This window comes from Oceanobacillus phoenicis, assembly GCF_047238145.1.
In the GTDB taxonomy this organism is placed as follows: Bacteria; Bacillota; Bacilli; order Bacillales; family Amphibacillaceae; genus Oceanobacillus.
Genome location: NZ_JBDFME010000001.1, coordinates 908358 through 1023700, shown reverse-complemented (window position 1 = coordinate 1023700; position 115343 = coordinate 908358). Strand labels below are relative to the sequence as shown.

Sequence of the window (115343 nt, the reverse complement as noted above, 5' to 3'; positions counted from 1 at the left end):
GGTATTCCTAAAATCAAAGGCTTATATGAACCAACAGAAAAATACCATGGAACATTCCCTAATAGAATTATTATCATTACAATCCAGATCCATTTTTTTCTTATCGGTTCTTTTACATTCTTATTACTCAACTTCACCACCCCTTTTTGTAAGCGATTACAAATCAATTAATTAAATTACTTTTTTACTTTTAAAAAGACTCATTTGGTAATCATCATACTTTAACAACCCTCGATATACGTATTCGTTATCCTTACCTATTATCTCTGAACCTACCTCTCTAACTTCTCCCGGTGTTCTACTTAATTTCGGAACTACTCCTGGCATAGGAAACTTACCCAATTTTGGATGACTTTTCTCAATGATCATCTCCCTTTCTTTATAATGAGGATCCTTTACAATATCTTCTATAGAATAAATTAATCCAGATGGTACTCCGTTCTCATGTAATAATTCCAAAATAACCTTTGCTTCGTTCTCTTTTGTCCACTTTTCAATGATGTCGTCTAATTCATGCTGATTTTCACCTCTAGCTATATGTGAACTAAACTTTGGATGATCACATAAAGATGAATTACCCATCGCATTACAAAGACGCTTAAATACTGAATCCGAATTTGCACCAATCACAATATAGGTTTTATCTTTTGTATAATATATATTAGAGGGTGCTACATTTGGTAATATATTGCCCATACGCTCCCTTACATAGTTTGCCAAAAGATAATCCGGTACTAAGCTTTCCATTACCGCAAAAACAGATTCGTAAATTGCAGTGTCTACAATCTGTCCTCTACCGGAAACATGCCTTTCATTTAATGCAGTAAGTATTCCAATGGTTGCAAATAGTGCTGCCAAAGTATCACCAATGGATATACCTATTCTGGATGGGGGCCTATCTGGAAATCCTGTTACATAACGGATTCCTCCCATAGCTTCTCCAACACTACCAAAACCAGCTCTATCTTTATATGGCCCAGATTGACCGTACCCAGAAGTTCTTGCCATTATTATTCTAGGATTAATTTGGGAAAGTTCTTCATATGATAAATTCCATTTCTCCATCGTTCCTGGCCTGAAATTTTCAATAATTATATCTGACTCTCTGACAAGTTCTTTAAAGATTTCTTGCCCTTCTTTTAGTCGTAGATTTAAAGTTATAGACTTCTTATTTCTAGATTGGATTGGCCACCAAAGTCCTACATCGTCTTTTTTTCCTCCCCATTCTCTCAATGGGTCTACTTTATCTGGAGCTTCAATCTTGATTACTTCAGCTCCAAAATCACCTAATAATCTCCCGGAAAAAGGTCCTGCTAAAAGCGTACCTAATTCTAAAACACGTATACCCTTTAGTGGTAGATGGTCAGCCATTACCAACATTCCTCCAATCGTTATAATATTTTAATAATTTTGATTTAAAATAAAACTACATCAATGTATACAATTAGTCAACGGTACTTTAGTTCTATTTTTAAAAACGCTTACAAAACAACAGATAATTACGTTCGCAATTGTGATAAAATAAATTAATGTATACAATATATTCGAAAAGGGGATCATTATGAATGTTTATGACGCGATTAAAAATGCCATTTTTAGCGGAGAGTTGAAGCAAGGTCAAAGGTTGACGGAGACTTATTTAGCAGAGTACCTTAATGTTAGTCGTACACCAATTAGAGAAGCTTTAAAACAATTAGTCTCTGAAGGATTAGTACATCCTTATAAAAAAAGAGGTATAATCGTAAGAAGTTTTTCTGCCGAAGATATCAAACAAATTTATAATATAAGGGCGTTATTAGAGGGATATGGTACGGGAGAAGCTGCATTGAATAGAACTGAAGAACAAATCGCTAGAATAGAAGAAAAAAATGTAGCTTATAAAGAGGCAATTTACAATTACAATGCTTCAGATTTAGATGTCACTAAAAAAATCCAAGAGGCTAATCAAGGGTTTCATCATGAGATTTTTGTTGCTTCACACAATAACCAAATCTTAGAACTTATTGATAAGGTTGTAGTTGTCCCATTAATCTATAGATCTTTCTATTGGTATAAAGAAGAACACCTTTACCAATCATTCGAAGTACATAATACTATCTTAAACTCTATTAAAGAAAAAGATATCAATCGTGCAAAGTCTGCAATGCAGGAACATATTTATATAGGTAGAGATCATGTTTTAAAGAATGTGATTAACAATTGATTATTCTAACTGCTACAAATCACTTATACCCTTTTCTTGACACTTTTTTCGCTTGTTTGTAATAATAAATTATAACTTTAAAAATACGGTGGGGGATAATCAAATGGAAATAAATCTACAACAAGCGAGAACAACAGAAACGATTATGAAAGTATTAGAGAAATATCCTCATAAAATAGAAATCAAACTTGATGGCATTCTAGTAGATCGAAATATGACACAGGGACAATTACATAAATTAACTGGAATTCGCATGGCTACAATAAGCGAATTTGTTAATGGTAAAAAAGGTTCTGTTAACTTTATACACCTAGTATCGATTATGGCCGCTCTACGAATCACTGATATTTCCGAGATTATTAGTGTGAAATTCGATAAAGAAGTTGAGGAAGCCTGGAAAGAAGAAATGGTAACTTATCAAGGAAGAGGATTAACGTCTCAACAGCAAGAATTATTAAAAGAAAATGTGCAAGCTATGTATACGTGATAATAAAGTACTGGGACAAGACGGCAAAATTTGATTGAAAATCCGAACAATAGTATGGCAGTTTGAAAGGACTTGATTCCCGTTGGAACTGCCTCAACTACGTGTTTCGGATTTTCTTATTATAAACAATCATTTGCCCCAGCCGCTTTACATCCTTTACAATTCTTCCCTTGCCTTACTTGGAATTTCACTAGCTTGAACCTCGTCATAAGATGTAACTTCATTTCCTTGTTTTATATACAATTTCAAGTATGCTCCTTGACGTAATTCTTTTTGTGCGGAAAATTCTACTTTCATCACTCTACCACTCTCTTTATAGGCGGGCAGTTCATACCAGTATGTTGTCATAATTTCACCTGAATCAAGCTTTTGCTCATCCGTATAAGAAGGATTTCCAACTTGCACATACACATTATCTTTTCCAAAGCGGTTAAAGTCCACCGTTGCTAATACTACAACAGACGCTACCAGCAGTATCGACATGATGCCTATGATTTTTTTCATTTTCTAACCTCCTAGATTTGTATCAAGTACAGTTTTATGAAATCCTCTGACCGTGATGAAATAATAAACAATATAAATGAACACATACACCATCATCCAAATTGCAATTGGTTCCCATAAATTCATTTGTAATAAATTGGAGAATGCAATCAAAGCAACTGTACCATGCAACAAGCCAAGTAATAGTGGCGCTATAAATATCAACCCTACTTGAGAACGAATAGTCCGTTTCATTTCTTTTTTCGAAACACCAATTTTATATAAAATCGCATACTTATCCTTGTCATCTTCTGCTTCAGTCATCATCTTGAAGAAAATAATACTTCCCGTAGCAACTAGGAAAACTAGCCCTAAGAAACTACCTACAAATAACATTACTCCTGATCCTTCTAACGTATCCTGATAATTTTGTACTGCACTAGAAAAATCTACTGTCGATGATTTAGACTCTAGCTTCTTGGATAGCTCTAAATGATTTTTATAATTTTCCACTTGTACTGCTTGATACGTCGTTTCTTCTACATTTAATTCATTAAATTTCTCATCGTTAACTACAAGCACCGTACCTGGCAATGTATATATATTAAAAATAGATTTACCATAGAATGCTGTAACTTGGTGTTCTACATTGTTAAATGCTACTTCTTCCACTTCCTCTGACCATCGTTCATCGTAGAAAGGTTTAATCATAAAAACCTCGCCATCTCCCAAACCCAATGATTCGATATCCCAATTTAACGCTTCTGCTAGTTTTTCAAATGCAGTCTGATCAATAACGATGTATTCTTTGTCCATTTGGTCAGTATTTACTCGAATGTTTTTCGTATCTATGTTTAACGATTCTTGTACTATAGCGTCATCGATATCTTCTTCTTGCCCTTGCCACATAAAGGTAAACGGAGTGGATTCTTCTATTTGTTGATCGGTATTGTAATACATTCCAAATACCGCACCACCCGCTGTAATTGTCGTCGCACTTAGCGCGGCAATCATCGTTAATGTTTTTGCATTCCCTCGAATTCGATATAAAAGTTGTGAAGCAGTCATCAAATGCAGACCTTTCCACGCCCAATGCTTCCTTTTCTTCAAAACGTTTAGCATGTATACAAGCACACTATTAAACAATAGATAAGATCCTAATATTGTTAAACCGATAATCACAATCGGCGTTGAAATTCCTAACATACGCCATGCATCTGAGGTTATTATATCTTCTAAAGCTAACCAATAAGCCAGTCCTAAAGTTATCAATCCGAGAATTGCTGAAACTAACCTTGCTTTTGGTAATGCCTCTCCTTTTTTAGAAGCATGAAATAGATCAATCAGTTTAAATTGGTAGATTACTCTATAGCCCTGTAGAGAAGTAAATAAAAATATAATTAAAAATACGATTAACGTTTCAACAACTGCACTTTTAGAGAATGCAAGGCCGATGGAAATATTCAAACCCATTAGCTTTAATAGCAGCGATAAAAGAACTTGAGATAAAAAGAAACCTAATACTACACCAACAATTAAAGAAATTATCCCAATTACCATATTTTCAAAGAACAAGAGAAAACCAATTGTTCTTTTTCGCAAACCCATTAAAGAATATAATGCTACTTCCTTCTTCCGTTTTCGCATAAAAAACGAATTGGAATATAGTATAAAAATAGCAACAAAAATCATTAGTACAAATGCCGAAGCACTCATTATGCTGCTAATTTGCTTTGATGTTTCTGCCAATCCACTAATGTCATTACTATGCTTCAACGTTGCAAACGTAAAAAAGATAATGATAGAAAAAATGGTTGTTCCAATATAAAGACCATAGCTCTTGATGTTTCTACGTATATTCTTCAGTGCCAAATCAAACAACGTCATGCTCGTCACCGCCTAATTGTGCGAGTTCATCTAAAATCATTTGGAAAAATTCTTTCCTCGTATGTGTACCTCGAATTAATTCTTTAGACAAACATCCATCATTGATAAATAAAATTCTTCTACAGAAACTTGCTGCATATGCATCATGCGTCACCATCATTATCGTAGCTTCCTGGGACTCATTTAATAGACTTAAGCTTTCTAATAAATCCGTTGCAGACTTCGAATCGAGAGCTCCTGTTGGTTCGTCTGCAAAAATCAACTTCGGATTCCCAACTAATGCTCGGCATGATGCCGTACGCTGTTTTTGACCACCTGAAATCTGATATGGATATTTATCCAAAATAGCTTCAATCCCAAATGCTTTTGCCACCTTAACTACTTTGTTTTCAATCTTTTTTGCAGAAACCTTCGCTATCGCAAGTGGTAACAAGATATTTTCACGGACGGTTAAAGAGTCTAGTAAGTTGTAATCTTGAAAAATAAAACCGAGATGATCCCTTCGAAAGTCAGCTAGTTGATCCTCTTTCATTTTTGCAATATTGTCATTCTCTAGTAAGATATCACCGCGAGTCGGAGAATCTATTGTCGCTAATACATTCAATAATGTTGATTTTCCAGCACCAGATGGTCCCATCACTCCAACAAATTCTCCATGATCTATCGTAAAGGAGATATTTTCAAGTGCTTTAAATGTATTTGCACCTTTTCCATATACTTTTTCTACATTGTTTACTTGTAATAATGATTCCATTATCGATCCACCTCTTTCGTATGTCTTTACTATATCTCTGCACTCTTAAACCATCTTCACGTGTACCTTACAAAATCCTTAAAAACGTTCCCTCCAATAAATTTCCTGTTAAGATAGACTAAAGTGAGACATTCATTCGTTACTAATTACTGATGAAGTCAGGTGAATACACTTCCTGATAATCAGCGGATAATAAAAGCATGAAAAGGGTGATAGATATGGAAAAACCTCGCATTCTTATCGTTGATGATGAGCAAGATCTTTGCCAATTGATGAAAACCACCTTAACCAAAGAAGGATTTTCTGAAATTGTAACCGCAGGAACATTAGAAGAAGGCTGGATTAAATTTCAGGATTTTGAGCCAAACATTGCCATATTAGATGTCATGCTACCTGATGGCGAAGGGTATGATTTGTGCAGACAAATAAGAGAAGTGTCACGCATACCGATTCTCTTCCTATCTGCTAAATCTGATGAAGTCGATAAAATTTTAGGTCTAGCGATTGGTGGAGACGATTATATTACAAAGCCGTTTAGCCCAAAGGAAATGGCATACCGTGTCAAAGCACAACTTAGACGTGCCGGAGTTTATACGATCGAGTCGAATCCAGAGAAAACATCTCCAAAAATACGCTCCGTTGGCCCGTTTGAAATTAATGTAAATGAAACCGAAGTAAAAAAAGACGGACGCGAACTAGAGTTAACTGCAAAAGAAGTTGGCTTAATGGCATCTTTTATGCGAAATCCTAATCAGATTTTAAGTAAGGAAACGTTATTTCGGAATGTGTGGGGCGAGGATTTCTTTGGTGCAGATAATACATTGATGGTGCATATTCGCAGACTTCGTGAAAAAATTGAAGATACTCCATCCAATCCTACTTATATTCAAACTGTAAAAGGATTGGGTTATCGATTTGTTGAAGTAAAATGAATGAGACTTCCTTAAAGAACAGGTGATTAAGATGAAATGGAAGCTAACCGCTCGTTATTTAATATCTATATTGAGTATTGTTTTTATCGTCTTAGTGGCGAACACGATTATTTTAGTAGGGCTAATGATTTATCAATCTACGCAAGGTGTAGATGAATATGAATATAGCTCTGGTGAAAATTTCACACGTTCTTTTAGTAACCACCTTCGATTAGAAGATAACCAACCTACAATAACAGATACGGGTAAAAATGCATTGGAAGAATTTGGCGCTTGGCTGCAGATTCTAGATGCAAATGGCAGTGTTGTCTCATCCTACCGCGCACCTGAAAATGCAGCCAGTCATTATACACCTCTTGAACTGGTGCATAAGTATAAGTATATGGATGATGACTTCAATACGTATTACATCGGAGAATTTGAAGAATACAGTTACTTAGTCGGGGTTCCCAATTCTAACGAGGAACGAGCTGTATTTATGTATAATCCATCGACGTTTTTAACATACACATCTCAATTCCTTTTAGTAATTATTATTGTAGATTTAATTATTGCGGCAATTGTTGGCTTTCTATTTAGTACGATTCTAACAAAACCTGTAAATCGTATGATTGAAAGGATTAGTGATTTAAAAGAACGAAAATTCTATTCGAAAAAGCCAAAACGTCCAGGCGTATTCAAGCATGTCTTTTCCAATCTAAACGATGTATCCAAAAATCTTCAAGCATATGAAGATGAACGGCAAAAACTCGAAAAAATGCGAAATGAATGGATCAGTAATGTTTCGCATGATATAAAGACGCCACTCTCATCAATCCAGGGGTACGCAGAACTCTTACGAGATGACAATGTTTCATCAGATGAGCGCCTAGAATATGCGGAGGTTATTGAGCGACAGTCGCTGTATATGAAGGGGCTGCTTGAAGATTTTAATTTGACCATGCGGCTACGTAATCAAGAGATGCCGCTCCATCGACAAGAGACAAATATGGTGAGGTTTGTAAGAGAAATGGTGATTGATGTATTGAATGATCCGCAATTCCGGAATAATCAAGTCGATTTTCATAGTACTATAGATAATCTGAACTGGGAAATTGACCAACATTTAATGAAACGAGCTCTCCTTAATTTCATTTATAACGCACTACTTCATAATGATGAAAATGTGGAAATCACGATACAGGTTACTAATGATGGAATTGCTATCCAAGATAACGGAAAAGGTATTGCAAAAGAAGATCAGGAACAAATATTTGAACGTTATTATCGCGGTACGAATACAAAAGACACGCTTGGAACTGGGCTTGGATTAGCGATATCAAGAGATATTATTGAGGCTCATGGTGGAGAAATTCGGTTAACTAGTGAAATTGGAGAAGGAACCGTCATTAACATTTGGATACAGGGTTAAGTGTAAAACACCTCAAGTCAATTTGAGGTGTTATTCATCATTATCAAAAATAGGGTTACTTTAGCCTAACTCATAACCATTGACGGAAAAGATGACTGGTAAATCAGTTTGAATGATTTCATCATCTTGAAGATCCAAAGTAAAAAGCCGACAATTTTAAAGTAATTATCGACTCCACTGCATACATTTTATTTTGTTGTTGTTTGTAAGGGAATTTTTATACCTCTTTCACTACGGTATCTGCATATCTATCTTGAGGTAATACGCTTCCGTCGTTGCCTTCAAAAGCTTTACGATTGCCAATATACTGTAACGTACTGATACAATCACGGTAAGCCATACGCTTTATAATTTGTGATGAAGTTAGCTCTGAACTATTTGTTCCTTCGAGCTTTAAACCTGCTTGCTTATATCCCACCGTTTGCCCGTTTTTGCGTAATTGAGCATATTCCAATCCCCACATCACAACAGTAGGTGTCACCAAAGTATGAACTGCTTCATTTTTTATTTTTTTTCGTAATAGTTGTTCTACACCAATCGTTACTGCAGTAGAAATAGCTAAATCAATGAAATACGCTTTTGTTCTTTTTTTCGTAATAGGTTTCATCTAATATTCCTCCTATGTAGTGGTATAGCTTATATACGCATAATAATGAAGAAGGTTTCAATTACTATAAACATCATGGAATGTTACGATGAATATAGAAGGTTACTTCAACCTCAATTATTTGTACCCATAATAGGGTATACCTAATATAAAGGAGTGAAAGTGATGCAACAAAAACAATTCGATCAAATAAAAAATGGTAAAGGATTCATCGCAGCACTGGACCAAAGTGGAGGAAGTACACCAAAAGCACTTGCTGAATATGGCATACCGAAAGATTCCTATCAGAATGAAGATGAGATGTTTGATTTAGTTCATGAAATGCGAACAAGAATTATTACTTCCCCATCATTCGATTCCAAATCTATTATCGGAGCTATTCTATTTGAACAGACAATGGACCGTAAAATCGAAGGCATGTATACGGGAGATTATCTTGTTGAGAAAAAAGGGATCGTTCCATTTCTAAAAGTGGATAAAGGTCTTGCTGAAGAAACGAATGGCGTACAATTAATGAAGCCAATTGATAATCTGGATAATACGTTGAAACGTGCAAATGAACGACATATATTTGGCACAAAGATGCGTTCCGTAATAAAAGAGGCAAACCCGGAAGCAATTAAAAAAGTCGTCAATCAGCAATTCGATATCGGCAAGAAAATTATTGAAGCCGGCCTCGTACCGATTATTGAGCCAGAAGTGGATATCCATAGTGCTGAAAAAGAAAAATGCGAAGACTTATTAAAAGCAGAAATACTAGACCATCTCAATCAATTAAATGATGATGAGAATGTCATGTTAAAATTAACAATCCCAACAAAGCGCAACCTTTACAAAGAGCTTATCGAGCACCCATGGGTAGTTCGTGTCGTTGCACTATCTGGCGGTTACACTACAGATATAGCGAATCAAAAGCTAAAAGAAAATGACGGTTTGATCGCTAGCTTTTCTCGGGCGCTAAGCCAAGACTTAAATGCAAATCAATCTGATAATGAATTCAATACAACTTTAGAAAAAGCAGTCAAATCCATTTATGAAGCTTCTGTGTAAGTACATTTAGAGTAAAGTGGACTGGGATTGTAGCGAAGTGAAATGAGGTTGGGAACAAATAAAATGTTTTGATCAAAAGACGGATGAAAGATAGAATGAGTGTAAGAAATATACGGAGAGTACTTGAAAATCAAAAATCGATTTTTCGCGTGCGTGGCAATGCTGTTGAGGTCTTCCTTGTCCTATGGGAAGGGAGGCTAAAGAGCAGACCTCGATGCATAACCATCCTAAGGCTCACCAGCCGCCTTAGGATAGGTGGAGCATATTTCTGAAGCTTGTTACCAAATCTATTCATTCCGATTTATCTTTTGCACAAATACTTTTGTCCCAACCACTTTATATATGTTTAACTCTAATCTATAAAAGACAAAATGCGTTGAACTGGATGGAGTCTCGCTCTATTTACTAGAAATCTTGTCTTTTGCTTTTGATTTGGTTTATAGAGCGGTTCTATTCACTATAATTCTCGTGTTTTGCTTTTGATTTGGTTTATAAAGCGGTTCTATTCACTATAATTCTCGTGTTTTGCTTTTGATTTGGTTTATAAAGCGGTTCTATTCACTATAATTCTTGTGTTTCGCTTATGTTTTAGTTTATAGACAGGCTCTTATTATTATTAAATCTTCTTTGATTTGCCACGAATTCGGCATGCACTCTTTTGCCTGAATAACATTCAAGACACACTATTCTACTTCCTCAAATCCCTGCGACTCAATTAATTCTATGGATTTCTCTAAGCTAATTCCTTCCGATGGATCTCCTTCAAACATGGACCCTTCCAATTCCGCTATTTCTTGTGCGTCGGCTTCATTGTAGTCTACCGTTACCTTCTCGATTACTTTATCGTCCTGATATTCAATTTCATGGGTTAAGCCATCAATATTTTGATAATCTTCGACTAATGGTGCTAATAGCTCTTCCGCTTCTTCTTTTGTTGTTACCCCTAAGGCCCTATATTCTATCTCACTTTCCGATACTTGCTTTACAACTTTGTCATCTTCTGCCGTATAAGTTAGTGTGATCGAGATTCCTTGTTCTTCAGTCTGATACGTCACCGTTTCTTCGCTATTACAAGCAACTAGAGTGAACATCGTAACAACGATGAACAGTAATCCTGCCATTCGAACTAAAAAACGCTTTTCCATGCATTCCTCTCCTATCATTTTCTGAATAATCAAAGGGTGTCTGCATAAAGATAGTTGGAGGTTAAATAAGTTAAATTCCGACATGATATGAGGATGAGAACAGAATAGTTGGTCTATGTAATGGATGATCTATTCCCTAATTTGTTTCCATTTATCCCTTCTAAACACACTGTATAAATGTATTCCTTCATAAGTAATTTATGCCAAAAAAGAAGAAACTTTTATCTTCAAAAAGTGGAATACAGGTAGGGGTTACGTTTAAAATAATATTTCATTGCTCTTCTTTTGAGCTACCATCTTTCAACTCAAAATGAAAACGAACAATATTCTAGATATACATCCAAAGTATTGTTCGTTATCTCCTTAAGCCTTATTTATTTTTTCTTAGGAAATACATCTGTTCGCGCTGCCCATTCCTCCCAAATCCCAATCATTTCTTTGACTAATTCAGGATGCTGATCCTTTAAATTATTTAATTCAGTACGATCATTATTAATGTCATATAGCTCCCAGTCCATTTCTCTTACTTTTGATAATTTCCATTTCCCTTTCCTCACACCACAATGATGTTCATGTTCAAAACAAAAAGTACGTTCTGTTGCATCTTCTCCTTCAAAGGCAGGAACTAAGCTATCTCCTTCCATCGGTAAAATATGATGGTCATTATACTGGCTCGGATACGGTGCACCTGTGATGTCTACAAGTGTTGCCATAATATCAATAAAGTGACCTGGTCGATGGTCAACTTCACCGTGCTTCAATACCTTAGAAGGCCAATGTGCAATTAACGGCGTACTAATTCCACCCTCGTGGCTGTAATGTTTATATAACTGAAGGGGAGTACTGCTTGCATTCGCCCAGCCAGATCCATAGCTATGATACGACTCTGGTCCACCCATTTTTTCCAGATCTTCTTTTCGATGCAGAAAGTTTGAAGTCGTGATCCAATTATCAAATCCCCATGGATCCCATTCTCCACAGGCACCATTATCTGAACAAAATAAGATTAACGTGTTTTCCAATTCATTATTTTTTTCTAAATCTTCCATGACTCTGCCAATATTCTGATCCATGCGATCAATCATACCAGCATAAATCGCCATTCTCTTTGTTAAATCTCGTTGTCTGTCAAGATCAATAGAATCCCATGCCGGATTCACTCCTTGAATGTCCCGATCACGATCCCAATACTTCGCACGCGGTGGCAGTTCCGTATCTTCTGATACAATGCCTAGACCTTTCATTCGTTCTAATCGATCTTTTCGAATATCGTCCCAACCGACTTGATATACCTTCTCATATTTCTTTATTTCTTCTTTCGGCGCTTGTAATGGAAAATGCGGTGCATTATACGATAAATATAGAAAATATGGGTTTTCTTCCTCCCTAGCCTCGGTAATAAAATCTAAGGCATAATCCGTAATTGCATCTGTTGCATAAAACTCTCCGTCTTTATAATGCCGTTCTGACCTTCCAATGGGTAGGCGAGAATAATCGGATTGATCCCAGAAACTCGTAAACCCTCCTAGTAATCCATAAAACTCATCAAACCCACGTTCTGTTGGCCTGATTTCTCCTACATGCCATTTTCCAGACAGATACGTACGATATCCTACTTGTTTTACTACTTCTGCCAAGGTGACACATTGATTCTTTAAAAATCCTCGATATCCGGGAGTTTCCTGATCTTCCGTCATCTCTCCGACACCTGCTTGATGCGGATATAACCCACTCAAAATAGATGCTCGGCTAGGGCAGCAACGCGCAGAATTATAAAATTGCGTGAATCGTAAACCATTGTTTGCTAATCTATCTAAGTTTGGCGTATTTATTTCACTGCCGAAAGAACCTAAATCGGAAAAACCTAAGTCATCTGCTAGAATCAAAATGATATTAGGACGTTTTGCCATTTTATTACCTCCAACCATATTACAGTCTTCGATCATTCACTTCTTTTATTTTCTCTAAGGCTACCTTTGGTTCTCTGTTTTCTTTCAAAAGACCGTTCACTTCTTGCTGCACATCAGTTGTTTGTGTATAACAGTAACCACTTACGTAAGGTAATTTTTTAATGGCATCTGTAATTTGTTGAAACCGATTCAAAAAAGCTTCTGTTGTTGATACTTGGTTCCCATATCCCCAACCCTTTTCATCTCGAAAAGCAATTCCTCCATATTCAGTAATAATTACTGGCTGGCCTTTATAAGAGTAACCTTGTGCGAATGCATATTTACCATTATTATGCGGTATTTTATTTTCCAAGATAGGTTCTTTATCTTTGTATCTGTCGTAAAATACGTCACCTAATTCTTCGTAATCATGCAAGGCGATAATATCGGATATGGTATGTTCCCAACCATCGTTTACTATAACTGGTCTATCTGCATCTATAGATTTAGTTAAATAATAAATAGCTTCTGTAAATGTTTGTTGCTTCCGGTCTGTAAATATTTGTGGCACGCCCCATGACTCATTAAATGGAACCCATGTAATAATCGAGGGATGATTATAATGTTGCTTAACAATTTCTTGCCACTCCCGTGTAAAGTTCTCAATAGCAACATCTGAGAACTCATACGTTGCTGCCATCTCAGACCAGACGAGCAAGCCTTTCTTATCACACCAATATAGAAAACGTTCATCTTCTACCTTTTGGTGCTTTCTCACGCCGTTATACCCCATCGCTATTGTCTTTTCAATATCTTCAATCATCGCATCATCTGATGGTGGGGTTAGCATTGTATCCGCCCAATACCCCTGATCTAATAGTAATTTTTGATAGATCGGCGTGTTATTTAGCAGTACTTTTCCATCTTTTATAGAAATCTTTCTCATACCAAAATAGGAATTGACTTCATCTGTCAAAGCTTCCTCTACATAGACTTTAAATGTTACATCATATAGATTTGGATGTTCGGGTGTCCAGTGCTTTACCTTCCATTCATGAAAATCTGAAACAATAGATACTTCCATTTGCTCATTGATTCGATTTGGTGTAATGGAGAATTGTTTTACCATTTCTCCATTAAATTGAATCGTCGTTTCAATACGACAAGGCTCCTTTGGAAGGTAATTTAACTGATACTCAAAATCCACTGAGTTCGTATCTAACTTCGGAGTGATTTTCACATTATCTAACGTTGTCTCCGGAAGAAATTCTAACCATACTGTTTGCCATATTCCTGTTTGCTGTACGTACCAGCAACCAAAATTGTTATCAATCCAGCGCTGTTTTCCCCTTGGCTGATAGCAACTCTGGCTATCCTCTACTTTAACAACAAGTTCATTATCTTTACTTGTATCAATAACATCCGATATATCAAATGAAAATGCCGCATACCCGCCAGCATGTGAACCGACAAACACTCCATTTATCCATACTTTCGTCAGGTAATCCGATGCTTGAAAACGTAATATTACGCGTTTATCTGCATGCTCATTCGGAATTTGTAATTGTCTTTGATACCACACATACGGATGAAATGTTTCATCTCCAATTCCGCTTGCTTTTGTCTCATACGTAAAAGGAACCTGTATTTCATTGGCAAATGGCGGTTTAGAATGCCACTGGCTCTTCTCCCCCATATTATTATCATCGAATGAGAACTTCCATGTGCCATTCAAGTTCTGCCAATCATGGCGTTGATATTGCGGTCGTGGATACTCTGTCCGTTGATACGTCTTTGCTTTCGTTGTGATAGTTTCTTTCATCATTCTTCACTCCTCTGTTATCCTTTGTTATCCTTTTATTCCTGTAAAACTAATTCCCTTAACAATTTGTTTTTCAAATAGTAGAAATGCAATAATCACCGGAATAGAAGCGATTGCATTTGCTGTCATCGGTAATACATATGCTTGTGAGTAAGTAGAATTAAATACTGGCAGTCCAACTGGCAAGGTATACAATGTTTCTGAAAGAATGGATAAGTATGGCCATAAGAAGTTATTCCATGAACCAATAAATGTGAATATACCAATTGCCGCAAGAGCAGGTTTTGCTAAAGGTAAAACAATTTTGTAATACAATTTAAAGTAGGAGCAACCATCAATCGTTGCACTCTCGATCACTTCCTTCGGGATGCCATCAAAGAAACTCTTTAAAATGATAACGCCAAGAGGAGATGCAATCATTGGCAATATTAGTCCTGTATAACTATCAATTAGCCCCATACTTTTCACTATTTCATATAATGGAATAATAGTTGCCTCTCCTGGAATCATCAAACCTAATAAGAAAAATACAAATATGAAATTTTTAAAGCGGAACTTCATTTGTGAAATCGCAAAAGCCGCAAATGAAGTAATAATTAATGTAAGAATTGTTGTTATAAAAGCTACGAAGAAACTATTAAACAACCACCGCAGAATCAAGCTATCCATTATAATATCGATATAATTTGTAATCGTATATGGCGGAAGGAACCACTCCAGGGGATTCGTTGTTGAAAAACCATCTGGCTTAATCGAAACAAATAACATCCATATAATAGGTGTAATAAATATCAAAGACACAACTACCCCTAGCAAAACCTTTCCTTTTATTAAAGGATCCCGATTACGCTCTAACGCTTTATTTTTAGAAGTCTTAGTACCCATCTTAGTTTCCCTCCGATCGTTGGTTTTTCAATTGCAAGATAGATAAAATAAGTAAGATAAAGAATAAAGCATACGACATCGTGGCAGCATAACCTAAGTTATTCTGCGTGAATCCCACTTCGTAAATATATTGGATCAATGGTCGAGTGGAACCACCAGGACCACCGCCAGTAATTAAGAGAATTTGCGCGAATACTTTATAGGACGCCAGAATCTGCAATAGGATAATGACACGTCCGATTGGAACTAATTGCGGAAGTGTAATATAACGAAATTGTTCCCATCTAGATGCACCATCGATTTCACTAGCTTCATAATAAGAATCTGGTATCTCTTGCAAACTCGTAAGAAACAAGATCATATTAAAACCTACTGACCACCATAGTGTTACTACAACTATGCTTACCCAAGCTAACGTCTTATCTGCCATCCAAAACGGCTCTGCATTAATACCGAACATTTGAATAACGGTATTCACCAATCCGTTATATGGTTGCAGCATAAATATAGCTAAGAACGAAATAACCGCTACAGATAAGATACTCGGTAGAAAAAATGAACTCCGGAAAAATGTTTTCCATTTAGTATTTAAATTTGCCAAAAGTGCTAATCCCAAAGCTAAAATAACCATCGTAGGGGTTGTTAAAAGTACGAATAAAGTCGTGTTCCATAATGTCTGCCAGAAGAATGGATCATTAAACATTTCCACATAGTTTTGTAAGCCAACGAACTCCATCTTTCGGACCAAATTCCAATCATATAAGCTCATTTCCAAACCTTTAAAAATAGGTACTATCGTAAATAACATATACGCAATAAAAAAAGGTAATAAAAATGGAATCGCTTTCATATCATTCATCCATGTTCTCTTATTCATTTATATCTCCCCCCTTTTTTAATTTAATCTTCTATTAATTCCTTTACTTCTTTTTCAATTTGTTGAAAAGCATCTTCAGGTGTTACTTCATTACTCCAAATACGATCTAGATTTCGAATCATAATGTCATTTATCCCTCGATAATAAATATTTCGATCAGCGAAATTCACGTAGTTTGCAACCTCTGCATAATCTTCGCGATATGGCATATCTTTAAATTCTTTCGAGGAAACCACTGTATCTTTCGCCGGAATATGTCCCGCCTGTGCCCAGATAGCTCCTTTATCTGTAGCATAATCCATAAACGCTACTGCACCTGCTTGAACTTCGGGATTAAGTTCTTCATAGAAAGGTAATACAAACGTATGCGATCCACCCCATGCTCCTTTTTCACCAAAAATAGTTGGGATAGGCATCGCCGTAAATTCCAAGCCTTCAGTCCCTTCCCAAATTCCCGTCGACCAAACTCCTGTGGCTATTGTAGCTGCTTTCTCAGACTGGAAATCTGTATAAAAGTCTGCAAGGTTCAATGGAATAACCTCATCCTCATACCAGAATTTATGCATATACTCCGCAGCTTCTATTGCTTTTTCCGTATCTAATACATAAGAAGGATTCTCTAAATCATCTGAAACGATATTTTCTCCACCAAGTTGAGTATAGAATGTCCACCAATGCCTATAGCTGTCCATTCCTACTGTTGGGAAAGCTAATGCAAATTGATCTTCTGGCAGCTCTTCTTTTAATGTCAGAAAGAAATCCCTATACCCATCTGGCGTTTCTTCCATTTCTATTGTTCCATCTTCATTCATTAACCCCGCATCATCGACTGTTTCATTATTGACATACATTATATGTGGATGCGTATCTATCGGAATAGCATAATGGTTTTCATCAAAAACCGTTTGTTGCAGAATATTTGTATTAAATTCATTCCAGTCAACACCAACTTCTGACGCATACTCATCTAATGGTTGTAATATACCTAAATTTACAAGTTCAGGCAGAGTATGAGAGTGAGATATCGCAATATCAGGTCCTTTACCAGCACCTAGACTGGTAATTAATTTTGTGTAGTATTCGTCATAATCTTGCTGGATATTATTCACATAATACTTATCCTGGCTCTTATTAAATTCATCCACTATCGTCTGCATAAATTCTGCATCTCCACCAGCAAATAAGTTCCACATCTTTATTTCAACCACTCCTTCTGGGACGTCTGCACTTTTTCCACGGACAAGTCGATCAACACCAGAACATGCTACTGAAGTTAACAAAACGAAAATCATGGTCAAACTAATAACAATGAGCGTCTTTTTACGCATTCTGCACTCCTCCTTTTATTACAAAAAATATGTATATATTCTGATTTCCTGTATATTAAATAAAATAATACGCTTGCATTTCTGAAAAGTCAATAAACATTTTGGTTGATTTGCAACCTAATCTTTCATTTATTTAGGTATACACAGCACAAAAATTTTATAATTTGCTACAGAAAAAAAGATCCATTCCTATGAATGAATCTCGAAAATCATACAAAATCTATTGATAAATTTATATCTTGATCATAATCTCCAAAGCCTTTTCCAAATAAGTTAATACCACCTTTATGAAGTGCCCCTTCTTTAATACCAACTTTAATGGTGATGTAGCTTTGGTTAGCGATATCTAGCTGATCTATCGTACAACCCGACAAGCGAACATCATCGATAAACGTCGCTTCGTTAGTAACTTTCCAAGTTTTTAAGCTCCCATATTGTGTACTTGTTGTTTCGGTCCAAAAGGTAGGATTTAGTTTACCTGGTCGATCACCATAATCACCCGGACTCGTCCATGTCCCGATATCAACATCATTCATCCAAATTGTTATATCTGAGGGCCAATTATGATCATGGTTTGGTGCTTCTGAACAAATTTCCATAGATAGCTTTACACTTGTTATCTCCGCATCACGAGGTATAACGATTGGAAACTTATACTCAAAATAACCTTTTCTCGTCCAAATTAATTGCGCCTTTGAACGCTCCGGACTATAAAAATGAACTGGCTCATCTTCAGGTATAAGGAATCTCTCATCACTAACCATTCCACAAGTTGGCGCTACCTCAAAATCCGTATACTGTCCAATCGGCATTTCTAACGTATAATTTTTCTGTTGTGATGTGTAATCCCTTTTATTAAGTTCAATATGAATATCATCAAAATTTCTGGAACAGACTTTCATTGCTCCTCTTGTCGCAGGACGTAATTCAGTATGTATAAGTGAGGCTTCTTCCAACACTTTCACATGTGAAGCAGTCGTAAATACCGGTATCCCTAATGTGTCTGCCATTTGGTGAATATTCATATTCCCTTCATTTAATAACTTTATTATTTGCAAGCGCACGTCAGATCCTAACGCATGTGCGACTCTCTTTAATGTTTCTGGTTCTTTTATTGAAAGTTCTAACAATACAAATCCCCCTTCTAAATACATAATTATTGTAATAATACAGATTTTTTATTTATTTCTTATAATCATACTATAATAATTAGAATAATTGAATGACTATTTAAGTGAAACACCTTTGAGATTATTAAGTTTATAAAATTCCTTATACTATATTTTAAGCTTAAACAGCTAAAAAGAATGAAGAATTAGGCCAGATCATCATTAAAAGGAGTAGAGGCATGTAGTCTCTACTCCCTTATTTCTTAAACTATCCCCATGATTTTTGATAATCTAGTAAATATACTTTTTCAAAAGGCAATTCTTGACCATAAGAATTCCTTGCTCAATGGCACAATGAATAAATAAGGTTGTGCCGCCTAAATTATATTTTCCATTTGTTCCTCTTCTTGCTTCTTACGTTTTCTACGATCACGCCATGCTGGTACGACTAAAGCAAGAATCATAATGACAAATAAAGACATCGCAAGTGGACTTGTATAAAATATACTCCATGACCCACCTGAAATTGTAAGGGATTGACGTAAGGCTTGTTCCATCATCCCACCAAGTATAAATGCTAGAATAAATGGCGCTGCAGGAAACGCAAAGATTCGCATAAAATAACCTAAGATTCCAAATAAGACGAGTAAGTATAAATCAAAGGTGCTAAAGCTTACTGCATACACCCCTATTAAACTGGAAACAATAACCAATGAGATTAGTAGAGGCCTTGGTACTTTTAAGATTTTCACGAAATATGGGATCAATGGAAGATTCAATACCAATAAAAAGATGTTCCCAATGTACATACTAGCTATGACACCCCAGAAGATAGTAGGGTTTTCGGTCATTAACAAAGGACCAGGCTGAACACCTAATACAAGGAATGCACCCAACATGACTGCCGTCGTTCCTGAACCCGGTATACCTAAACTTAATAGTGGCACAAACGCACCACTCGTTGCAGCATTATTTGCCGTTTCTGGAGCTGTGAGCCCTTTGACCGAGCCTTTTCCAAACTCTTTGGGATTCTTCGCTATCTTCTTTTCACTTATGTATGCAACAAAAGATGATATTGTCGCCCCTGCTCCTGGTAATACTCCAAGTAAAAAGCCTAAAAATGATTGTCGTGTTAAGGGTCCTTTCATTTCTTTTACATCTTTTTTAGAAAGTTTTAAACTCCCGATATTAGCTAATCCGTTCATTTTTTTCTTACGATTTAAAATTAAGAAACACACCTCTGCAAGGGCAAATACCCCTAATGCAATAATAAGAAAATCAATTCCATCTAATAGATTAACGCTACCAAATGTAAACCGACTTGTGCCTGTCTGTGAATCGATTCCAATCGTCACGACCATAAAGCCTAATACGGCTGATATTAATGCTTTCATCGTTGAACCATCCGATAAACTGGCAATTGCAGTTAACCCGAGTAACATTAGTGCAAAGTATTCCGGTGGTCCAAATATAATTGCTACGCTTGCAAGCATTGGCGCAAAAAGCATGAGTAAGATTACACTCACTGTTCCACCGACAAACGATGCAATTGCAGAAATCGCTAATGCTTTTCCTGCTTTCCCCTGCTGCGCCATTGGATATCCATCAAAGGATGCGGCCACAGTACCAGCAACTCCTGGAGCATTTAATAATATAGAAGAAGTTGATCCGCCATACATCGAACCGTAATACACACCAGCCATCATAACTAATGCGACTGTCGCATCCATTCCATATGTAACTGGTATCATGATTGCAATTGCACTAATCGGTCCTAGTCCCGGTATCATCCCAATAATTGTTCCGATTAAGACACCAAGAAATACAAATAGAATTGCTTCTAAACTGAAAGCTACTTGAAAACCTTGTAAAATACCATCAAACATACCTTTTCACTCCCTTCATAATCAAGTTCTAAAATGGAAGAAATCCAGCTGGCAAACGAATTGCTAATCCATAGTTAAACAAGCTATAAGCTCCAACTGAAAATAATAAACCTGTTAGAATCAATACCGTCCAATTTTTATATCCTAAAAATCGTGAACTCGCTACAATAAATAAAAATGTCATGATTACAAATCCAAACACTTCTAACACTGTAATATAAAGAAGAATCATTGCGAGTACTCCAAGGAGCATGAGAACTTCCTTTTTCGGTATCACGCGCATCTTTTTTTGCTCTTCGGTATCTGTATCTTTACTAAAGAAAAAGAAAACGGATAGGATTAATAACGCAAATCCTAATAACTTCGGTACTAAATCCGCATCCACAGGTACAAAAATATATGCTGGCAGCTGATAAGCCATAATCAAATAACCAACAGCAATAATCATTAACACCAGAGACAATCCTCTATTTATCGATAACTTCATTTTCATCCTCCTCTATTCATCGATAAAACCAAGATCTTTTAATATCTTCTCTAATTCCACGTATTGTTCATCTAAAAAGACTTGGAATTCTTCACTGTCCATAAATTGCTCATCCCATCCATACATTTCTCGAACCTCTGCAAATGCATCCGATTCAGATACTTCTCGAAATGCTTGTTCATAATAAGCAAGTTGCTCTTCTGTCATATCTGGTGGACCAAACATTCCTCTCCAAACGATAAATTCTGCATCAATTCCTTGTTCTTTTGCCGTTGGTAGCGTTTCCAAGAATTCATCTCCTTCAATTCTTTCTGGTGCTGTAATACCTAAAATCTTCATTTTCCCGGCACGGGCTTGGTCTACAGCATCCATCACACCGGTCGAAATCACATCCACACTACCATTTAGAACAGAAGTCATCCCTCCACCATCTTGGTCGGATATATAACGGATTTTCGTAATATCTACTCCTGCCTTATCCGCGAACATCATAAATTGGATATGATCCATACTCCCTGGTGAAGATACACCAACGACGGTTACACTTTCTGGATCTTCTTTCATATCTGCAAACAATTCATCCAATGTATCCCACTTCGCGTCTTCACGGACTGCAAATGCTCCGTAGTCTGCAATTAAGTTTGCGATAGGTGTAAAATCCTCGTAACCAAAGGGAGATTGACCATTTAGGTAAACAAAATGTAATGGCGGGGAACTGACAAAGATATTATGTGGGTCATTCCGCTTATGTATGTACGACCAAGCTACAGCTCCACCACCACCCGGTTTATTTACAACACCAAAATTTTGATCGACAATACCTTCTTCTTCAACCGTTCGCGCTAACATTCGCGCAGTTGTATCCCATCCTCCACCAGCAGCTGCTGGAGCAATTATTTCAATTGAACGATCAGGCACCCACTCTCCCTGGTCGTTTACAGATCCACTTTGTACAGGTAACGAGCACCCAACAAGTAAGATAAGAGGTAAAATAAAAAATGCCACTGACCTTCTTAACAATGTAAGCGCCTCCTTATTTTTTGTTATTTTCTCATTTTACTTACAACTTTTAACTTTGTAACCGTTTTCAAAATAATGTTCTTTAAAAACCTTTTATTCTTTTTGTTCATTTTGTTCATAGAAAAAGATAATTTGATAGAGATCTCACTCTCCGCCTCTTTGTATGGCAAATACACGAAAAAAACAGATGAAATCATCTTAAGAGAATAATTTCACCTGCTTTATACGTTTTATACCAGTACATATTTACGTTCTGGTCGCCCTACAATTCCATATTCGAGTTCCGCCTTCGCTTGTTCTACAGATATTAAATATTCCAAATATCTTCGTGCAGTTGTACGAGATACTCCAATATTTTTCCCAACAGAATCTGCTGTCATTCCTTCCGATTGATTGTTGAGAACTTCTTTTATCTTCCTTAAGGTTAGTTTGTCAATTCCTTTTGGATAAAGATGTTGCTTCTCTCCATACAGTTGCTTTCCTCGAAATAGTTGATCCGCAAGCTGCTGATTAACCTGACCATCTGTATGGATAATTTTATCATTGTTCATCGCTTTTTTTATTGCATCTGCTAGCCGATCTAGCGCAATAGGTTTTATTAAATAATCGATGACACCAGTAAAGTAAGCTTGCTTCAACATTTTCATATCCGTTGCTGCTGTAATCAATATAATTTGTAGCGATACATTTTCTTTTTTGTATGATTCAATCATATTAATACCGAGTTCATCAGGCAAATACACATCCAATAACAATAAATCAAAGCTGTGTTCTTTCAACTTAGATAATGTTTCATAAGCAGTTGCAGCTCTGTCAATATAATGGATCCCTTGGAACCTCTCTAAATACTGACAATGGATATCTGCAACCCGGTAATCATCTTCTGCCACAAGTACATTCATGATTCCGCTCCCCCTTTTTTCGGAATATACACGATAAAGACGGTTCCCTTTGGTTCGTTCTCTGTAATTTCCAAGAAGCCTTGTAATTCTTTTAAAGCTGCTTGTACAAGGGATAACCCAAACCCACGATTCTGCCCATCTTTTGTGGAATAACCTTGTTTCATAATTTTATCGTAAGCATCCGGTTCAATTCCGGTCCCATTATCTGCAACTTCAATAACTAAGTCATTGCCCATATCCGTAAGAAAAATATCTATCTCTGGATTTACTGTATTTACAACGGCATCAAAAGCATTATCTATAATATTTCCAATAATTGTCACCAGCTGCGCTGTCATCTGTTCTGGCCATTGATAGTTTATATAACTATCTTCATTAATAGTGAATTCTATCTTTTTCTCCGAAGCTTTGGATAACTTGCCGATTAATATTGCTTGGATGGTAGAATCCATTATTTGTTCAAATAGTACCTTTTCATGACTCTGCTGTTTTCCTATCTCTTCATGGATAAATTGCTTCGCTTTATCCGTATGTCCCAGCTGTAACCACCCAGAAATCGCATAGAGTTTATTGGTATATTCATGTGTCTGGGCTCGTAAATCTTGAGAATACTGCTGGACTTCAGATAAAGTATGAATAAGTTCTTGCAAATCCGACCTTACTTGAAAACTAGCAACCTTACCGCCGTATTTTCCGTCATCATCTATAAGTTTATAGCGTACTAATAGTACAGTTTGGTTAATCGCTGTCTCAAAAGAACCCTCTCGATGTTCTTCAGTTAAGACGTACGCTAGCTCTGTATTAGGTAGTACCTCTTGTATTGGTTTACCAATGACATCATGGTGTATATGTAACATTTCTTTCGCAGAATAATTGACCAACGTTATATGCCCACGTTGATCAGTGGCAATTAAGCCTTCTTTTATGGATTCCAAGATTGCTCCACGTTCTTTATATATACGAGCGATTTGATAAGGCTCTAAACCAAACGTATCTTTACGAATACTTTTTGCTAATAAAAAGCTTCCTGCCACCCCAATAATAAATATTAACGATAACCAAATTAAAAATCCGATAAGACCTTGCTGAAATAAAGAATCTACATAGGAAATCATATAACCTACTGATACGAGCCCAATAATATCCCCATCACTATTAAAAATAGGTGACTTTCCGCGTACAGATGCACCTAAACTTCCATTCGCAATAGATACATAGTTTTCTCCGTCCACCAAGGCTTGTTCGTTATCTCCCCCCACCATATTCATACCCACTTTATCGGGATCAGGATGGGTATATCGAACTGAATTATGATCACCTATTACAATAAATTCCGCACCAGATTGTTCACGTATTCGCTCAATAAAGGGTTGGAGCACTTCTGCATCCAGTTCTTGATCGATGACATGTTGTACTTCAGGAATCTCCGATACTGCTATAGAGGTAGTCAACGCCTGCTGACCAATCAGTTGTCTTGTCTGATCTCGTTCATAGGAAATGTATAGAACCATCACCAACAACATGATTACGGTTACAAGAATACAACCAAGAACAAGAAACTTTCTCTCTAACGACCATTTCATCGGACCTGTCCTCCCATACAAACAGTATAGCGACTATAACTTAAAAAGGTAAGGGGCTGGATTGAATTAGAGGAGAGCATTTCTTCCAAAGCCTATGTAATTACCTTTATTTCACGGTTTATTTTTTGTAATTCCTTTATAAACCGCTGCATATTCTTTGGAGAAATTTGAATTACTTTATAGTTACTGTAAGTAATCTCAAGTCGATGAATGGTGACCATTTCATCGGACCGTAAAATATTCGGAGTGTATCGCTATCGAATTTGTATCGCGTGTTGAACCAGATTGACCCTAGCAATAAGATCAAGATAACCATGACGATAATAGCTATTATATCAAGTTCAACATAGATAGATTGATATAAATTCCATGTAAATAATAAAACGAAACCCCAGATCATAATACTCATCCATTTATCTTTTCTTGATACAAATACCACGTATAATATCTCCTTCCCACAGCTAGCCTCTTATTTCAAATAACTCAAGAAAAAAGCTAACTTAGAAAACTAAATTAGCTAGTTAATCTCTCTCTATTTTAATACTTCACTTCAAACTTTGTAAGCCTGGAATCTTCTTCTAATTCCGACACATCCATATCTTGAACCCTGGAAAATTTAGTAGGACCATTCTCTACTTCAGCCAAGAAATTCTTCATGTTTTCTTGCTCGCCTTGAGCTTCGATAAGAACACTACCATCATCTTCATTTCTCACCCATCCGACGATAGCATTTTCATTGGCTAAGCTTTGGGTAAAATAACGAAACCCCACGCCTTGCACTTGTCCTTTTACATTTACTTTTACGTGTCTCATCTTATCACCTCTAGTATGTAACATACCCAAAAATATATAGAGCCACACTATAAAAAGTGTGACTCTACTATTTTATTTATTCCAGTCGCGAAGAGGTTTATATCCAGAATGGTGAAGAAAATCATGGACCGTTTCATCATTTAAACTATTTATATGAATATTCTTTTCTAAGGCAGTAATATGCATACGAGCTGTATATTCTAATGTTTGTAGGGCTGTACGAGCCTCTTTTAAATTGACATCACAGACAATGATTCCGTGATTTTCTAATAAAAAGACATTTGCATCTCTCGCTCTTTCCTTTACAGCTTGTGCCAATTCTTTACTTCCTGGGTGATAAAAAGGAACCCTCGATATTCGTTCCAAATAATACATGGATTCTACGAAATAATTTGACGGAAGTTCAATATCGGAATTAGCGATTAACGTACTGTAGAAAGGAGATGCATGTAACACAGCATTGATTTCTGGCCGTTCTTCATAAATCCATTCATGCATTAAAAATTCTTTCGATGGTTTTTTACCCACTACATGCTCTCCATCTTTACAGAAAGAGAAGTCTTCTACCTCAAGTCCTCCTAAATAAGTACCTGTGGCAGAAATAATATATCCGTCGCCAGACCTTACACTTATATTCCCCGCAGTGCCCCAGGCAAGGTCTTTATCCATCATAAATTTTCCAGTTAAACTCAATTGATTTAATAGTTGATTATCCATTTATTCACTTCCTTTTCTATTTATTTCATCCATTCCACTAAGCTCATTGTTATGGAAGGAATATATGTTATGACAATTAAACTAATAAGAACAGCAATATAGAAAGGGATTAGCCCTTTTGTTAGGTGATCAATACGTACTTTTCCTATTTTGGATACAACAAATAGATTCAACCCTAATGGTGGAGTCACCATACCAATTGCTAATGTAACGATCATAACAATTCCAAAATGAACTGGGTCTAGTCCGAGTTCTACAGCAACCGGTACAAGGATAGGAGCCAAAATGATAATAGAAGCATTGGTTTCCATAAACATACCTACAAGTAAAAGAAGCAGAACAACTATAGTTAAAAACACCATCGGACTATCTGAAATAGATGTTATAAGACTCGCAACTTGTTGTGGTATATTTTCAATAGTTAGTATCCAGCTAAATAATCCCGCTGTAGCAAGAATAAACATAATGGTAGATGTCGTTAAGGATGCTTGCGTTAATATTTCTTTTATATTCTGTCTATTGATCGCTTTGTAAACGAAGACACTTACGACAAATGCATAAGCAACCGCTACACCAGCAGCTTCGGTAGCAGTAAATATCCCACTATAAATTCCACCTAGTATGATAATTGGCATAATTAATGCTGGAATTGCTTCTAAAAATGCTTTCCAAATCTCTTTGCCGGATTTCTTTGGTTCTTTTAAATAGTTACGCTTTTTGGCCAAGATATACACAGTTATAACTAGTCCAATACCAATGATGATTCCTGGTACCATTCCAGCGATAAATAAGTCGCCAATAGAAGCCCCAACAGCGGTACCATACAATATCAATGGTATACTTGGTGGTATTATAATTCCTAACGTTCCAGAAACAGCTTGTACTCCACCTGCAAATTCTTTATCATAACCTCGATTAATCATAGCCGGAATCAAAATTGCCCCAAGTGCTGCAGTTGCCGCTACACTTGAACCGGATATAGCTGCAAAAAACATAGTGGTAACTACAGTTACAATCGCTAATCCTCCTGGCACATGACCAGTAATCGCATTAGCCAAATTTATTAATCGTTGCGATATCCCACCGTATTCCATTAGAGCCCCCGCAAGTATAAATAACGGAATAGCTAGTAGAGGGAAAGAATCTAATGAAACAAATGCACGTTGTGCCAATGTTAACAACGGTATGTCTCCAGCAACTAAAATAGCTAGACTAGAAGATAACCCTAATGAAATTGCCACTGGTACACCTATTATAAATAGAACAATTAACGATAGAACTAATACAAGAATCATAGAATGTCACCTACCGTTTCCTTCGCATCATCTTCAGGTGGACTCATGAATAATGCGATAACATTACACAACATAAGAAGCGAACCAAGTGGTATTGCTGCATATGCCCACGCCATAGAATACTGTAGTGTTGGCGTCGATTGACCAATTACAATATAGGTTAACTGTGTTCCAAAAATTACTAACATTAGACTAAAAACTCCACAAATACATAATACAACCTTTTGTAAACGGGCTTTGTTCTCAGCTTTTATAATTTCTAATAGAAAGTCAATCGCTATATGTTGATTATGTCTCATCGCTAAACCTGATCCTAAAAACACAATATAAATCATCAGGTATTTCGCTAGCTCTTCTGTCCAACTTAATGGTACGTTAATAACAAAACGAGTTGTTACTTGCAGGACGACTAAAACAGCAAGTGCAACAAGGAAGAAAGATACCAAATACTTCACCCAATTATTAATGCTATCCATGATATTAATATACGTTTTCATTGGCTCTACTCCCTCATTTCCTGTATTGTATCGTATAGTTCTCTACCATATTTATCAGCTAATTCTTCATTAACTTGTTGAACGGCTTCTCTAAACGGTTCTTGATCTACTTCTATTACTTCTACACCTTGGTCAAGCATATCTTGAAGTGCTTCTTCCTCTTCTTGGAAAACGATTTCATTTTGGTAATTACGAGCTTCTTCAGCAGCCTCTAAAACGGCCTCTTTTTCTTCTTCTGTTAGCTCTTCAAAAGCTTTATCACTCATTAATAGTTGCACGTACCCAAATACGTGGTCGGTTTTCACGAGATAATCTTGCACTTCATGGATACGTGCGCTTGCTGTAAAAGCAATTGGGTTTTCTTGTGCATCAATAACACCTGTTTGTAATGAGGAATAAACTTCTCCAAAGTTCATTGGAGTTGGACTAGCCCCCATTGCCGTCCATCCTTCTACAGATGCTTCGATATTTGGTACTCTAATTTTTACACCTCTTAAATCAGAAGGCGATTCAACTAATTTATTTGTTGTTAATTCCCTCGGACCTCTAAGCCAGAACTCCAATCCTCGCACACCTGTTTCTTCCAACATTTCTTCCTGCAATCGCTTACCGTTTTCACCGTAAACAAACTCCTCTAAGTGTTCCAAATCTTCAAATAAATAAGGAAGTTCTAAGATGGAGTACGGCTCATAAAAGTTAGACATCACACCGGCAACTAATGCAAAATCTACTGACCCTATCTGCATGCCCTCTACTAAATCACGGTCCGATCCCAAAGTAGAGCTTGGATAAACCTCTACTTTGACGGTACCATTTGTTTTTTCAGACACTAGTTCTGCAAATCTGACAGATCCCTTATGCCAGGCATTGGACTCACTTTGAATATGTCCTAACCTCAACACTTTTGGTTCCTCAGCACTTGATGTTCCTTGACTACACGCAGCTAATATTAATGCTACAGCCGATAAAAGCAATACTATTATTTTTGTTTTCATTTTTATCCCCCTATTCAAATGAAACAAGTACTTTGACGGATTTATCCTTCTTTTTATCTACTATTGTAAAACCTCTTCCTGCTTCTTCATAATGCAATTTATGGGAAATAACCTTCTCTACATCAAGTTTCCCACTTGCGATTATTTCTAGAGCTTCTTCTGTATCAGGACGGTTATATGTCATGCACCCAATAATTTCTTTTTCATTTTGCTGTAACTGCTCAATATCTACAGACTGTTGTCCATGGAACATGGCTACGGTAACAACTCGTCCACCTTTTCTTAGTAGATTAAGAGAGTCATTTACAATACCTGGAACACCCGCAGTGATAAATACTTTATCAAAAGAACCCTTATCTAGGCTCTGCTTCGCATCATGAATCCAATTTGTATTATCCTTAATGTTAATTACTTCTGAAGCGCCCATTTCTTTTGCCACTTGTAAAGAATAGTCGAGTACATCCGTAACAACAATATCTTTTACCCCTTTAGCTTTTACAGCGATAAGTGTAAGAAGACCAATTGGTCCAGCTCCCAAAATTGCTACCCGATCGGTTGGTTGAACGTCTGCTTTAAATGCTGCATGTACACCAACAGCAAGAGGTTCGACTAATACACCTTGATCATAACTAACGGAATCAGGCAATTTAATTACTTGTTCTTCAGGTGATGCGAAATATTCCGCCATCGTTCCTAACCAGTCACCCATTCCTGGAGCTAGTCGTGTATCAGAGTAATTGACATTCCCCGTCATTACTCCCTCACTCTCACCTGTACCAATTTGCGGCTCCACTGTAACTCGGTCACCAATCTTGAACTTTGTAACAGATGCTCCAACTTCTACTACTTCTCCAGCTACTTCATGTCCAATAACAACCGGTGGTTTACGAAATGGATGTAAGCCTTTGTAGGTATGAATATCAGAACCGCAAATACCAGCTACCTTTACTTTGATTTGAACCTCATTCGGTTTTAATTCTGGGACCTCTATATCTTTCACACTAATTTTTTCAGCATCTTCTACAAATACCGCTTTCATAAACTATCTCTCCTTTATATCAGCAGGAGTTATTGAAAGTACATCATCTTGGATTCCAATAGATGCTTTTTCATTAACTCTACGCACTTTATATCACCTGTTTTTAAAGCATCTAAAACTTCTACATGTTCGGAATAAAACTTCTCTACTCTACCAGGATCTTTCTTTAGATGACGAAGCGTAATTCTTCGTAAGTGATCTTGGTAGTTTAATAAAACTCTAGTAATCTCTTTATTTCCTACAAACTCACTTATGGCTAAGTGAAACTCGTGATCTAATGTAGCGAATAATTTCACATCTTTATTTTCAGCAGCTTCTTTTGTTACCTGTACGTTATCTTCAAGTTCCTTTAATTGCTCCTCTGTAATGCGATGATACAGTTCTTGGCAATTAAACGTTTCTAATGCTATTCGCAAATTATAAATATCGTTAATTCGTTCAATAGAGATATCATTGACAATGATTCCTTGCTTTGAAGAAACGGTAACAAACCCTTCAGACTCTAATCTTACGAGCGCATTTTTTATTGGTGTTTTGCTCATTCCTAATTCATCTATTAATGTACGCTCTGATAAAAATTGTCCCGCTTCATAGTGCTCTTCTAAAATTTTGGCTTTAATTTCCTGATAAGCAACATCTTTTAATAACATATTCAAATACATCCTTTAACAAATTATTTAGAGCCTGACTGATAGACTTTCTCAAAAAACGCTGGTCCACCAAGTTGACCGCTCTTTAATGCAATTTCTAGTCCATCATATTTTGCTCTCTCTGAATATGCTATACATAAAGGTGCCCCTGGCGCAATAGAATCGAGCACTTCTAGCCCATAAATATCAAGATTCGAAGTAACAAACCCAGAAGTATCACCACCAGATATGATTACCCTTCGCAAATCCGTTTGATCAATAACTGACTTTGTCCACTCGCCTAATTTCTCACCAATGTAAATGCCTATATTTTGTTTCTTTACACCGTTATTTAATAAATGCTCTTTTGTACGAGCAATAATTGGGTCATCGGTTCCTTTTGCCGTATACATTATTACTTTTTTCTTTTCTTTTAATTGCTGAATGATGTTATCTAAGAAATCTCCAACGATAGAAGAATCGGTGTACATTTCAAACGGTATTTGAACTAATTCAAACCCAGCTTTTTCTGCATTCTCTAACTGTTGCTTTGTTACATCAGAGACACTACCAGAAACTACGAATAGTTGATTAACATTACTGGGACTAGTGGTCTTATTTTCTTTAACTATTACGCCTTCCCGTTCTATTGCATCACCAATTGCATATTCTACACCAGATGATCCAACTATAAACTGAGGCTTTTCGCTTCGCTTCTCCCACAAAACTTCTGAAACTTTAGTCATATGAGAAGCATTCGATGCATCATACAGTATAATATCAGCATCTTTATTTTCTTGATCTATCAGTTGTTGAGCAGTCTTAGCTTCCAAGTCTAATACATTTACTTTTGTAATTTCTTGTTTTGTCTGCGCTTGCAAATGTTTTGCTAAATCTGCTTCATCCATCGGAGTAACTGGATGTTTGGACATAACTGGATGTTTATCCAATCGATATATTTCTTCTTTGAATCTTGCAAAATGTTCACCAAAGACGGTATACCTTCCCAAATTCGGGGCTGCTACAAGAAGCGGATAACTTCCTTCTTCAAAGTATTTTCTCGCTAAATCAATAGCAAAACCGATGCTTCCAACCTCTGGGGAAGAGTCGAATGTAGAACAAACCTTATAATGAACAAACGTCGGATTTAGTTGACGCAAGAAATCATAAACTGGAGACAATTCTTCCTCCATACCTTCGATACCTTTTGCTCGAGCAGTTCCTGCAACTCCAACACAATCTACATGTTGAAAACGATCAATCATTTCCTGATCAGGAATCTTGAGAAAAAGTATCGTTTTCAAACCATATTGATCCAACGCTTCCATTGCATCCGTTGATCCGGTGAAATCATCACCATAAAACCCTAATAAAAGCCTTTTCAAAACTATCACCACCAAAATATCTAACTTAGATCTATGTTGTATCTAAAAAAGATATTAGCAGGTTAATAAAAAACTGTCAATAATGTGAAAATTGTTTTCAACATTTTTTTTAGCAACCTAAAAACGTCATAACAGCACTCAACGAGTTAATCAAATTTTTTACGAAACCCTTCCTAGCCTCTGTTTAATCAAAATATTAATATTGAATTTCCTCTATACTGTAATGACCCTCAAAAAATATAAGTAATCTTCACAAAAAAACAAGGAACCATTCTTCTTGAATAGATTCCTTGTTTTTGCATGTTCTATTTACTTCGTTAACTCATCCATTACCCAATTTGCTCTAGCGCCACTTTCACCAGTGCTAGGACTTTGTTTAGATTCTGTGGTTAAATCTCTTATGATTGTTTCAATCAGTGGTTGATGGACATGTTTCGGACGCTCAAAAGACCATTGCTCTTGCCCATCAACAGTTGTCAAAACAACTGGATCATCCCCATAGGTGGAAAAAGATATTTTCCCCCTGCTCCCGACAATTTCATTTTTATCTACATTCTCAAAAGCTGTAAAACACCAATTCCCTACTCCATGTACGCCAGATTGAAATCGATACGTACCAGTTACGATATCTTCTGATTCGTAATGTCCCGCTTGATTGGACTTTATTCCATGTATTTCCTCGATAGGTCCGAGTAAAAAATCAAGAATATCTAATGTATGGCTAGCAAGATCAAAAAACAGTCCACCACCTGATATTTCTGGTTGCAACCTCCATGGAAGAGATGATGTCTTTATATCTTCTGCAACCTTTTGATATTGCGTCGTAGACACAAAACGTACGTCACCGATGGCACCTGCGTTCAGTAATTCCTTCACCTTTTTAAATCTAGATTGTGCTCTTCGATAATAGGCAACGTATAAAGGAACGCCAGCATCTTTACACGCTTGGATCATCACATCGCACTCATCACTGTTTAATGCCATTGGTTTTTCTACATACACCGGTTTTCCTGCTTGAGCTACCTTTAATGTATATTCTTTGTGGGAACCTGGCGGAGTTGCAATGTATACCGCGTCCACTTCTGGATCATTGATTAAAGTATCCGCATCATCATACCATTTTGGCACACCATGACGTTCTGCATAGTCTTTCGCTAACTCCCCGGTTCTTCGCATAACCGCAACCAGTTCTGAATCGCTCACTTTTTGAAAAGCCGGTCCACTTTTCACTTCAGTTACATCCCCACATCCAATAATCCCCCAACGTACCTTCTCAAATTTCATTGGATTTCTCCCTTCATTTTTAAATGAATTTTCAATTTATTGATTGTAGTGTACCACTAAATTTCTAATTTCGATATGAAATTTACTACCTTATAAAATCACTAGGTATAATGTCCTAATATGATGACTTTTCTATTTTTATTTGTTTAATCTTGTTTTTAAAGGGAATGAAAAAATTAACACTTCTTACTATTTAAAGGAGGAACTAATGATGAGTAATCAAGAGCAAAATAAAAAGAATCAACAACTAGATAAGTTCCGAGTGGACGATAAAGGAAAAGCACTAACAACAAATCAAGGATTAAAAATGAATGAAGATGAGTTTTCACTTAAAGCAGGTGATCGCGGACCTACATTACTAGAAGATTTTCATCTGCGAGAGAAAATCACCCACTTTGACCATGAACGTATTCCGGAACGTGTCGTCCATGCAAGAGGTTTTGCTGCCCACGGGGAATTTGAAACTTATGAATCGCTTGCCCCATACACAAAAGCAAATTTCCTTAGTGAAGCAGGAAAGAAGACACCTGTCTTCGTTCGGTTTTCGACGGTAGCTGGTTCACGAGGATCAGGTGATATGGCACGTGACGTCAGAGGATTTGCAACAAAATTTTACACAGAAGAAGGAAACTATGACTTAGTTGGAAATAACATTCCGGTCTTCTTTATACAAGACGGCATCAAATTTCCCGACTTAATTCACGCGGTAAAGCCTGAACCACATAATGAAATACCACAAGCACAATCTGCTCATGATACATTTTGGGATTTTGTTGCTAATAACCAAGAAACTGCACATATGATTATGTGGCATCTGTCCGACCGGGCAATCCCACGAAGCTTTCGAATGATGGAAGGTTTTGGCGTGCACACATTCCGATTTGTTAATGAAGAAGGACAAGCTTTCTTTGTTAAATTCCACTGGAAACCTGTCCTAGGCGTTCATTCCGTTATTTGGGATGAAGCATTAAAATTAAACGGTAACGACCCTGATTTTCAACGTCGTGACCTTTATGATGCGATTGAAAATGGTCAATATCCTGAGTACGAGTTAGGATTGCAAATTATAAAAGAAGAAGATGAATTTAACTTTGATTTTGATGTTCTAGACCCAACCAAGATATGGCCAGAAGAAGATGTACCTGTGAAAATTGTTGGTAAAATGACATTGAACCAAAATGTAGATAATTACTTTGCGGAAACCGAACAAGTTGCATTTCATCCAGGTCATGTCGTACCAGGAATAGATTTTACGAATGATCCGTTGTTACAAGCACGTCTATTTTCTTATACAGATACGCAACTCATTCGTTTAGGTGGACCTAACTTTCATGAAATCCCAATTAACCGACCTGTCTGCCCATTCCATAATAATCAACGTGATGGCCACGGAAGACAAACGATTAATTCTGGACAAGTAAGCTACCATAAAAACTCCTTGGCAGATAATACACCGACACCTGTAAGTGAAGAAGAAGGCGGATATAAACACTATCAAGAGAAGGTGGAAGGAAAGAAAGTACGAGCTCGCAGTATTAGTTTTGAAGACCACTTCACACAAGCAGCATTATTCTGGAATAGTATGAGCGATGTAGAGAAACACCATATCATTGATGCGTTTAGCTTTGAACTTGGAAAATGTCAGGAAGTAGCGATTCGCGAACAAGTTCTCGATATGTTCTCCAACGTTAGCCATGACCTTGTTACAGGAATTGCGGAGAACTTAGGCTTAGCGATACCAAAGAAAAAAGAAATCGAATATACGAAATCGTCTCCAGCCTTAAGCCAAGCTAACACGAAGAAAAAAGCGGACACACGTAAAGTGGGCATTATTGTCGCTGATGGATTCGATGAAGAATTATTCTCTCATATAAAAGCGTTAAATGAAGCAAATATTAATCCAGAGATCATTAGTGATCATCAAGGATCTATTTCAAGTAAAGAAGGGAATAAAATTCCGGTACACCATACCTTTAAGACGGCAGATTCTGTACTCTTTGATTCTATACTAATCGCTAGTAAAGAAGGGACTAAACCCCTATTCACAAAGGAAGCTCCTAACTTCGTGAAAGAAGCTTACATGCACTATAAACCAATTGGTGCGATTCAAGATGGCGCTTCTGTGCTTCATGATTTAGGACTAACAGATGAAAAAGGTGTAGTTACCAATAATGCGAGTCAATTTGTAGAAGCAGTTGCCGAAGCGAGATTCTGGAATCGTGACGGGAAATAAATAATAGGAGCGGCTGGGACAAAAGAATTCGCGCAATTGTCTCAGCCTCTTTATTGTTCACTATAAAATTTACAAACCCAAAAGGGTATAGATATCCCTTGTATGAGCGTATTTTTCCTATGCAACCGTTAATTTGAAACGATTCGTAATCCTATTACTGCAACAACTATTAAACTTAAGAAGAATATACGTTTGCGATCTGCTGAATCATTATAAAAAATCATTCCAATCACTACACTTCCAACTGTTCCCATACCCGTCCATACTGCATAAGCAACACCTAATGGAATAGTAGACATTGCAATGGATAATAAGGATAAGCTAACAGCAAATCCAATAATCAAAAAAGCAAATCCAGATTTCTTTTTCCCTGCAGATACTTTCTGAATTCCGTTAACACCTACTACTTCGGATAGACCTGCAAGAATCAGGATGATCCAATTCATGCTTTACCAACCTCTTTCTGTTGCTTTTTTTTACCTGTAACGGATTTTAACCCTAATACTCCGACTAATAGTAATACAACAAATAAAATAACACCTACGTTAACTGCAGCGCCGAAAAAGATAATATCAACAGTTACTGTCCCTAAAGTACCCAACCCTACAAAGACAGCATAAACGGTAGCAGTTGGCAGTCGAGTAGATGAAACAATCAATGTTCCAAAGCTTACTATGATTGCTATAATAGTGAGTGTCCAAGTTAAACCATCGTTAGCATACTTCAATCCAGATGCCCAACCTACTTCAAAAATCGCAGCAATTACAACAAGAAACCACCACATGATTAAATCTCTCCTTTTAATGATTTAGGATTATTATCACCAAGATTGTAAACAACAACCCTTCTTTATAAGAAACCAAAAAACCCGGGACATACCACTATACTTAGTGATATCTCCCGGGCTTTTATCCCTCCGTGGACAAAGAAAAAATTCTTTGCACTTTCTCTCGGACCAGACCCAAAAAGGCGGAACCCTAGAAAGTATTTACGAATGATTATATTCAATTCTAACTAAATCATAGTACAAAATCCGAAAAAAAACAAGCGCTAATGGCGGAATTATTGCGTAGATGTCACGAAACTACGATGGCAAGTAGTGCGGTTTTAACGCCAAGATGGCCCCGGTTTTTTGAAAAATTCCGGGGGATCATCCGGCGAGCTTATTTTAGTAACTAAATCCTAAAATCGTTTTTGCCTGAACCATTTTGTAACGCAAAGCTGACTGCTTCATTATAACAAAAACCCTCCATAGATTAATGCACCTGCAATTACAAATGCAGGATGTACTTTCATACGCTCCATAAGAAAATAACTAGCGACTGCTAGAATGGCGGTTTGCCAAAATCCAATACCAATATAAGATTCGCTAAAGAAATTCCATGCCATTACCCCAAGTAGGATTCCAATTACCGGTCTTATGTATAACGTCATTCTCTTTACTTTCGGGGAATTTTTATACCGATAAAGTATGCCTAATAGTGCAAGAATTAATACTAACGATGGTGCAACTGTTGCAAATACAGACACCGAAGCACCCAAAACACCTGCAACATCATAACCAATATAGCCAGCCATCTTCGTAGCAATTGGCCCTGGTAAGGAATTCGCAAGCGCAAGCACTTCACTGAATTCTTGAACAGTCATCCAGCCGAATCGACTAACCACTTCGTTTTCGACTAATGGAATTGAAGCTGGACCTCCTCCATAACCGAGTATACCTGGTATAAAAAAGGCGATAAATAGTTCCCAAAAAACCATTATGAACCACCTTCCCTTGCTGTTCTCTCTTCTTCTTGTTCAGGGATCTTATCCTTTTTCAATAGTGCTACGGCAAGTAATGTTGCGATAAGAATTCCTGGATGGATGTGTAGCATTTCGAGCAGAACGAAAACAATGATTACCATAACACCTGTTTGCAGCCAGCCCATTCCACTTCCTGCTTTTTCAATAAACTGCCACGTCAGAGTCGCGAGCATCACGGCAACTACAGGGATCACTGCTGCCGTCATTCCTTGCACCCAGTCATAATCCTTAAAAGATGACAGCGATACTAACAAACCTATCATTAGAAAAATCGTTGGTACAATTCCGGCTAGTACTGCATTCAGCATTCCCCAAAAACCTGTAACTTGATAACCGATATACCCTGCAAGCTTGGTTGCGATTGGCCCTGGCAGTGTATTCGCAAGTGCTAATACATCTCCAAAATCCTCCTCGTTCATCCATTTATATTTTTCCACAACTTCTTTATAAATGAGCGGTATGGAACTTGGTCCTCCACCAAACCCCAACATACCGACTCGAAAAAAAGCAATAAAGATATTCCAATGTGTTCTCATATAGCAAATTCCTTTACTAAGCTGTTGTTGTTACTTACCAAGCGGCAACCGTACCATCCGTACGGGATTCCGTTCCGCCAACTAGTACTCCTGTTTCGGGATTTCTCCAAATGATCTGTCCTCGGCCAAAACTGTTTGGTTCTAATTGGATACGTATGTTATGACCTTTGTTCGCTAAATCCATTGCGATGTGGTGCGGGAAGGTGTTTTCCACTTCTACTTGTTTGTCTTTCATCCATTGCCATCTCGGTGCATCTAAGGCTGCTTGCGGATTCAACTGAAAATCAACAGTATTCATGATTACTTGTACGTGACCTTGAGGTTGCATAAATCCTCCCATCACACCAAAAGGACCGATCGGCTCAGCATTTTTTGTTAAAAATCCCGGAATAATCGTGTGATAGGTTCGCTTATTTCCAGCTAATGCATTCACATGATTCGGCTCCATCGAAAAATTATGCCCGCGATTTTGCAAGGCAATTCCCGTACCAGGAACGACAAGCCCAGAACCAAATCCCATATAATTACTTTGAATAAAGGAAACCATATTTCCCTCATTGTCTGCCGTTGCCAGATATACGGTACCGCTTAGCGCTGGTTCGCCTGCTTCCGGCTGAATTGCTTCATCGCCAATTAGCCCTCTTCGATAGTCTCCATAGGAGTCGCTTAATAAATCCTCTACCGAATGTTTCATATGACTTTCTTCTGTCACATGTTCTTGTCCATCCGCGAAAGCGAGCTTAATCGCTTCAATTTGCTTATGGTATGTATCGGTTGCCTCTTTTGTTTCAAATGCATATCCTTTTAAAATATTTAATGCCTGTAATGCGATGATTCCTTGCCCGTTTGGCGGTATTTCCCACACGTCATAGCCACGATAATTTACTTTTATCGGATCGACCCACTCTGGTTGATGGGCTGCTAAGTCCTCCGCTGATAAAAATCCGTCATTCGCTTCAGAGAATGCACCAATTTTCGCCGCCAATTCTCCACGGTAAAAGGATTCTCCGTCTGTATCCGCAATTTCTTGTAATGTTTTGGCATGGTTAGGCGAACTCCATATCTCTCCTGTTTCTGGAGCACGACCGTTAGGAGCAAAGGTCTCAAACCATTCGTGAAACATATCATCGGATAATTCCTTTTTAAAGACGGTATACGCCTTTTTCCAAAACTTACTTAACGTTGGTGACAAAGGATACCCGTCTCGTGCATAGTCAATCGCCGGTTGTAATACTTCTTGTAACGAAAGCTTACCAAACCTTTTTGATAGTTCTGCCCAAGCGCTCGGTACTCCAGGTACCGTAACTGGAATCCATCCATACTTAGGAATTTGTTCATTTCCTGTTTCTTTTACCTTTTCAATAGAAATCGATTGAGGTGAACGGCCACTGGCATTTAGTCCATGCAGTTTTCCTTTTGTCCATACTAATGCAAAAGCGTCACCGCCGATCCCATTCGAGGTTGGCTCAACGACCGTGAGGCATGCCGCTGTAGCAATAGCAGCATCAATGGCATTACCACCTTGTTTTAAAATCGACAGTCCTGCTTCTGATGCGAGTGGCTGCGATGTTGCCACCATCCCATTTTTTGCATAGGTTGCATGCCTCGGGTTCGCATAAGGATACGTTTCTGTATGAAAAAAATTCATCAAATCTTCCTTTCTAGTGGTGTTCAAAAAAGAGGATGGAAAGGACCGAGAAGTTCGAGGTGGCGTTGCTTTAATCCGGAACGGAACTAAAAGCTGAGCCAACAAGCTTCCACAGGATGTGGTGATTTCTGCTTTGCCCACAGGACGTAGGCGGTATTAGCAGAAGGTCACCCCTGCTATGTGTCATTTTCACCGGACTTTTTGAACAACTTCTTCTATTATTCTTCCACTTTCTTTTTCATCTTCATATTACTATAGATTCCATAACCCATCGATAAGATAGATAGGACAATTAAGCCTGCTGAAATCGGACGTGTGAAAAACATAGACAGGTCAGAACTCACCGAAACGGCCTGGCGTAAGTTTTCTTCAATCATTGGCCCTAAAATAATCCCTAAAATAAATGGTGCTAATGGGAACTTATTCGCCTTCATCCAAAATCCAATTAGCCCGAAGATCAGTAGTACCCACACATCAAAGATTCGATTATTTACGGCAAAACTTCCTAGTACGCATAGTAATAGAACGATAGGAACTAAGACATGATGCGGGATTTGATTAATCTTCATAAATACTTTGATACCAAAGCTTTGGACAATCAGCATTAAAATGGCCGCGATGAATAATGAAATAAATATACCATTCACGAGTACAGGCTGGTTTTGCATTAATAATGGTCCTGGCTGGATGCCGTGAATTAATAATGCTCCAAGCATCATCGCCGTAACGGCATCACCTGGAATCCCGAAAGAAAGCATCGGAACAAGTGAACCGCCAATGGATGAATTATTGGCTGATTCTGCGGCAATTAATCCATCCTGACTGCCTTTTCCAAATTCTTGAGATTTCTTGGAAAACTTTTTCGCCACATCATAGCTTAAGATATTCGCAATACTGCCACCCGCTGCTGGTAAGATACCGACCAATGTACCGACTAGGCTCGATCGAATTACATTCACCTTAGACTTCCATAAGTCTCGAATTGTCTTCAGTATCGGGTAAGAAACCGAAGCGCTGCTGTCGAGTGATAATTGGCCCGGTGGTTTACGAATATCATCCATTAATTGAGAAAAAGCAAATATCCCAATTAGAACAGGGAGAAAGTTAAATCCAGCCATCAGCTCGGTGAATCCGAAAGTAAACCGCGACACAGCAGTAAGCGGATCGGATCCTACCATCGAAAACATCAAACCTAAACTACCAGCGATTAAACCTTTTAATAACGAACCTTCACTGAGACTAGCAATGGCACTAATCCCAAATAGCATAAGAGCAAACATCTCCCACGGTCCAAACGCTAGCGCCCATTCAGCTAAAATCGGGGCAGTGAAAATTAAAATAATACCGGAAATAATCGTACCAACAAAGGAAGACCATAACCCAATCGCTAAAGCCTTTCCCGGTTGACCATTTTTTGCCATAGGGTAACCATCAAATGTAGTCGCCATCGCAGAAGGTGTCCCTGGAATTCCTAATAAACAAGCCGTGATTAAGCCTCCTGAACTACCACCAACTTGAACACCCATCATCAGGGCAATTCCATTGATAGGTTCCATCCCAAAACTAAATGGCAACGTTAAAGCTACTCCCATAGTAATCGTGAAGCCGGGGATACTTCCTATAATGATACCTGCAACTACTCCCGTAAGTAAGATAAGGATGGTTTGTACATTTAAAATCGCTTCAAAACTTAATAAAATTGATTCCATTTAGATGATTCTCCTTTTAAAAGAGTATGCCAGGAGGTAGAAATACGGATAGTACCTGTCGAAATACAACATACAATATGAAAACTAATCCAATCATGAATAAAATAACAAACACGATTTTATTTTTATTGGGTGTTAAGACCGTATATAAGCTAATTAAAAATAGGATCGAAGCAATAAAATACCCAGCCCATGGCAGGATAAACACGTATACTGCGAACAAACCAAACGTAATGATGACCTTTTTATTGTGACGGATGGCGTTACGTATCGTTATTTTTTCCGCTCTCGGTTCTTTCGTGAAACGATATATACTTTGTGCAAGCAAACAAACACTTAAAAACACTAATATTGCAATAATTATATTTGGAAAGAAATTGGCTTCTGTTTTTCCGAATCCTTGAATCGGTATTTGGGTTGAACCGATATAAGCTAACCCACTGAATGCTAACAAGAGAATTGCATTTAATAGATCACGTTTTGCACTGGTCAATGCCTACAAACCTCCTACTTATCTAGTAAGCCACTTTTTTCTAGTGATTCTTCCATTTCTTTTTCATTGTTTTGCAGGAATTCAACGTATTCTTCTGTTCCTTTAAAGTTCACATCTGTTCCAATTGCATCTATTCTTTCTTTAAATGAATCGCTATTAGCCACATTCTCTAATGCTTCATTTAGTTTAGAGACAATTTCTTCCGGTGTGTCTTTTGGAACAACGATTCCACGGTTTGCTGCATTAACAACATCGATTCCTTGTTCTTGTAATGTCGGTACATCTGGTAAGTCGGGATGCCTCTCTTCCCCTGTATAACCTAATAATTTCATGCGGTCATCTTCCATATAATCCTTACCTGCAGCGATGGACACACTTCCTAGTTGTACGTCATTTGCCACAACTGCTTTCATTCTGTTCGCCGTCCCGTCATAACCAACGATATTAAATTCGATATCTGACGCGGTTTGGATTAAAGCAGGTTCTAATTGGGATGTAGATCCAATCGATGCGCCATACGTTATTCCTCCGGGATTTTCTTGTGCATCAGCTACCACATCTTCCATCAAATCCCACGGGTTCTGAGGACTTGTTGCTATAAGTTGATATGTAGAAGTCATTAAAGATACTGGTTCAAAATCAAAGTAGCCAAAGTCTGCTTGTCCAGTTAGTTGGGACATCGCTACGGAGTCATGGACAGCAAGCAGCGTATACCCATCATTATTTGCTTGAAGCGCTTGTTGTGCCCCTACTACTCCACTTCCGCCAGCAACATTCTTCACGACGACCGTAGTATCTAATTCTTTTTCCAACTCCTCGGCAACAATTCGATTAATCGCATCGGTGTCTCCACCAGCATCCCACGGCACGATTAACTGAATATCTTTGGAAGGATAATTCTCCGCCTGTTCCCCACTACTCGTACTTGGTGGACTACACGCTGCTAATAAAAATAGACAAAATAGAACTAAAACACACCATAAACGACGTTCCATGACATTTCCTCCTTTTATTTGTCAGTAATTTCATACTTTTTGTAAATTAGTTAATATAATAATAAACAACTATATGGCTGTCAATATATTTTTTGCACAATTGTAAAGTTTTGATAAAATTTTACTTACTAATATAATGAATTTAGTAAATTTTACTTACTTTATGTTGTTAGTTATAATATTGGCAACATGTTGTTTTTCTTCTTGTAATATTCTGGTAAACTAAATTTAGCGTGAAATATAATTATAGGAGCCGAAAACTATGAAACTTGATAACATTGATAAAAAGCTATTGGAAGAACTTTCAGAAGATGGCCGCTTATCGTATGTAGAGCTAGCAGAAAAGGTTGGCTTGTCTCGTGTTGCTGTAAAAGATCGCATTAAAAACTTAAAAGAAAAAGGTGTTATTGAAAAATTTACGGTGGTAATCAACTCAGAGAAATACGGAAAACAAGTATCCGCATTTTTTGATATCGATGTTGAACCAATGCAATTGCAAGAGGTTGCGCAGAATTTAGCCAATCATCCGAAAGTAGCTAGCATCTATCAAATGACGGGACCAAGTACGTTACATACACATGTACTAGTAGAGGATTTTCAGAAATTAGAAGTGTTTATTAATGAAGAATTGTATTCTGTTGAAGGAATTACGCGTGTCGAGAGTTCGATTATATTAAAGCGTTTTAAAAGTCGGACCGGGTTTAAGTTGTAGAGGGTTTGGATATAGGCTGATGGGCTCATTTAAACGAGTTGCTCAACCAGCTTTGACTAATTGGAAATCATAAGGGGGACTAGTCCAATGGTAAAAAAATAGTAAGAGGAAATCTATTTCATGAATTGAGAATAAACATGTAGATTTTCTCTCTTAGAATGAATATATTAGAAAAGAGGAAAAATAACATGTTAAATAGATTAAGTGATACGATTTATTATTTATCGAATCAAGAAGATAAAGAACGACCAACATTGGGACTGGTATGTGGTGAAAAATTAGTTTAATCATAGATTCTGGTAATTCTCCTCAGCATGCTCAGGACTTTTTAACAGAAATCGAGACGCTAAACGTTCCACCAGTGAAATATGTTGTTATTACCCATGCACATTGGGATCATTTCCTCGGAATGAATGAATTTGATGCAGCTGTTATTGTTAATCGTAAAACAAACGAAAGAACAAAAGCGCAAGCACCCGTTTAGAAAGGTAGCGAGTGGAGCGAATTAACTGAGATAAAGGAATCACGGTGAGGCGACGAACCGATGATGACTTATCGTAGGGCGATTTCGTGAAGTCGCCTAGTTTCTGGGCGCTGGAGCTGGACGTGGCTATTTCTGTCTACGAAAATATAAGGTCCGAATATTTATACTTTCTGACCTTATTATAAAACAATGGCAAACCCTATCCTTTGATGATCGTTCACTACAAAAGTATGTGACTACTAATCAGATGAATGCTATGTGTATGAAGATTATACAAACCGATATGCCAAACAGGGATCGTTTTAAGTTAAAATCTCCAGATGTAATCTTTGATAATACATTAACTATTGATTTAGGTAATAAAATTTGCATTCTTGAAAAAATCAAAAGTACGCACACAGATGACGCTACCATCATTTATATTCCTGATGAGAAAGTGATTTTTTTAGGTGATTGTGCATATGGGACAACGACAAACTCTTTATTTCATTTCAAGCAATCACTGTTATTGCCTATGATCAAGGACATTCAAAAATATGATGCCGAAATGTTCCTGCTAGGTCATGAATCTATATGTGATTTAAATGAAATGAATATATATTGGGAAGAGCTAACAGCAGCAAGTCATGTTGTAAAATCGACCTCACTAGAAACTGCAATAGCGTCCTTTAAGTTAGAAAATAAAAGGGACCCTAATGATAATGAATTATTTTTTATACAAGCATTTGTTAATGACCAAATTGTTCAGTCACAATAAACCACACTAACAAATGAATGGCAATGTTAATTAAGCCTTCAGGATTTTCCTGGAGGCTTTTTATTTTTCCTGGAGGCTTTTTATTAGGCATCTATTGAATTAATAATAAAAGGCACCTCATTATTTATAGAGATGACTACTGTTTATATTCTATTGGGTTATACATAAACATATTTCCTAGATTAAATATTACCCTTCACTAAAAACGGGAGAAATCCGTCTAAAAATCGCTCTGTAGCTGGCATGAAATAAGATCCAAAATGATAATCCGGATCCAGTGTAGTGATAATCCATGTTCCATTGGTACTTACTTTATCGATATACATTACCGCTCCATTATCTTCTGTTGTAATTAGACGCTCTGTTCCTTCTACCGGCCAATACACTCCATGCTGATGCCATGTTGCATCTCTTAATGTAATGTAGTTGAATAAATCATGTTCTGGAGCAGCCAATTGCAATCCGCTTTTTGGCTCTTTCTCTAACCACCACCAAAAGTTTGTTTCTCTCTCTTCCCAGTGTTGATTCGGAAGCCATTCCCACGGTTGTTTTCCCTCGTAGTAGGAATGGCGGCAATCGGATTTACCTTCCTAATAGGTGGCGTCAAACGGGATATGCCGATATATATGCTTGTACTTGCAGGTGTTGTCACCAGTGCTTTATTCCAAGCACTTATCTCGCTAGTGAAATTTCTAGCAGATCCCGAAGAAAAACTCCCTTCCATCACGTATTGGTTAATGGGAAGTCTCGGTACCGCTAGTTATTCCGATTTGTTGATTGGTGGTCCATTAATCCTGATTGGTGTAGTCATCCTATATGTTCTACGCTGGCGACTTAATATCTTATCGCTTTCCGATGAGGAAGCGAAGTCACTCGGAATTTCCGTTACAAAAATGAAGTGGCTGGTTATTTTAGGCGCAACCTTAATTACATCTGCATCCGTTGCGATTGCAGGGATTATCGGTTGGGTAGGATTAATTATTCCACATATTGCTCGAATGATCGTTGGAAGCAATAATCAATATGTATTGCCTGCATCTCTTTCCATCGGGGCAACTTACTTACTAATTATAGATAACTTAGCGCGAAGCTTAACTTCAGCAGAAATTCCATTATCTATATTAACTGCAATTGTTGGTGCGCCCTTCTTTGCATATCTATTACGGAGAACTGGAGGTGGCTGGGGATGATCTTACAAGTCAAAGACGGAAACTATTCCTATCAAAAGCGACAGCCAAATGCGTATCTCTATCAAAATGATATTAACTTTACGTTACAATCTGGAGAAATTATGTCCATTCTCGGTCCAAACGGAGCTGGAAAAACAACATTATTAAAATGTGTGATGGGTCTGCTAGATTGGAAAAAAGGACAAACATATATTGATAATAAAGCTTTTAAAGATTTTAATAGAAAAGAAATTTGGAAAATAATCGGATATGTGCCCCAAGCTTCGAATATGACGTTTAGCTACTCGATTTTGGATCTTGTCACAATGGGACGTGCGATTTTTATTCGTACCTATGCCCAACCATCGGAAGCAGATCGTCAAGCAGCGCGCCAGGCACTCGATATGGTCGGTATTCTTCATTTAGCTGACAAGCCATGTACTAGTGTGAGTGGCGGTGAACTACAGCTTGCCTTAATCGCAAGAACGCTCGTTTCTGAACCAAAAATACTGATTTTGGATGAACCAGAATCACATCTCGATATTCAAAAACAAAAAGTCATTTTACAAACGGTTAAAAAACTCGTGAAGGAACATGGCCTCGCTTGTTTAATCAATACCCATTATGCGAATCATGCATTTTATTTTGGGGATAAAGTATTGTTAATGGCAAAAGAACAACCTATTTTAACAGGCAATGTATCCGACGTTATGACAGAAGAGAATATTGAACATTACTTCCAAATTCCTGTAAAACGCATTCGTCATCAGGACAACGGTGAAATTTATGAGAGTATTATTCCGAAATACTTTGCGGTTGAGAAAGATGTATAGAGTGAATACCCACACAATATAAAAAAGCGTTCGGCGACTCGCTAATTTATTGATGAAATAACCACCTATCAGCTCAGGCGTTGGGTGGTTATTTCTTATTGTGAAATGACAGAATAGCTACAATGAATGCTCTTAAAGAAATCATCAGAACCATTGCTTCATATGCTGCCATTGGCAACACACCCCTTTCTTCTTTAAAAAGGAAGTGAACCACCACCCACGAAATCCTTATGCACGAATTAAATAACAGGTATTCTTATTTTAAGTACTTAATAAGTATATAACCTTCTTCACCCTACTTCACTTGCCACCAACAAGCTATACACCGTATCTACATGCGGAGTATCTAAGCCGTGCTGCTGACTTTTCCGATATAAAAATCCTTGAATATAATCGATTTCGATCGGGTTTCCATTTAGCAGATCGTAATACATACTCGTGCCCATATCTAGTGGATAGCCATCATAAATATCCATAATGGCTTGTTTGGTAGACTTCTCAAAATGAATACCTTCCGCACGAGCAATCGTAATACCCTCTTCAATCAATGCTTCACAAAGGTTTCTGACCTTTTTATCCGTTAAAATCCGTGCAGTATTTCGACTCAACGCAGTAACAGAATTAATACCGAGATTCACGATCAGCTTAAACCACATATCGTCAAGATAATTGAGGCTAATTTGAATATCAAGATCACTTTCCTTAACCAATTGATGTAAAGCGATTGTGTCTTCATTTTCAGGTAAAATTAATTTTCGATCACGAAAATGCGTTATTGTTTGGTCCTTCTTTTGCCCACTGATATACACGACTGCTTGATAGGTATGTGGCATGTTTATCCGTTCAAGTTGACCATAGCCATTTTGGCAAATAATTGTCACCGTATTTTCATGAGAGATCTTCTCTACAAAAGGAAGTATGGCCGATAATTGTGTTCCTTTGACTGCGATAAAAACATAATCCAAAACAGATTGGAAGCTGGACAGTTCTTCTACGAACAGTGTTGCTTCCGACAACTGCCCTTCCCGTTTGATACGTACTTCACCAGCATTTCTTCCTAATAGATGGACATCATGACCCTTTTGCAACAGTGTCTCTGCGATCACGGAACCCACTGCCCCTGGTCCAATAACTCCTAATGTTTTCATAGCTATGCTCCTTTTTATCTACAAAATCCATATCTCTCCATTGTTTATCTATACAGATAATTCTATAATAAGTACAAGAATAAAAATAGTAGGTGACGAAAAATGAAAACCTTGAAAGATTTCATGCGAATGAAGCATGAAAGAGAAAAAATTTCGATGTTGACTGCCTATGATTATCCGAGTGCAAAGCAAGCGGAAGCTGCTGAAATAGATATGATTCTCGTCGGTGATTCGTTAGGAATGACGGTACTTGGCTATGAGAGTACGGTTGATGTAACTCTCGAGGATATGAAGCATCACGCACGTGCTGTACGTCGCGGCGCAAAAGATACTTACATTGTCGTCGATATGCCTTTTGGTACAATCGGCATAGATGAAAGCCGTGATACAGCACTTGCCATCGAATTATACCGAGATACCAATGCAAACGCCATAAAAATCGAAGGTGCGCATGCCGCTCCTGTCATTAAAAAATGCCATGATATTGGGATTCCTGTTGTTGCCCATCTGGGATTGACACCGCAAAGTTTCGGTATCACCGGCTACCAACTACAAGCAACCTCCAAAGAGGCAGCTAAACAACTAATCGAGGATGCTAAACTGGTTGAAAAAAGCGGTGCGATCATGCTTGTCTTGGAAGCGATTCCTAGCGACCTCGCCCATGCAATAACCGAGACGCTAACAATTCCTGTAATTGGGATTGGTGCTGGTGTTGGAACTGATGGACAAGTCCTTGTGTATCATGATGTGCTTAATTATGGCGTCGAGCATAAGCCAAAGTTTGTAAAACGATACGGTGACTTTTCTACTGGAGTCGAGGCATTAAAAAACTATCATGATGAGGTGAAGCGACAAGCGTTTCCTTCTGAAGAATACACATACAAGAAACAAATTATGAACGAGGTAGACGAATGACAAGAAGAATTACGACCATAAAAGAAATGCAAAATCTTAGTCAAACATGGAAGGCAAATCATAAACAGATTGGATTTGTACCAACCATGGGGGCATTGCATGACGGACATTTACAAATGGTTAAGCAATCAATAGCAGATAATGATTATACGGTAGTCAGCGTCTTTGTAAACCCGCTGCAATTTGGACCAAATGAGGATTTTGATGCTTATCCAAGAACCATTGAAGATGACCAAGCACAATTAGAGGCTTTAGGTGCCGATTATGTTTTCTATCCGAGTGTGGAAGAAATGTATCCAAAGTCACTTGAACTGTCGATAAACGTTCATCGAATGGCAGAAGTACTCGAAGGAGCCAAGCGCCCCGGTCATTTTGATGGTGTCGTAACCGTCGTCAATAAGTTATTTAATATTATCCGTCCTGATATCGCCTATTTTGGAAAAAAAGACGCGCAGCAACTGGCGATTATTGAAAAGATGGTGGAAGAATTTAATCATCCAATTACCATTAAAGGCATAGATACGATACGTGAATCAGATGGTTTAGCCAAAAGTTCACGCAACATCTACTTAACAGACAACGAGCGACAAGAAGCCGTTCATTTATATCAAAGTCTATTAAAAGCTAAAGAATTACATGCTGCGGGTGAACGAAATAGCGATGTGATTATCGATGAAATTCACACCCATTTAACCAAACATACCTCTGGAAACATTGAAGAGGTTGCTGTTTACAGCTATCCAGAGCTTAAAGAACAAACACAAATCAGCGGCCGAATTTTTATATCGTTGGCTGTGAAATTTTCCAAAGCACGATTGATCGATAATATTATTGTGGAGGAAAACTGAAATTGTATTAGTGGCCATACACAAAAATAGTGGGGACTCATCGCCGGATGAACCACCCACTATTTTTACTCCTAAATATAAGAGATCAATGTCCCGCCAATAGCACCTGTTAGAACAATTACCCATGGTGGAAGTTTCCAATATACAAGCATACTAAATAATACCGCTGCAAAAGCAAAGTCAATAGGAGATAAAACCGCACTCGTCCATATTGGCTGATAGAAGGCTGCGATTAATATACCTACTACTGCAGCATTTACTCCCATTAACGCTCCTTTTATCTTGCGATTATTCCGTAAACTATTCCAGAAAGGTAACGTACCTAATATTAATAAAAATGCTGGTAAGAATATAGCTATCGTAGCTACTAAGCCGCCGATCCATCCATTCATGACGGCGCCAAGATACGCAGCAAATGTAAATAACGGTCCAGGCACAGCCTGAGCAGCACCATAACCCGCTAAGAACGCTTCTTCACTCACCCATCCGGTAGGTACGAATTCCCTTTCCAATAGCGGAAGTACAACATGTCCACCACCAAAAACAAGCGAACCTGATCGATAAAAACTATCAAACATAGCCACCCAATGAGATGTCGTGATCTCTCTTAGAATTGGAAGGAGTAATAACAAACCAAAAAACAATGACAAGCAAATAAATCCAAACTTATTCGTTAATATTTTTACCTGAGTATTTGATTCTTTTACATCATTGCTATAAGTTTTATATATAACATAACCAACCATTGCTGCAATCAGAATAACAACGACTTGTGAGTAGACCGTTTGCCATAAAAGCGTGATGACCAAAGCAACTAATGCAATTGTCTTTCGTTGCAGATCCGGTGTTAACTTTGAAGCCATTCCAATTATTGCATGCGCTACAATCGCAACCGCAACTAATTTTAATCCGTGTATCCATCCGAGTTCACCTACATTAAAACTTTGCATCAACAAAGCAAAAATGACTAACGCAATCACCGATGGTAACGTGAATCCGATGAAAGATACTATCCCGCCTAAGGTACCTGCGCGCATTACACCTATTCCAATCCCCACCTGACTACTAGCTGGACCTGGTAAAAACTGCGCTAACGCAACAAGATCGGCGTAACTTTTTTCATCCATCCACTTCCTTCTTCTCACATACTCTTCATGAAAATAACCGAGGTGTGCTATTGGCCCACCAAAAGAGGTTAGTCCTAAACGAGTGGAAATGAATAGTATTTCCAACAACGCTTTGAATGAGGATTTTTCACTCTGCTTATAACCCATATATGATATACTCCTTTTCGTTAGTCTTTGATTTCTTTAAAGAGTTCATATGCTTTTTCTCTTGCCTCTTGTAAAATTACTACTCCCTTATCTGTTGCTGTGTAATATTTTCTAATCTTTCCTTCGACGTTCCGATCCTCTTTTAAAAGTAGTCCGTCTTTTTCCATCGAATGTAGAATAGGATAAAGTGTTCCCGCACTTATACTATATCCATGCTCTCTTAATTCTTCTAACATCCATAACCCAAAAACCGGGTGTTCATTCGCATGGTGTAATATATGAATGTGTATAAACCCCAGAAACAGCTTTCGTAATACTCTATCCTCCAAAATGATACCTCCAATAGTGTGTGAGTTTCGATATCGAAATTCGTTATCGAAACTCAATAATGATAGTAACATATATACTTCTTACAAAAAAGTTAGTTTACAAAAACTTAACAAAAGAATCGTATATAAGTTATAAGCGTAAAATAAATATGAATTAGTTTAAATTATAATATATATAAATCTAAATTGTAATGAAAGCTTATCTCGTTTTCCGCTCCGAAAAAGACCAGGTAGAATTTTATAAAGAGTTTACCGCACATGTTACGGCAAATGTTTGCTGGGACGGGTCGGGGCTCGGGATAATGGCTGTTCCGTGATGGGCTATTTACTACTTTTTCCGATATTCAGGCTTCGTTTTGGTTTTTAAAAATGTTCTCTATTAACTATGTGAAATTATTAATTCGCATCAACTTAGCTCCTTATAATAATAGTTATCTCGAATAACTGTACTGTCATTGCATAATAACAGAAATATCTGCGCTTCAATTGTAGAACACCAAAATGATTTTTTAAATTTCAGAATTTATATTGACAGTATTTGTGAAATGATTCACAATATAAATATGGAAGATATTTCATATTCTAAACGATAAGGGTGTGATGTGGATGAAAACAAATCAACAAGCAGTGAATCGTGTGGTACTCATAGGTGGTGGATCGGTTGGTATTAGTTATGCATTTGCATTGATGAATCAAGGCGTGACGGAAGAATTAGCAATTATTGATTTAGATGCAGATAAAGCATTAGGTGATGTAATGGATTTAAATCACGGAAAAGCCTTTGCCCCATCATTAACCAATGTATGGTTAGGAGAGTACGAAGATTGTAGGGAAGCCGATATCGTTTGTATCTGCGCTGGAGCGAACCAAAAGCCTAGGGAAACTCGCCTAGACCTTGTAGAAAAAAACATGAACATCTTTAAAGAAATTGTTGCTGATGTGATGAATAGCGGATTCAATGGTATTTTTCTAATTGCTACAAATCCCGTCGATGTCTTAACCCAGGCAGTCATAACATTTAGTGGGCTACCTCCTCATCGTGTGATTGGAAGTGGGACTACACTTGACACAGCAAGGCTGCGCTATGAATTAGGAGAATACTTCCATCTATCACCAAAAAATATTCATGCTTACATTATCGGTGAGCACGGAGATACGGAACTCCCATTGTGGAGCACAGCGACTATAGGAACGGTACCGCTTCTTACGTATCTTAAACGAAGTGAATCATATAAAAAAGAAGACTTAGATGACATCTTTATTAATGTTCGAGATGCTGCATACCGCATCATTCAGAAAAAAGGAGCTACCTTTTATGGCATTGCGATGAGTCTCGTCCGTGTAACGGAAGCAATCTTAAAAGATGAACATAGCATTTTAACCACTAGCACTTTTCTTCAAGGCGAGTATCATGTAAACAATGTATGTATTGGGGTTCCAACGATTATTAACAGAAACGGTGTTTGTGAAATAATAGAAGTTCCAATGAATGAAGAAGAACAGAAGAAATTTAACCATAGCGTTCAGACACTTCAGGGAATTTACGAACCAGCAATGCAAGCCATACATGTTTAAAAATAGTACGGATGTAATCATAAGGTATTGGATAGGCCTTTTTTGTGATAGATGTTTAATTTTCTGGTATACATGGGAAAATAACCTATACGTACAAATTCAAGAAAGGATGCAATCCATATGCCACAAAATCCAAGAACGAAATATACAAATGAAGACTTTCCAAAACAATTTCAAGAACAACCAGGTATTCAAAGAGAAATGACACCTATTCCTGATTGCGGGGAAAAAACTTATAAAGGATCGGGACAACTAAAGGGGAGAAAAGCATTAATTACAGGCGGTGACTCTGGTATTGGAAGAGCTGCCGCTATCGCTTATGCTCGGGAAGGAGCAGATGTTGCGATTAACTACCTCCCTGTAGAAGAACCAGACGCATTAGAAGTAAAAGAGCTGATTGAAGATGCTGGTCAAAAAGCAGTATTACTTCCTGGTGACTTACGAGATGAAGATTTCGCCCGCTCGTTAATACACAGTGCTATTAAAGAATTAGACGGATTGGACACGTTAGTGATGGTTGCCGGAGAACAGCAAGCTGTAGAGGATATCACGGAACTTTCAACAGAACAATTAGTATCCACATTCCAAACGAATGTATTCTCCATGTATTGGATGGTTCAAGAAGCGATTCCGCACCTGCCAGCAGGAAGCTCAATTATCACCACTTCTTCGGTGGAAGGCTATGATCCCTCACCAATTCTAATGGATTATGCGCCAACGAAGAGTGCCATTATTGGATTCACCAAAGGTTTAGCCAAACAATTAAGTTCCAAAGGAATCCGTGTTAATTCCGTCGCGCCCGGCCCTTACTGGTCTGCTCTGCAAATATCCGGTGGTCAGCTGCAAGAGAATATTCCGAAGTTCGGTAAAGAAACCCCGGCGACACCTTTAGGTCGTGCAGGACAACCAGCGGAGCTAGGTGGACTATATGTGTTCATTGCTTCAGAACATGCAAGCTATGCTACTGGACATGTATTTAGTGCAACTGGAGGAATGCGTGCGAACTAAATATTTGTTGACTAATATCCCATCAAACGGATGAAGTACATCACTTTTTACAGTGGTGTACTTTTTTATGGTATTCCGGATGATGGATGACCATGTAGAGCTGTTATTTATAATGCTAACGGATAACGAGATATCACTTTTAATAATGTTTTAAAGAAGAACGCCTTTGTAATACAGTTGTATCCTATCATTCATTGGTATCTGGTTGATATAGGTCAAAGGCATTACCATATAAATCTTCGAAACCTACGCCCTTTCCACCAGGAACTGGTTTTGGTTCACCATGAAATATCACACCACGTGCTTTCAGTTCACAATAATCCTTCTCTATATCATCACTTAAAAACATAATCAAGACTTGGTTGGCGGCTTGTTTACCAATCATCTCTTCTTGCTCTGGTGTCTCGGCTTTGACTAATTCTAGCCTTGTTTCATTTGTAAAATCTGGTGAAACGGTCACGTACTTCCATCCAGGTGAAAATTCTAATTCTTCTCGAACAATGAATCCTAATTTTTTAGTATAAAAGTGCTTTGCTTCTTCAATGTTGTTCACTAAGATAGAAACTTGGGCTGCTTGGGTAATCATGTATTCATTCTCCTTTCTCGATAATAATAGACTATATTTTACTACAAAAAAGATGAATTAATTTCTTTTAGATTGCTACTACCTGGTCTGTGGTATCCTTTTTCGCCTCGTTTTCTATTATAATGGTAATAATATTTGAAAGAACATTTTATATTTTCACTATTGACCTTGGAGTTTAATCCAATGTTATGTTGATATAGGGGGCTGTGAGCGTGCAAATTAAAGACTTTGCTACAAAATATCAAATTCAAGCTGATACAATTCGTTATTACGAAAAAGAAAACATCTTAACACCAAAAAGACGAGAGAATGGTTACAGAGAATATAATGAAGAATGCGAGAAACAGCTACAGTTTATTATTGTATTAAAGCAATTAGGTTTTACCATAAAAGAGATTCAACAATTACTCCAGTTAAGAGACCAACCTATATCAACGGAATGTAATGTTTCCACCGTATCGTTATTAGGCGAAAAAATAATTAGTCTTGAAGAAAACATTCAGTTTTATCAAAAAGCATTGCAAGTAGTGCATAAAATCAAAGATCTAATTGACGAAGATAAATATGTAAGAAATCAAGGTGTCATCGAGGAATTAATGCTAGGATTTTTCACAGACACTCAAGCAAGGAGAATAAGATGACGAATAAACAGATTGTTCATATTGAGTATGGAATTGCTTTTGTATTTTCATTTTATATGTATAGCCAGCTCGATTTTCCGATTTGGATGTTTTTTGTATTTTTACTCATTCCTGATATTTCTATGATTGGATATACAGTGAACAATAAGATAGGTGCAATGATTTATAACATCGGACATAGCCTGATACTGCCGTTACTACTTATCTTTTGTTCCATCTTCTTTGCGATAGATTTATTACTTTCATTATCTATCATTTGGGTTGCACATATCTTTATGGATCGTTGTTTTGGCTACGGGTTGAAGTACCCAGATGAATTTAAGCATACACATATTCAAGAGATTTAAATTCTGCATAAAAAAGATAGATGAGCCATTTTTCTGCTACATCTATCTTTTTTATGTTAACCAACCACTTCTGATTCCAAATAAGCTGCAATCACTTTTGTTCCATTGGCTAAATCCTTTGTTTCTGTAAATTCATCTGGATGGTGGCTTATTCCTTTATAAGAAGGGATAAAAATTAATCCGCTCGGCCATTTCAATGCCATATTCATCACATCATGACCGGCACCGCTATCCATTGAAATTGTTTTAAACCCTAATGACTTACTTACTGCAGATAGCTTGTCTTGCATGTCTTTATCTAATTGGACAGATGCATCCTTCACAAGCGTTGTAATCGTTATTGCTACGTCTCTCTTTCTCTCTACGTCTTTACAAAACTCGTTTATGGAGTCAAAAAGCTCTTGTTTCAACTCATTGTCCGTACTGCGAATATCAATTCCTAACTCGACTTCTCCAGGAATCATATTCATCGCATTGGGCTTCACATTCGCCACACTGATTGTCGCTACAATATTTGCTCCTCCTCGTTCATTCATTTTAGAAGCTTCTTCTTCGACAAAAGTGATAAGTGGAGCAATCGCGACAAGCGCATCCTGACGATTATTCATCGGGGTTGTCCCTGTATGATTTGCCATTCCCTCTGAGCGTACTATTAGACGAATTGGGCGAGCAATACCGTGAACGATACCGATGTCTAGTCCCTGATCTTCGAGTATTTTACCTTGTTCAATATGTAATTCGAGGAACTGCTCCAAATCTGTCTCCGTGCGCTCTGCTTGTTGCACCGTCTCCCAGTTCAGGCCCGACTGTTCCATTGCTTGTTTGATAGTCTTGCCGTCCTGATCAGAAATAGTTTCAATCGCCTGTTTGTTTAACTCTCCCGACACTGCTTTACTACCTAGAGTAGAAACACTAAAACGTGCCGATTCCTCAGATGCAAAACAGATAATCGCGATATTCTTTTTCGGAGTAATTTGCTTTTCTTGTAATGTCTTCACTGCTGCTAATGCACACAGCACACCAGCGACTCCATCATAACCTCCTCCGTTATATACTGTATCTAAATGGGAACCGAGTCCGATCGTTGGAGCTTGCTCATCCACTTTCCACACTGCCCATTGATTCCCCGCTTCGTCTCCAGACGTTTGCATACCGAGTTCATTCGCAATTTTTATAAACTGCGCGTGTGCTTGTTTTTCTTCAACGGAATAGCCTAGTCGTGTGAATCCTTCCGATTGATTCATTGATGATGTTACATTTAATGCACATAACTTTTCTTCTAGCCAGTTGATCATGGTGATTCTCTCCCTCTTTAAGGTAGTAAGCTATAGTGTTCTATCCTTCATTATTGGTGACTGGAAACAACGGATATTCCCAATGTGTGGTACATTCCCGCAGGACATAATACCCGGTCTCTTCATTCCGTGTCATATAGCCACATTGTTGACGTATATTAAATACATCACGTGGTTCATTTTCTGGTGCAATAAAATTGCTTAGATCCGGCATAACATCAATCCATCTTTGATCTGCAATTTCATCATATCTGGATACTAAATCATAGACGAGGATACCATTTGAGCCGTCCTCTTTCACTACTCTGATTTCTTTTATTTCACTTTCATTTTTTTCGCCTTTCTCACCTGCAGATTTCATAAATTCATCTAATATATCTTTATTTCTTAATTGATTATTGCTGAATACTACATCATTGTTTCTAGTCTCATAATCTCCGAAGACTTCTTTAACATGTTCACCCTTATTCTGTTTTTTATTTTCCGGTTGGTCCAAGGTATTTATACCCTCACGTTCCTTTAGTTGAACTTGTGCATTCGTGATTGCCGATTGAAGATTAAAAATAATCGCCTCGTTCTCGTCATACCCATCATTACTTGAATCAACTTCAATGTTATCAATGGCTTCTTGTGCTAAATTAATTTCCGCTTGGTCTGTTGAATCTTTTATTTTCATCGGCTTACCGTCTTCTTCTTCAAACAAATCAAACACTTGGTCAGATGCAGTTTTAATGTCTTGCTCATTATTTATATCGCATCCCTGTACAATTAATAGAATACTAATAATCAATAGACTAATAAGTACATTTTTTGAATAATCATCTTTTCTAAACCAATACAACTTACCACTCCTTAAGCTATTCTCACTTAATCAAACAATATTAATCTCACTTGTTCCTCAGCCACTCCATAAAATTCTTTATTGTTTTATAAACATGGAATGAAGTTGCATACTTCTCAAGAAAAGTTCTGACGTATCCGCAATAGTTGAAGACAAATTCATTACAGGATTCAGTATCTCAGATTGAAAAGTATGATTCGTATATAGTTCTATTCTGTAATCAAATCCTAACTGATTAAACAAGTTTTGTAATTCCTCTAAATGAAATTCTAAAGGCTCTAAAATAGATCGATTTATTTTCGGGGTGGCAAAAACAATATTTCCCGATTTCATATCGTAAAAACCGTGAAGAATCATCGCAGAACGAACAATTTTCTTTACAATTTTTTCAACTGTTGACACTTTTCCTCCATAATTCAGACCTCCTTCATGAAACGCAACATCGACGGCAAAACTCTCTTGGACATTTCTCCCTTGTATACATAATCCTAAGGCATCTATCTCTCCTTGTTGAATTAGTTGCTTCATAGAAGAAGTTTTCTTAAAAATATGGAAACCATGCTTTTCCACATAAAATTGACCAATTTCTGTCATCATTGTCTCTAAAGATTGTTTATTGTATAAATGCCAGTGATTCATAGAAGGCTTCCAATTTAATTGAACTGACTGACATTTCTTTACATGCCTCAACCAAGATAACATCAAAGACTCTCCAACTTCTATCTTCAATCTAACAACTCCTCTCTTAATCTATTATTCTTTATTTATAAATCGCTAAATCATGTAAGCAAACCCATCACAAAATCGATACCAAAGGGAATCGAATCCCTTGTTATAAGTATAGAGAAAAACTAAAAATACATCTGGTAAAAATTTAAAATAAATGATTGCACCAATCAAAACCCCTATGTCGTCCATATAATCGAGATAAGGAAAAATTCTGGAGATACAAACGTTTGATTACTATAATTCTCTGCAGTTGTTCCAGAAGCAAAAAACGCAACAATTATGGGCTATCAATCCACTTAAATTGTATTGACGATGGAAATGAATCAAGGTCATCAATTATCCCAATAATTTGTTTCTATATCAATTAGCCAATGATTACGAAGTGTTAAGGATCTTTCATATCCAGCAAGTATTCCTGCACCGACAATGGCAAAATTCACAGCAGCTGGTAGCGTGATTGGCGAATGAAATTCCCCGATATTTTCGATAAGCCATGGAATCTGGAAAATCATTTCTAGTAACTGCGGAAGACTAATTAATAATGAAAGGATCAAGATAAACACCGCAAGTTTTCCAATAAATGAACTTACGCGTGGGAATCGTCTATCTAACCATAGCCGCAGACCTCGCAAAGAACGTTTATCTGGATATAGCGGATATACATTTCCTTCGTCTGTAACAACATGCATCCGATTGATCCCATACGATCCAGTCCCCACTTCAATTACTCCACCAGGTACGGGAAATGCTGCAGGGAGTTTAGACGACCCGGCGTGCCTTCCATTCCGATATAATTCAGCCTTATGTTCTTCGACCCAAAATTTAAAATCCACGGCATATGTAATTGTATGATTATTTTCATCCACCAGCTCTGTATAGAATAGAGAGCGTGTAAATATATCCCATAACCGATAAGATTTTAATGGATGACCGTCTCCTCCTTTCACTTTTTTTGTTTTCCTAAGTGTTTTATAACGTTTAAGCGATCGAAACATGAAGCATAGACCCTCCTTGATTCTATTAAAGCATGATGAAGATGACTTTTTTTACTATACGTATTATTCTTAAAAAAGTTTCATAGCAGTTAGATGTCTACTACGAACATTAAAGTTAGCATGAAAACATTGCATAAACTTGCCTTTTTTATCCAAAATAACAATGTGTTTAGAAAAGGAGATGAAGATATGAAAAAGCGTATAACATTTCTGCTGTTCGCTGGGCTTTTGTTTGTTCTTTCATTCAATTCCGAGAAGCTAACTTTTGCGAATGTTGGGTCTTCTTTAGATGTGACGCAACACGATGTTACTGAAGAAGATTTCCCTGAGCTTAGAGGTGGACCGGAAGATGACGAACGTCAACGCCAGCAGCCTGTTGATTTAAATATTTTACAGCAACAGTATCCAGGCATTTTTTTCACAAGTGGTCCAGAAGATCAACAGCGCGTTGCATTAACATTCGATGATGGTCCAGACCCGCGTTTTACAAGCGATGTGTTAGAAGTTTTAAACCAGTATAACGTACCAGCGACATTTTTCTTACTCGGTTCTAGAGCTGCAGCATACCCTGAATTAGTTACTCAGATTCAAAATGAGGGCCATGTGATTGGGAATCACACGTACTTCCACCCTAACCTTGTCGACGAATCTGATATTGCAACGCTTGAACGAGAAGTCTCACGAACAGAGGACGCGATCAATGAAATTACTGGTTACCGAACAAGTCTATTCCGACCTCCTTATGGATTCTTATATGATGAACTTGTAGAGAAGCTGGACGAGATGCAATACTCCGTCATTGGTTGGTCAGTGGATTCGCTGGATTGGGAAGAAGAACCGCCAGAAGTGATCGCTTCTAATGTATTAGACATTATGCATCCGGGAGCAATCATTCTCATGCACGACGGTGCAGATTGGGATGGAGATCGCACGAATACCATTGAATCCCTCCATCAGATCATCCCGGCGCTTCAACAACAAGGATATGAATTTGTCACCGTCCCAGAATTATTGAATATACCCTACGCAAAATAGAAGGTTTTTTCCTTCTATTTTTTTAATCGAATAAAGGTAAAAAAACAGAAAAAATCTAGCTTTGTGGTATCCTTATCACTAAAAACTGAGAATTCAATGTGTGCCTACATTTAATTAATATAAAACTTGTTATTAGACAAATACCCATTTTCACTTCCATGCATATAATGCTAAAGGATTTAAGAAAAGGAGTGTTTAAATAATGACAGAAAAATGGAATGTTAGTGACCCGTTTGTGTATCAAGCCTTAAGAGAATTTGAGAATAAATCGATTGCCGTCCAAACCACACACGGCTCTGTCAGAGGAGTATTAAGAGAGGTTATGCCGGATCATATCGTCATCCGTATGGGCGGTTCCCCATTTTATGTGCGTACTGCTCAAATAATTTGGTTCCACGAGATGAAAGGTGAATAAGCCAAGCTCCATCTAACATAAGATATCAATGGATATTATTTAACGGATGGAGGCACAAAGCACATGATGAAACGTGTGAATAAAATCGCTATTGAACTAACTGCACCGGAACATGGCGATATGAATGCTGCTGCGGCTGTACAGGAATTAATGGGTGGTAAATTCGGTGAAATGTCCACACTAAATAATTACATGTTCCAATCTTTTAATTTTCGTAGTAAAAAAAAGTTTAAACCGTTTTACGATTTAATTGCGAGTATTACAGCTGAAGAATTTGGTCATGTTGAATTAGTGGCAAATGCTATTAACCTACTATCTATTGGCAATACCATTCCTGGTGATCCCGATACTGCTCCTTTGCAAAATGGAAAAGATGCTCGCTATTCCACGCATTTCACAACTACGGCTCAAACAGCTTATCCAGGAGACGGGATGGGAAGACCATGGAATGGATCTTACGTTAATAACAGTGGAACGCTCGTCGAAGATCTACTCGCTAATTATTTATTGGAAATTGGAGCGAGAAACCACAAGATGCGTGTGTATCAAATGACGACGCATCCAACTGCATTAGAAATGATTGGCTACTTACTTGTTAGAGGCGGAACGCACATTATTGCGTATGCGAAAGCGATTGAAGTAGCTACGGGGGTTGAGGTCGGTAAGATGCTCCCAGTACCAAGCTTGGATAATAATCAGTTTGATTACGCTAGAAAGTACATGGATCAGGGTCTGTTTAATGTCTTGTATACATGGGGAGAACCTGAGTATCGGGATATTAATCAAATTTGGAAAGGGGAAAACCCTGAAACCGGTGAAAGGTTGAGAGTAATTGATGGAATGCCTGAGGGCGCAGATGTTCCGGATTTCCCAGAGCTTCCAGAGCAATTTGCACCAGGCATTGATCGTGATGACTACTATCGTATTTTAAAACGTTTAAAAAGCAATATGTAAAAAATGGAACATATTAAGATTAAACTCATTGCATGAGTCTTTTCACTAATCTTAATATGTTTTTTTATGCTTTTTTATGCTTTTTTATGCTTTTTTATAGATCTAGGCAACTTCCCCCGTTCAGCTACACAATACATCAGCACCTTGATAACAGTCTCACAAGTTAGGTACTACACCTAATATGACAAATTATTGCCCTGAATAATATTCCATACATAGTTTTAGAAAAATAGAGGAAATATATAGTCAAACTGTATTTATACTAGGAGGAATTTCGATGTCAGGACAAGATCAACATCATGAAATTGAAAGATGTACAAATCAAGTAAAACAAGCTTATCAAATGATTGTACAGGCAAAAACAAACGGAAATATGGAACAGTTAGAACAAGCTGAGCAGCAATTACTTCAAGCAGAAGAGTATTTAAAGGCTACACAGGCTCACTTTGGAAGTGAAGCTATAGAAAACCCACAATTCCAGCAAACCGAAGAACAATTGCATGATGCTCGTCAAGAAATAGATCTCTTTAGAAATAATCATAGATGAGGTTGAAGCTGATAATATTTTTTGAGGGCGGTTTTCTCCTCTTTCCTTTTTGGCCAAAGATTCTAGTCTTCAAATTGCGATACTGCTACCCACATTTAAGGATAAGATAATAAAGATACCCTAAAAAATTTGCTACAGGCATTTTTCAGGGTAGAATTTTTTATTATATAGATCTCTTGTCACGTTAACTTTTCTAATCAAATTCTCATTTCCCTATAATTCCCATCTCATTTATAAACGTTATGATTAGAGGGACAGCCTAATGAGGAGGAATTACTTATGAACAAAAAAATTTTAATTGGAGCAGTAGCGGGAACTGTTATTTTTGGAGGAGCCGCAATCGTAGGGGCATCGGATGAAAATAAGAATGTGGAAATTTCTGCGCAACAAGCCCTCCAAACAGCCTTAGAGAAAACAGAAGGGTTTGTGCAAGAAGTAGATCTATCCTATGAAGATGATGAAAATTACTATGAAATTGAAATCGAAAGTAATGGTAAAGACTATGGATTTCATATTGATGCAGTTACTGGAGAAGTTTTAGAGCAAGGGAAGCCTGATGATGTACAAAATGACAACCAAATAGAAGATGATCAGAATAATTCTAATAACAACCAATATCCAAATGAACCAGCGAATCTTATTTCTTTTGAAGAGTACAACGCAATTACCGGCCAGGTGAACACAGACGATCTGACTTTCCATCTGGAAACGGACAATCAAGGGAACCGTATCATGTTCCTCGTTGATGAAGATGGTAAAAAGCATTATAAAACCATTTTCATCAAACATACAAACCACTTGAAAATCATTGACTTGAATGGTGGAGGACAGATTTACGACGACCGGGTTTAATGAATCGGTTGGGGAGATTCTTCTAAATATACGCAAAGGACCTAACATATTGACTGACCATATGCTAGGTCCTCTGTTAGATTTTGGTCATAATTTAGTTGCTACAGTTCAATTATATAGGTTCATCCTGTGTTGAGATTTGATTCATCTTCCACATTATTTATGTAATAACCTCTATTCTTTAATCCAATTAAACTCTCTAAATATAAACCCTTGTTTTTTAGCATAGTCATTAATCATTTTAATTAGCTTTTTCTTAGATATAGAGAATGAATGATGAATTTCTCTTTTGTTATCTATTTCATATTCTTCAAAGACAATAAAGTTTAATATGTCTATTTTCTTTACTACAAATTGATTCCCTTCATACTCTCCACATCTAATGTTGTATGAATAAATAAAACGAATGATGTCATCATAGTATTCTTGATCAGAAACCTCTACTTCTAGAAAAGAATGGATTATTTCTTCCATGTGTGATCACTCCTTGACAGCTATTTCATACATATCACGTTGGAACGTATTCCATTGGCTTTGTGTACTAATTAGCAGGTGAGTTAATAAGTTTTATTAAACAACGAATAATTTATAAGTATTAAGAATAAAAATTCTCGGGTTCTGAGAAATACTTGTCTACTACATCAGCTGCATCGTCGTGATACATGTTGGGGCATCTTCAAATGTCGAAATTGTCGATTTGGCTTGTTTATCTTCATATGTAATCGTTGCTTTGAATTCTTGATCTCGTGGTAACCATAAATCCACAAATCCATTATCAAAGGATTCAACCGTATCATCAAAAACCAGATTGCCTTCCATATCTTCAATATAAATATCAAATGGCTTGTTTACTAATTCACCTTGGCAACCTGTCAAACTATGAAATGTACATGGATGCGTCTCATTAATATATGGAGCAATGGAAACAAAGAACTCGTCCTCTGGCAATTCATAATTCTCCTGTGTGTCATCATTCTCGACCATAAGTTGCGTAGCATTAACAGAAGCAGATGTGGCAGTTAATTGATGCGTGCTGTAATCTTGTATCATCGATTTAATGTCTTCTGTAGATGATTCCGTATTATTGGTACAGCCGACTAAAACAAACAAAAAAGCAATGGAAATAAATAATACTAATTTAATTTTCATCGATAGCCCTCCTTGTTATATCTAGTATTAATATAACATTTATATTGAGGGGATATTTTGATGAATTATTACAATTTATGAAAATAACGTACACCTTGTATGGAGAATGATGGTGACGGGGATATGTCTAAAAATCAACCGACATGAAGTAGAGTAAAAATTTAAATGGTTTCCCAAATTAGGAATAGATGTTGCTATAATCTTAACTTTACTTATCCCTAACAGTAATAATCATCATTCGCTATCACTGCCAACTCTATAATAACGATTAAAGCCTAATTCATAATTGTTTAGTGAAACAATAACAAACTAGGCTTGATATAATTCATCACCGAATATTTAGAAACAAAAGATCTGGAAGAGAAAATTAATTATATTTCACTGCTAATTTTGTTGATCTTGTTGTTCAGTTGGTTCTTCTGTTGGATCTGGTTCCTGTTCATCTTGCCCGTTTGCACATCCAAACAATAGACTGGTTGAAAAAATCGCTGCGAAAACAGTTGCGTAGAATCTTTTCTTGTTCATTTTATTCACCTCACTTATATATTTAATTACACTTTATTTCTCCCCAAGATCATTCTACTTATTCATTTTTATATTAATGGGTTACATATGTTTCTTTTTTAGAGCTGCTCTATTCACTACTTTTTCACATTCTCAAGCTGTTTTTGGTTAAAAGAAATAACCACCCCCAGCCTGATGGCTAATAAAGGTGGTTATTTCGATTTCTCATTTAATTTATCGAATCTCTTATTGCACTTTAACTAACTGCTAATTATATTCTTCAACTATTCTACTCCCACTCCTGTATAAAGTTTTCTGCTTGATGCAGTAGCGTGTGATAAGCAAAATCAGAGATCGCATCGTCATCATAGTGGTGTTCGAGTAAGTCCACGAATCCATTCATGTGCTTAAGAATTTTTTCTGCATCTTCTTGTTTCTCAAACTGCCTGACAGCCTTCAAGTGAACCTCTAATGAGTGGGCAGTGTCCTCATTTGCGAATTCTTCTTCTGTTTCAAAGTGCTCTACTAGCATCTCTATACTTGATACATTATTTTCTAAGTCAGGCAGTAATATAATCCGCTGATCGGTGGCTTCTTTTATCTTATCTCGGCTATATAATAATGGAATTGCTTCGTCATTAGCCCACTTATCAAATAAGTCGTCATAGTGCTTACTGTTAGGATCGCCTGATTGTCCAGGGCTGTTCATCGCAATCGAATTATCCCATTCTCCAACGTCGACAACCACCCTGAATGTAGCACCATGTACTTGCTGGAAATTCGAATTATATCTTGATGCGCCGACCGTATCTCCACTTCCACCACGTGGCAGAGGACCAATATTCATATCGGCAGCTTGTTCCTCACCAACTAATTCGGCTAAAGGATGATCTAAATATGCATGCTTTAACTCTCCCCATTGCCACTCATTCATGTTCGGCCCTAGTAACTCCTCTACTTGATCAATCGCACTATCTAATGAAGAAAGCAAAATTTCATCACGTATTTCTACGGGATTATCGCCGAAACGTTCATCTGGATTTTCTAATAAGTCCAAGATGACAAGCGGATCACCAGAACCAATATATTCCGCAGCTTCTTCCGACATAATCTCTGCCAATACCGCGTCACCTAAATGATATTGGTACCATACTTCAAACAAGGTGCCTGCTGTCGTTTCTACAGACAATTCACCATCCCACGACCGCAACAATTCCAATGCTTCATTTACCTTTTCATCCGATGAATCCAGTTCGATATCATTAAGTAAATGGACGACACGTTTTGCTGGAATGGATGTATAGTCAGTTTGTAATTGAAGCGAGTCTTCAATTCCCATTTTTTCATTGTTTTCCATGACTTCTTCTATCCGCTGAAAGCGAAATGGAGCTGTCCACTCGAATCCCAGTTTATATTTTTCATAATCGTAATCATTCGGTAAATTCATCTCATTGGCTGTTCCTATCCAACCTCTGTCGGGATTAATCTCATGGGGTAAGTTCTCTTGATCGAGAAAACCATCCCATTCATACGTCCCGTCACCCGGTACTGGTAAAAGACCATCCCAATTGTCTCGAACTGGGGTTAGACCGCCTGGTTTCCATCCGATGTTTCCTTCTACATCCGCATAGACCTGATTCTCGGATGGCGATCCCCATCGATTCATTGCTTCATAAAATTCGTCCCAGCTCTTGGCTCCCATATACGATAAGCTTCCCAAATATGGAGCCATTCCTGGTTCTAACCACCCTGCTCTCACTGCATATGCACGGTTATTCTCCTCGTCCTTATAAATAACCGGACCGTGGCGTGTAAACTCTAAATCGGCTACTTGATGTTCTCCATCTTTTACCGCAATATCTTCGGAAACCGAAGTCATCGATTCCCACCCATCTTCATAGCGATACTCCGATGGGTTATCTGGATTGGTTTCATATACATAGTGGTCTTCCTGATCAATGGAAAAAATCGTTAGTCCCCACGCGCTCGTCCCATTATGCCCAATCGATATCCCTGGCAAGACTGGCTCTCCGCCTCCAATCACATCTAATCCCGGCGCAGATAAATGGGTAATATAACGCAATGATGGCACATCAACAGCTCGATGCGGATCATCAGCCATAATTGGACGCCCTGTTTCCGACTTTTCCGGGCTAATTACCCAGTTGTTACTTCCAAGTGAAGATTCAAGTTCAATCTGTTCATTTAAGTTTCCAGTTTCCGCCGTCAGTTGTGTCTCCACATTCTCCAGCCCTTCAGCTCCATTTCCAACGTTATCAAAATTCACTCCACTCGTTGCTAATTGATACGTATCCAATACGTCTTCGGAAATATCCTCAAGATCCAACCCCACTGGTATTTCTGTCTCCCAATCAGGTTGGAGTTTTTTTCGAACGCTTTCAACATCTTGCCCATGATCACGTAAAGTAATCGCCCGCGCTACTTCATTAGTAATATTTCTCGTTAATCCATGACTACGAATACGAACGACATCTTCCGGTTCCCATTTCGATGGTTCGTAATCGAGAATATCAAACTCATCCGGCAGCAACTCAGGATTCGCTTCCGTCATTTCAACATATGCGTTAATCCCTTCAGTAAAAGCAGTTACAATTTCCTCGGTTTCTGGTCCATATGCTTCCCATTCTTCCTCCATATCTCCTCGATAAAGGAATAATCGCTTCGCCTTATCCTGTTCGACATACTCTGGACCAAGTACCTCCGATAGTTCCCCTAATCCATTTTTTCGCCATAAATCGATTTGCCATAAACGGTCACGTGCCACATTGAATCCTTGAGCAAAGTAAACATCTGTTTGAGAAGACGCATAAATATGCGGGATTCCCCAGTTGTCGACGAGTATTTCTGCCGGTTTTTCCAGTCCCTCCAGTTCATGGATGGTCGTCATAACACTTGAAGTGGCATTACTCGTCGTGCTAGTAAAACTAGATAAAAAAGGTGTCATTAAAAGCATACAAATAAGCGCAAATACAAATATTTTCTTCATGGACTCACTCCTCATAAAATATGATCCCTACGCATCCCCTGTTCTGTATTTTCTTTTTCACCTTTCTTGTGTCTATCTTTTTTCAGCACGTTTTATTAATCTTTTGAACTCCTTTCTCGATAAAATCAAAATTTCATCGGTGTACAATTCCACACCTATTCAAACGTACATAACCGGAAAAATTGGCTTTAAATTGCTAGTATTCCCAACAAATTTCCAGTATTTTCAATTTGATTATAGCAACCGTTATATACAGCGTCAATAAATTTAAAAAATTCAATCTATTATACCTATTACGTCCAGTACAATAGGTCTACTAGGGAGGTCTGTTAGTAGACACTGTAGTAAATGGATTAATTTTATTGTAAGTAAAAGATATAGTTGAGAACGTTGGTATAATTTAGAATAAACAAGATGTAATACTTACTATTTAGGGATACCGGCTTAATATGGAGGAATTCAAAAACAGCCCTATTTACTAGAGCTGTTCTTTCTAAGGTAGAAAATTTATTTTTTAAATTTATAATGCAATTCAATAAATTGATTAAATCTATTCGTTCCTTTCAGAGAAAGACCTATTTCCCCGGCTCCAACATCAATTCTTTCCCTTCTACACCATCTATCCGGGTCTCGTGATAATTTCCTTCGACCCAGTCGCTCATTTGGTCATGGTACCAGTCGCTGCGAAAATGACCGTCCTGGCCTGGGCCTACAATATGGTAGCCAGACTGCATGTCGCTTGTATCAATCACAAACCTCCAGGAAGCGCCGTGGTCGACCTCGCCGGTTTCGGTATCATAGCTTGTCGCCATTGGTGTTACACCACTCCCACCAACGGGGATCGCATCTTCATTATTGAAGAAAAATGCCACCAAAGGACTCACGCCCGATAAAGGATGGTGGAATTGCACTTGGTGGTAATCGCCCCATTCCCAAGCAGCTATATCTTCTCCATACGTTTCTGTTAGTTTTTCCATCGTGTTCTCTAGCGCATCGTGCAATACTACTTCGATACCGCCTTTTTCTTCTATCCACTGTGACTTTTCACCGCTTGCTGCTTTTCGTAATACGTTTTCGGTGGATTGGGATTGTGTAGAAAATAATGTTCGCATCACTTGTGGTATTTCCTGTTGATAAATGGTACTTTGAATTGCTTGCATCCAATGTTCAAAGATAAGTGGCTGCGGTGCCTCCTTATCTGCTACAAAATCCCATCCCGATAAGGATTCCAATGCTTCTTGTTCCTGCTTGGTAAGATCGGTATCTGCCAACACTTCTTGGAAAATCGGTACAAATTCTCGTGCTCGTAAGTCAGTTTGATCCATTTGTAAATCTTGCATATCTTCTGCTGTAAAATTATCACCCGCTTCTAACACTTCTGCAATCCGTTCATAGCGATACGGCTGTGCCCACACATTACTGATATGGTACGGATAGCTGTCTGGTGCAATCTGATTATTAGCAGTTGCGATAAAACCCTTCTCCGGATTAACGATAATTGGCAGTTCATCATAAGGAATATAGCCTTGCCACTCATTGTCTGCTTCCCAGCCATTCAGTGGCAATAACGCATCGTGGCCATCTTCATAAATTGGAATTTTTCCATTTGCTTTATAAGCAATCGTTCCATCATTCGAGGCAAATACAAAGTTCTGAGCTGGTACGAGGAACTTTTCTAACCCTTGTTCAAATTCCTCCCAGTTCGTCGCTCTGTTCATCTCCATAATCGCTTCGAGCTCTGTAGTGGCATCGAGTGCCGTCCATCTTAAAGAAAGTACCGTATCCTTCCCAGTCTCGGAGGCAAATTCGGATACAATTGGCCCATGTCTCGTCTCGACTACTTCATAGTCGACCGTGTCTCCATCTTTCACTTTAATCGGTTCTTCGATAATCGTTGCTTCTTCCCATTCGTCCTCAAAAAGAAATTCATCTGGATTGTCTGGATTACGCTGCTCGATGTATAACTGCTGCACATCTGGACCGGTATTGGTTACGCCCCAAGCAATCTGATCATTATGCCCGAGGATAATTCCTGGAACACCCGCAAAAATAACCCCGCTCACATTCAGTCCATCTGTTGATTCCAAATGCATCTGTAGCCATATAGATGGAGTTGCCAACCCGAGATGCGGATCATCTGCCAACAGCGGCAGACCAGACGCCGTCTTATCACCGCTCACCACCCAGTTGTTGCTGCCGTTGAACGGATGCGGGATCACTGCATGCTCAAAACTCGCTGCGATATCGATTTCATCCTCTTGAATAATCGTTGGCTTGTTTTCCGGATAGGCCGGGAACAACTCATATGCCTTTTCTTCTTCATAGTTGTCCAACAGGTAATAGTTGAACGCTTGTTGCTGCCAATGCCCACCAAGGTCAAATGCCATATATTTTCCTATTGTCAATGAGTCCACCGGTGTCCATTCTTTCGGTTCAAATCCCATCAGTGTAAATTCCACCGGCAAGGTATTGTTCGCTTTGGCTTCTTCTATGTAGGTATTCACCCCGGAGGCAAACCACTCCAGCACTTCCACAGAATCACTCGAGTACACCTCATACGATTCTTCTGCCGCCCGTCGCAGCCCGAGTGTACGAAAATACTTATCTTGATTCAGCGCATCTTCTCCGACTACTTCACTTAATGTACCAGACGCTTGTCTTCGCGACATTTCCATTTGAAACATACGCCGGTCTGCCTGAATGTAGCCCTGTGCAATATACATATCTCTGGCAGTTTCCGCTTTAATATGCGGAACACCATCTTGATCGGTAATCACGGTTACTTCGTTTTCCAGCAATGGCAGTTTGATCGTACCTTCTGTCTGTGGTAGTGATTTGTTTATGTATCCGTTTACAAATAAAACTGCAATAAGTACGAATAAAAATACTGAACTTAATCCACCCAATATAATCTTCTTTTTACTGATGCGTCGCTTTTTCTTTGGTTGCGACACTTGCGCTTCCTGTCTTTCCCCCATTAGCAAGACCTCTCTTATTTACATAATTTTTTGAAATATTTCAGTTTAAGAGAATCATAGCACTTTTTAGGGTAGATGGGCAAGGGGGATAGAGGACGAATATCTGTACAATTCTAGGAAATGAATACACAGCGTATAACCTGTAAGTCATTCAGTGAGAACAAATTGAATCACCACGAATTGGCCAATAGGACTGCTCTATTAACTCTATGGAAAATGGATGTCCACTTCTCAGTAATTCCGATAACCTTCACTTCTTATTAACCCTCTCATTTCTGTTTATTACACACTACATCCAAGGCTTCTTTGAATTCATCTGGCTTTTGCGTCCCAATCACCACTGTTTCATATTTAAATTTTAATTCTATACCCTTCTTCCCATACATGTTATAAGCTGTTTCACCTTTCATATTTATCCGGATTCCAATTCCACCAAACTGTTTGATTGGACTGTACGTAATGCTTTTATAATCATATATATCTTTAAAAAGGAATTGCTTATAACGAATATGAAAAGGTGATAATCGAATATATATACCATCATGACGCACTTCAGTAGTCAGCTTTGAAAAACCCAACATAACAACAGGAAAGATTACCCCGAAAATTACCCAAATTACGATCATTGTTCCATCGGAAGCAGGATTATTTCCAAACGGAACACCAAAAATAATTTGTTGAATGAACCCGTACCACATGATGGCAGTGCATAATAAAACAATTGCCCAAACCCAAAATTGCCGCTGACGCTGAACTTCCCGATATACAACTTTATCGTTCATTTTCATAGCATCGCTTCCTTTTCCTATTTTTCTTTTATTTTACACTTTATAATATGAATTCTAAAACCAAATCATTTTTGCATAGTACCAATTTCCTTAGGAAATGCTAAGCGCAACAAATTGGAAACGTAGAGGTGAATAAATAATGCGAGATGATGAATCGTATAAAAAACACATGAAAAATGTGCAAAATGAAACGGAGAATCCAGCAATCTTGGAAGATATTATTGAAAGTGGAATGGAACCATCTCCACAATATGGGGCACAACAGGCACAACCAAAAAACAGTTCGCTAAATCCTTTAAAGAAGTAGTTCGAAACAACACCGACGGAAAGACGTGGCAAGAATTGGATAGTTAGTTGACCAGCTATTTCGAGTGGCACTTGGATTCTTATATTTTTAGAAGTGATTCACATTTTGAACATCTGGAGGGATGTAGTTATGACAAATTTACAAAATAAAGTGGCCATCATTACAGGCGGTGCTTCAGGGATTGGCCTAGCAACCGTAAAGGCATTCTTAAAAAAAGGGGCGAAAGTCGTCATCGCCGATTACAATGAAGAGTCTGGTAAAGGTGTCGAAGAGCAATTTAAAGAAACATATGAAAACGTGTTATTCGTTCGCACTGATGTAGGAGATGAACAATCTGTAGAAAACCTTGTGAAAACAACCGTGGATTCATTTGGCCAATTAGATATCATCTTCAACAATGCTGGAATTGGCATTCAAAAGCCGACACACGAACTAACCGATGAAGATTACAAAAAGGTTATTGCGGTAAACCAAGATGGTGTATTTTATGGCATTAAATATGCACTTCGCGAAATGATAAAGACAAATGGCGGTGTGATTATTAATACTTCCTCTATTTTAGGTACAGTCGGTGAGCCAACATCGATTCCTTACACAGCAAGTAAAGGCGCAGTCAATCAAATTACCAAATCCGTTGCATTGGAATATGCAGATCGCAATATCCGTGTAAATGCCGTCGCGCCCGGATTTATTAAATCAGGCCTAGTCAATAAAGAAAAATTAGGCGACTTCTATGATGGTCTTATAGCCAAGCATCCGATTGGTCGTCTTGGCAATCCTGAAGAGATTGCACATGCAGTTGTCTTTTTGGCAGAAAATGACTTCGTTACCGGTACAACCGTTTACGTAGATGGCGGGTATACGGCGATATAAATAGAACGATTAGATTTAGAATCGTTTCTGATAATAAAAGAATCCGTCATAAAAATTAGCCGTGTGTGAGGGATTCTTTTTTATCTATGTTCGGTATTCCAGTCTTGGTTACCTGTGTCTTTTAAATTAAATTACTAAACTATTTCCATTAACTCTTTGGTCATTTCCTCTACTAACTCTGGTCTACCATGAAACTGAGCTGGCGTATTTTGAAAGAGCTCAATCTGCCATTCATCATCCTTCTTCACCGCAACTAGCGTTTGGTGCGCATTTACCGATGGATCAATCTCTTTTTTGCCAGGAGGGATCATCCCTGCAATAGCGTGTAAAATTGCAGTATCGTTCCCTAGAATCCGTATATTTTTTACTTTAGTAACAAAAGGAGGGGTAGGATGGTTTTCAAAAATTGGTACAAGGTGCGATAATATATCTTTCTTCCCTACTAGCTTACTTCCATCAAATCCAATTTGTACTCCTTGTGCTGTAAAGAGACTAGCCATTCCTTCAGCATCGCGTTTATTCCACGCGTCTATTAGTGTTTGATAAAGATTTTGGACTTCTTGATTGAATGAATCATTCATATTCATACCTCCTCTATCAGGATCCTTGCAATACTATCTTAAATTCGTAACCTATTTATTTCAAAATACCATAAAGTTCCTTGAGTGTTTGAATTTCATAGGTTGGAACGATGTCTGTGTTATTGGCTTTCTTATCCGGGTTTAACCAACATGTATCAAGTCCGGCTAGTTGTCCACCTTTAATATCCGCAGTTAAAGAATCTCCGATAATCAATGCTTGGTTCACATCAAAATTAGGAATTCGCGTAAATACGTAATCAAAATACTCTTTCATTGGCTTTTGAAAGCCCGTGTCCTCTGAAACAAAAATATCTCTAAATAATGGATGCAGTCCCGAAGCGCCCAAGCGTTTATATTGCGTCTTTGAAACACCGTTCGTCACGATATATAACTCATATTGAGGCTGTAAGTCTGTTATCAGTTCAAGGGCTCCATCAACAAGCTGTTTTCCTTCCTCTAAGTAGCTGCGATATTTCTTTTCCAGTAACACCCCATCCACTTCTCGATCATACTCTTTAAACAAAAGTGAAAAACGCGTATTTACAACTTCATCACGAGTTAATTTCCCTTCTTCAAAAGAGCTCCAGAGGCCTTGATTTATTTCTTTATATTGTGTTTTGATTTCAGCGGTTAAAGGTATGTTTTGCTCTTCGAAAAGCAAGCGTAACGCTTCCCTTTCTGCTGCTCCAAAATCCAATAATGTATCATCTACGTCGAATAATAATGTCTTGTACTTTTGCAAAATTACCTCTCCATTTCTTGACTATACGTTATAATAACCATATAAATAATCCCTCATGCACTATAGTGGTATGCGAGTGATTAATTTCCTAGGATTCCTAACCGTCTTGCCAGAATATAGTTTGATGCGACTACTCAATAACCACATGTGTGCTCTTTATTATTTCACATTATAGCACGGATGATATGTACCTATAATCAAATCAGCTTCTACGTACTTTCATATCCTATAATTTAGCAATAACATCTAGTCATGACTACTCCCACACGGATAATTGTTGTGACTTCGAAACAAATTCGGATGACATCGCATCTGTTCTTGCTTCTAGGAGTACTCTTCTGCCTTCTGTTGTTCTCGTATAAATCAGCTCTGCTTTTCCTAGACGTTTTACCCAATGCTTTAAGAATATCTCGGCAGTTTCTTTTTTCTTTGCTAATTCAGAAGGAACAGCGTGATAATCTATCTTCGTACGAAATAGCGCTTTTGCTTCTCTTCGAATGATGTATCGTGGATTCTGAATAGGATCACACACTTCTAACAATGAATGTAGATATATATTCTGGTCATATATTGTACAATCCTCTACCCAACAAAATAGGTTTGCACTAAATTCATCTGTCTTTATCGTAACACCTTTTGGATTAGTTTCAGCCAAACCAGCTTCATATAAGGAGTGATAAATTACTTCTCCTATCTGTCCCAAGCTTTTCTCTACACTTATATTTTTATAAGTAATCTTTAATAATTTCCAAATATTACGTGAAGCAAGCATAATACCAATTATAATAAAACTGGTCACAAATATGAATATTGATTTGGTACTACCCGTAACTACTTCATTACCATCTGATAGTATCAGCATGAATAATACATAAAAAGAAATTGTAGCTACAATAGAGACCATTAAACCCTTCATGGTATTTCCAAATACAAACATAGTTGGCACCTTTACTACACTTTTATCTGTACGTAGCTTTTCTTTCAACTTGCCGTCTACTTCTACCGCTTCCTTCCACCTCTGAAATAACCTATTCCGCTCACTTGAACGATTTATCATTTTCTTATTTTCCGTATCGATATCCAGCTTTCCGAAAGGTGGTTCAGCTAAGTCTAGCCGATTTGTTCCTGATTGGATAACACCTTTAGTATGGCCTAAACCAATCAATGCTTCGAATCTTCTTGTTAATGATAAGTAATCTTCTCCTCCATCAAAACGTGTAGAATCGAGGCAAACGAGATGCCAAATATTTGCAGTCTTTGTTGGGTTTCCTTTTTCCACACGAATTGCTCTTCCTCGCATTTGATTGGATAGCATAAACGATCCTACATATGACGCTAGTATCAACGAATTGATAAAAGGAGCATCCCACCCTTCACCTAATAATGCCGTTGTACCAATCAGCACTTTGATATGTCCTTGTTCAAACAATATGGTCATCAATTGGACCATTCGATGTTTCGATGTAGAATTCAGGCTGATTTCCACAAACCGTGGATCATGAGGAAGTTCCTTTCTATTTACATCTATATTCCATTTATCTTCTAGTTTATTTACCTCGATAAGTGCTTCTTTTGGAATAATTGAAAGTGAGCCAGTTACTACTCCTACGGGAATTTCTAACCCTTCCCTACGCAGCCTCTCAAAAATAGGAACCGCTCCTAACCTGCTCAATTCCTTTTCATCTCCGACCTGTGTGGGTAAATCTTCTTTTCTAATATAATCCGTTAAAATAACCATCCGTAATTGTTCCTTCAACGCAGTAGCTTCCACCCGAACAATTTCTTCAATACTATTTAATTTAGACGGACTTTGAACAAGCATTCGATTTAATCGCTTATTGGAAGTAAGGAAAACTTTCTGTCGTTCAATCGCCCCTAACCGCTTCAACTGCTTCCGCTGTTCTTCCAGCACAGGTTGTTTAATGTCAACGATTGTTTCTTTATATAACAGTTTGCTAAGTAGTATCTCTAGCCACTCTAGATTTAATTCCGGTAATTTTTTTGTCTTTGCTCCAGTTAATTTAACTGGCTCTACCCACGCACCACTTCCTGCTTCCTTTAAAAAAATAAGCATACTTACAAAATAGGTCGGTTCAGATAAAATCTCTTCCGTATGTATAGAGGATTCAGTGATATATGGATGTGACTCGATGATTTCAATAAATGAACTATTCAACCGTATTTGTTCCTGATATTCATTAACTTGTCGGCGAAATCGATTGATCTTTTCCTTTTCTGTATTCATCGGATTAGACATCCAAACATAATCTTGAAAAGGCGCTAACTCTGATTCTCGAACAAGCTCTGCAATACTAATCTCCGCATCAATTTCACCGCAAAGCTCTATATACCTACCCCATTCTTGCATCGTTACATCGTAAGGCGGTGTAGCGGTAAGTGCTACAATGGCCGGATCGGACAATTGATTTTTAAAACGCATGGTAGATTTCCACCAGGCCGTACGTAGGTGATGGGCTTCGTCGAGCACAAGCGTTTTTATTTGTTTAGCCAATAATGCCTTTGATACATCCTTTTCCTTTGTCATCCATTGATGAAATCCTTGATATGTGGATACCGTCACAAGCCTCGGATTCTCTAAATCTGTTGTAAGCCAATCCAGCTTCTCTTTTTTTTGATAAAATAATTCTATAAATCTATGTATCCACTGATTACGTATAGCAATCGTTGGCGCTAGTATAAGCGTTGCTTGATTAAATCGCAGCATCATCTCAAGACCAATTACTGTTTTCCCTGAACCGGGTGGTGCTACTAAATGCAAATGTCGTTTATCCAAAAAGTTGTCCATATCATCGATCACTTTTTGTTGATACGATCTCCATGGATATTTAAATTGAATATCTGATGGAAACTTTCCCATACAACTGTCTCCTTACATACCTTCAAAAGTACAATTTTTTAATCGTTAAAATAGTTGAAATATAACTAGTACAATTATATACGAATCAGTAAAAACTTTCATACCAATCAATCCGTTCTATGTCATAGTACTCAGCCTATTGTCTCTTTAAAACCATTAACACTATCTTATGAATCCCCAACATAAAAACACCCGCCATCCCTTGATCATACCTTGTATGAAACGGTGGGGGGAGTATGTGTACGGATAACGATTGAGAAGGTATACAGAGATGAGCAGTTAATTGTGTTAGGAAGGGGTTATTTATTCCATCTATGATCGCGCTGAATATAAATAATAGACAAGCCGGCATTAAGAGGATTCCGCTTAAAGATACATATGTCCTCTTTTGATCCCCATAAAGCAAATGTCTCGAATCAGGTGAAACCAATGGCCACCACATTAAAACAGCCAATAGTAAAAGTAAATATATCATTGCTTGATGAGCAACGGGATTGTTTGAAAGAAACGTTAACACAACCGGCAAGTGATACATAAAAAATAACACAGAAAACAGAATTAATGAGGCCTTGGAAGTGGACAACCATTTGCTTCCTTTAACTGACTTTGACAACTTCCATACCCTTTGCCATAAAGCCGTTGGAATCCCTGATATAAGTAATGGAGGAACTATAAAATATAAAATGCTCATTTGAATCATATGTAAGCTAAAGGAAAGGTGACTAATCGTTGTAAATGGACTGCCCACGGTTACGTAGAACAAGCTTAAACTAAGCAAGAAAAAAATAGGTTGTCGATGATACACTTTTATGTCGGTTAGATAAGTGATGGATAGGGCATAAAGGAAAGCAATCAGAATAATGACAATCAATAATAGAACATTCCACGATAGTAGCTCTCCAACGAATATATCATAAAATATAAACATCCCTCTCTTCTGATTTTTCATCATGTAAATATACCCTTTTTATAATTATTGATATAACATGTGATTTATAACAACGAATTACATGTTATAATGAAGAAAAAAATCATATTTTCAAAAGTTGGACAATTGAAAAATTACACTTGTTAAATTATTTACTTTCCATCAGAGGCATATGTTTATAAAGAATGGAGGTGAAAAAAGTGGAAGATAACAAGTATGTAAGAGCGAAAAAGAAAGTGGAAGAGCTTAAAGCATTTTATATTCATTTAATTGTTTTTATCCTTATTAATTCCATGTTTATCGTCATCAATGTATTGAACTATGAACAAGCTGGCCATTGGTGGTTTGTATATCCACTTATTGGTTGGGGGATTGGTTTAGTTGCCCATGGTATTACCATATCCTCGTTTGGAATATTTGGCCCAAACTGGGAAGAGAGAAAAATTAAAGAATATATGGATAAGGACACTAGTGATGATTAGGTTTTTGAGCCTTTTTTTACCTAGAAAGTATCCCATACAGTAAAAAAACCCATTCTGCACATATGTCAAAATGGGTTCCTTATTCACTATTATTGCGCTGTATATCCACCATCAATAACTAGACTATTTCCAGTCATGAAGGAAGAATCATCACTAGCCATGAACAGTACTGCTTTTGCCATTTCTTCTGGTTTACCTAAACGATTCATCGGAGTAGCAGTTGTTAGAGCTTCTCTATCCGAATCACCGAGGATTGCTGTATCAATAAATCCTGGGCAAAGTGCGTTTACACGGATATTACGTGTTGCATATTCCAAACCAAGTGAACGTGTTAAGTTAACCACACCTGCTTTTGCTGCGTTATATGCCGCACTTCCTGGTGATCCAACCCAACCATACATAGAAGCTGTATTTACAATAACTCCACTTCCTGCTTTCAAGAATTCTTTAATTGCGCCTTGTGCAACTAAGAATACGCCATCTAAGTCCACTTCTACCGTTTTTCTCCATTCTGCATAGCTTAGTTCTTCGGTTGGTTTTACTGCACCAATTCCAGCGTTATTGAATAGAATATCTACTTTTCCATAAGTATCTAATGCTGTCGTAAAGATGCTTTTCACTTCTTCTTCACTTGTCACATCTGCTTTGATAAAAATAGCTTCTGATCCCTGTGATTTTAATTCTGCTTCTATGCTAGCGCCTTTTTCTTCATTCATATCTACAAGTACTAATTTCGCACCTTCTGAAGCGAATAATTTTGCTGTTGCAGCACCAATTCCAGATACCCCACCAGTAATAACGGCCACTTTATCTTGTAATTTCATCATAAATTCCTCCGATTTTTTATTTTTAGGTTCTCCGTATTTTTTTTATTTCATTCATCATAATGCACCAACGACTCAATATTCCTGCGTTTTCAGTGAGTAAATATTCACCTCGAACTCCTTAATGAACCGCTTCTATGTTTGTTATTTGTTCATCACACGTTGAATAAAGCACCATCTACTGTATATGACGATGAGCTTACGTAAGCCGCTTCATCAGAAAGTAAAAATGCAATGACGTTAGCTACTTCTTCAGGTTCTCCGTAACGCTTCATTGGAACCGCATCGTTATAGGCTGTTTGTGCTTGATCCGCAGATCCTGGTGCTACATTTGATTCAATATTACGCATCATTTGTGTATTAATCACACCTGGGTTTACCGTGTTTACACGCACGTTAAATGCTGCTGATTCTAAAGCCGCAACTTTATTCATACCCATAACAGCGTGTTTCGATGAGTTGTATAGTGCCATGCTTGGTGAACCAATTAAACCAGCTACGGATGAAGTGTTGACGATTGATCCAGCTTTTTGTTCTTTCATTACTGGTAATACGTATTTCAGACCGAAAAGTACGCCTTTCACGTTAATGCCATAAACGAAATCGAATTCTTTTTCTGTAATTTCTTCAATTGATTTAGCTGGACCTTCCACGCCAGCATTATTGACAAAACCATCAATGCGACCAAATTTAGCAATGGTTTGATCCACATAATTTTTAACATTTTCTTCATTAGAAACATCCGCTTTTACAACTAGGCTATTCTCTTCTGTTAAACCAAGCTCTGATTGTACGGATTTGATTGCGTCTTCATTTAAATCAACTAAGACAACTTTCGCTTGAGCTTTAGCTACTTTTCGTACGACTTCCTTCCCGATACCACCTGCTGCACCTGTAACAATAATTACTTTATCTTGAAAATTACTCATGTTTTCTTCCCCCTATTATAATAAATGTGACAATCCATTGAATTTGAAAGTGTTTACAAATTTATTATAATACGATGAAAAGTGGGTTCAACCACCAATAAAACACTTATTGTGTATTTAATAGACATATTAGGTATAATTGTCTAGTAAACTTAAATTTTTTGGTATATAAGGAGATGGAGTGAATGCAAACCAATAAATCTACCCCAAGAAAAGATCGGACAAAAATGCACTTTCAACAGGCTCTGATTACCTTAACGAAGGAAAAGGGTTTTCACTCTGTTTCTGTAAAAGATATTGTGCAGTATGCGAAGTATAATCGAAGTACGTTCTATATCCATTATAGAGATAAATTTGAATTAGCCGAGGATCTGCTGTGCACCAATTTCACGTTATTAGAGGAATCTTTTGAGAAACCATACAAATTAAAGCGAGAATTTAATACTGATCTATTAAAACAAGGTTCGTTTCATATCATCTCATCGATTTATAATAATCGGGAGTTCTATGATTTAATCAATTATGTAGATACCATTCCAAAACTGCATACCCGGTTCCCGCAGATCATACTTAAAATGTATCAGGAGAAGTTTGAATTTAAAACGATTAATGATCTGCCAGTTAATATGGATTACTTTAAACGTTACACAGCGTATGGCTTTTTTGGTCTATTAGCCCATTGGATTCATACCGGCTTCCAGACACCGCAAGAAGAATTAATTAAAGAAGTCATCATGTTAGCTCAAACCCATATGGCCTCGGTGAAATATATAGGAAAGCATTAGAAGCGTGCAGAAAACGCGGTTATTTTAATGCACACTTCTTGTGGCTAGTTACGATCCTTTAGGAAAGAACGGATTGTTTTTGCGTTTTGCCAGCTTCATTCGCCATTGCTTTTAGTGCCACTTCATTCAGGTAATTTACTGGTTTATTGTAATGTGGCTGGAAAAAGAAATCGGTCAATGCTAATTGCTCAATCGTCATGTTATTGGCTATACCGACACTAATTGTGTTGATTGCCTGCGTGAAGTCAGCATCGGAAATCACTTGCGCACCAACGATGCGATGTGTCTTCACCTCATAGACAAGTTTTAATTGAATCTCGGCGTTTTCTGGCATAAACGCTGGTCGATAATCATCTTTATAGACAACACTAGACACCGTTAATCCTCCAAGGTTCGCAGCATTTTCTGTTAATCCAGTTGACGCAATGTTATGATGATAGAGTTTCAATCCGGACGTGCCTTGCGTTCCAGGATGGGCCATCACCGGTCGCACCAGGTTATGCGCAACTACCGTCCCCATTCTTACTGCATTGGTTGATAATGGGATATAGGCAGACTGTTTGGTCGCATTGTTATAAATAGCACAGCAATCGCCCGCCGCATAGACATCCTTTGCACTGGTTTGCATATATGCATCCACCACGATTGCACCATTACCTAACATGTCTAATTGATCGTTAAACAGGGCTATATTTGGTCTAAATCCAATACACATCACCACTAAGTCTACGTCATATTCACCCTTGTCTGTAATCAATTTTTCAACCGTTCCTTCTCCTTCAAATTTGGATACCGTCTGGCCGAGTGCCAATTGTACACCGCGCTGTTCAAAGCTCGCTTCCACAGGTTCGGTAAAGATATCATCCAAATAACGATTCAAAATTCGATCTTCACTATCGATTAATGTTACATTTTTACCGTTTTCTTCAAAAGCTTCGACCAGTTCCACACCAATGTAACCCGCGCCGACGACAACAACATTTCGTGCAGATGCAGAACGTTTAATAATCTCTTTTGCATGGTCATAATTCTTACATAACAACACATTGTCTAAATCTGCGCCAGGGATTGGTGGCGTTATTGGCCATGAACCCGATGCGATAATCAATTTATCGTAGGAATAGTTTTTAAGTGTATCTGTTTTGAGATCTTTTGCTTGGAGTTGCTTATTAGTGACGTCACAAGCAATCACATCATGATTCATATGCATGCGTACGCCTAGACTTTCAAATTGTGGGACAGAAGCATAAAAGAGATCCTCTGGATTGTCTACCACACCGCCTACAGAAAGCGCGATTCCACAAGATAGAAAGGAAACATTATCATTTCTTTCGAATACATCAACCTCTGCTTCAGGGTAAAGGTCTACTATATTTTTAATCGCTGTTGTTCCAGCGTGAGTACATCCAATTACTGCTACTTTCATTACGAAACACCCTCCAATTTATGTTATGTTCAGTATTTCACAAAATAAGGTGAATTCCTTTTTTAAGGATTCATATTCTTAGTATAACAACTTGTTCACTATTTCACAATAATAAATGTGAATTATTGAGCAAATTTTTGTACTCCTCATAATAATTCCTTTAGATACGTAGTTTAAAAATATAAAACCAGCTCTTTACATTTATTTATAAAAAGCTGGTCTTATAAATTTCAAAAAGGGATTAATAACATCATCCGAACACTAATATTTCTGGCACAAATGTGATTACGAGTAAGACTGCAACTAGTATTAAAAACATAGGAATCACAGCTTTCGAGATTTTTGATATAGATAGACCTGAAATACCTGTGGCCACAAACAAAATCCCTCCGAGAGGCGGCGTAATAAAACCAATTGCTAAGTTAACGACAAGTATAATACCGAAATGTATTGGATCTACTCCAATTTCTACAGCGATCGGGAAAAGAATTGGCGTTAGAATAATAATAGCTGCCAATGTGTCCATAAACATTCCGATAAATAATAAAAATAGATTAATAATTAACAATAAAATAATAGGATTTTCCGAAATACCCGTAATTCCATTGGCAATCATTTCTGGAATTCTTTCTAGTGCAAGAATACGACCAAATGTAGTGGCTGTACCAGTAATAATTAGAATGACACCTGTGGTAAGTGCGGATTTAATAAATACGCTATAAATCTTGGAAAGTGGCAATTCTCGATATATACATGTGGCAACTATTAACCCGTATACTACGGCTACTACAGCTGCCTCCGTCGGCGTAAAAATACCACCATAAATACCGCCCAATATAATGACAGGAATAAGTAAGCTCCAGAATGCTTCTCTCACTCTACTAAAAAGTAGCTTCCCAGTAAACTTTGTTTGGTCACGTTCATAACCTTTTACCTTCGCATAGAAATATGCATAAACAGCTAAAGCTAACCCCATTACAATTCCAGGCACTATACCGGCTAAAAACAAATCTCCAATAGACGCTCCAGATGATACACCATAGATCACCATTGGAATACTTGGCGGAATAATAACACCAAGTGTACCCGCACATGCAACGAGAGCAGTAACAAATTTTTTATCATATCCTTCAGCTACTAACATCGGGATAGCCATCCCGCCAATAGCAGCAACCGTTGCGGGACCCGAGCCAGAAATGGCAGCAAAGAACATACTTGTTAGTACAACTGCAATTCCTAGCCCACCTGTAATATTTCCTACAAATATCCGAGCAAAATTAAACAACCTTCTTGATATACCACCTTGGGCCATAATTTCTCCCGCTAAAATAAAGAAAGGAACTGCCATAAGCGGGAAAGAATCCGTGGAGGTGATTAAGTTTTGTGCTAAGAATAGTGGAGAGATTGTCCCACTTGTAAAAATTGCTACCAAACATGCCAGTCCAATTGAAATACCGATCGGCACGCGCATTAACATAAATATAATAAAGGCGGCAAAGAGCACTAATGCAACCATTGTTTTTCTCCTCCTTAATTAAAATAGTCCGTTTTGTCCCTCTGTACCTTGCCAACCGCGTACGTGATGGATAACATTTTGAACCGCACGAATAACAGTTAAAAACATACCTACAGGCGCGGCAGCATACACAATGACCATATTTAAACCAAGTGCAGGACTAAGCTGACCAAACTGCGAAATCATCGATACTACAATAGAACCGTAGTACAATAGTAATATCGCAAAACATGCGACCAGAATTTCAGCTACAATATCCATGTATCTCTTTATACGATTTGGTACAACTTCATAAATAACATCCAGAGTAATATGCCGTTGCTTTTTAATCCCATATGGCACCGCAATATAAATCAGCCAGATGAAAGTATAACGAGCAAGCTCTTCAGACCAAGATAAAGAACTATCTAGAACAAAGCGCATAAACACTTGCAATCCTATAGAAAATACTGCTGTAACAAATAGTATAAAAAGGATCCATTCTTCCAAATGCTCGTCTATTAATTTAGTAAAACGTTTCACTATTTATCATCGCCTTTCTCATTGGCTTCATTTTCAGAATAGGAATTGACCGCTTCAAGAAAGGATTCATAGACATCTTCTCCAATTACATCACGGTATTGCTCATAAATTGGTCTCATTTGCTCTTGGAATCGATTCAATTCTTCTTGATCAAGCTCAGTAACTTCCATTCCGTTTTCCTTAAGGCTTTCAAGTGCATCGACATCCTCTTGTGTTGCAAGTTCACGATTGTAAGTTTTTGCTTCTTGTATCACTTCGTTTAAGACATTTTGTAGGTCACTTGGCAACTCATCATAAAATGGTTTGTTCATAATGACAACATATGGACTGTAAATGTGGTTTGTTAACGTTAAATAATCCTGTACTTCATAAAACCGACTAATATTCATCAAGCCCATCGGATTTTCTTGTCCGTTTATAGTACCTTGTTGTAGCGCGGTATATAATTCTTCAAAGGACATTGGCGTAGGATTTGCGCCAACACTTCTCCATGCATCAATATGCATACTATTTTCCATGGTACGTATAGACAGATCTTCCACATCTTCTAATGCCTCAATTGGTCTTGTACTATTTGTCAGATTACGGAAACCGTTTTCAAAAAAGGTTAATCCTTTCAAATTATTATCATCTAATGTAGCCAATACTTGTTGACCATTCTCTCCATCTAAAATATCATAGGTCTGTTCTCGAGTTGAGAATAAAAATGGCAAGTCAAATATATTAAAGGTTTTATTAAAACCGGTTACGGCTCCAGTGGAAGGTGCAGTCAATTCGATTGCTCCAAACTGTACAGCCTCAGTTAAAGCACGATCCCCACCAAGCTCCCCATTAATAAACAATTCAACCTCAAACCTGCCGTCCGACTCCTCCTCTAGGCGCTCTTCAAAGAACGCCCAAGTTCTGGAAAGAGAATGCTCTGGACTACTTGTTCCACCGCCAACACGAATAACATATGACTCTTCACCCTGTGATTGCTGGGTAGAACATGCTGCTACCAAAGAAAGGATAACAAGTGAAAATAACATAATTACTTTTCTCATAGAAAGATCACCCTCTTATAGAATTTCTTTATTGATTAAGTAACGCGGTACATCACCATCAAGCACCAATTTTATATTTTCTGCTGCTTTTTGCTTCATTTCTGCCGATGATTCATCAGAATAAAAAGCTGCATGTGGCGTAACAATAACTTGTTCCATATCCAAAAGGGGACTGTCTGCACTAAGTGGCTCTACTTCAAATACATCTAACGCTGCCCCCGCAATGGTCTTATTCTGAAGCGCTTCAATTAATGCTGTTTGATCAATCACTGGACCTCTACCAGTATTCACAATAAAAGCGTCTTTTCTTACTAATGAAAGCATCTCAGCATTAATGAGATGACGAGTAGACTTGGTCAGTGGTGCATGCACACTTATAACATCAGAGCGCTTCATTAATGCCTCTAGCGGTAACAATTCCACACCATACTCCTTAGCAATTTCCTCCGTGCAATATGGATCAAACGCAATCACGTTATACCCAATTGCTTTTAATTTCCGAGCTAAATTTCGAGCAATATTTCCAAAGCTAATAAGTCCGACTGTTTGTGTTTTAATACGACGAATTGGGGTTTGGTCAAATACAGTTGAGCGAACATTCTTCTTCAACCCTTCATGCAAAGGTATGATTTTTCGACCCATTGTTAAGATGAGAGATAAAGCATGGTCCGCTACTTCATCATGGCAGTAGTCTTGTACATTTGCCACATAGATACCTCTCTCCGTTGCGGCTTTTACATCAATTGTGTCCACACCAATCCCATAACGACAAATCACTTTTACATTCGGTAATAGTTTTATACGCTCTTCTGTTAATTGGAAAGCAGCATTTAATAATGCATCAGCATCGTGCGCAACTTCGACAAGATCCGCGGTCGATTTACAGTCTGCTACTACAAACTCAACTCCCATTTCTTCAAAAATCTTACGCTCTATTTCATAATCCTTAAACGTGATATCGGTTACAACCACTTTCATAGTTACCTCTCCTTACGTTTTGTTTATCATAGTTACGGTTTCCCCTACATGGAGAACAGGGTTAATGATACGCTCTCGAATTGGATATGATTCTTCAATTAATAAACGGTTTTTTAACATCATGGAGGCTTCAAGACCAATTTGGCGTGCCTGCTGTGTCATTAACGTTATAGTTGGTGTAAATAATTTCCATTGCGCCTGATCTCCAAATGCAATAATGGATAAATCCTCTGGCAGCTTCATGTTTCGTTCCTTTACAGCCTGTAGTAATCCAAGTGTCATGGTGTTATTACAACTGTATATGGCGGTTGGAGGGGTGGGTAGTGACAAGAGATCCATTGTTTTTAAATAAGCCTCTTCTTCTCGGAAGTTTGCCTGTAGCACAAGCCGTTCATCATAATTCCCTTCCTCCTTTAACGCTTCCACCGCACCATGGTAACGCTCAGCTCCAATAGTGTTAGACGTATGCCCATACAGTACTCCTATTCTCGAATGGCCATTACGTTGTAAATACTTAATAGACTCATAAGATCCAGTGAAATTATCATCAGCAACATAGTCGGTCTCCACATTATTTACACGACGATCGACTGCGATTACGTGGATCCCACTTGCCATCATGCGCTCTACTATGTCCTTGTTAGCACCCGTTGGAATTAATACCATCGCATCAACTTGTTGTTGTAATACAATTTGAAATAATTCAGCCTCTGTCTCTGGATTATCATTATGACTCATTAAAATCATATGATAATCAATTGCACGAATGGTTTCCTCCACTCTTTTAGCAATAGACATCAGATACATATTAGAAATATCAGAGACAAGGACCGCAACCTTCTTTGTCTTTAACGCTTTTAAACTCTGAGCATTAGCATTTACCTGGTATTTTAGGATAGATATAGAATGCTGCACTTTCTCACGTGTTGCTTGACTGACATATCCTTTCTTATTAATTACTTTAGAAACCGTCGCAATGGAAACACCAGCATATTTTGCAACATCCTTTATAGTAGTTCGTTTCATGTACCCAACCCTTTCGTAAAACGTTTATCTATAACGCCTTAAAGCGATTTATTATCGCTCTCTAGTTTACCAGAGTTGGATAGTTATGCCTACTATGCAAGTAATTCTTTGCCTTCTTCTGTAAGTACGTCTAATTGCTTATATAAATTGGTAATCTCAGCATCCGTTATTTTAAGCTGTGGACCTCTTACATCTCCAACATCCAATCCACGATAATTTAACGCTTCCTTGAAAACAGACAGGTTGGCACCGCCACGTAGTACTTCGCAATATTTCGCAGCAAAACGCTGAAGACGTTGCGCTTTCTCCAAATCTTTTTCCAAATAAGCGTTATAGATAGCAACAAATGGCTCTGGATAGACACTAGATACACCTGAAACGACGCCATCACAACCAAGGGCAAGTGCTGGCAGGAATAGCTTATCCGCACCTGGGACAACAGAAAAATCAGCATCATTTATTGCAGTATACTCTGCAACACGGTGGAAATCTGGAAAGCTATACTTCACACCAATGATATTGACAAAATCAGATGCAAGTTCTTCCACGACAGATACTGGTAAATCATTCGCTGAGCATTGCGGTATATTATATACATACATTGGAAAATCAGCAGGAATGCTTTCAGATACCGCTTTAAAGTAGTGGTATAACTCACGTTCATTTGTGCTAAAAAACGCTGGGGTAACCACACCAATTCCATCTGCTTTAATGGAAACAGCATGCTTTGCTAGTTCAATTGTTTCTTCAGAATTCATAGCACCGACATGTACAAATACCGTCACGCGACCGTTTGCTTCTTTTACTACTGTTTCTGCAACCGCTTTACGTTCATCTATAGATAATTTAAACATTTCCCCAGTCGTACCAAGCGGGTATAGGCAGTTAACACCCTTCTCAATCAAGAAGTTAGTTAATTGTTGGAGCTGGTTATGATCTACCTCTCCAGATGCTTTAAAAGGGGTAACCATAGCTGTTGTTACTCCATATAATCGTTTCATGTAAACCCTCCTCTTTTTAGTAAAACGTTTTATTATTTTGGTATCTAAATAAATCCTTAATATATACATATAAAGAGTTTGTTTTAACTATAATTTAAGTTATATTTTGAAAGTAATAGTAAAACGTTTTATTGTACAATAAGTATAAAGGTAGCGGTTTCATATTGCAACCCTATTTTTTTATAAAAGAATGTAAAATACAATTACACAGATGTTAGATATATATATTGAAATAACTCCTTACAAAGGCAGGAAAAAAAACGTGAAAACGAGAAAAAAGTATACAAACCATTCCGCGGCGTCAAACTTAGAAGAAATAAAAGAGTTTCTTTCTAAAGTCCCGTAAAGTTTGAGATTTAAACACAAAAACCGATTTTCTAATTAGATAGAAAATCGGTTTTGATTATTAATTCTAAACACCAATAGGTAAAACTACTACCATTTCTCCATTATGGCGTCTACTACCTTTGCGTATTTTTAGATTTATTTTCTATATTCACTTTATGCCTTCTATCAATTCTATCTTCAATTTTTTGAAGTGTTTCTTTATCAGTAGTGACTTCGACTAAATTAATCTTTATGAGTTCCTCGATGCTTAGATGTTTTCTTCTCGAATGGTTAAGGATTATAAACACCTCCAATACAATATAACCACCAGACTTAATATCTTTTAATTAAATAAAACCAATATCCGACACCTAATAACAGGTTTAAGGATATTACTATGCTTATACTCATTTTAAATACTTGATAAGATATTTCAGACCAAGTATTAAAAAGGAATATTATTACTATTCCTAACAATAAAACTGTATACATACTTTTGAATACTTTTTGTGAAAGAAAAATTGTTCTTTCATCATTCCCTTGGTTTTTCATACTTAAGATAAACAATAGAAATCCAATCAATGAAATAGCTACCAGACCATTAAACAATGCTTGAAGTATTTCCATGTACTCAATCCTCCCCAAGTTGAAATTCAAATACTTCTGTAATACTAACATCAAAGACATGTGCAATTTGAAAGGCTAATAATAATGATGGCGTATATCGTTCTTTTTCAATTGCAATGATTGTTTGCCTACTTGCCCCTACTTCTTTAGCTAACGCTTGTTGAGTCATTCTCTTTTCAGCTCTCAATACATGTATTTTATTACGGATGTGTGGTGAATTATTCGACATTAACATCCTCCCCTAATGTAAAATAAATTGAACAAATAGTATATTAAATTATACTTATTGTAAAACAAAACACACTTTATGTAAAGTATTTTTGACATAAAGTGTGTTTTGTTTTTAAGTTGCTGCCATATGATAATCTTTTTTACTTCGAGAATGAAAACTATTGTAGAAATCAGATAATAATAACATTTCCTCATGGTTACCTTGATTTATTATTTTCCCGTCTTTGACTTCAATAATATTATTCGCATCCACTATCGAAGAAAAATTATGTGTGATAATTACTCTTGTACAATTTAAGCCTTTTAAATAATCGTCTATCTTCTTTTCATTATGATGATCTAAGGAACTGGTTGCCTCATCTAATAACATTATTGAAGGTTTATTTACTAATGCTCTCGCTAAAGCTACTCTTTGTCTCTGCCCGCCAGATAAATTCATACCCATTTCGGACACCATAGTATTTACACCCATAGGCATATTACTAATATCCTCTTCAATGTTTGCCATTTTAATTGAATTAATCAACCCTTCATCAGTTACATTCTGATTTCCAAATGTTATATTTTCTTTAATCGTTTGATTAAATAAAGAAACATTTTGAGGAACTACACCAATTTGTTTACGTAATTCATTTAGCTTTAATTGATTTAAGTGTATATTATCAAAATATACATCGCCTTCACTAGGTTGGTATAACCCTAGAATTATAGATGCAAGTGTGCTTTTACCAGCACCAGACTTACCTATTATAGCGATTTTATCACCTGGATTTATTTTTAGATTAATATTTCTTAATATATCTTCGCCATGTTGTTCATACTTAAAAGAAACATTTTGTAATTCTACTCCTCCATTTAACTGTATTTGACGGTCACCCTCTTGTTCTTTTTTGGATTTCAAAACATCATTTACCCTAATTAAGTAACCTGTTGTTACATTAATTGAATTGTATGTTTGAATTAAAGAGTTGCTGCTTGAGAAAAAAGTTCCACATAATGAATGAAATGCTACCAATTCTCCAATTGTTAATGCACCGCTAAAAACTTGATACGATCCTAGCCAAAGAATGATAAGAGGAAACACCGTCTGCATCATGCTCGTAACAGAAGTTATATAGTTTAAGAAGATTTCCTTTAGTCGATAAGCTCGTATTTGTTTATTAAGAAATTCATCCCAGTTAGAATATACTTCCTTCTCTATACCAGATACTTTCACACTTGAAATTCCATAAAGTATTTCCGTTTGATATCCTTGTAATTGTGCATTCATAGATATTTCTTCTGCATTTTTTTCTTTTAACTTTAAACTGTGCATTATAGTGAAAATAACGCTGATCATAGCTAAACCAAATACCGCTACAGCCAAAATGGGCGATTTAATAGTCATATATATTAAAATAAATATAATAGAACCTATATTTAGTGTACCTAATACTAGTTGAGAGGACATCATATCTCTAATTATTCTTAAACTAGAAGCTCTATATAAAATATCCCCAAAAGATCTTGTCTGAAAATATTTAAATGGTAATTTTAAAATATGTGAAAAAAACTTGCTCATAAGACTCTTATCAAGGAATGTATTAAGTTTTATAACTAAATGCCCACGAAGATATTGGAAACCACCTTGAATAACTAATAAAGATATAATCCCAGTCATAAACCAAAAGAGAAGATTTTGGTCACCCTGAATTAAAATATTATCAATTAAATATTGTATTAGTATGGGCACAATTAACATGCTTAGTTGTAATACTAATGCGGCCAACAATATCCACATTACTAAATATGGTTTCTCTTTTAGTTGTTTAAGATAATCCATCCAGACAGCTGTCTTTTTTCTTTCCTTAAATGAAGAATTAGGTTTTAATTCCATAATTATATTTTTGTATTTAGATTTAAACTCACTATATTCTAATTTTTTTCTTCCAAACCCTGGATCAATAATATGATACATACCTTTTTTAACTTTCTCTAAGACAACAAAGTGATTATTGTCAAAAAAGACTATGGCAGGTAGCTGAATATGATTTAATTCAGATTGATTACATGTATTGGTTTTAAGTACTTTTGTATCGAAGCCCAAATCTCTACCTAAGTTCCGTAAATTCAGAAGGTCTAAGCCATCACGACCCGCCTCATTAAATTCGCGCAGTTCATTTAAAGTGTAATTACCATTATAATATCCAGATACCATTGCTAAGCAACATAATCCACATTCCGTTTGTTGCATTTGTTCAATAAATGGTGTTCTTTTTTTAAACACATTCCCACCTCTTTCTTTCTATATATCTAGAGTAAGAATAGAGGGTACTCTATTATCATATAGTTTCAACATCCCATATCCAAATCCTGCTTCTCCTAGAAATAGACCAAGCAATTCTGCTTCATCATAAGAAGCATTGATAAATGAGGATTCCATACCTTTTCTTAACTCTCCTATTTTATGAGCAACTATATGGTTTTCTCTTAAAGAATGAAACTCTTTTAATATCAATAAGTTACCAAATAAACCATGACATATACTATGATTATTATATTCCGGCACATGCAGTGTCCCATGTAAAGCCTCTTCTATCTTTAAGTCTTGATTACTTAGGTAAGGTAATTCAATCTGCAGCTTAGTCCTTCCTATAAGAATTCCAGGAGGTCCATAACACCAAAATGTAGGAGATAATTCTTTGTTGTTGTTTCTAATATCTTTCCAATTATTTGCTGAAGGTACAAAATATTCATCTTCTTTTCTGATTAATTGTAATATTATATCAATAACCTCACTCTTTTCATCACTATATTTAACATATGTTGAAAGAGCGTAAGCAATCCCGGAGTACCCGTGCGCAAATCCAGTGTATATTTCATCTGATTCCAATTTATTTTTAAGTAGGAGTATGCAATTTGTTTTCAACCTTTGATATATATGTTCTAAACATATTTTCACCCCATTAGTAGGGTAATTATCATATAAATTAATAACTACTTTTAATAAACCTGCTAATCCACTAATAAAATCACTTTTAAGTGGTTGTTTTTCTTGTATGAATTGCTTACAAATTTCTATTGTTACAGCTTCTGCTCTCTTTAGAAGTTCTTTATCTCCCCATAACTTTCCGAGATAAGTATATAAATAAACAAATATTCCTACTCCATTGTAAGCTGAAATTGAAGTAGTATTTGCCATATATGTTTGTTCACTATCCTGAATAAGAGATAATATCTTTTGGGAGATATCTGTATATTTCTTATTATTTAAGACTCTGCCAGCTTCAGCGTAAAAGATACTTAGACCTGTTAATCCGTCATACAATTCTAATTGCAAGGTAGAAAAGGTAATAGACGATTCATTAAGCTTATTCGTTATCCAAAACGGGCGCTCATTATGCAGGATTGCTCTATTGAGGATGGAATCCGCAATATTCTTTATCTCGCTTTTTAAATCACTTACATTTTGTTTTGAGATATATCCTAGATTTATGGCTTGTTTTGTCTTAATGGAATTTAGAGTGTTCAAGGATAACTTAATGTATCTCAACTGTCTCTTCAAATCTATTAAAGAAATTCTCATAATTACATTCTTTGACCGTTCAAGCGCAGATATTTTAAAAGCTCCATTAATTAATTTATAGTTAGAATCTATTAACTTTGTGTCATCTGCTTTGAAGTAAAAAAAAGGTACATCATTTTGAAGTAAATCGTTTATTTCAGAAGGGATATAGACATTTGCTCCTTCCATTGTTTCTCCAGCAGTACTTAAAAATTCAAACAAACGTTCACGCTGCTTAGTATCACTTAAATACTTGGGATGAGAAGAGGCATCTAAAAACCTAGAGTAAACACCAGTAGGTCGAATAATATGTCTTATAACAACATCTTTAAAGTAATTAAGTACGCCTCCTTGTCTTAATAATTCTTGCTTCTTAGAAAGAAAAACTTTATACGTATCTTCGAAACCATCCAAAATGAAGTTACTATAATTTTCACTATAACAAAATTTACCATTGAGTTTGGGATTATTCTGTTTCTCTGTAGTAACTGCATTTCGTTTTACTAACTTCATATTTTCTTGGGCTCTATTTTTAATATCATAAGAAATCATTTTATTAGAAGGTTGTCCACCTCTTGCACCTAAAGCACTTAAGTCAAAATCGTAAATTTGATCCCAGTCACTGAATGAAGGTAACATCGAGCTTAATAAAACACTATCTTGAACCTCAAGAGAAATAGGATCAAGGTCTAGATTCTCCTTGAATACCTCAATATTGCTAAATAGTGTTTCTGTATCAATAAGTATAGGATACTCTCCAGAAGCCATTATGTTCTCAGAATGGAAATCTACACCTTTAAATATATACAAAACAGCTAATAAAACACCTTGTCTATAATAAAAATTTTGAACTTGAGGTTTTTCTGTACACTCTTCATATGTAACAAATTCTTGCCATCCATACTCATTTTTACTCACTGTAGTAGCTGTTTTAAGCTCGCATTTAATTTCTTGAGAATTTAGCCAATTGATGAACTTGTCAAACTGATAATCTATCTCAAGAGACTTTGGTTTGTATACTAATTTAGAGGTTTCAAATGTAAAAGTTTTTACACTTTGTCCCTTATTATGTGAATCTCCTTGTCCGCCTTCTATATATAGTAATTGAGCTCGGTTTAAGTTAAATTTTTCATTTATTTCATCATAATCTTCCATGTACCTACTTATGACCTGTAACGTATCTTTGACAACGGTTATAACTTTCTCTGTCAACACCCTCGCTAATACTGGATATAATTCTAATATCGATAAGAATATATTATAGTCGTCTATATAATGCTTGTTGAAGTAAAAAAACCTTTCTCTTGAATCTTCCCCTTTAATTAAACCTTCTTCCACCGCTACATGTAGTTCAGTAATTAAAGTTTTGTTTCCAAGGATACTTAATCCAATCATTAATTCATTAATAAAATTAGCTTTAAATTTATGAGTATTAATAAAACGTTCTATGTATATTTGTTGTTCTAAATATTTATCTATTTGAATAACTGCATATTTTATAAAAGGTTTATAGAAATTAGTACATATAAAACTGTCTTGATTGGGTATTTTAATATTATATTCACCATGATATTTTAATTTTGTAATATCTTTGAGAACTTCTAACCATTCAGGTTGAGATTGTTTATCCTCAAAACTATAAAATGCTTTTTCAAAGTCATTTATTGTAATAGACATTTTAAAACCTCCTGGAAAGCCCATCAATTTTAAATTGATAGGCTTTTAAGTTAAGGCAATTTGTTTTTACCACTCCGTACAATCACTTGTACATGCTGATGTTGGGCAGAATGCTAAAGAAATTGCAACACAAGATCCACTTGAAGGAGTAAGCGGAGACAGAGAGTTTTGCTCAACTTGTCCACCAGAGATTGCTAATAATTCCTCTTCCGAAATTTCCCCTGCTGGATGATTTTCAAATGATGTATTAATCTCAATTCTTTTTGATGAGTTCTTAATTATGTCCATCGATAAACCTCCCTTCTAAATTATTCAAATACAATATGTCATAATATTCTATAATTGTCAAATTTTTTAATATAATGAAATTATTGACAAAATTGTAAATTATATGTACTATACTAATTGTAATTTTCTAAATAATATAACAGGGAGTGGTTCAAATGAAAGAAAAAGTAAAGGCGTGGAAAGATCCGTTAGCTAGAGATGTGCATACTTCTCATCCTTCAGGGGATATCTTTAGCGAGATTAGTGATGAGGAAATGTACAAGCTTTCAGGGGGCTCCGCAGAAACACAAGATATTACTTTACCAATAGACTTATGTTGGTTAAGTAGATTAGGTGGGAATCAAGGGTGGTTCTGTACCATTACCAAAGAATGTCAAGTTAATTGTAATGTTGGCTAAATTTTTGACCACTGATAAAAGTCACTTTGGCTTTTATCAGTGGATTTAATTAAAGGAGGGGAACAGGATGAATAAATCTGCCTATTATGATGAGCGTATACTAGAAGAAAATAAAGAAAATCATAAATTATATAAAAAGAAATTAAACTATTTAGTAGAATTACACGAGGGGGAACAACAATTTCTTGAAAGAACAAAAAGCTTTCTTACTTCAGATAATTTGTCTACTTTAATTAATTCTTCACTAGCACCTACTGTTCAAACAAAGCAATCCTTCTTTGACAACAATTGGTTGACCATTTATAAAAAGCTAGCTTGTCATACATACGATTACAATACATTTTCATATAGAAATGAATCTGTTCAATTCGATTCTTTATTATGTAAATTTGTCAGTATAGCATTAGAATACTTAGAGAATAAAGATCAACCATTTAACGATATAGTACGTAACACATCCATAAATTATCTAAAGAAAATTCTATTAGAAGTAGCTTACCAGACTTTAGTACTTGAATTAAATGTCTCTAAAGAACAAGGGCAACTTATTGGTAATACATCTGAAGAAAGATATACATACTATAACAACGAACTTTTAACATCTCCATTATACTTAGAACAATTATTTGAGGAATATCCTGTATTATTGCGAATGCTTTGTCAAAGAACTATTGATTGGATAAATTCAGTGACATTGTTTAATACTAGATTAAAAAAAGATCAATTTATATATTCAAATGATTATGATCAGATTCAAGAAATTAACATCGGACTAGGAGACCCTCACAATAACGGTAATTTTAATGCTTCAGTTACATTCAAAGACGGAAAAAAATTAATGTACAAGCCCAGGTCCCATAGCATTGATGAAAAATATCAAAATCTCATAGAATGGATAAACGCTTCCTGCCCGTCATTAAGCTTGAGGACACAAGAAATTATGAATATGAAAAGTTACGGTTGGTCGGAATATATTGAATACCTACCATGTAGTAACGCAGAAGATGTTAATAATTATTATTATAATCTAGGTGGCGTGCTTTGCTTATTGTATAGTCTAGGAGCAGTCGATTTTCATAGTGAGAATATAATTGCACATGGTATTTATCCAATGTTAGTTGATTTAGAAACGCTTATGCATAATAAAAACTTGTCAGTTGAAGAAAGTAAAACTGCACATAGTAAAGCAATGTATTTCATTAGTCGTTCGGTACAGTCTACAGGGTTGCTACCTTTTGACATATATTTTGGAAATGACAAGCAAGAAGTTATGGACCTTTCAGGTATGAGAGGTGAAAACTCGAATGCAAAAGTTAATGTGCGTGTAATAAAAAACCCATTAAGAGATGATGCGTTAATTAAAAGAGAATTAATGGAGCTACCAAAGGATAATAATGCGCCTAACTTAAATGAATTTGAAACTACTCAACTTGATTATCTAGATACAATTTTACAAGGATTTAATATGACTTATAAAATCATTCAACAAAATAAAAATTCGTTCATTAATTTGTTAAATGAATTTAAACACGTTGAAACTCGTTCTATATTAAAACCGACAACGTATTATGCATCTGCTCTTCATAAAAGCTTTCACCCAGATTTTTTACGAGACTCCGTTGATAGAGAATTGCTTCTAACAAGATTAATCAGTAGTAATGCAACCAATTTAAATAAAGAAGTAATAACATCTGAAATAAAGCAGTTAATTAATACAGATATTCCTTATTTCTTTTCTGTTCCTGCTCTTAAAGATCTAAAGTCAAGCCAAGGGCTGCACATTAAAAATTATTATAATGAATCCGCATATGAAAGAGCTATAAAAACTTTAAATTTATTTTCAGAAGAGGACTTAAAGCAACAAAATAATATAATTAGAATGTCATTACTTGCAAGTCACAATGCAGAGCATCATAAAGAAGAAAGACTAATATCGGAGATGAACATAAATAATATAAATAGAAAAACACCTAATCCTTTAGCTTTAGCTAAAAAAGCGGGAGAACATTTATATGATAAAAGAATTAAAGGGGACGAGAATGATGTCACATGGATAAGTACGCTTATTCAAGGAACTAACCAGGTATCTTGGAGTGTTTCCCCTGTTAATCTTGACTTTTATAACGGATTATCAGGTATAGGTATTTTCACCAGTTATTTAGATAAATACGACAACAGAGATATATTTTCCAAAGTTACCATGGAGATTGTAAATACTATAAAAAAAAGTATTACACATATGGAAAAAATTAAGTTAACAACAGGATTTGAGTGCGGTGCTTTCACAGGATTAGCTGGATACATGTATTTTCTACAGCACGCAGCTAAGAACCAAAATAAGAAAGAATGGATAAATGAAATCTATAGAATGTTACCTTTATTAAGAAGTGGTAGAAAAAATATAAAAAGTGTAGATATACTAGATGGTCACGCTGGAATAGCAATGGTACTTCTCTCTTTGTACGAAAATTTAAAGGACGATTTGTTTTTAAAAGAAGCTGAAGTATCCATTCAATTCATTATGGATTCTAAAATCACCTTAAAAAATGGTATAGGGTGGAAAGATTCGCAAACAAACCGTTTTTATACAGGGTTTGCGCACGGTTCCAGTGGTGTAGCTACAGCCCTAGCAAAATATAATTACTATATTAATAATACATCCATTGAAGACACCATTTACAAAATTTTGGAATTTGAAGATAGCCTGTATGAACCAACATCTAAAAATTGGTTTGCATCATTTGAGAAAGATAATATACCTTTTAATTGGTGTCATGGTGCTCCTGGTATAATTATGGCGAGAAATAGGTTAAGACAGTATGGAATTGATAATGAACATATAACAAACAGTATAAAATTTGGTATTGAATCGACTCTTGAAAATGGATTTGGTCACACAAGATGTCAATGCCATGGAGATGCAGGAAATATAAATATACTTCAAACCTTTAAAGAGAAAAATGTTCAGGATTTCTTAGTAGAACAATTAAAAGTTCAAGAGGCATACTTTCATCAAAATCCTTTTGAGAAAGGTGTATCTCGTGGAGTTGAAGCTGTTGGTTTTATGATTGGGATAGCTGGAATTGGATACTCCATGCTGAAACAGCATGATAATAGATTGCCAAGTATTCTTGAATTAGAGCCTCCTCAATAATATTTTTTCATTAGTATTCACGCAAGGTCCGTGGAAGTATAAACATACTCTCATGGATCTTAATTTTTATTGGAACGCTTTTCAAATATTCCTTTTAAGTTATAGAAATCGCCTTAACTATAAAATATCTCCCAAAATTAAGACGTTTAACAGAGCTTTCTATTAAGGTTGAATTATCCATCACCCCCTCTTTTTATGTTAAAATAAGTGGATGGGAGTTAATTTATTCATGGCTTAGATAATGAATTAAGGGAGAATCCATTTTGAATAAAAAAGATATAGCAGACATCAAGAAGCAATTTAAGATTAATAATGATCTATTAAAGATTAAAGATATTTTTAATGTTTATATAATGAAAGAATCTAGTGAAATTTATCACCATCAAAGCACGCCGTTTGAAATGCTTGAACAGGAACAGCAAGAACTTTTCTTAACGAATTTCAAAAAAGTACTGACTGGCCAGCTAGATCAGAAGTTATTCGAACTAAAATTTCAGCAGGATGTAGAAGACAGCAGCCAGCTAATCCTTCATCAAGGATTGCTAACCAATGATACGGAAGAATGGAAAGCGCAGATGCTCCAGCTCGTAGAAAAAATGCTGAAAGATAAACAATATGAAATGGACATTGTCGTTACATTTATACATGGCGAATATTTAAAGCCTTCCAAGCGAAGCAATGCGGAAACCGAAGAAAGCAGCCGGGATATGGTCTATTCCAATCCATTTATTTTATGCAGTATCAACAAGACGCTCGACCCTAAGAAAGAGTTATTGTTTGACTATGTGGAGAAGGAATTCAAATATCACTTTGTCGTAGACCCTGTCATCAATTTGAAAGCACCCGTCGGCGGATTTCTATTCCCAAGCTTTACGGATAGTGCTGCAAACGTAAATCGTGTCCTATACTCTGCAAGCAAGCCATATGAGCTCGATTATCATTTCATTGAGGAAGTATTGAATGCAGATGAAGCCATGACAGCCGAAGACGACAAGATTGTATTTGAGGAAATTGTGAAAGATGTGGCCGGAGACCAGATAAATACATCGACACTTGCCAATGTATACGATGAAATCCACCGAGTTGTGGAAGAGAATGAAGAGCCCGATGCGCCGAAACTAGACTATCGAGATGTGGAAAAGGTTCTAACAAGTAGCGGTGTCCAGGATGTCGACCCGGAAAAAGTGGAATCAGCTTTTAAAAAGGTGATTGACGATGAAAAATATGAACTGAAAGCAACCAGTATCGTTCCGAAGTATACTTCTAAATCGATAAAAATCAAAACAAAAGTAGCGGATATTTCTGTGTGTCCTCAGGACCTGCGCTATGTTCGTCAAATGCATCTTGACGGCAAACTTTGCCTGATGATCGAAGTGGAAGAAAACACGATGATCGAAGGCTTTGAAATGATTCCGGAAATCATATTTAACAAAGTTGAAGAGGAAGAATAGACGACACTATAAAGGATTATTTAATATAAACTTAACCGCCTCAAACCAGTTATAAGGCGGTTAAGCAAGATTTAAGAGTGTAAGGAATAAAATGTCACTAATAGTTTTAGATTTTAGCTCTTTCTCAAATGCGTTTTACAAATCCAGTGGTTGCTGCCATACCTTCCGCACACCTTTTTCTAGTAACTGATTACCTATTTTCTCCGCATCGCTCTTAGATTTAGCTAGGGCAATGATACTTCCTCCCAAGCCACCACCAGTCAATTTAGCTCCCAACGCCCCAGAGCTTAACGCCGTGTCAATTATATCATCGATAAAAGGAAGGCTTATGGTTAATTCTTTTAAGAGGGAATGCGCTCTATTAAAATAATGGCCAAGATTTATAGGATCTTTATTTATTAAAGAATCTTTTGCATATCTAGTAAAATTACCTAATTGTTTAATCTTTTCTTCCGTTGAGCGCTTATCATGGTCAACCAAGTATTTCACTTTCTTAATTGCAGTATGCGTATTTCCTTTAATTCCACTTTCAGCAACAATTAGAATGCTGTCCATCTTCAATGGAAGGTAAGTGGAAAACTTCCTATTTTCAAAACATACTAATTGATTGCTACTCGTCGCAAATGCATCCATACCGCTTGGATTTCCATGTGCTATTTTTTCTGATTGATTCACATAGTTTAATAACGTTTCTTGATTAAGCGGTATATTCATATAATCATAAAAAGCCCTTGTTATTGCAGTTCCCACGCCCGCACTTGATCCCATACCTCTTTCTAAGGGTATATCACTACGTATAATTATATCTATACAATGAAACAATCCAAATTTATTAATTAATAAATGAATCAAATATGCAGTACTGACGAATTGAGTTGGTAGATCTGCAATAGCTCCTTTGAAATTAGCACATTCTATCCAGTTTGTATCTCTATTATTCTTTTTAATCTCCACCGTACAATTCACAAGTGGAAATGGCATAACTAATGAAGGTTCTCCATACACTGCTGAGTGTTCCCCCATTAAAATAATTTTTCCTGTAGAAGTTCCTACTCCTGATATTCCCATTGTAAACCTCCCAGTCTTCTTGTTGATGAAAAATATAAGTGCTAATTAAAATAAAAAATCTATTAAGTATATGGACGATTTTTTATTAATATCGACCTGTCCTTAATCCCCATTCATACTGTCCACGAACAGCCGCTTCCTGACTGCGTGCCAACCCCATTCCGAAATTTTCTTTTAGAAAGAATAAAATTGCATCTTGACTAAAGAATTCTCTTGCTTCATTTAGCTTATTAAGTGAAGCAACTCCATATAAATCCCATGTGTTATCATATTTTAAATGATAGTGCGGAAAGGTTGTTTTTCTCGTTTTTGAATTTGTTCCAACAGCCCCAATGAGTAAGCTTCCACTTTACTCTGTTCCATCATCAAAGTGTGCAGTAACACTATGTTCCCCTTCAGTAAGAGAAGTTAATTTCTTACCGTAAACCAGATCAATCCCTTGGATTAAAGAAAAATAGGACCCATCATTAGTAAAACAGAAAGTGCGGTGTATAACTTATACGTCATATCGTCTTCATCCTTAGTACGGAGATGAAGAATACGCCATACAAGATACCAAGAGCTAATCGTAAATAGCATTATTCCAATACTACTTTTGACTGAAAGCTCCCCCCAAATATAAAGAGGTACAATAAATAAGAGAGGCTGAAATGTTAAAGCAATAGCAGATAATTTCCGGCTTAAAGTATCCCCAAGTATCATTGGTAATGTACGTCTTGCATTTAATTTATCCCCTTCTATATCCCGAAGATCTTGAAGAATACTACAGGTAAACCAATATATAAAAAAAACAGTAAACCACGTTAATGCCATTGGACCTATATCACCGTTTATAAAAATCCATAAAGGGACAGTAACTACTAAAGTGCTAACATTTGCAAGTAGTGTTTTTATATACCATTTTTGATCTCCACCCCAAAAATGATATACTAATGAATAAATAATCCAAATGGTAAGCCATACCATTCCTCCTATAATATAGATAAGGAAAAGATGGATTAACCATACATAAGGTATTCGTCTTTTTATTTGTTTTGGGGTACATAACCCACTTGGAATTGGACGATGTGGTTTATTTACCTTATCTTCCTCTACACCAACTAATTGATTTATAAGGTCAAAAGAATATGCTGTGAGCAAACCATGGATTATTCCTACTAATATTAGGAGAGGTAAGGCCGACACTGGTTCGCTTGACACACTCCAAGCAGCTATACTGAAACATGCACCAGCCATTACACTTGGGACAAAATTAGATCTAACAACTCTCCAACTAAGATATGTTTCAAACCATATAGCACTCATCATTGTAAACACCTCGTTCGTAATTCTATTTAGAAAAGTTTTATATTTATAATTTAGGTACCGTTCAATAGCGTTTGTGTAATACAATACAAACAAAACAACCAATTCCCTATACGTCGCATCTAATCCTTCTGCGTTATAGTTTATCTTTGTGCATTGTTTATCATTGTTGATTTAATAATTTATAATATCGACAATATCCGGATGAATAGTGTTCTACATCGTCAATTCTAGATCGAAAAGAATAAGTGCTCCTAACGTTAACCCAGTAACTTTTGCCTCTCTTGAAGTAAACGCATCTATTACTGGTGTTATATCAATATCCAATGTAAATATTACTGTAATAGCAAGCTGAATATTTCCCCGCCTTCAAATTTAATAGATCTAGTAACTCGCCTTAACGGTCGCGCTCACTGACATACTTCGTAAAGTCAATTAATATTGAGGTTTCTGCATCAGCTAAACGTAAGCTGTTTAGGGCTTTATCTACATAAAGATCCTTTTGTTTTTTAGCTCCTTCCAACCGAGAAGTTTTGGATAGGTACTTTTCTCATTTTGTTCATCACTTCCGACAGGCTTCCCGATTTTCGAAGCATCCCCAGTAATATCTAAAATGTCGTCCTGTATTTGAAAGATTAATCCTAAATAATATGAAAAATCATCCAAGTTATTTATTTGCTTTTCTGAAGCTCCACCGAGGTAAGCACCTGCAAATGTTGATTCGGGGTTGGGACAGCAATAGAAGGGTATCCAAATACTGCTGCATATTCCCCCATTAATATCACTTTGCCGTAACTTTTTCCAATACCAATTCTTTTCATATTCCTTTATGCCTCATTTCCGAATTCACATTAAAAGTCATCAGTGGACTTAAGTTTTCAGCATAAAGTTAACAGAAACCCCGCGTTTCTTGGTTACTTGATGAGTAGTTTTATAAATGGATTCAATTAATTGCTCAGTATGCCCATGGCTTGTATAAATGTCTAACGCATCCTGTGACTCTTGTAATTCCTTCTTTAAACGCGTGATCTCTTTTTACACATTAGAATGGTAATCACCGTCACTATTAATGTAAAATGTCCCACCGCATTATGAAATTCTATTGCATCCATAAATATATTTTTCCTTACTGTGTACTCTCTAAATAAGTTTGCACTGTTTATTTTGCAATAAAATTTCATATTAAAAATGTGTTCGGTTCTTGCTCTGCTAAGTTTCTTCCATACAATTCAAGGCCTGTTGTTGGTGTAATCAATCCATGTTGTAGAGAAGTTTTTGCATCTTTCAAGATTTTGGATAGTAAGTTTGAATCTGAAATTGCACTCCCTCCAGCAATTGAAAAAAGAAGATCGACTGCTTCACTGTTCAATCTATTAGCGTAACTACAGTCTACACGTGCTTGTACACGACTATCAAATGGCATATATTCTCCAGATGCTGCCCAGTTATCAATTTCATCTGCTACACGATATGCTAATAAACTAGCTGTTTCCATTTTCATAACAGACTCTGCTAATTGTAAATGTGTCACTCCTGCTTCTGCCTGTTTGGTATGGAATGTATATTGGATTCTTCTGTTTGGTAATTTTTCTAAGAAGATTTCCTTTGCTGTTGCACTAAGGCCTATTCCTGGAGCTATTATAGCAAGTGCAGCTACTGGAATTAAGGCTGATTTATATAGGTCTTGATCCTGTAAATGTACTGACGGATAATCCCCAACAATAGCTTTCGATAAAGATACTGTCCATTTTTCCGGTACAAATACATTTTCTACTGTAAGGCTATTACTTCCCGTTCCTCGCATGCTCATTGTATGCCAATCGTCTAAGACATTAACATCCTTACAAGGAATAAGTGCAGCAACAGAACCTAGAACTTCTCCATTATCATCGACTAGGGGGAAACCTAAAAAGAAGTAATCTGAATGATTTGAACCAGATGCAAATCCCCACATGCCTTCTTTAATAAGATAACCCCCTTCAACTTTCTCTACCTTACTTTTTCTCGCTTCAAATACACCACAAACATTAGCAATTGCATCTTCTTTAAAAACTACATCATGAACTTCCTCAGTAAAACTTACAGAAACAATCCATTTTGCAAAGTTTATTGAAGCCACTACCCAGGCAGTAGAACCGCAACCCTTACCAATCTGTGATACAATATCAAGATACTGTCGAAAATTCAGTTGATAACCTCCATACTTTTTAGGTGTTAGCAATTTTAGGAGCCCAGCATCTGTTAATTCGTTCATAGTGGATTGGGGAATACTTCTTAAATTCTCTGTTTCATTAATTCTCGTCCGTAGTTTTGGTATCATAGCCTCAGCTTTTTCTAGTAACCCTTCATAATATGTGGAACCAACTGCCATTAATTTATTTACCATAGCAATCCTCCTTTGATAAAACCCTAATCCCATTCAATAAAAACCATAGTTTCTCTTTACAAATTATTTATAGTTAACAATTCATTTAGCTGAATCCCAATGCTATGTCCTAAAACCACAATTATCTTGATATACCTGCTGAGAGCACACGATAATTCTAGTTGATGTTATAACTAAAAGCCTAAAGAAAAAGGGGACCCATCATTAGTAAAACAGAAAGTGCGGTGTATAACTTATACGTCCTATCGTCTGCATCCTTAGTACGAAGATAGAGAACACGCCACACAAGATACCAAGAGCTAATCGTAAATATCATTATTCCAATATTACTTTTGACTGAAAGTTCCCCCCCAAATATAAATAGGTACAATAAATAAGAGAGGCTGAAATGTTAGAGCAATAGCAGAGTATTTTCGGCTTAAGTATCACCAAGTATCATCGGTAATGTGCGTCTTCCATTTAGTAAATCTCCTTCTATATCACGAAGATCTTGAAGAATACTACAGGTAAACTAATATATTAAAAAAAACAGTAAACCATGTGATTGCCATTGGCCCTATATCCCCATTTATAAAAATCCATAAAGGGATAGTAACTACTAAAGTGCTAACATTTGCACATAGAGTTTTTATATACCATTTTTGATCCCCGACCCAGAAATTACATACTACTGAATAAATAATCCAAATGGTTAACCATAGCATTCCTCCTATAATATAGATAAGAAAAAGATGGATTAACCATACATAAGGTATTCGTCTTTCTATTTGTTTTGGGGTACATAATCCACTCGGAATTGGACGATGGGGTTTGTTTATTTTATCTTCTTCTACACCAGTTAATTGATTCATGAGATCAAAAGAATATGCTGTGATCAACCCATGGATTGTCCCTACTAATATTATGAGAGGCAAGGTCAGCACCGGCTCGCTTGACACACTCCAAGCTGCAATACTAAAACATGCACCAGCAAGTACACTTGGGACAAAATTAGATTTTACAACTCTTCAACTAAGATAAATCTCATACCATATAGCACTCATCATTGTTAACTCCTCGTTCAAAATTCTTATTTAGAAAAGGTTTCTATTTATACAGATGCAGCTGAATCAATTTCATAATGTTTTATATTAAAAGTGCTCGTAATAACAGAACTGCTTCTCGGTTACCATAAATCTCATATGAAAGTGAACTAGATAGAATTAAATATTCAGGACCCCTAGAGGAAATATAAGAAGATCCATATCTTTTCCAAATAAAATTGCCTTTGAATTGGTTATTTTGCTTTCTAAATTAAATAGATCTTTGTTACCCCCAGTATCCTTTTTAGCCAGAATTATTGTTGTAAAATTTCACCATAATGTTAACAACAGGCTCGTTCTGTCAAACTCTCTATTCCCTAATAATAATCTTAACGATCAAATAAATCCTGTCCTCTTAAGATTAGGTTTTCTGATGAGTCAGAAAAAAGATGATTCAAATTCCAATTTTTATCTCTTTTTAACACATAATTTTAATCTGTTATAGGATATGCATACGCAACAAATCTTTCAGGTGCACCACCAATATAGTGAAAAGGATAACACGTAGTTACAACCAATACCTCTTCTCCCATATCCCTAATAACCGAAGTATCATCTTCAGGCACAATCTCTGTTTCTCTTATTTCATAGTTAAAGGTTCCGTAGGGCATATTTACAACAAATTGATCTCCTAATTCCAATTCACCAAAGTCACGGAAAATAGTATCTCGATGTCCGGACAATAAAATTTGCTCCCCTTGCCCAGGAAAAACAGAATTCGATAAATGCCCAACACCTCTATCAAGTGAATCCGGATCAGTACCACCCACTACCGGAAGTTCCTTATCTAATTTAGGGATTTCTAATGTCGCAAATGCCTCCCCTGCGTTCACGAAGAAGTTATCATGAGGGGAAGAACTGTCAGCTTCCATCACTTTCTTTGGTTTATCTTCGTGTTCAATTTTCTGAGTAGCTTCAACTAGAGCAGTATCCTGTTTTTGTTCTAAAGAACTTATTTGATAACCATATATAAAAATACAAATTATTCCTACTAACAACAACCAATTCCCTATACGTCGCATCTAATCACCTTTTCTGCGTTATAGTTTATCTTTGTGCATTGTTTATCATTGTTGATTTAATAATTTATAATATCGACAATATCCGGATAAATAATGTTCTACATCGTCAATTCTAGAACGAAAAGAATGATGTCGGATAAAGAAACTCCCATTTATTCGGGCAGGGTTCTTAAAATACATAGATAGCTCTGGATAGAAAAACCCATTTCGCTGATATTCGGCACGCTTTTGTATTGTTTCATGGAGAAAATATTGATCGAGACCATCCAGTAATTCTTCATAACCTTCGATTTTCATTTTTTCTACAAGACTATATACAGAAAGTAATAACTCTAAAAATGTTGGATAAGTTGTTTGACGATGATAAATAAAATCGAGCTTGTTTTTGATGTTCAGAATTCCAAACTCATAATACTTACGTAGAGGACGATATGTTGTTAGTTCATTGACACAGTAGCCTAACCAATGATCATGATGTTTCCAGTATTTATTCTTAATAAAATAATCCATTGCTTTCTCTACTGCATGAATCCATATATCTTGGTTGTCTAATTGATACAGTCTCATAAGCGCAAATGCTGCTTCGCCGTCGTAATATACGATACGAAAATCTTCTTTTGTTTCCAAAGAAGGGAACAAAACATGCGTAAACGCACCATTTTCCATCTGCATAGCTAAAATACCCCTAGCTAAACGTCGAGCATTTTCTAAATGGACCGAATTATTAAACACACTCATGTACTTCGTTAATGCTAGGAGGGCTGTAGCATTCGCACCTAATTTATATTCAGGGGATCCTTTACTAGTCTGATCTATTACATAAGACTTCTCATTATGGTTATACGTCTGGATACCTTGAGTTAAAAGAAAATGAATTCCTTTCTCAATAGCTTTTTGTAAATCATTACTCGGAAAAAGTTCATAAACTTCAATCATAGAATACAGTGTACTTGCATGTCTTAGCATATTATAAAATTTAATAGGCTTATCAAAGCAAGAAAAATATCCATAATTAAATTTGCCGTCACTTCTATTATTGTCGATTAAGAAATTAGCTCCTGAAGTAATTAAGTACTTCAATTCATCATTATTCAATGGCGTATCTCTGCGGCCGTTATCTAGTTCGTTATTTTTTAACGTGTAAAAGTTTCCCGCGCTATAATAAAACCCGCTTGTTGAAAATGTTTTAATTGCATGGACTTTCGTAAAATCCACCATGGACTGATTCGGACGGTGGTTCTTAATATAATGGTTAATGTTTTTTGCGTTTAAATACCCGCGATTGTTTTTTTCACCTTTCTGAATAAAAGCATTACCATTTACTTCTTGTTCTAGGAAAGCATAATTATAGTCATTACCGAGAATAATACCTCTTCTATAGTAATTCTTCTTTGTCTTGGTGATTAGATTTATAAATTGCGCAACCGAATATGTTGTTTCTTCTTCCACCCAATCTATCTTCAAACTTTCAATCTTTTTTTCAGATGTAAAAGAAGAACGACTAAATTGTTGGGATAAATCCGCCCATGCTTGATCGAAGTTTCTTTGAGTGGAAACAAATACAATTGCACGACTATCTTTCGAACCAACAGATAGAAAAAGTGTTGTTTTTGTGTCCTTTTGACGGTCTTGAAAAATACTACTTTGACTTACTTTTTCATACATTTTTTCCATGTAACTATTTGTTAAATCTATAGTTGTGTTAAAGGATGTCAATTTATAAATCTCCTTCACTAAAGAATTTTTTAAAGAAGAAGCAAACACAATGTTTGCTTCTCCTTGTATAGTTTCTTCTTATTTTCTGCGGAAAAATCCTACTAATTTTGCTATTGCTCCAGCAAGAATCGATCCCAATCCAATTGCTCCTAATGTACCAACCCCAGCTGCTGTGTCTGGCAACGTCTGGTCATTGTTTGTGTTTGAATTGTTATTAGAGCCCGTATTATTGGAGTCTGTGTTATTGGAACCCGTATTTGGATTAGGTGCATTATTTGTACTTACCACTTGTTTAAACGTTGGTTCTCCTTTATTTCCATTCTCATCCACTTGATACAGTTCGACAACATCTCCTGAACTTACTGCTTCATCTAGATCAATCGTAAATTCACCATTATTCGATACAAAAGCATAACCAATCACTTCACCATTCACTACTGCATTAACAATAGATCCTGGTTCCCCTTCACCGGTGATGCTTGTTGCTCCATTATAAATTGTATCAATACGATCAATAATTAAGTGATCTAAATCGGCATCCGCATCGGCGTCAGCATCTGCATCTGCATCCGCGTCGGCATCTGCATCCGCATCTGCATCCGCATCAGCATCGGCGTCAGCATCCGCATCGGCGTCGGCATCCGCATCAGCATCCGCATCCGCATCCGCGTCGGCATCTGCATCGGCGTCGGCATCCGCATCGGCGTCAGCATCCGCATCGGCGTCAGCATCTGCATCCGCATCTGCATCCGCATCCGCATCGGCATCGGCGTCAGCATCCGCATCGGCGTCAGCATCAGCGTCAGCATCCGCATCGGCGTCGGCATCCGCATCAGCATCAGCGTCAGCATCCGCATCCGCATCAGCATCCGCGTCGGCATCCGCATCCGCATCGGCGTCGGCATCAGCATCAGCATCCGCATCAGCATCCGCGTCGGCATCCGCATCAGCATCGGCATCGGCATCCGCATCCGCATCGGCGTCAGCATCTGCATCGGCGTCAGCATCTGCATCCGCATCGGCGTCAGCATCTGCATCGGCGTCGGCATCTGCATCGGCATCAGCGTCGGCATCCGCATCAGCATCAGCATCCGCATCGGCATCGGCATCAGCATCGGCGTCAGCATCTGCATCAGCATCGGCATCGGCATCCGCATCGGCATCCGCATCGGCATCCGCGTCAGCATCAGCATCCGCATCGGCATCGGCGTCAGCATCTGCATCCGCATCGGCGTCAGCATCCGCATCGGCGTCAGCATCAGCGTCAGCATCCGCATCGGCGTCAGCATCAGCGTCAGCATCCGCATCGGCATCGGCGTCGGCATCAGCGTCGGCATCAGCATCAGCGTCAGCATCCGCATCGGCGTCAGCATCCGCATCGGCGTCACTATCATCCTCAAATAATAATGTTGTTTCCGTTCCTTCGTCTCTTATTTGACTAAGTATATCTGCACCAATTACTGGGTCATTGACTGCACCTGCGCTAACAGTAGCTTCACTAACACCTGGGTCGGAAATTTCCGTTTCTAATTGAAAGCTGGTTTCTCCTAATAACCCTGCATCTAAAGCATTTGTAAGTACATCACTAGATCCATTTGCAATTTCATTAACTAGGTCAAATAAAGGGTTGGCTGCATTTTGTACAGCTTCAATTGCCGCACCTACCCCTGGTATAGAGCCAGTATATTCAACTTCATTCACTGCATCTCTTAGTGGATCAAAGAGGCCAGAAAATGCTGATCTAGTAAATTCGCCTAATCCCTCAGAGAAATCTACTGTGATGGATTTTCCATCTTCAGATACAATTCCATCCACCGTTGTTTCATAAGAACCTAAATCTTGCGTACTATTAATTGCTTCAAATGCTGTATTTAGTGGATCTAAATCCAAACCAGGTACCGGAATATTTGAGAGTGCTTCTACTGCAGTACCTAAAGCACTAATTAATGGACTCACACCTGGTACATCACCTGGAGTAATTGCGGTTAACTGAGCATTAATTGTCACAGTGCTATTACCAACTACTGTACCTTCTAATTCTTCTGGTAATGTAAATACAACTACCTTATCATCAGCAAGGCTTAAATCTGCAACACCAGTACCAGTAAAAGTTAAATCTATGTCATAATTTCCTGCCTCATTTTTGATTTGTTGTTCTCCATTATTGGAAACTAGGGAAGCATTTTGTAAGATACTTATATCAGCTAATGCAAACAGAGATACCTCATCCGACACTGGAGCATCTGGATCGACTAAAGGATTTGCATTAACACTATAAGCTGGTAAAGTTCCAGATAGTACCAGAGCAGATGTTGTTGCAAATATCATCTTTTTTTGGTTTCTTGACTGTTTATTCTTTCTATTTAGTTTCTTCTTGTAATCTATTTTTTTACTCAATATGAATCCTCCTAAATAATAATTAATTATTAAATCAAACTGCTTTATGATCCTTCTTTCAAATTTAGTAGAAGATAAAAAATCATCTGATTATTCATGTTGTAAAAAGAGAATTATTGCTACAAAAACGGAATACAGAACTAAACAATGAACTAACCTACTTGCCCCAACCTTGAATATAAGTAATTCTTTCTTTTTTATTTTTTAACAATGTTTTCTAGCTCGGAAACTAAACTCAGAGCTGCTTTTTTGGATAATATCACGTCTCCATCACCAAGAACGATATTATCGTCTGATATTTCACCAGTAACCATACACTGAAGATTTTCATTATTTTTACTTAAAACAATATGATCCTCTTCTAAAGACAAATTCACTTTCTCGGTAGAATTAATATGAAGAATTTTAAGCATTTCTCTTGGAAGTACAATTCTTCCTAAAGAATCTATCTTTCTGTACATGTCAAACCTGCTTTCTATCACTATTATTCTTCTTTATGAATCAAGGTTGAGAAGGGACAATAAACCAATGCCCCACTTACAAAATGCTCCTCCCTTCGACTTTTTTTGCGTTACAAGGCATATTCTAGAGGTTCAACTTAACTTTAAGTCAATACGATTTTTGAACTGGTTCTCTCTATATATAGAATTGGATTATAATGGAAATTTTATGTTTGTATCGACCTAACGAAAATTTTAAGGTTTTTCTTTCTACTTTTATCTGAATATAAAAAAAATAATCAAAAGTCTTTTTCTTCGCGTTATCTTTTAGAGATAAATTTTATACCAAGATAAAAAACCAATACTTAACCATTTGGTTAAGTATTGGTTTATCTTGGATATTATAATTAAATAGACTTACTATTATAATTACATTTGCTCTAAAAGTTCCATTTTTCTCGATAATTTATGAAGAGCATAATCTATATTTTCTCTTTCTTTTAGTAATTTTTCTTGATGTTCTTTAAATAGCTTTTTTCTTTCTTCTATCGTAGATGTTCCCCTCGTCCGTAATTGTGCTACTTTCCGTAATTTGTTTATAGACATACCTGTATCACGCATACAGCCTATCATTTCTAACCAAAATAGATCACTTTCTTCAAATTGTCGACTACCATTTTTATCTCTTTTAATAGAAGGTAGTAAACCTTGCGAGTCATAATACCGAATGGTGGATGGAGGAATGGATACTTCTTCTGCAGCCTCTTTAATAGATAAAAACATCTATATCACTCCTTTTTCTTTGACTTTTGTAATTCCAATTCGAGTCGTTTCTCGCTTGCTCTCCATACAGTTCCATATGTATTCATCCACTGAAGAGAGCGTTTAAACCTTGCTCCATTTAAACGACATTGTTTCACCCTCCCTATTCTTAGAACTTCTATTAATCCAGCATGCTCTAATACTTTTATATGTTTGGATACACCTACTAACGATATGCTGAATGAATTGGCTATTTGCGAGACCGTCATCTCCTTTTCTGAAAGCATTTCTACAATGGTTCTGCGTTTTGAGTCTGATAATGCATAAAACACTCGGTCTAATTCTTTACCTTCCATAAATCGAATATTACTAACAATTGTGTATGTATGCAACAAATTTGACTGGAAATTATTAACAAAAAAATGTTTTTTGATATAAGTTTACATAATCCGCTTTTTTTCTAGTTTTTATGTTTCATTTTTAAACAGTAATTTATCTACTAACAACTTAAATACTAAAGTTACATTATGACTAGAAAAATTCCTTTTTCTGTAAATATCTTAATGACATGTTATTATTTTCAAAAAAATACATATATTTACATTATTTTTATGGTAATCTTTGTTATTACAAAATACTTTTAAAGGAATGGTGTTATGAAGAAGTGTTCTATTATTTTTGTTGTTGGGTTAGCCGTCACGCTATTTTCTTTTGTTTTACCATCTTTGCAGTTATCAAGTGCAGAAGCTAGTAGTTTAGAAACCTTTGAAGTAAATAATACAGTAATTAATGTTCGCTCTATGCCTTCTATTGAAGGTGAAATTGTAGGACAGTTAGAAAAAGGAGACCAGCTGGTAGCTTTTGATGAACAGTATGGTTGGGTACAAACTTATTATGCAGGTAAAGAAGTTTGGGTTGCTAAATACCTGTTAATAGCGAAAAGTTCAAATTCCCCTACATCAACAAATCCTACACTAAACCAATCTACTAATCTAGAAGGGTATAATATTATCATTGATCCAGGTCATGGAGGAAAAGACCCTGGTGCGATTGGTATCAATAATATACAAGAAAAAGAACTTGTTTTTTCCACTTCTTTAAAAGTGGTAGAGCAGCTCCAAAATCATGGTGCTACTGTAATCACTACGAGAGCAAATGATGACTTTATATCATTAGAGGATCGCGTAAGAATAAGTAACAGCTATAATACTCATTTCTTTATCAGTATTCATTATAATGCAGCAATAAATCATTCTGCAAACGGAGTTACTACGTATATTCGAGACAATTCGGATAGAGATTTAGGGCAATCCATTCAAGAAGCAATGATTTCGAATGTCACGCTTCATGACCGAGGAGTTAGACAGGCCGATTTTAAAGTTCTAAGAGAAACAGAAGCACCTTCTGTATTGCTAGAGTTAGGTTTTATAACAAATTTCACTGATTTATCTATTGTCCAAACAGAAGCGTATCAAGAAAGTATTGCTGAAGGTATCACAAATGGAGTCCTTGAGTATGTAGAGTAAGTTATATTTTTGTATGATGAAATTGCTGTAAAACCAAAGGTTAGTTCAACAGCCTTAGAGCGGGTTCAATAGTATTGTGAAAATAACCACCACAATTGCTTGTAAGGCAAAAGGTGGTTATTTTTTATAGTTGACAGCCACCAAGGAGTAAAATCATCAGTACGAGTGACTCAAATACTGTCATAGACAAGACCTGAATCGTAATTACATCCGTTTAATGAACAAAGTCATAACACTAATCTAACTACTAGAAAATTTTATTTACTCATCCGCAGTCCCAAGTGTCATTCCACCATCAACAACAATCTCTGTACCCGTACAATAAGAGCTTTCATCAGACGCCAGAAATGCTATAACCTTAGCAATTTCAACTGGTTGTCCAATACGCTTGAGCGGTATTGAATCATAATAAGCGGGAACAGTTTCACTTTCGGTGACCATATCGGTTTTGACTCCACCTGGATGGACCATATTTACTCGAATCCCTGCTGGACCTAATTCTATTGCTGCAGCTTTTGACATTGCCACCACAGATGATTTTGTTGCAGCATAAGCAGAAGAATTACTGATTGGTGCAAATGCAGAAATCGATACATTGTTGATAATAGAACCTCTTTGTTGCTTTTCCATTTGTGGAATAACGGCTTGCATTCCCATGAAGACACCGAGCTGGTTGACATTAATCAACTGCTGATAATCATCCAGCGTTGTCTCTTTAAATGGTTTGCGTTTAAGAGCCCCAGCATTATTGACTAACACATCAATCCTACCGAATTTATTTATTATCTTATCTACTGCAGATTTCCACTCTGTCTCTTTTGTAACATCTAACTGAACTGGAAAAGCATGTTCTTCCCCAATCATACTAGCTACTTCTTGAGCATCCTCATAGTTTCGAGCAGCAACCCCGACTATCGCCTCCAACGAAGCAAGGTGCTGAGCGATTGCCTTTCCCTGACCTCGATTAGCTCCAGTTACAAGAATGACTTGGTTGTTTAGATTTGGCATTTGAACACTCCTTATCTTATCCTTACAAAACATTTGTAATTTAAACATTAATACCATAAAACATTTTCATTGTACATTCTTTAGATTTAGCAGCTATTCTTTAAGTTCAAGCAAAATCCTATACAAATCCCCTTCCATTTACTACTATATCTTAACAAGGAGGCGTACAGCATGAACACAAATAATCACGATATGTTTTCCCCATTAACATTTAAAAATGGCGTTGAATTAAAGAACCGTTTGGTAATGGCCCCGATGACACACTACTCATCCAATCCAGATGGAACGGTAAGTGACGAAGAAATAAGTTATTATGCCCGCCGTTCTAAAGGCGTAGGCATGGTCATTACCGCAACAACCTATGTCACACCGAACGGAAAAGGATTCCCTAATCAATTTTCGGCCGTCGAAGATGACATGATTCCGAGCTTAAGCAAATTGGCAAAAGGAATTCAAGCCGAGGGCGCTAAGGCTATTTTACAAATATTTCATGGTGGAAAAATGTGCCCACCCTCTCTTGTTCCAGATGGAGACATCGTAAGTGCTAGTGACATTCC

The 115343-nt window shown here is 36.9% G+C and carries 114 protein-coding genes, 2 pseudogenes and 1 riboswitch (2 of these 117 cut by a window edge); of the genes and pseudogenes, 31 read left to right on the top strand and 85 right to left on the bottom strand.

The features are described 5' to 3' along the window. Both ABC346_RS05530 and ABC346_RS05525 read right to left on the bottom strand, forming a co-directional pair. Window positions 1-137, bottom strand: partial view of a hypothetical protein gene (locus ABC346_RS05530; protein WP_413233900.1) — the 5' portion only. Its footprint begins 124 nt before the window's first position; the window shows 137 of its 261 coding nt (coding positions 1-137); it begins with the start codon at window positions 135-137; the stop codon falls past the left edge of the window. Window positions 138-171: 34 nt separating this feature from the next. Next, on the bottom strand, window positions 172-1371 hold the full coding sequence (locus tag ABC346_RS05525; RefSeq protein ID WP_413233899.1) for a CaiB/BaiF CoA transferase family protein: 1200 nt from the start codon (window positions 1369-1371) through the stop codon (window positions 172-174). 190 nt (window positions 1372-1561) lie between these two features. On the opposite strand from ABC346_RS05525, the gene ABC346_RS05520 reads away from it, so the two are divergent. Both ABC346_RS05520 and ABC346_RS05515 read left to right on the top strand, forming a co-directional pair. Next, the gene (locus tag ABC346_RS05520) at window positions 1562-2203 is read left to right on the top strand and encodes a GntR family transcriptional regulator (protein WP_413233898.1); all 642 of its coding nucleotides are present in this window, start codon (window positions 1562-1564) and stop codon (window positions 2201-2203) included. A gap of 103 nt (window positions 2204-2306) precedes the next feature. Continuing rightward, the gene (locus ABC346_RS05515; RefSeq protein WP_413233897.1) at window positions 2307-2690 is read left to right on the top strand and encodes a helix-turn-helix domain-containing protein; all 384 of its coding nucleotides are present in this window, start codon (window positions 2307-2309) and stop codon (window positions 2688-2690) included. Between the two features lie 156 nt (window positions 2691-2846). On the opposite strand, the gene ABC346_RS05510 is transcribed toward ABC346_RS05515, so the two are convergent. Genes ABC346_RS05510 through ABC346_RS05500 form a run of 3 tightly spaced genes read right to left on the bottom strand, consistent with a single transcriptional unit; the run spans window position 2847 to window position 5814 of the window. Next, a complete protein-coding gene (locus ABC346_RS05510; RefSeq protein WP_413233896.1) occupies window positions 2847-3194 on the bottom strand; it encodes a YxeA family protein in 348 nt (115 codons plus the stop codon). A 3-nt stretch (window positions 3195-3197) separates the two neighbouring features. After that, window positions 3198-5060 carry an FtsX-like permease family protein gene (locus ABC346_RS05505; protein ID WP_413233895.1) on the bottom strand — a complete coding sequence of 621 codons (1863 nt, stop codon included), beginning with the start codon at window positions 5058-5060 and terminating at the stop codon, window positions 3198-3200. Beyond that, on the bottom strand, window positions 5047-5814 hold the full coding sequence (locus ABC346_RS05500) for an ABC transporter ATP-binding protein (RefSeq protein WP_413233894.1): 768 nt from the start codon (window positions 5812-5814) through the stop codon (window positions 5047-5049). Before ABC346_RS05500 ends, ABC346_RS05505 begins: the two co-directional genes overlap by 14 nt. 218 nt (window positions 5815-6032) lie before the next feature. On the opposite strand from ABC346_RS05500, the gene ABC346_RS05495 reads away from it, so the two are divergent. After that, window positions 6033-6746 carry a response regulator transcription factor gene (locus ABC346_RS05495; RefSeq protein WP_413233893.1) on the top strand — a complete coding sequence of 238 codons (714 nt, stop codon included), beginning with the start codon at window positions 6033-6035 and terminating at the stop codon, window positions 6744-6746. 31 nt (window positions 6747-6777) lie between these two features. After that, window positions 6778-8157 (top strand): sensor histidine kinase, encoded by a 1380-nt coding sequence (locus tag ABC346_RS05490; RefSeq protein WP_413233892.1) that lies wholly within the window; start codon window positions 6778-6780, stop codon window positions 8155-8157. Window positions 8158-8374: 217 nt separating this feature from the next. On the opposite strand, the gene ABC346_RS05485 is transcribed toward ABC346_RS05490, so the two are convergent. After that, window positions 8375-8764 (bottom strand): RDD family protein, encoded by a 390-nt coding sequence (locus ABC346_RS05485; RefSeq protein ID WP_413233891.1) that lies wholly within the window; start codon window positions 8762-8764, stop codon window positions 8375-8377. A gap of 165 nt (window positions 8765-8929) precedes the next feature. On the opposite strand from ABC346_RS05485, the gene ABC346_RS05480 reads away from it, so the two are divergent. Further along, window positions 8930-9814: a fructose bisphosphate aldolase gene (locus tag ABC346_RS05480; RefSeq protein WP_413233890.1), complete on the top strand. Its 885-nt coding sequence runs from the start codon at window positions 8930-8932 to the stop codon at window positions 9812-9814. Between the two features lie 683 nt (window positions 9815-10497). On the opposite strand, the gene ABC346_RS05475 is transcribed toward ABC346_RS05480, so the two are convergent. The 23 genes from ABC346_RS05475 to ABC346_RS05365 form a co-directional block, all read right to left on the bottom strand. Further along, on the bottom strand, window positions 10498-10959 hold the full coding sequence (locus ABC346_RS05475; protein ID WP_413233889.1) for a YehR family lipoprotein: 462 nt from the start codon (window positions 10957-10959) through the stop codon (window positions 10498-10500). A 374-nt stretch (window positions 10960-11333) separates the two neighbouring features. Continuing rightward, window positions 11334-12869, bottom strand: coding sequence for an arylsulfatase (locus tag ABC346_RS05470; RefSeq protein ID WP_413233888.1), 1536 nt, complete (start codon window positions 12867-12869; stop codon window positions 11334-11336). 19 nt (window positions 12870-12888) lie between these two features. Then, window positions 12889-14670 (bottom strand): glycoside hydrolase family 2 protein, encoded by a 1782-nt coding sequence (locus ABC346_RS05465; protein ID WP_413233887.1) that lies wholly within the window; start codon window positions 14668-14670, stop codon window positions 12889-12891. 27 nt (window positions 14671-14697) lie between these two features. Further along, window positions 14698-15555, bottom strand: coding sequence for a carbohydrate ABC transporter permease (locus tag ABC346_RS05460; RefSeq protein ID WP_413233886.1), 858 nt, complete (start codon window positions 15553-15555; stop codon window positions 14698-14700). 1 nt (window position 15556) lies between these two features. After that, window positions 15557-16432, bottom strand: a complete 876-nt coding sequence (locus ABC346_RS05455) for a carbohydrate ABC transporter permease (RefSeq protein ID WP_413233885.1) — start codon at window positions 16430-16432, stop codon at window positions 15557-15559. Window positions 16433-16455: 23 nt separating this feature from the next. Next, window positions 16456-17760, bottom strand: a complete 1305-nt coding sequence (locus ABC346_RS05450; protein ID WP_413233884.1) for an extracellular solute-binding protein — start codon at window positions 17758-17760, stop codon at window positions 16456-16458. Window positions 17761-17969: 209 nt separating this feature from the next. Further along, window positions 17970-18890: an ArsR/SmtB family transcription factor gene (locus ABC346_RS05445; RefSeq protein WP_413233883.1), complete on the bottom strand. Its 921-nt coding sequence runs from the start codon at window positions 18888-18890 to the stop codon at window positions 17970-17972. Window positions 18891-19246: 356 nt separating this feature from the next. Further along, on the bottom strand, window positions 19247-20755 hold the full coding sequence (locus tag ABC346_RS05440) for a tripartite tricarboxylate transporter permease (RefSeq protein WP_413233882.1): 1509 nt from the start codon (window positions 20753-20755) through the stop codon (window positions 19247-19249). A gap of 28 nt (window positions 20756-20783) precedes the next feature. Continuing rightward, window positions 20784-21242, bottom strand: a complete 459-nt coding sequence (locus tag ABC346_RS05435) for a tripartite tricarboxylate transporter TctB family protein (protein ID WP_413233881.1) — start codon at window positions 21240-21242, stop codon at window positions 20784-20786. Between the two features lie 12 nt (window positions 21243-21254). Beyond that, the gene (locus tag ABC346_RS05430; RefSeq protein WP_413233880.1) at window positions 21255-22262 is read right to left on the bottom strand and encodes a tripartite tricarboxylate transporter substrate binding protein; all 1008 of its coding nucleotides are present in this window, start codon (window positions 22260-22262) and stop codon (window positions 21255-21257) included. A 230-nt stretch (window positions 22263-22492) separates the two neighbouring features. Beyond that, on the bottom strand, window positions 22493-23164 hold the full coding sequence (locus tag ABC346_RS05425; protein ID WP_413233879.1) for a response regulator: 672 nt from the start codon (window positions 23162-23164) through the stop codon (window positions 22493-22495). Beyond that, the gene (locus ABC346_RS05420) at window positions 23161-24747 is read right to left on the bottom strand and encodes an ATP-binding protein (RefSeq protein ID WP_413233878.1); all 1587 of its coding nucleotides are present in this window, start codon (window positions 24745-24747) and stop codon (window positions 23161-23163) included. The genes ABC346_RS05425 and ABC346_RS05420 overlap by 4 nt, the downstream gene beginning before the upstream one ends. A gap of 92 nt (window positions 24748-24839) precedes the next feature. After that, window positions 24840-24968 (bottom strand): PH domain-containing protein, encoded by a 129-nt coding sequence (locus ABC346_RS05415; RefSeq protein ID WP_413233877.1) that lies wholly within the window; start codon window positions 24966-24968, stop codon window positions 24840-24842. Next, window positions 24920-25186 (bottom strand): hypothetical protein, encoded by a 267-nt coding sequence (locus ABC346_RS05410; protein ID WP_413236583.1) that lies wholly within the window; start codon window positions 25184-25186, stop codon window positions 24920-24922. The genes ABC346_RS05415 and ABC346_RS05410 overlap by 49 nt, the downstream gene beginning before the upstream one ends. A 98-nt stretch (window positions 25187-25284) precedes the next feature. Further along, window positions 25285-25560: an acylphosphatase gene (locus ABC346_RS05405; protein WP_413233876.1), complete on the bottom strand. Its 276-nt coding sequence runs from the start codon at window positions 25558-25560 to the stop codon at window positions 25285-25287. A gap of 72 nt (window positions 25561-25632) precedes the next feature. Beyond that, window positions 25633-26277, bottom strand: a complete 645-nt coding sequence (locus tag ABC346_RS05400; RefSeq protein ID WP_413233875.1) for a class II aldolase/adducin family protein — start codon at window positions 26275-26277, stop codon at window positions 25633-25635. Between the two features lie 20 nt (window positions 26278-26297). Continuing rightward, the gene (locus ABC346_RS05395) at window positions 26298-27572 is read right to left on the bottom strand and encodes a TRAP transporter large permease (protein WP_413233874.1); all 1275 of its coding nucleotides are present in this window, start codon (window positions 27570-27572) and stop codon (window positions 26298-26300) included. Continuing rightward, window positions 27569-28069: a TRAP transporter small permease gene (locus tag ABC346_RS05390; RefSeq protein WP_413233873.1), complete on the bottom strand. Its 501-nt coding sequence runs from the start codon at window positions 28067-28069 to the stop codon at window positions 27569-27571. The genes ABC346_RS05395 and ABC346_RS05390 overlap by 4 nt, the downstream gene beginning before the upstream one ends. Window positions 28070-28074: 5 nt before the next feature. After that, window positions 28075-29064 carry a TRAP transporter substrate-binding protein gene (locus ABC346_RS05385; RefSeq protein ID WP_413233872.1) on the bottom strand — a complete coding sequence of 330 codons (990 nt, stop codon included), beginning with the start codon at window positions 29062-29064 and terminating at the stop codon, window positions 28075-28077. Window positions 29065-29074: 10 nt separating this feature from the next. After that, a complete protein-coding gene (locus ABC346_RS05380) occupies window positions 29075-30103 on the bottom strand; it encodes a zinc-dependent alcohol dehydrogenase (protein ID WP_413233871.1) in 1029 nt (342 codons plus the stop codon). A 29-nt stretch (window positions 30104-30132) separates the two neighbouring features. Further along, entirely contained in the window at window positions 30133-30753 is a 621-nt protein-coding gene (locus ABC346_RS05375; protein ID WP_413233870.1) for a GntR family transcriptional regulator, read from the bottom strand. Between the two features lie 23 nt (window positions 30754-30776). Continuing rightward, complete coding sequence (locus ABC346_RS05370; protein ID WP_413233869.1) at window positions 30777-32126, bottom strand: four-carbon acid sugar kinase family protein; 1350 nt, start codon at window positions 32124-32126, stop codon at window positions 30777-30779. 300 nt (window positions 32127-32426) lie between these two features. Further along, window positions 32427-33401, bottom strand: coding sequence for a Gfo/Idh/MocA family protein (locus ABC346_RS05365; protein WP_413233868.1), 975 nt, complete (start codon window positions 33399-33401; stop codon window positions 32427-32429). Window positions 33402-33612: 211 nt separating this feature from the next. Here ABC346_RS05365 and ABC346_RS05360 point away from each other — a divergent pair, with 211 nt between their 5' ends. Then, window positions 33613-35634 carry a catalase gene (locus ABC346_RS05360; protein ID WP_413233867.1) on the top strand — a complete coding sequence of 674 codons (2022 nt, stop codon included), beginning with the start codon at window positions 33613-33615 and terminating at the stop codon, window positions 35632-35634. A 128-nt stretch (window positions 35635-35762) separates the two neighbouring features. Here ABC346_RS05360 and ABC346_RS05355 read toward each other — a convergent pair whose 3' ends face one another. The 8 genes from ABC346_RS05355 to ABC346_RS05320 all read right to left on the bottom strand — a co-directional run bounded on the left by ABC346_RS05355 (window position 35763) and on the right by ABC346_RS05320 (window position 42821). Beyond that, window positions 35763-36080 (bottom strand): DMT family transporter, encoded by a 318-nt coding sequence (locus ABC346_RS05355; protein WP_413233866.1) that lies wholly within the window; start codon window positions 36078-36080, stop codon window positions 35763-35765. Then, on the bottom strand, window positions 36077-36418 hold the full coding sequence (locus ABC346_RS05350; protein WP_379606465.1) for a DMT family transporter: 342 nt from the start codon (window positions 36416-36418) through the stop codon (window positions 36077-36079). Before ABC346_RS05350 ends, ABC346_RS05355 begins: the two co-directional genes overlap by 4 nt. Before the next feature lie 111 nt (window positions 36419-36529). Further along, a riboswitch (guanidine-I (ykkC/yxkD leader) is annotated at window positions 36530-36626 on the bottom strand. 241 nt (window positions 36627-36867) lie between these two features. Beyond that, window positions 36868-37395, bottom strand: a complete 528-nt coding sequence (locus tag ABC346_RS05345) for a chromate transporter (RefSeq protein ID WP_413233865.1) — start codon at window positions 37393-37395, stop codon at window positions 36868-36870. Further along, window positions 37395-37976, bottom strand: coding sequence for a chromate transporter (locus tag ABC346_RS05340; RefSeq protein ID WP_413233864.1), 582 nt, complete (start codon window positions 37974-37976; stop codon window positions 37395-37397). Before ABC346_RS05340 ends, ABC346_RS05345 begins: the two co-directional genes overlap by 1 nt. A 34-nt stretch (window positions 37977-38010) precedes the next feature. Continuing rightward, complete coding sequence (locus ABC346_RS05335) at window positions 38011-39624, bottom strand: gamma-glutamyltransferase family protein (RefSeq protein WP_413233863.1); 1614 nt, start codon at window positions 39622-39624, stop codon at window positions 38011-38013. 218 nt (window positions 39625-39842) lie between these two features. After that, the gene (locus ABC346_RS05330; RefSeq protein ID WP_413233862.1) at window positions 39843-41333 is read right to left on the bottom strand and encodes a tripartite tricarboxylate transporter permease; all 1491 of its coding nucleotides are present in this window, start codon (window positions 41331-41333) and stop codon (window positions 39843-39845) included. A gap of 16 nt (window positions 41334-41349) precedes the next feature. Continuing rightward, window positions 41350-41826, bottom strand: a complete 477-nt coding sequence (locus tag ABC346_RS05325; RefSeq protein WP_413233861.1) for a tripartite tricarboxylate transporter TctB family protein — start codon at window positions 41824-41826, stop codon at window positions 41350-41352. A 14-nt stretch (window positions 41827-41840) separates the two neighbouring features. Continuing rightward, entirely contained in the window at window positions 41841-42821 is a 981-nt protein-coding gene (locus ABC346_RS05320; RefSeq protein WP_413233860.1) for a tripartite tricarboxylate transporter substrate binding protein, read from the bottom strand. Between the two features lie 262 nt (window positions 42822-43083). On the opposite strand from ABC346_RS05320, the gene ABC346_RS05315 reads away from it, so the two are divergent. The 3 genes from ABC346_RS05315 (at window position 43084) to ABC346_RS05305 (ending at window position 44774) form a co-directional block, all read left to right on the top strand. Then, on the top strand, window positions 43084-43533 hold the full coding sequence (locus tag ABC346_RS05315) for an Lrp/AsnC family transcriptional regulator (RefSeq protein WP_413233859.1): 450 nt from the start codon (window positions 43084-43086) through the stop codon (window positions 43531-43533). 277 nt (window positions 43534-43810) lie between these two features. Beyond that, window positions 43811-44017: an MBL fold metallo-hydrolase gene (locus ABC346_RS05310; protein WP_413236514.1), complete on the top strand. Its 207-nt coding sequence runs from the start codon at window positions 43811-43813 to the stop codon at window positions 44015-44017. A gap of 262 nt (window positions 44018-44279) precedes the next feature. Next, window positions 44280-44774 (top strand): MBL fold metallo-hydrolase, encoded by a 495-nt coding sequence (locus tag ABC346_RS05305; protein WP_413233858.1) that lies wholly within the window; start codon window positions 44280-44282, stop codon window positions 44772-44774. A 182-nt stretch (window positions 44775-44956) separates the two neighbouring features. Here the strand turns inward: ABC346_RS05305 and ABC346_RS05300 are convergent. Beyond that, window positions 44957-45328: pseudogene (locus tag ABC346_RS05300) on the bottom strand (hypothetical protein); the annotation flags it as partial. Here ABC346_RS05300 and ABC346_RS05295 point away from each other — a divergent pair. Next, window positions 45323-45964, top strand: a pseudogene (locus ABC346_RS05295) (FecCD family ABC transporter permease); the annotation flags it as partial. The pseudogenes ABC346_RS05300 and ABC346_RS05295 overlap by 6 nt on opposite strands. Continuing rightward, the gene (locus tag ABC346_RS05290; RefSeq protein ID WP_413233857.1) at window positions 45961-46776 is read left to right on the top strand and encodes an ABC transporter ATP-binding protein; all 816 of its coding nucleotides are present in this window, start codon (window positions 45961-45963) and stop codon (window positions 46774-46776) included. The pseudogene ABC346_RS05295 and the gene ABC346_RS05290, both read left to right, overlap by 4 nt. 88 nt (window positions 46777-46864) lie before the next feature. On the opposite strand, the gene ABC346_RS05285 is transcribed toward ABC346_RS05290, so the two are convergent. Next, the gene (locus ABC346_RS05285; protein WP_413236513.1) at window positions 46865-46948 is read right to left on the bottom strand and encodes a putative holin-like toxin; all 84 of its coding nucleotides are present in this window, start codon (window positions 46946-46948) and stop codon (window positions 46865-46867) included. 118 nt (window positions 46949-47066) lie between these two features. Beyond that, a complete protein-coding gene (locus tag ABC346_RS05280; protein WP_413233856.1) occupies window positions 47067-47924 on the bottom strand; it encodes an oxidoreductase in 858 nt (285 codons plus the stop codon). A 102-nt stretch (window positions 47925-48026) separates the two neighbouring features. Here ABC346_RS05280 and panB point away from each other — a divergent pair, with 102 nt between their 5' ends. Further along, window positions 48027-48839, top strand: a complete 813-nt coding sequence (gene panB / locus ABC346_RS05275; RefSeq protein ID WP_413233855.1) for a 3-methyl-2-oxobutanoate hydroxymethyltransferase — start codon at window positions 48027-48029, stop codon at window positions 48837-48839. Next, window positions 48836-49687: a pantoate--beta-alanine ligase gene (panC, locus tag ABC346_RS05270; protein ID WP_413233854.1), complete on the top strand. Its 852-nt coding sequence runs from the start codon at window positions 48836-48838 to the stop codon at window positions 49685-49687. The genes panB and panC overlap by 4 nt, the downstream gene beginning before the upstream one ends. A gap of 71 nt (window positions 49688-49758) precedes the next feature. On the opposite strand, the gene ABC346_RS05265 is transcribed toward panC, so the two are convergent. After that, on the bottom strand, window positions 49759-50961 hold the full coding sequence (locus ABC346_RS05265; protein ID WP_413233853.1) for a chromate transporter: 1203 nt from the start codon (window positions 50959-50961) through the stop codon (window positions 49759-49761). A gap of 20 nt (window positions 50962-50981) precedes the next feature. Further along, window positions 50982-51290 carry a PadR family transcriptional regulator gene (locus tag ABC346_RS05260; RefSeq protein ID WP_017798520.1) on the bottom strand — a complete coding sequence of 103 codons (309 nt, stop codon included), beginning with the start codon at window positions 51288-51290 and terminating at the stop codon, window positions 50982-50984. Window positions 51291-51896: 606 nt separating this feature from the next. Between ABC346_RS05260 and ABC346_RS05255 the strand changes: the two genes are divergently transcribed. Both ABC346_RS05255 and ABC346_RS05250 read left to right on the top strand, forming a co-directional pair. Then, complete coding sequence (locus ABC346_RS05255; RefSeq protein WP_413233852.1) at window positions 51897-52865, top strand: L-lactate dehydrogenase; 969 nt, start codon at window positions 51897-51899, stop codon at window positions 52863-52865. Window positions 52866-52985: 120 nt separating this feature from the next. Further along, window positions 52986-53873, top strand: a complete 888-nt coding sequence (locus tag ABC346_RS05250; protein ID WP_017798523.1) for an SDR family oxidoreductase — start codon at window positions 52986-52988, stop codon at window positions 53871-53873. Window positions 53874-54060: 187 nt separating this feature from the next. Here ABC346_RS05250 and ABC346_RS05245 read toward each other — a convergent pair whose 3' ends face one another. Beyond that, a complete protein-coding gene (locus ABC346_RS05245; protein ID WP_017798524.1) occupies window positions 54061-54459 on the bottom strand; it encodes a VOC family protein in 399 nt (132 codons plus the stop codon). A 212-nt stretch (window positions 54460-54671) separates the two neighbouring features. Here ABC346_RS05245 and ABC346_RS05240 point away from each other — a divergent pair, with 212 nt between their 5' ends. Further along, complete coding sequence (locus tag ABC346_RS05240; protein WP_413233851.1) at window positions 54672-55100, top strand: MerR family transcriptional regulator; 429 nt, start codon at window positions 54672-54674, stop codon at window positions 55098-55100. Next, window positions 55097-55447 (top strand): DUF4260 domain-containing protein, encoded by a 351-nt coding sequence (locus ABC346_RS05235; protein WP_260048514.1) that lies wholly within the window; start codon window positions 55097-55099, stop codon window positions 55445-55447. The genes ABC346_RS05240 and ABC346_RS05235 overlap by 4 nt, the downstream gene beginning before the upstream one ends. Before the next feature lie 56 nt (window positions 55448-55503). Here ABC346_RS05235 and ABC346_RS05230 read toward each other — a convergent pair whose 3' ends face one another. The 4 genes from ABC346_RS05230 to ABC346_RS05215 all read right to left on the bottom strand — a co-directional run bounded on the left by ABC346_RS05230 (window position 55504) and on the right by ABC346_RS05215 (window position 59307). Next, window positions 55504-56742 (bottom strand): M20 family metallo-hydrolase, encoded by a 1239-nt coding sequence (locus ABC346_RS05230; RefSeq protein ID WP_413233850.1) that lies wholly within the window; start codon window positions 56740-56742, stop codon window positions 55504-55506. 40 nt (window positions 56743-56782) lie between these two features. Continuing rightward, window positions 56783-57583: a hypothetical protein gene (locus ABC346_RS05225; protein WP_413233849.1), complete on the bottom strand. Its 801-nt coding sequence runs from the start codon at window positions 57581-57583 to the stop codon at window positions 56783-56785. Between the two features lie 78 nt (window positions 57584-57661). After that, on the bottom strand, window positions 57662-58312 hold the full coding sequence (locus ABC346_RS05220; RefSeq protein WP_413233848.1) for a hypothetical protein: 651 nt from the start codon (window positions 58310-58312) through the stop codon (window positions 57662-57664). Between the two features lie 332 nt (window positions 58313-58644). Beyond that, the gene (locus ABC346_RS05215) at window positions 58645-59307 is read right to left on the bottom strand and encodes a hypothetical protein (RefSeq protein WP_413233847.1); all 663 of its coding nucleotides are present in this window, start codon (window positions 59305-59307) and stop codon (window positions 58645-58647) included. Between the two features lie 189 nt (window positions 59308-59496). Between ABC346_RS05215 and ABC346_RS05210 the strand changes: the two genes are divergently transcribed. From ABC346_RS05210 to ABC346_RS05190, 5 genes are all read left to right on the top strand, one after another. Further along, complete coding sequence (locus ABC346_RS05210; protein WP_413233846.1) at window positions 59497-60342, top strand: polysaccharide deacetylase family protein; 846 nt, start codon at window positions 59497-59499, stop codon at window positions 60340-60342. Window positions 60343-60544: 202 nt separating this feature from the next. Next, complete coding sequence (locus tag ABC346_RS05205; RefSeq protein WP_017798534.1) at window positions 60545-60757, top strand: YuzF family protein; 213 nt, start codon at window positions 60545-60547, stop codon at window positions 60755-60757. Window positions 60758-60820: 63 nt separating this feature from the next. After that, the gene (locus tag ABC346_RS05200; protein ID WP_413233845.1) at window positions 60821-61711 is read left to right on the top strand and encodes a manganese catalase family protein; all 891 of its coding nucleotides are present in this window, start codon (window positions 60821-60823) and stop codon (window positions 61709-61711) included. A gap of 277 nt (window positions 61712-61988) precedes the next feature. After that, window positions 61989-62258, top strand: coding sequence for a hypothetical protein (locus tag ABC346_RS05195; protein WP_413233844.1), 270 nt, complete (start codon window positions 61989-61991; stop codon window positions 62256-62258). Between the two features lie 279 nt (window positions 62259-62537). Then, the gene (locus ABC346_RS05190) at window positions 62538-63110 is read left to right on the top strand and encodes a PepSY domain-containing protein (RefSeq protein ID WP_413233843.1); all 573 of its coding nucleotides are present in this window, start codon (window positions 62538-62540) and stop codon (window positions 63108-63110) included. Between the two features lie 174 nt (window positions 63111-63284). Here ABC346_RS05190 and ABC346_RS05185 read toward each other — a convergent pair whose 3' ends face one another. From ABC346_RS05185 to ABC346_RS05160, 6 genes are all read right to left on the bottom strand, one after another. Continuing rightward, entirely contained in the window at window positions 63285-63584 is a 300-nt protein-coding gene (locus ABC346_RS05185) for a hypothetical protein (RefSeq protein ID WP_413233842.1), read from the bottom strand. 162 nt (window positions 63585-63746) lie between these two features. Further along, a complete protein-coding gene (locus ABC346_RS05180) occupies window positions 63747-64259 on the bottom strand; it encodes a CueP family metal-binding protein (protein ID WP_413233841.1) in 513 nt (170 codons plus the stop codon). 384 nt (window positions 64260-64643) lie between these two features. Next, window positions 64644-64784 carry a hypothetical protein gene (locus ABC346_RS05175; RefSeq protein ID WP_017798540.1) on the bottom strand — a complete coding sequence of 47 codons (141 nt, stop codon included), beginning with the start codon at window positions 64782-64784 and terminating at the stop codon, window positions 64644-64646. A gap of 268 nt (window positions 64785-65052) precedes the next feature. Further along, complete coding sequence (locus ABC346_RS05170; protein WP_413233840.1) at window positions 65053-67770, bottom strand: penicillin acylase family protein; 2718 nt, start codon at window positions 67768-67770, stop codon at window positions 65053-65055. A gap of 575 nt (window positions 67771-68345) precedes the next feature. Continuing rightward, window positions 68346-70748 (bottom strand): penicillin acylase family protein, encoded by a 2403-nt coding sequence (locus ABC346_RS05165; protein ID WP_413233839.1) that lies wholly within the window; start codon window positions 70746-70748, stop codon window positions 68346-68348. A gap of 269 nt (window positions 70749-71017) precedes the next feature. Next, the gene (locus tag ABC346_RS05160; protein ID WP_413233838.1) at window positions 71018-71536 is read right to left on the bottom strand and encodes a DUF6141 family protein; all 519 of its coding nucleotides are present in this window, start codon (window positions 71534-71536) and stop codon (window positions 71018-71020) included. A 139-nt stretch (window positions 71537-71675) separates the two neighbouring features. Here ABC346_RS05160 and ABC346_RS05155 point away from each other — a divergent pair, with 139 nt between their 5' ends. After that, on the top strand, window positions 71676-71843 hold the full coding sequence (locus ABC346_RS05155) for a hypothetical protein (protein WP_017798544.1): 168 nt from the start codon (window positions 71676-71678) through the stop codon (window positions 71841-71843). Between the two features lie 129 nt (window positions 71844-71972). Further along, a complete protein-coding gene (locus ABC346_RS05150; RefSeq protein ID WP_413236512.1) occupies window positions 71973-72716 on the top strand; it encodes an SDR family NAD(P)-dependent oxidoreductase in 744 nt (247 codons plus the stop codon). Window positions 72717-72850: 134 nt separating this feature from the next. Here ABC346_RS05150 and ABC346_RS05145 read toward each other — a convergent pair whose 3' ends face one another. The 4 genes from ABC346_RS05145 to ABC346_RS05130 form a co-directional block, all read right to left on the bottom strand. After that, window positions 72851-73297, bottom strand: coding sequence for an SgcJ/EcaC family oxidoreductase (locus ABC346_RS05145; protein ID WP_017798546.1), 447 nt, complete (start codon window positions 73295-73297; stop codon window positions 72851-72853). A 55-nt stretch (window positions 73298-73352) separates the two neighbouring features. Further along, on the bottom strand, window positions 73353-74039 hold the full coding sequence (locus ABC346_RS05140; protein WP_413233837.1) for a YjjG family noncanonical pyrimidine nucleotidase: 687 nt from the start codon (window positions 74037-74039) through the stop codon (window positions 73353-73355). A 256-nt stretch (window positions 74040-74295) separates the two neighbouring features. Then, window positions 74296-76917 (bottom strand): DEAD/DEAH box helicase family protein, encoded by a 2622-nt coding sequence (locus ABC346_RS05135; protein ID WP_413233836.1) that lies wholly within the window; start codon window positions 76915-76917, stop codon window positions 74296-74298. 136 nt (window positions 76918-77053) lie between these two features. Continuing rightward, window positions 77054-77869, bottom strand: a complete 816-nt coding sequence (locus tag ABC346_RS05130; protein ID WP_413233835.1) for a cytochrome c oxidase assembly protein — start codon at window positions 77867-77869, stop codon at window positions 77054-77056. Window positions 77870-78030: 161 nt separating this feature from the next. Between ABC346_RS05130 and ABC346_RS05125 the strand changes: the two genes are divergently transcribed. Continuing rightward, the gene (locus tag ABC346_RS05125) at window positions 78031-78327 is read left to right on the top strand and encodes a 2TM domain-containing protein (protein WP_026133847.1); all 297 of its coding nucleotides are present in this window, start codon (window positions 78031-78033) and stop codon (window positions 78325-78327) included. A gap of 89 nt (window positions 78328-78416) precedes the next feature. Here ABC346_RS05125 and ABC346_RS05120 read toward each other — a convergent pair whose 3' ends face one another. Then, a complete protein-coding gene (locus ABC346_RS05120) occupies window positions 78417-79154 on the bottom strand; it encodes an SDR family NAD(P)-dependent oxidoreductase (protein WP_026133848.1) in 738 nt (245 codons plus the stop codon). A 152-nt stretch (window positions 79155-79306) separates the two neighbouring features. Further along, window positions 79307-80080 (bottom strand): SDR family NAD(P)-dependent oxidoreductase, encoded by a 774-nt coding sequence (locus ABC346_RS05115; protein WP_413233834.1) that lies wholly within the window; start codon window positions 80078-80080, stop codon window positions 79307-79309. A 185-nt stretch (window positions 80081-80265) separates the two neighbouring features. Here ABC346_RS05115 and ABC346_RS05110 point away from each other — a divergent pair, with 185 nt between their 5' ends. Beyond that, a complete protein-coding gene (locus ABC346_RS05110; protein ID WP_413233833.1) occupies window positions 80266-80865 on the top strand; it encodes a TetR/AcrR family transcriptional regulator in 600 nt (199 codons plus the stop codon). A 58-nt stretch (window positions 80866-80923) separates the two neighbouring features. Here the strand turns inward: ABC346_RS05110 and ABC346_RS05105 are convergent, their stop codons facing one another. The 13 genes from ABC346_RS05105 to ABC346_RS05045 form a co-directional block, all read right to left on the bottom strand. Further along, on the bottom strand, window positions 80924-82291 hold the full coding sequence (locus ABC346_RS05105) for an FAD-dependent oxidoreductase (protein ID WP_413233832.1): 1368 nt from the start codon (window positions 82289-82291) through the stop codon (window positions 80924-80926). A gap of 250 nt (window positions 82292-82541) precedes the next feature. Further along, window positions 82542-83807 carry a TRAP transporter large permease gene (locus tag ABC346_RS05100; protein WP_017798555.1) on the bottom strand — a complete coding sequence of 422 codons (1266 nt, stop codon included), beginning with the start codon at window positions 83805-83807 and terminating at the stop codon, window positions 82542-82544. Window positions 83808-83825: 18 nt separating this feature from the next. Continuing rightward, window positions 83826-84329: a TRAP transporter small permease gene (locus tag ABC346_RS05095; RefSeq protein ID WP_017798556.1), complete on the bottom strand. Its 504-nt coding sequence runs from the start codon at window positions 84327-84329 to the stop codon at window positions 83826-83828. Continuing rightward, on the bottom strand, window positions 84329-85372 hold the full coding sequence (locus tag ABC346_RS05090; RefSeq protein WP_017798557.1) for a DctP family TRAP transporter solute-binding subunit: 1044 nt from the start codon (window positions 85370-85372) through the stop codon (window positions 84329-84331). The genes ABC346_RS05095 and ABC346_RS05090 overlap by 1 nt, the downstream gene beginning before the upstream one ends. 15 nt (window positions 85373-85387) lie before the next feature. Then, window positions 85388-86350 (bottom strand): C-terminal binding protein, encoded by a 963-nt coding sequence (locus ABC346_RS05085; RefSeq protein ID WP_017798558.1) that lies wholly within the window; start codon window positions 86348-86350, stop codon window positions 85388-85390. 12 nt (window positions 86351-86362) lie between these two features. Then, entirely contained in the window at window positions 86363-87376 is a 1014-nt protein-coding gene (locus ABC346_RS05080) for a LacI family DNA-binding transcriptional regulator (protein WP_413233831.1), read from the bottom strand. 92 nt (window positions 87377-87468) lie between these two features. Further along, window positions 87469-88377, bottom strand: a complete 909-nt coding sequence (locus ABC346_RS05075) for a dihydrodipicolinate synthase family protein (protein ID WP_413233830.1) — start codon at window positions 88375-88377, stop codon at window positions 87469-87471. 461 nt (window positions 88378-88838) lie between these two features. Next, window positions 88839-89012 carry an FbpB family small basic protein gene (locus ABC346_RS05070; protein ID WP_413236511.1) on the bottom strand — a complete coding sequence of 58 codons (174 nt, stop codon included), beginning with the start codon at window positions 89010-89012 and terminating at the stop codon, window positions 88839-88841. Between the two features lie 25 nt (window positions 89013-89037). Then, window positions 89038-89331 carry a hypothetical protein gene (locus tag ABC346_RS05065; protein WP_017798562.1) on the bottom strand — a complete coding sequence of 98 codons (294 nt, stop codon included), beginning with the start codon at window positions 89329-89331 and terminating at the stop codon, window positions 89038-89040. Between the two features lie 4 nt (window positions 89332-89335). After that, entirely contained in the window at window positions 89336-89560 is a 225-nt protein-coding gene (locus ABC346_RS05060; protein WP_017798563.1) for a helix-turn-helix transcriptional regulator, read from the bottom strand. Window positions 89561-89674: 114 nt separating this feature from the next. Beyond that, window positions 89675-91828: a peptidase domain-containing ABC transporter gene (locus ABC346_RS05055; RefSeq protein WP_413233829.1), complete on the bottom strand. Its 2154-nt coding sequence runs from the start codon at window positions 91826-91828 to the stop codon at window positions 89675-89677. Between the two features lie 18 nt (window positions 91829-91846). Continuing rightward, on the bottom strand, window positions 91847-94783 hold the full coding sequence (locus ABC346_RS05050) for a type 2 lanthipeptide synthetase LanM family protein (protein ID WP_413233828.1): 2937 nt from the start codon (window positions 94781-94783) through the stop codon (window positions 91847-91849). A gap of 66 nt (window positions 94784-94849) precedes the next feature. After that, window positions 94850-95071 carry a class II lanthipeptide, LchA2/BrtA2 family gene (locus ABC346_RS05045; protein ID WP_017798566.1) on the bottom strand — a complete coding sequence of 74 codons (222 nt, stop codon included), beginning with the start codon at window positions 95069-95071 and terminating at the stop codon, window positions 94850-94852. Between the two features lie 155 nt (window positions 95072-95226). Between ABC346_RS05045 and ABC346_RS05040 the strand changes: the two genes are divergently transcribed. From ABC346_RS05040 to ABC346_RS05030, 3 genes are all read left to right on the top strand, one after another. After that, on the top strand, window positions 95227-95469 hold the full coding sequence (locus ABC346_RS05040; RefSeq protein ID WP_017798567.1) for a plantaricin C family lantibiotic: 243 nt from the start codon (window positions 95227-95229) through the stop codon (window positions 95467-95469). A 67-nt stretch (window positions 95470-95536) separates the two neighbouring features. Next, window positions 95537-98623 (top strand): type 2 lanthipeptide synthetase LanM family protein, encoded by a 3087-nt coding sequence (locus ABC346_RS05035; RefSeq protein ID WP_413233827.1) that lies wholly within the window; start codon window positions 95537-95539, stop codon window positions 98621-98623. 263 nt (window positions 98624-98886) lie between these two features. Next, window positions 98887-100074: a DUF4317 domain-containing protein gene (locus ABC346_RS05030; RefSeq protein WP_413233826.1), complete on the top strand. Its 1188-nt coding sequence runs from the start codon at window positions 98887-98889 to the stop codon at window positions 100072-100074. Window positions 100075-100209: 135 nt separating this feature from the next. On the opposite strand, the gene mvk is transcribed toward ABC346_RS05030, so the two are convergent. From mvk to ABC346_RS04970, 12 genes are all read right to left on the bottom strand, one after another. After that, window positions 100210-101142, bottom strand: coding sequence for a mevalonate kinase (gene mvk, locus ABC346_RS05025; protein WP_413233825.1), 933 nt, complete (start codon window positions 101140-101142; stop codon window positions 100210-100212). Between the two features lie 444 nt (window positions 101143-101586). Then, window positions 101587-102447, bottom strand: a complete 861-nt coding sequence (locus ABC346_RS05020; RefSeq protein WP_413233824.1) for a UbiA family prenyltransferase — start codon at window positions 102445-102447, stop codon at window positions 101587-101589. Window positions 102448-102933: 486 nt separating this feature from the next. Continuing rightward, window positions 102934-103113, bottom strand: a complete 180-nt coding sequence (locus ABC346_RS05015) for a polyprenyl synthetase family protein (protein WP_413233823.1) — start codon at window positions 103111-103113, stop codon at window positions 102934-102936. A gap of 5 nt (window positions 103114-103118) precedes the next feature. Continuing rightward, window positions 103119-103268, bottom strand: coding sequence for a hypothetical protein (locus tag ABC346_RS05010; RefSeq protein ID WP_413233822.1), 150 nt, complete (start codon window positions 103266-103268; stop codon window positions 103119-103121). Window positions 103269-103624: 356 nt separating this feature from the next. Next, window positions 103625-104833 (bottom strand): acyl-CoA dehydrogenase family protein, encoded by a 1209-nt coding sequence (locus tag ABC346_RS05005; RefSeq protein ID WP_413233821.1) that lies wholly within the window; start codon window positions 104831-104833, stop codon window positions 103625-103627. A 500-nt stretch (window positions 104834-105333) separates the two neighbouring features. Further along, window positions 105334-105711, bottom strand: coding sequence for a UbiA prenyltransferase family protein (locus tag ABC346_RS05000; protein ID WP_413233820.1), 378 nt, complete (start codon window positions 105709-105711; stop codon window positions 105334-105336). A 635-nt stretch (window positions 105712-106346) separates the two neighbouring features. Next, window positions 106347-106937 (bottom strand): class D sortase, encoded by a 591-nt coding sequence (locus ABC346_RS04995; protein WP_413233819.1) that lies wholly within the window; start codon window positions 106935-106937, stop codon window positions 106347-106349. Window positions 106938-106982: 45 nt separating this feature from the next. After that, window positions 106983-108653: a prenyltransferase/squalene oxidase repeat-containing protein gene (locus ABC346_RS04990; protein ID WP_413233818.1), complete on the bottom strand. Its 1671-nt coding sequence runs from the start codon at window positions 108651-108653 to the stop codon at window positions 106983-106985. 78 nt (window positions 108654-108731) lie between these two features. After that, window positions 108732-111050 carry an adhesive domain-containing protein gene (locus ABC346_RS04985; RefSeq protein ID WP_413233817.1) on the bottom strand — a complete coding sequence of 773 codons (2319 nt, stop codon included), beginning with the start codon at window positions 111048-111050 and terminating at the stop codon, window positions 108732-108734. Between the two features lie 197 nt (window positions 111051-111247). After that, window positions 111248-111511, bottom strand: coding sequence for an AbrB/MazE/SpoVT family DNA-binding domain-containing protein (locus tag ABC346_RS04980; protein ID WP_413233816.1), 264 nt, complete (start codon window positions 111509-111511; stop codon window positions 111248-111250). 408 nt (window positions 111512-111919) lie between these two features. Beyond that, window positions 111920-112273 carry a MerR family transcriptional regulator gene (locus ABC346_RS04975; RefSeq protein WP_413233815.1) on the bottom strand — a complete coding sequence of 118 codons (354 nt, stop codon included), beginning with the start codon at window positions 112271-112273 and terminating at the stop codon, window positions 111920-111922. Between the two features lie 5 nt (window positions 112274-112278). Further along, window positions 112279-112608 (bottom strand): ArsR/SmtB family transcription factor, encoded by a 330-nt coding sequence (locus tag ABC346_RS04970; RefSeq protein WP_413233814.1) that lies wholly within the window; start codon window positions 112606-112608, stop codon window positions 112279-112281. 300 nt (window positions 112609-112908) lie between these two features. Between ABC346_RS04970 and ABC346_RS04965 the strand changes: the two genes are divergently transcribed. Beyond that, on the top strand, window positions 112909-113778 hold the full coding sequence (locus ABC346_RS04965) for an N-acetylmuramoyl-L-alanine amidase family protein (protein WP_413233813.1): 870 nt from the start codon (window positions 112909-112911) through the stop codon (window positions 113776-113778). A gap of 261 nt (window positions 113779-114039) precedes the next feature. Here ABC346_RS04965 and ABC346_RS04960 read toward each other — a convergent pair whose 3' ends face one another. Continuing rightward, complete coding sequence (locus ABC346_RS04960) at window positions 114040-114786, bottom strand: SDR family NAD(P)-dependent oxidoreductase (RefSeq protein ID WP_413233812.1); 747 nt, start codon at window positions 114784-114786, stop codon at window positions 114040-114042. Window positions 114787-114957: 171 nt separating this feature from the next. On the opposite strand from ABC346_RS04960, the gene ABC346_RS04955 reads away from it, so the two are divergent. Further along, window positions 114958-115343, top strand: partial view of an NADH-dependent flavin oxidoreductase gene (locus tag ABC346_RS04955; protein WP_413233811.1) — the 5' end (the start) only. The gene runs 736 nt beyond the window's last position; the window shows 386 of its 1122 coding nt (coding positions 1-386); the start codon lies at window positions 114958-114960; its stop codon lies beyond the right edge, outside the window.

Bases quoted from the DNA above. Each gene is read 5' to 3' on its own strand.
- ABC346_RS05255 (WP_413233852.1), top strand. From the start codon at position 51,897: ATGAAAACAAATCAACAAGCAGTGAATCGTGTGGTACTCATAGGTGGT.
- mvk (WP_413233825.1), bottom strand. From the start codon at position 101,142: ATGGGAATATCAGGAGTAGGAACTTCTACAGGAAAAATTATTTTAATG.
- ABC346_RS05235 (WP_260048514.1), top strand. From the start codon at position 55,097: ATGACGAATAAACAGATTGTTCATATTGAGTATGGAATTGCTTTTGTA.
- ABC346_RS05440 (WP_413233882.1), bottom strand. From the start codon at position 20,755: ATGTTTGATGGTATTTTACAAGGTTTTCAAGTAGCTTTCAGTTTAGAA.
- ABC346_RS05200 (WP_413233845.1), top strand. From the start codon at position 60,821: ATGATGAAACGTGTGAATAAAATCGCTATTGAACTAACTGCACCGGAA.
- ABC346_RS05315 (WP_413233859.1), top strand. From the start codon at position 43,084: ATGAAACTTGATAACATTGATAAAAAGCTATTGGAAGAACTTTCAGAA.
- ABC346_RS05120 (WP_026133848.1), bottom strand. From the start codon at position 79,154: ATGATGAAATTACAAGATAAAGTGGCCGTTATTACTGGTGGGGTATCT.
- ABC346_RS05165 (WP_413233839.1), bottom strand. From the start codon at position 70,748: ATGGGGGAAAGACAGGAAGCGCAAGTGTCGCAACCAAAGAAAAAGCGA.
- panC (WP_413233854.1), top strand. From the start codon at position 48,836: ATGACAAGAAGAATTACGACCATAAAAGAAATGCAAAATCTTAGTCAA.
- ABC346_RS05490 (WP_413233892.1), top strand. From the start codon at position 6,778: ATGAAATGGAAGCTAACCGCTCGTTATTTAATATCTATATTGAGTATT.
- ABC346_RS05425 (WP_413233879.1), bottom strand. From the start codon at position 23,164: ATGAATGTACTTGTGGCAGAAGATGATTACCGGGTTGCAGATATCCAT.
- ABC346_RS05380 (WP_413233871.1), bottom strand. From the start codon at position 30,103: ATGAAAGCGGTATTTGTAGAAGATGCTGAAAAAATTAGTGTGAAAGAT.
- ABC346_RS05150 (WP_413236512.1), top strand. From the start codon at position 71,973: ATGACAAATTTACAAAATAAAGTGGCCATCATTACAGGCGGTGCTTCA.
- ABC346_RS05340 (WP_413233864.1), bottom strand. From the start codon at position 37,976: ATGAGAACACATTGGAATATCTTTATTGCTTTTTTTCGAGTCGGTATG.
- ABC346_RS05335 (WP_413233863.1), bottom strand. From the start codon at position 39,624: ATGAATTTTTTTCATACAGAAACGTATCCTTATGCGAACCCGAGGCAT.
- ABC346_RS05470 (WP_413233888.1), bottom strand. From the start codon at position 12,869: ATGGCAAAACGTCCTAATATCATTTTGATTCTAGCAGATGACTTAGGT.
- ABC346_RS05320 (WP_413233860.1), bottom strand. From the start codon at position 42,821: ATGGAACGTCGTTTATGGTGTGTTTTAGTTCTATTTTGTCTATTTTTA.
- ABC346_RS05365 (WP_413233868.1), bottom strand. From the start codon at position 33,401: ATGAAATTTGAGAAGGTACGTTGGGGGATTATTGGATGTGGGGATGTA.
- ABC346_RS05100 (WP_017798555.1), bottom strand. From the start codon at position 83,807: ATGGTTGCATTAGTGCTCTTTGCCGCCTTTATTATATTTATGTTAATG.
- ABC346_RS05345 (WP_413233865.1), bottom strand. From the start codon at position 37,395: ATGGTTTTTTGGGAACTATTTATCGCCTTTTTTATACCAGGTATACTC.
- ABC346_RS05080 (WP_413233831.1), bottom strand. From the start codon at position 87,376: ATGAAACGAACTACTATAAAGGATGTTGCAAAATATGCTGGTGTTTCC.
- ABC346_RS04960 (WP_413233812.1), bottom strand. From the start codon at position 114,786: ATGCCAAATCTAAACAACCAAGTCATTCTTGTAACTGGAGCTAATCGA.
- ABC346_RS05060 (WP_017798563.1), bottom strand. From the start codon at position 89,560: ATGTCGAATAATTCACCACACATCCGTAATAAAATACATGTATTGAGA.
- ABC346_RS04965 (WP_413233813.1), top strand. From the start codon at position 112,909: ATGAAGAAGTGTTCTATTATTTTTGTTGTTGGGTTAGCCGTCACGCTA.
- ABC346_RS05385 (WP_413233872.1), bottom strand. From the start codon at position 29,064: ATGAAAACAAAAATAATAGTATTGCTTTTATCGGCTGTAGCATTAATA.
- ABC346_RS05170 (WP_413233840.1), bottom strand. From the start codon at position 67,770: ATGAAGAAAATATTTGTATTTGCGCTTATTTGTATGCTTTTAATGACA.
- ABC346_RS05110 (WP_413233833.1), top strand. From the start codon at position 80,266: ATGCAAACCAATAAATCTACCCCAAGAAAAGATCGGACAAAAATGCAC.
- ABC346_RS05075 (WP_413233830.1), bottom strand. From the start codon at position 88,377: ATGAAACGATTATATGGAGTAACAACAGCTATGGTTACCCCTTTTAAA.
- ABC346_RS05520 (WP_413233898.1), top strand. From the start codon at position 1,562: ATGAATGTTTATGACGCGATTAAAAATGCCATTTTTAGCGGAGAGTTG.
- ABC346_RS05525 (WP_413233899.1), bottom strand. From the start codon at position 1,371: ATGGCTGACCATCTACCACTAAAGGGTATACGTGTTTTAGAATTAGGT.
- ABC346_RS04980 (WP_413233816.1), bottom strand. From the start codon at position 111,511: ATGTACAGAAAGATAGATTCTTTAGGAAGAATTGTACTTCCAAGAGAA.
- ABC346_RS05420 (WP_413233878.1), bottom strand. From the start codon at position 24,747: ATGAAATGGTCGTTAGAGAGAAAGTTTCTTGTTCTTGGTTGTATTCTT.
- ABC346_RS05010 (WP_413233822.1), bottom strand. From the start codon at position 103,268: ATGAAAAGAATTGGTATTGGAAAAAGTTACGGCAAAGTGATATTAATG.
- ABC346_RS04995 (WP_413233819.1), bottom strand. From the start codon at position 106,937: ATGCGACGTATAGGGAATTGGTTGTTGTTAGTAGGAATAATTTGTATT.
- ABC346_RS05190 (WP_413233843.1), top strand. From the start codon at position 62,538: ATGAACAAAAAAATTTTAATTGGAGCAGTAGCGGGAACTGTTATTTTT.
- ABC346_RS05460 (WP_413233886.1), bottom strand. From the start codon at position 15,555: ATGGGTACTAAGACTTCTAAAAATAAAGCGTTAGAGCGTAATCGGGAT.
- ABC346_RS05145 (WP_017798546.1), bottom strand. From the start codon at position 73,297: ATGAATGATTCATTCAATCAAGAAGTCCAAAATCTTTATCAAACACTA.
- ABC346_RS05045 (WP_017798566.1), bottom strand. From the start codon at position 95,071: ATGGACATAATTAAGAACTCATCAAAAAGAATTGAGATTAATACATCA.
- panB (WP_413233855.1), top strand. From the start codon at position 48,027: ATGAAAACCTTGAAAGATTTCATGCGAATGAAGCATGAAAGAGAAAAA.
- ABC346_RS05085 (WP_017798558.1), bottom strand. From the start codon at position 86,350: ATGAAAGTGGTTGTAACCGATATCACGTTTAAGGATTATGAAATAGAG.
- ABC346_RS05090 (WP_017798557.1), bottom strand. From the start codon at position 85,372: ATGAGAAAAGTAATTATGTTATTTTCACTTGTTATCCTTTCTTTGGTA.
- ABC346_RS05290 (WP_413233857.1), top strand. From the start codon at position 45,961: ATGATCTTACAAGTCAAAGACGGAAACTATTCCTATCAAAAGCGACAG.
- ABC346_RS05245 (WP_017798524.1), bottom strand. From the start codon at position 54,459: ATGATTACCCAAGCAGCCCAAGTTTCTATCTTAGTGAACAACATTGAA.
- ABC346_RS05185 (WP_413233842.1), bottom strand. From the start codon at position 63,584: ATGGAAGAAATAATCCATTCTTTTCTAGAAGTAGAGGTTTCTGATCAA.
- ABC346_RS05250 (WP_017798523.1), top strand. From the start codon at position 52,986: ATGCCACAAAATCCAAGAACGAAATATACAAATGAAGACTTTCCAAAA.
- ABC346_RS05020 (WP_413233824.1), bottom strand. From the start codon at position 102,447: ATGAGTGCTATATGGTTTGAAACATATCTTAGTTGGAGAGTTGTTAGA.
- ABC346_RS05485 (WP_413233891.1), bottom strand. From the start codon at position 8,764: ATGAAACCTATTACGAAAAAAAGAACAAAAGCGTATTTCATTGATTTA.
- ABC346_RS05360 (WP_413233867.1), top strand. From the start codon at position 33,613: ATGAGTAATCAAGAGCAAAATAAAAAGAATCAACAACTAGATAAGTTC.
- ABC346_RS05130 (WP_413233835.1), bottom strand. From the start codon at position 77,869: ATGATGAAAAATCAGAAGAGAGGGATGTTTATATTTTATGATATATTC.
- ABC346_RS05005 (WP_413233821.1), bottom strand. From the start codon at position 104,833: ATGGTAAATAAATTAATGGCAGTTGGTTCCACATATTATGAAGGGTTA.
- ABC346_RS05230 (WP_413233850.1), bottom strand. From the start codon at position 56,742: ATGATCAACTGGCTAGAAGAAAAGTTATGTGCATTAAATGTAACATCA.
- ABC346_RS05155 (WP_017798544.1), top strand. From the start codon at position 71,676: ATGCGAGATGATGAATCGTATAAAAAACACATGAAAAATGTGCAAAAT.
- ABC346_RS05105 (WP_413233832.1), bottom strand. From the start codon at position 82,291: ATGAAAGTAGCAGTAATTGGATGTACTCACGCTGGAACAACAGCGATT.
- ABC346_RS05350 (WP_379606465.1), bottom strand. From the start codon at position 36,418: ATGTGGTGGTTTCTTGTTGTAATTGCTGCGATTTTTGAAGTAGGTTGG.
- ABC346_RS05215 (WP_413233847.1), bottom strand. From the start codon at position 59,307: ATGTTTCGATCGCTTAAACGTTATAAAACACTTAGGAAAACAAAAAAA.
- ABC346_RS05210 (WP_413233846.1), top strand. From the start codon at position 59,497: ATGAAAAAGCGTATAACATTTCTGCTGTTCGCTGGGCTTTTGTTTGTT.
- ABC346_RS05455 (WP_413233885.1), bottom strand. From the start codon at position 16,432: ATGAATAAGAGAACATGGATGAATGATATGAAAGCGATTCCATTTTTA.
- ABC346_RS05330 (WP_413233862.1), bottom strand. From the start codon at position 41,333: ATGGAATCAATTTTATTAAGTTTTGAAGCGATTTTAAATGTACAAACC.
- ABC346_RS05175 (WP_017798540.1), bottom strand. From the start codon at position 64,784: ATGAACAAGAAAAGATTCTACGCAACTGTTTTCGCAGCGATTTTTTCA.
- ABC346_RS05510 (WP_413233896.1), bottom strand. From the start codon at position 3,194: ATGAAAAAAATCATAGGCATCATGTCGATACTGCTGGTAGCGTCTGTT.
- ABC346_RS05125 (WP_026133847.1), top strand. From the start codon at position 78,031: ATGGAGGTGAAAAAAGTGGAAGATAACAAGTATGTAAGAGCGAAAAAG.
- ABC346_RS05515 (WP_413233897.1), top strand. From the start codon at position 2,307: ATGGAAATAAATCTACAACAAGCGAGAACAACAGAAACGATTATGAAA.
- ABC346_RS05395 (WP_413233874.1), bottom strand. From the start codon at position 27,572: ATGATTCTTGTATTAGTTCTATCGTTAATTGTTCTATTTATAATAGGT.
- ABC346_RS05375 (WP_413233870.1), bottom strand. From the start codon at position 30,753: ATGTTATTAAAAGATGTTGCTTATCAGGAAATTAAAGCCAAAATTTTA.
- ABC346_RS05390 (WP_413233873.1), bottom strand. From the start codon at position 28,069: ATGAAAACGTATATTAATATCATGGATAGCATTAATAATTGGGTGAAG.
- ABC346_RS05180 (WP_413233841.1), bottom strand. From the start codon at position 64,259: ATGAAAATTAAATTAGTATTATTTATTTCCATTGCTTTTTTGTTTGTT.
- ABC346_RS05475 (WP_413233889.1), bottom strand. From the start codon at position 10,959: ATGGAAAAGCGTTTTTTAGTTCGAATGGCAGGATTACTGTTCATCGTT.
- ABC346_RS05115 (WP_413233834.1), bottom strand. From the start codon at position 80,080: ATGAGTAATTTTCAAGATAAAGTAATTATTGTTACAGGTGCAGCAGGT.
- ABC346_RS05065 (WP_017798562.1), bottom strand. From the start codon at position 89,331: ATGGAAATACTTCAAGCATTGTTTAATGGTCTGGTAGCTATTTCATTG.
- ABC346_RS05480 (WP_413233890.1), top strand. From the start codon at position 8,930: ATGCAACAAAAACAATTCGATCAAATAAAAAATGGTAAAGGATTCATC.
- ABC346_RS05505 (WP_413233895.1), bottom strand. From the start codon at position 5,060: ATGACGTTGTTTGATTTGGCACTGAAGAATATACGTAGAAACATCAAG.
- ABC346_RS05280 (WP_413233856.1), bottom strand. From the start codon at position 47,924: ATGAAAACATTAGGAGTTATTGGACCAGGGGCAGTGGGTTCCGTGATC.
- ABC346_RS05305 (WP_413233858.1), top strand. From the start codon at position 44,280: ATGAAGATTATACAAACCGATATGCCAAACAGGGATCGTTTTAAGTTA.
- ABC346_RS05195 (WP_413233844.1), top strand. From the start codon at position 61,989: ATGTCAGGACAAGATCAACATCATGAAATTGAAAGATGTACAAATCAA.
- ABC346_RS05355 (WP_413233866.1), bottom strand. From the start codon at position 36,080: ATGAATTGGATCATCCTGATTCTTGCAGGTCTATCCGAAGTAGTAGGT.
- ABC346_RS05415 (WP_413233877.1), bottom strand. From the start codon at position 24,968: ATGGTCACCATTCATCGACTTGAGATTACTTACAGTAACTATAAAGTA.
- ABC346_RS05285 (WP_413236513.1), bottom strand. From the start codon at position 46,948: ATGGCAGCATATGAAGCAATGGTTCTGATGATTTCTTTAAGAGCATTC.
- ABC346_RS05400 (WP_413233875.1), bottom strand. From the start codon at position 26,277: ATGGATAATCAACTATTAAATCAATTGAGTTTAACTGGAAAATTTATG.
- ABC346_RS05160 (WP_413233838.1), bottom strand. From the start codon at position 71,536: ATGAAAATGAACGATAAAGTTGTATATCGGGAAGTTCAGCGTCAGCGG.
- ABC346_RS05040 (WP_017798567.1), top strand. From the start codon at position 95,227: ATGAAAGAAAAAGTAAAGGCGTGGAAAGATCCGTTAGCTAGAGATGTG.
- ABC346_RS05495 (WP_413233893.1), top strand. From the start codon at position 6,033: ATGGAAAAACCTCGCATTCTTATCGTTGATGATGAGCAAGATCTTTGC.
- ABC346_RS05465 (WP_413233887.1), bottom strand. From the start codon at position 14,670: ATGAAAGAAACTATCACAACGAAAGCAAAGACGTATCAACGGACAGAG.
- ABC346_RS05265 (WP_413233853.1), bottom strand. From the start codon at position 50,961: ATGGGTTATAAGCAGAGTGAAAAATCCTCATTCAAAGCGTTGTTGGAA.
- ABC346_RS05500 (WP_413233894.1), bottom strand. From the start codon at position 5,814: ATGGAATCATTATTACAAGTAAACAATGTAGAAAAAGTATATGGAAAA.
- ABC346_RS05050 (WP_413233828.1), bottom strand. From the start codon at position 94,783: ATGTCTATTACAATAAATGACTTTGAAAAAGCATTTTATAGTTTTGAG.
- ABC346_RS05035 (WP_413233827.1), top strand. From the start codon at position 95,537: ATGAATAAATCTGCCTATTATGATGAGCGTATACTAGAAGAAAATAAA.
- ABC346_RS05405 (WP_413233876.1), bottom strand. From the start codon at position 25,560: ATGAGACACGTAAAAGTAAATGTAAAAGGACAAGTGCAAGGCGTGGGG.
- ABC346_RS05435 (WP_413233881.1), bottom strand. From the start codon at position 21,242: ATGAAGTTATCGATAAATAGAGGATTGTCTCTGGTGTTAATGATTATT.
- ABC346_RS05135 (WP_413233836.1), bottom strand. From the start codon at position 76,917: ATGGGAAAGTTTCCATCAGATATTCAATTTAAATATCCATGGAGATCG.
- ABC346_RS04975 (WP_413233815.1), bottom strand. From the start codon at position 112,273: ATGTTTTTATCTATTAAAGAGGCTGCAGAAGAAGTATCCATTCCTCCA.
- ABC346_RS05205 (WP_017798534.1), top strand. From the start codon at position 60,545: ATGACAGAAAAATGGAATGTTAGTGACCCGTTTGTGTATCAAGCCTTA.
- ABC346_RS05450 (WP_413233884.1), bottom strand. From the start codon at position 17,760: ATGCGTAAAAAGACGCTCATTGTTATTAGTTTGACCATGATTTTCGTT.
- ABC346_RS04970 (WP_413233814.1), bottom strand. From the start codon at position 112,608: ATGGAAGGTAAAGAATTAGACCGAGTGTTTTATGCATTATCAGACTCA.